The organism is Pseudoalteromonas sp. 2CM39R (genome assembly GCF_023161845.1).
Genome location: NZ_JALNTM010000002.1, coordinates 412,910 through 528,252, shown reverse-complemented (window position 1 = coordinate 528,252; position 115,343 = coordinate 412,910). Strand labels below are relative to the sequence as shown.

Below are 115,343 nucleotides of genomic sequence, written 5' to 3'. Positions count from 1 at the left end.
TTTGCTTTAAATATTGTGATGTATGCAAACCCGATTGGCTTAATTGTAGCGGCAATTGCTGCGGCAGTTGTGGCAGTCGGGGCACTGATTTATTACTGGGACGACTTAAAAGCTAGCTTTGCGGATATTAGCTGGATCAACGTTTTATTAACTGGCCTTGAATACGCATGGAAAGCGGTTGAAGTGTTATTTGCACCACTATTGTGGGCGCTTGAAGAGTTAGCCGACCTAGCAGGAATTGAGCTTGATACCAGCTTTGAAGGTATGAAAAAAATGATAGGCGTAGAAGCAATAGCCCCCCTTGAAGGCAAAACCGTAAAAGGCGGAATAACCCAACAGATCAGTAATGCCAACCAACAAAAATCAACCTCTGTTGGCACTGTGAATGTGTACCCAGCAAAAGGTGATAGCAGTTACATGAACTTTGTGGAGATGCATTCATGAGTCTTTACCGTGATCTTCACATTGAAAGTGGTGATGTGGTGTTAGATGCAGGCCACAACCCGCGTTATTTAGCTGACCGTGATGTGATAGCGCAAGATATTGTGCATGCCATTTTAGATACAGGCCTCGCCAATTTACTGGTAAGTGACAGAGGAACGAGTGTGACGAACGACACGAAAACACGCATCAAGCTGCTTGTTGAAGATGACGAACGGATCATGCCAGGCACAGTACAAGTGACCGAAAACGAAATTAAAAAAGGGCAATGGTGGGTGCATGCAAAAACCATTGATTTTGGTGATATTTCATCGTTGATCATAGGGGCGTAGTGATGGCTGATGAAACAGCGAACATTGATTTTAAGCGCATTGTAGAAAATGCGGGTATTCCAACCACTGAAGAGGGATGGAAAGCCTTATTCAAAGAAGACGTTGAAGCTGAGGGCAGTATTATTGCAAATGACTCGCCGTTCTCACCGTTTTGGCGTGTGATCAGCGCAATTGTAGCAAAGCCGACTAATTGGATAGTCAACAAGGTACTGATTGAAAAGATACTACCAAACCTGTTTTTAAAAACCGCCACTGACAGCGTGTTTATAGAAGCGAAAGCTTGGGAGCATGACCTAACACGTAAAAGTGAAGAACGTGCACAAGGTAAAGTGCGTTTCTATCGTGCTGCTCAAGCTGGCCCAAGCTTACTCATAAGCGCAGGAACCGTAGTGCAAACCGATGCAATTAACGGCACGGTGTATCGCGTGTTGACAATTGACGATGTAATTATGCCTGAAAACCAAGGCAGTATTTTAGTGCCGGTGATCGCTGAGTTTGCAGGTGCTGCGTATAACTTAGGCGCAGGGTATTACCATATATTACCCGAGTCGGTCACCGGAATTAGTAATGCACTTAATGATGATCAGTGGCTTGATGTATTGGGTGCAGATGCTGAAACAAACGAAGAGTTAAAACTAAGAACCCGCAACGCATTTACAGCTGCTGCACCTTGGCATATTGATGCGGTATATCGCGCTATGCTCACGGAACGTAGCGGCCTAGACACTGACAACATTTATTTTGAGCATGATGCGCCGCGTGGCCCAGGTACTGCAAATGCGTTTATTTTGTTAGATACAGGTGAGCCAAGCCAAGTACTTATTGATGACTTAAACGACTATGTCATGGCAAAAGGCTATCACGGCCATGGTGATGACTTACTGGTGTTGCCGATGCCAGGTGTTGATGTGGCTGTTGCAGTTACTATTTATCCGCATATCTATTTACTTGATAGTGAAGTAACAGCATTAATCAACGATGTTGAAAACTTTATCCGAAGTGCATTTAGAGAAAACACTGATTACTCAGTCACACGAACAAAACCACAAAGCAGATTTAGCTTTAGTCGTTTAGGCCAAGAACTGCATAGGGAGTTTGAGGGAATCGACTCATTGAGTTGGGGGCAAGGTGATATTACCAGTGAAAATGACGTTCCGCGCTTGGCATCATTAACAGTAACAGATGGTAATGCGTCATGAACATAGATTGGGAAGCCCTCACCAAAATGCCGTACTGGCTAGCGCGGCCAGCAAGTGAACTCGATAAGTTACGCAAAGGCGCGGTGCGATTTTGGCAGCGTGTAAGTGAAATGCTTACATGGCCTGCAAAGCAGCTAGACCCGATGACCGCAGAACTGTCTCTTGTGCATTTACTTGCATGGGAGCGAGATATTACGCAAATCCCAAATGAAACAGAGCAAACCTACCGAATCCGCGTTAAGTACGCGCTGCAATTTGCCAAAGGGGCAGGAACGCAAAGCGGCTGGTATTTCATGTTTGAGAAATTAGGCACACCGTGGATCACCATCGATGAGCGTGTGAGCGAAGTCGATTGGGACGTAGTGAGCCTGCAATTGTTGGATTCAGATTTAGCAGAGCGAAACCACCTAATTGACAATATTTGCAGGCAATACGGTCGAACCACTCGCCGCTATGAATACAGCACTATTGCAAGCATGCCGCTTGTCGCACCCCCTAATGACTTTTCACATGAAAACTTAACGGGTTTTGCAAAGTTAAGTGACGACATGAGTCCTAAATTAGGGCTAGCGGTAATGGACAACGAATCACATTTTATTATTGCAACAAATAAGCAGCTTATTAGCTAAAAGAGGAATTAACATGGCTTCAATTATTACAATCGCAGGTGAAAAACTTTTTGCTGCTAAAGCACAAGCTAATGAGCAGTTAGATATAGATACGTTTATTTTTGCGAATGTGCCAGGGCAAGACCCAACAGCACCGATTAATCGTGAAGAGGAACTACCAAGTGAACATGTTGTTCACCAACAAATCGTTCAGCAAGTTGGCCGTATAAATGACAATGTAGTGGTGTATTCGACGGTTCTTGATAGTGTGACAGGCCCGTTTGAATTTAACTGGGTAGGTTTGTATTCATCAGTGAACAACACTTTAGTTGCTATCAATCATATTCCGACTACACCAAAAACCGTGACGGCTGACGGTGTTGCTGGTAATACCTTAAACCGTAACTTTGGTATTGAGTACTCGGGTATTGCGGATCTTACAGGTATTGATGTTGCACCGGAAACTTGGCAGTTAGATTTTACTTCTAGGTTAAGCGGAGTAGATAAGCTAATTCAGAATTTAGCTTCAGATATTAATGGTAAGAATTGGTTCATTGGTGATGGTTTTAAAGTTGTGGAAAGAACAACTTTAAATTCATTCAAAGTACTTGCTGGCACAGGTTATGTGAACGGGCTAAGAGTAGAATTACTGGAAGATCATATTATTGCAGTCGAAGACTACCCTAAGGGAGTTTATCTAGAAGCGTGGTTTGATGGTGATGCAAGTAGTGTGTGGCAACCTAGATTTAATATAAATATTTCAAATAACCCTGATGAATTCACCGATGAGCAAGATAAAAAACACTACATAACAAAAATTGCTGAAATTAATCAATATAACAATGTTCAAGATTTAAGAAAAAAACCTACAAGTACAGAAGCAATTAAAAACGAAATAGATAGCCATATTAATGATGGCAAACATAACGCAAATTCAATCGGCTATAGAATTGGTGATTCATTAGATGATCTACAACGCGCAGCAATGGTTTATGAAAAAACGATTAATATTAAGATACCAACAGATTTTAGCGACTTGAATGAAGCCCTCAATAGTTTGAGCGGTGTTTCAACATCAGGTAAAACTGAGATTGTTATCAAAATAGAAAGTGGTCATAGGCTGACTAAAGGGATCAGTCAACATGGCAGAGATTTTTCTGATGTCAGAATAGTATCGGATGATGAAATTGTGTATCTAGATAATGATTTTGTTGGTGCAGATACTAGTAATGTACCTTCAGGGATTCTTGGTGAGACGCCTAGGGCACCATTAATCTTCGGATATAGAACTAAATTACCAACATTAGACTGCATCATTGATATGGAAAATAATCACGGTACTGGTATTCAAATGGCTGAAGCCGAGTGTGTTGTTAGCCAAGGTAAAGGGATTATTAATGCGGGCTTTAGAGGAATTCAAGTTCATGGGCGAGCAAACATTTATGGCGCAAACTTTAGTGGTTCATCTGGTATAGGTTTAAGAATGCAACAAGCTTCTAGTTGTAACGCCAGAAGTGCAATATTTGATAATTGTTGTAAAACACTTGAGCAAACTAATTCATCAATTTATGCATCACGTGGGTGTATTTTAGAGTTTAGAGGTGGTTCAGCAAAGAACTCGGGTGGTTTTGGTTTAATAGCAAGAAGATCACTTGTTAATGCAGATGATGCTGATGTAAGCGGCGCTGCAAAAGGTGGCATATTTGCAGAATCACAGGGAGCAAATGTTTCATTCTCAAATGGGAATGCACTGAATTGCGGATCATCTTCAGCTATTTATGCAGCAGCAGGTGGAGTAATTTGCGCTTACGCGGCTAAATTGTCGAGGCCAAGCGCACCACAGGCAACAATAAACCTAAATGGTGGTCAAATTTGGGTGAATGCAGGAACAGCAATAGATGGTGTGACAGGTGAAGAGATAATAATTCAGTCCTCTAATGCTAAATACTTAAACGCATTTTTTGAACGAGGCTGCATCATTTTCAATGATGGAGTAGGAACATTTGAAATTGGTGAAAATGAACTTGGCAAATTTGAGAAAAAATCAAATGGACAATTAAAAATTTGGACAACAAATGTAATCAATTTAGATTTAGCGCCAGAGCAGTGGAGTGGGCAATTACAACTTCCTGATTTGCCACATCCATTTTTAAATATAAATAATGTTGAAATATCAGTTGTTGGTAGAACCCAAGTTGATGCTGGAGGTTATAGAGTTGCGGTTTCAAGCTGGCATCGCCTGGTACCCAATACAAATGAATTTAAGGTGAAAAATGAAGGTGTAGAATTAAGCGGTGACGGGCAAAATATGGCAATTAAGTGCATTGAAATGAGAATGTGTGTCGAAGGTACTTGGAGATAGATAAATGCTAACTCTTAACTCGCTATCAATCGATCTTAAATCACTTCGCATCACGGCAAGCCAAGAGCTTGCCAGCGAAGATGCAAGCGGGCAAACCTCAAACACGGACAGCGCTGAGACGGGCATGAAAGCGAAAATGCTGACAGTGTCAGGACTAATCCCTTTTAAAAACGCACAAACACTCACTGATTTATACAACATGGCAGAAGCGAAAGAAGCTGGCGCCCGTGTAATTTACAGAATAAATAATATTACTGCTGAAGCAATTGGTATTAAGCAAGTACGCTTTAGTAGCAAGATTGAAGCAGTTGAGCAAGAAACAACGCGCCAGTGGATGGTCACGTTTACCCTTGCTGAATATCGTTCAGTACCACAAAAAGTAGAAGAGCGAACCACTGAGCCTACTGCGGTAGAGCAGGGCGGTACTAGCAATATTCGATACGCTAATTTACAGCAGCACCTGCAAGAAAACTTCGCTACTTTGAGGACTGTATAATGGCGGGTCCAAATGCCAGGTTTATTTCACGCGCGTATGTAAACGATCAGAAGGTGGAATTAAAAGACCACTGGATAGTGCTAAATGACTCAGCACCTGGTACGTGCCAGATAAATGTAAGGCAACGTGCAACAAAGCTCGATACTGTAAAAGTCGATCTTGGTTGGGGTGACATGGTCGATCGTGTCTTTAATGGCTATGTTGAGCGTGTTTTACCCAGCGTAAATGGCTGGTTCACGCTATTTTGTCGCGAATGGTCATCAGCGCTCATGTTTAATTTAAGTGTGATGTTACGCCATGTCACAATGCGCCAAGTTTTAAACGAGATAAGCAATCAAACAGGAATCGAGTTTGTGATACCCGATAAACCATATTCGGAATCAGCTGCACCATGCTTTTATAGCGATGGATCAGGGTTGTCTATGCTCGATAACATTGGCCGAATTTATAAAATTAGTGACTTTATTTGGTATCAGCAGGGTAATGGCAAAGTATTTGTTGGCAGTTATGCCGATTCGTTTTGGTCAGATAAGCCCGTCACAATTGCCACATCTTTAATGACAGAGCATCAAGCGGGTAAGTCGGCCATGATGCCAGCTGCACCCATGGTTCGCCCGCATGTAATGGCGAATAACGAGCGCCTGAGTAAAGTTGAGTTCAAAGAAACAAACATGACATTAAGTTGGTAACCATGGAAAAAGTAATTCATCGTATCGTGCGTCGGCTATTTCCAGAACTAACCAATCAGTTACATTTACCACGCTGGGGAAAGGTCGTTGCATTGCCGGAACTACCGACTGAAGAAGGGGAAAGAGGGAGTGACCCGTTTTACCCACGTTATGCGGTTGATGTTCAATTATTAGATGAGAACGGAACTGAAACCAAATCAAAAGTTTTACAGGCCGTGCCGCTACCTTTACCAGGCGCAGGAGATAAAGCAGGCCGGTTAGAGCCACCTGCACCAGGTAGCATAGTCGAGATAGGCTTTGCTTATGGCCGAGCAGATAAGCCATTCATTAGAACAGTACTACCATTTGGTTGGGACCTACCAGCAATCAAAGAAGGTGAAGTGAGAACACAGGTTCGTGAGGGTGTGTATCATCATGTTGACGAGCAAGGAAACTTTGAGAATAAAACTGATAAGTCATTAAAAGACATTATTGGTGAATTAGCGCAGCTTGAGTGCAAGGCTCGGCAAGTAATTGCCACAGAAGAGCAAATACATAAAAGCCCTAAAACATGGATAGGCAGTGAAAGTGAGAATGTACTTAAATTATTGTCAGAATTAATGGCAACAGTTCGAGCATTAGCAAATACATGCGCAACACATACACATAAGGGGGTTGCCACTGGCACTGGCAAGACAGAAGCACCAGAACAAGCTGGTGAATTTAGTGGTCAAGCATCCGAAGCAGAAGAACAAAAGGGAAGGCTAGACCCAATAACCAAATAGCACCACAGCCCAATAACCAAGCCCAGTTACCCGCTGGGCTTTTTAGTGCCCGCCATACACTGCAGTAAAGTTATCATCATCTATGTTGGCCACAAGCATTCTGGTCACGTAATTCAGCACCACGCAAAAACTTTCTCACGAAATCCGGACTCTTCCTTACCCTCCTGCGGGCTTTTTGGTGCAGTTTTTTTTCAGTTTTTGAGTACTACAGTTCATACCGCCAGCCAGCGCAGTATATATAGTTCTTAGCGGATCAAAGATCTGAAAAGATCGAATTTAATTTCAGTGTTTTGCAGTTTTGAGTTGTTTAAAACGTCATTTATATGACGTTAAACGACTAAATAACAACAAGTTAGCTGTTTTACGTCAGGTTTGAAAATGGATCCTATAAAAGCATAAGAAATTAAAATACATGAAAATCATATACTTAATAGATTTTAAAACTGAAATTTTCTAACGAAGAATTTGAGTGATTTTTTAGCTAAATACAAAGAGACAAAATAGAAGGTGTGTATGTATGTGTGTATAAAAAATATATTTTAAAAAATTAGATTGTTTATTTTCAAATGTTTATAAGGTTTTTTGTATAGTCGTGCCAATAAATTGTTGGTTGCTGTTGTTCTGGATATGCCATGCATTAAACCTTGCTAAGCGTAGGACCGCTTTGACTTATTTTTTGAATTAACAGAATTATGGCATAGAGCCTAGCTAGTTTATAGAGCTAAACGGTTTGATGCTGTTCAGCGTACGTTTTGCATACACGCTTAGTATAAAAAATGGCCTAACGGTTTAATTTTATGCTTATATAGGGTTTAGTCGTTAGTTTTTACCCAAATTTGTATTTTAGTGGCTCGGTATTTGCTAACGAAAACTATCTTTAACAATGAAGGAACAAAAAAATGACTTTATCAGCTTTATTACTATCTACTTTAGCATTCGACGCAGCACCAGCTCCTAGCTTTGATACTACAAAACTTCAAGGTACTGGTGGAATTATTATTCTAAACCCAAAAAAGAAAAATCAAGAATTACAGGGAACTGGTGGGATAATCATTCTTAACCCGAAGAAAAAAGAAAATTAATATAAAGTAAAGAAAACCAGCTAAGAGCTGGTTTTTTTTATGCTATAAGATTATGATTATGAACATCTTTAGTAGGATGATTCATGCAATATTTAGTCGAATTATACAATGAGTTGCTTGTAGCAACAGCTGTTCATGAAGTGTTTTCAGTGCAAGTTATCATTGCAATAAGTTATGCAGTTGCTTTAGTCCTATCATTTTATAGAGCACTACGAAATAGAGAGCTCTTCAGTGACTTCTTATCAATAGCCGTGGTTGTTTTTAAATATCAACTTACATCTCTACTGATGGAAAAAGTACTGATCTACGTGCAAGAAACCGGTGAAAGTGGAATTGCTCAAAATGTTTATCTGAGTGTGGCTGGGATAAACCTCTTAAGTTTATATATCCTATACAAATTGCATCAGCGATTCAGCTATAAGTATGGAGAGCTGTTTTTAAGTGTATTTAAGCTTACGATCGTAGTGACAATCGCGCATTTAATTGTTTGGGTTAAATTTGTTGTCTTAAACATTCAAGAAGAACACGCCTACATACACTACATGTATAGCTTTATTGTACTCTACATTAGTATTGTGCTCGCTGTTGTAATGTTGTTTCCGGGTCTTTTGAAAACCAAATTAAAACTATTACTTAGTCCAAGCTGGCCGTTTGGAACAAAAACTTAACATCAATTATTAGATGATTTTCAGTCTCATACTATCATTTATAATGCTTTTTCCTGATGTATTACGGACCAAGTTTGGGTGTATAGTAACATTTAGTTTACCGAGGGATCGTAATGCTTGAACTAATTTACATAGCCATTGCCGTTTTAGCCATCTTGCTGATTGCAAGTACATGGTTGATTGCGCGCAAAAATATCTTTGAAGATCAAATCAGATCTAAGTCTGTTGAGGTTGTTTGGTGCACGTTACAAGCCGAGCATGAAACAGATATCAGCAAAGCAATTAAACTATTTAATAAAGCTGAACAATTAAAGGGCGAAATTGCAACATTAATGGGCAATTCACCACACGCTGCACATTTTAAATTAGCAGAACCGACTGGGCTTGATAGCGATAAAATAAAGGAGTTATCGCTTGGGGAGCTGCAGCGATACTACGATAAGCAAAACAACATATCTGACATTTACGAGAAAATGTACAAAGGTAAGAATTAGTAAAAAAGCCAGGTTATTTAACCTGGCTTTGTATTTTGAGCTCTTTTGCTATTTGTTTTAGCTGAATATCTGCAAGTTGACTAAGTGCTTCTTGCGTTTGATTTTCACCCTTAATTAACCCCGCCATTGATAGCTTTTTTATACTCTTGATAATACCGTTACTCACTGCTTCTAATACCGGCCCATCGAGTGTAGCTGTGGTTTGGTTATTACCATTAAGTAGTGAATCAAAGCTAACCTCAGAAGCTTTAGCCACTTTATCAATTAACTCATAAGGAACAGTTGCAAGCTCAATACTTTGCTCACAAAAGCCACGTTGTAATGATAAATGTTGCTCTAATTCTAAATTATTTTGCACCTGGCAAAGCGTACATAAGCGCATAAAAATATCACTTACATGCTGTTGCTCAGTGCTAAGCGTTTGATTGAACATAGCATGTCCTTGCACTGCTTTTTTATTTATATTAAACGACTTTGTAAAAAATCTCATGCATAAAGTGATAGTTAGCGAATCTTTTAATTCATATACAATGCTATTTGATGATACAAGCCAATTCCTAGTAATACATTGAAAGGAAAGGTAATGCCTAAAGAACATAACATGGCTAAGCCTATATCAGCATCAGGAATCGCTGCTTTAATAGCCGCTGGAGCAGCAATATAAGAGGCACTAGCAACTAGGCTTGCTAATATTACTACCGAGCCCAGTTCGAGTTGAAGGGCAGTACCAACACAGACGCCGATAGCACCCAATAGGTTAGGTGTTATAAGTGCAAATAATGCTAAACGCCAATGATGCCATGGAATAGGGCGCAGTGTTTGTGCGGCCATTAAACCCATTTCTAGCAAGAATAACGCTAATACAACTTTAAAGCTGTTTGTTAAAAGGCTAGTTACTTGGCTGCCTTGTTGTGTGCCGTACATCATGCCAATAATTACACCACCTACAAGCAGAATCACGCTTTTGTTAGTCAGTGTTTCATGCCATAGCGCTTTGAGTGATAGGTTTTGCCCAGACCCATTTCCAAGACGGCGGAATAGTAATAAACCAACGATGATTGCAGGTAACTCAAGCATTACTAAGTAAAGCGTGACTTCAGCACCTACATTAAGTGAGTTCGATTCGGCATATGCTAAAGCAACGGCGAATGTACCTGCACTTACAGAACCATAGTGGGCGGCAATACTTGCGCTATTAGCAACAGAGAGGTTTAGAAGTTTGTTTAAAACAGGGTAAAGCATTAAAGGTATTAAGCCGCCAAGCAGTAACACAGCGCCCATTTCGGGTAAGAGTTGCCAATGTAAATTGCCATGTAGCACCATGCCGCCTTTTAAGCCAATGGTGAGCATCAACAATAGGCTAAGGGTTTCATAGGTTGCTTGCGGAATTTTTAGGTCAGAGCGAAGTAATCCGGCTGTGAGTCCTAAAACAAAAAACATTACAACAATATCAGGCACTTTGTTCTCCTCTTGATTAAAAGCGCCGCTATTCTAGATAAAAATTCACATAGTAAATAATTAAATAAGTGATAGTATCTTATAGATAATCATCTATAGGTTGGGTTTTATGGACTTAAGACATATTTCTTTTCGCTTACTAGAAGTGTTTATGTGTGTGGTAAAAACGCGCTCTATCAGTGAAACAGCAAGGCAGTTACACTTAACGCAACCAACGGTTTCGCAACAAATTAAACGCTTACAAGAAACAGTTAATGAGCCATTAGTGATGGTTAATCAGCAGCGAATACATGTTACAGAAGCGGGTTTTGCGTTGTTTCAAACATGTCAGCAGGTGTTTGGTCATTTTGATGATTATCAAGATTACTTAGCTGAGCTTAGAGGTGGAGAGCGCGGGCGCTGTAAAATAGCCATGGTTAACACCGCACAATATATTTTGCCTAAGTTACTCGGCCCGTATAGTAATTTACATCCGCACGTTGAATTGCCACTAGAGATTGGTAATCGTGCTGAGGTGCTTGCCCGATTTGAAAGAGGCGAAGACGATATTTATGTATTTAGTCACCCCCCTTCGTTAGAACACGCAAAAGCGGGGCGGTTTTTACAAAATCCTTTGGTATTTATTGCGGCAAATAACCATAAGCTTGCGAGTAAAAGTCATGTAACTTTACATGACTTAGTGAGTGAACGTTTTTTACTTCGCGAGCCAGGTTCAGCTACGCGAATGCTGTTTGAAAGCGAGCTACAAAGCCGAGGTTTTGTCCTAAGCAACACAGTACAAATGGCGAGTAACGAGGCTATTCGTGTTGCTGTTGGCTCAGGAATGGGGCTGGGGGTGGTTTCGCGCCATGTATTGCCACCTCACGATACGAGTTTTTGCATGCTAAATGTTGAAGATGTGAATTTGGCCAGCCATTGGTATTTTGTGGTGCGCACCGATCGCCATTTATCACATGCGGCGCGCAACTTTTTAAAATTTGCCCAACTGAACTTAGAACAATGCTTAGATAAACAATGGGTGACCAATGAGCTAAGCCAGCTAAATGAGAGCTTAAATTAAACTAACAAGTTGTTGCGTTAAAATGCCATGGTCACAACCTGATTACGGCCATTTAATTTTGCTTTGTATAAGCCTTTGTCGGCTTCTGCCAGTAACTCGTTAACATTATTGGTGCCCGATTTATGGGTGATGATGCCGATACTGATAGACAGGTTTATTTCATGGTCATTGTGCACAAAGCTATCATTATGAATGGCTAAACGAATTCGCTCAGATAAGATTTCTCCCTGAGCTTGGCTAGTATTAGGTAATATTACTGCAAACTCTTCACCGCCAATCCTAGCCACTAAATCGTGCTCACGTAGCTGGCTTTTAATCTTTTTAGCAACCCACTTAAGTGCTTCATCACCCGTTTCGTGGCCATGCTGATCATTAACTCTCTTGAAAAAATCGATATCTATCATCAAAGCGCAAAGTTTTGTTAGGTTGTTGTTTGCTTGTTCTAAATAATTGTTACTAACGCTAATAAACGCTCGACGATTCAATAGACCTGTTAGCGAATCACGATTAGCAAGGTCACTCAGTACCTGCTCATGCTCTAAGAACATCATTAATGGCCAGATCATGGCGGTTAGTGTGGTAATAACAATATGGCTTATGAGAATAACAGCTAATATTTGTTTCAAGTCTGTTTGCAACAAACCTAGGTAATCACTAAGTAGTAGTGAAAACTGGGTTACCATAATCAAAGCGTGAATGACGAAACACAACTTGAGTAATACTAAATGCATAATGCGTTTAACATGCAACTTCCTTAGCGCGAAAGCTGCATAGCTAAAACATGCTGCAATTATGGCTGTTGTTATTAACTGGCTAAATGGTGAATCATAAGCAAGGAGTAATATTACTGCAGCTGCAACTAACACATATGCACATTTATTTTGACATTTTTTGTCTGATTGACTGTAAGCATGAATACCTAGTATGGCTGCTAAGGGAGCTGAAATTATCAGTAAATCAGCTAGATAATGTGTAATTAGAGGAAGGTCGATAAAAATACGCAAAGAAGCTGCTATTTGTGCGCCTACAAATATGAGACACGAGCTACCCCAATATAAATAACTTAATTGTTGTCTTAGAAAATACAAAGACAATAAGAACGACCCAATAATCACATTCAATAAAATTGAGATGCTGATTATGGTGGGTAAATGCATCATGACTTTCCCTGAAGAATTACTCGACTAAAATCTATTTAATTATTATGTATTAGTTGGGTATTAGCAACCCGTACATTGTAACTATAATTTCAGGCTTTCTAATGCCGGCTTCAATGTTGGATAGTGGAAGCGGTAATTGTGACTAAGTAGTTTATTCGGAAGCACAAATTGACCATGAAGCAGAAGATCAGACATTTCTCCCATCATCAATTTTAAAACCCAGCTAGGCATACGTAGCATGGCAGGTCGCGAAATCACACTCGCGAGTGTTTGACTAAATTCATTATTATCAACAGGGTTTGGCGCAGTGGCATTGACAGGCCCGTGTATCTCTTGATGTGAAAGCACAAAAAGGATGAGTTGGATCATGTCGTCAATATGGATCCACGACATTCCTTGTTGACCATGACCTACTGGTCCACCCAAGCCAAATTTAAAAGCAGGCAGCATTTTACCTAAAGCACCACCTTGCTTAGCTAGTACGATACCTGTACGAAGTAAGCACACTCGAGTTTGGTCAGATTGTGCTTTCGTCGCTGCATGCTCCCAATCACGGCAAAGAACATGGCTAAATTCAGGATAAATATCATTAAAGCTTTCATCAATTGGCTGGTTTTCTTGACGGCCATAAAAGCCAATCGCACTGCCAGAAATAAAGGTATGAGGCGGCGATTCACAGCGACTAATTGCTTTAGATATCTGTAAAGTAAGATTGATCCGGCTATTCAGCAAAGTGCGTTTTTGCGACTCGCTCCAGCGCTTGTTGACGATTGGCTCTCCAGCTAGATTAATGACAGCGTCAACCTCTTCAAAGTTAACTTCATCGAGTGATTTAACAGTGTGTACTTGATGAGTCAGTATGACCGCGGCTTGAATAGGGTTGCGTGTTAAAACAGTAACCTTGTGGTGATTCAATAAAAAAGGGCACAAATGTCTACCAATGAGGCCTGTTCCACCTGTTAATAAAATATGCATAGTGCTGCCTTAATTAATATCTGTGTGTATTTTTTATACATAGTGATGGTGGTTTTTGCAAATATATACGTATAAAGCAGTAATTTAGATTAGTCTTCTTGATTGTGGTTGTTGTAAATATGATAGCTATTTTTTAACTCATGTTTAGCGTGATACATTGCTTGATCAGCTAATCTCAGCAATTCTTGGTGATCTAGGCTGTGATCTGGAGCAAGGGCTACCCCAATACTTAATGAAATATTTAATGTGAGCTGTTCAAGTACAAATGGGTTATCAAAACGTGCCAATAGATGCGTGATCATGGCATTAATGTGTCTGTATTTAGCGATATTATGTGTAATTATGACGAATTCATCTCCCCCATAACGATACACATCATCATCGGCTCTAACTGATGACGTAATCCGTTTTGCGGTTTCAATAAGAACTTGGTCACCAATTAAATGGCCATACTCATCATTGAGTTGTTTAAATTTATTTATATCTATAAATATAACAGCAAGTTTTTTGTCTTCAGAGCAAGTAGTAATGGCTAGCTTCAATGCAGGCTTTAAGTCTGTGCGATTTAAAACGCCTGTTAGATGATCATGACTAGCTTGAAAATTTAACTTACTCGTTCGCTCATAAACGATGTCACTCATGCGTGCAAAGCGTTTTAACACATAGCCAATTTCATCATGGCTACTAATCGTCAACGTTTTTGCTTTTTCGCCTTTTTCTATTTGATCAGTGTTTTGAATTAATAACTTAAGAGGTTTAAAAAGCTTTGCATTGATATAAAAAGCGCAAAAAACTAACAAGATGAGCATTAATGGTATTTGCAAAGTTACGAAGCGAGTTATAAATAGTCTGTTTTTTTGGTAGTCAGCATTTTGCTGTTCTAACTTGGCAAGCTCAGTATTTTGAAACAGTAAAATATGCTCGCGGATCTTGTCCATATACTGTTTACCCTCATTCGTTAACACAATCGCTTTAGCTTCTTTGAGGGCATATGGCGTGCCTTGCATTACAAGTGTGACAGTTAACGCTAACTCTGCTAATTTTTTGTCGACCAGCTCATCAATTTCAGTAAGAGTGTCTTGTTGTTCGGGGTTATTTAGCGTTAGCTTATTGATAGTCAAAAAATGTTGTTTAACTTGTTCAAGTGCTGTGTAGTAGGGTTCTAAATAGTTGAGGTCTTGAGTTAATAAATAACCACGTTGCCCAGTTTCTGCGTTCGTTATTTGATTGTAGAGCTTTTCAGATTCATCGAGAACATCATGAGTATGGATCACCGCCTCAAGCTTAGCCTGACCTTGCTTATCTAATACATAGATAATGAAGGTATTGGCTACCACCACTAAAAAAATAGAGGAAAGTAGAAGGATAAATTTAGCTCTCAGCGACATTAAAATAGTAGTAGCCTAAAATTATTAGCTCTTAGTTGAAAAGTATTGACCAATCATCGAACTTTGCCAATTTATCAACAAAAAACGGCTGTTTTAATGCTATCTCATGATGTTTTTAATGAAATTTGGTTCTTTTGCCTGTTTTAAGTGTACGCTCAGTAATTTATTGATATGCTAACTTGAACTAGATGCAGTTTTAAGTGACAAGGAGTGACTGTGAACTTTCTGCGCCAATTCCACGATATAGTATCTAATCAAGAAATTGATTTTTCCGACAAAGTAATCAAGTTACTAGAATTTGGTTTAGAGGTATTTGATCTCGAATTTGCGATTGTGAGTCAAGTTGATGACAAGCTCTATACAGTCCTTCATGTGGTAGCGCCAGATAATGCAATCCCGGTTGGTACGCAATTCGATATGGAAGGTACCTATTGTGCGCACACCTTAGAAGCTAATAAAGCGCTTTCATTTCATCATGCCTCAAATAGTCGGATTGCACAGCACCCTTGTTATGTAAATTTTCAACTCGAATCTTACATTGGCGCGCCTATTTTTGTTGGCAAAAAGGTGTTCGGCACAGTTAACTTCTCAGCGCCTAAAGTATCAAAACCTTTTAGTGAAGAGTCTCACGATTATGTAGAGTTATTTGCTCAGTGGTTAGGAAACGAAATAGCACGCAATGCTTCTTCAGAACGGTTAATAAAAAAGAACTATATGCTGGCGCAAGTTGAAGAAGTTGCTCGTATAGGTTCTTGGGAGCTCGACTTGCTAGAAAATAAGCTGTACTGGAGCAAGCAAACTAAAGCCATCCATGAAGTGCCAGTTGACTATTCTCCAAACCTTGAAACGGCTATTGAATTTTATAAAGAAGGTGAAAGTCGTGATGCAATACAACAAGTAGTCCAAGAAGCAATTGAGCATGGTAAAGATTGGAATATTGAAATTTAGCTCATCACAGCGAAAGGGAATCCTGTATGGGTTTCAACGTATGGCGAAGCAGAATTTGAAAATGGGCAATGCGTCCGTTTAATAGGTACTTTTCAAAATGTTACGAAAGAGGTGTTACTTCGCGAAGAGCTTAAAAAGCAAAAAGCGGATGCTGAGCGTACACTTGAAGACCGAAGTATCTTGCTGGCTAAGATTAGCCATGAACTACGCACGCCATTAAATGGCATTACAGGCATGCTAACGACTTTACTTTATGAAAAGTCAGAGCAAAAGCGAGAAGAAAAACTCAAAGTTGCCCTTCGCAGTGCAGATATCTTATTAAATATAATCAATGAAGTGCTCGATTTTTCAAAAATAAATCATGGTGAACTGAAATTAGAGCCTAGTCACTTTTTATTAAAAACAATTTTTGTTGATTTAGCGTCTTTGTACTTACCTTTATATCAAGAAAAGAATCTTAATTTTGACGTCGATATTGATATTAGTGAAGAGTGTTGGACTTACTGTGATAACACCCGACTCACTCAAATTGCGTCTAACTTACTGAGTAATGCTTTAAAGTTTACCGAGCAAGGCACTATTAAGTTATACGTATCTGCTAGGGTTCAAAATGACGATGTCATCTTGAATTTAAAAGTTTCTGATACGGGCATAGGCATGACAGAAACCTTTATGAAGTCACTGTTTTCACCATTTACCCAAGAGCTAAATAAGGACCGTAAAAAAGGTGGCACGGGTCTTGGCCTTGCAATAGTGAAGGAGCTCATTGATTATATGGGAGGCACAATAAAGGTCAGTAGCGAATTCCAAAAAGGCAGTTGTTTTGATATTCAACTACCTCTGAAGCTAGGTCAGCCACAATCACATGATACGCTCCATGCTTCTGATATCGACTTTTCAGCCTTACCTTTATCGATACTGGTTGTTGATGATAATCAAATAAACCGCTTTGTATTAAAAGCACACCTAGAAAAATTAGGTTTATCAGCTGATTATGCCTACGATGGTATTGATGCGATAAATAAGTGCAAACAAAATAGCTATAACCTGATTTTTATGGATTGTGTAATGCCTGAAATGGATGGTATTGAAGCAACCCGTATTTTAAGAGATGAGCAAATTTGTCCTCCAGATAAAACTTTTATTATTGCTCTGACAGCCAATACCTCTGCAGATGATAAAACTGCTTGTAAACAAGCTGGAATGGATTTATTTGTTTCAAAACCTGTTAAAAACACGGCCATTGAACAGGCAATTGCGACTGCAAAAGAGCATTTTTTAATGTAAGTGGCAGTGGTTTTTGGCAGCTCGGGGTAGAAAAATTATAGAAAGGTAAATGAGTAGTTATTTTAGGAAATTTTCAAATTTAACCTATACTTTTACGGGTTTAATATGTTGGAAATACTAAATGGGCTACTCAGATAACCGCCGAGACTTTTTAAAAACATTAGGTGTTGGTGCTGTGGCTTCAACACTTGCCTTCAAGGCTCCTTATGTGTTTGCTAAAAACACGCCCACAATTAGGGTTATGGGGACCCACGTAACTCTACAAGAAGAACTCAGGCAAAAAGCCATGCTTGAGCTGGGTATTAATATTGAATTTACCCCAATGGGCAGTGCTGCGGTTTTGCAAAAGGCAGCATCAGACCCAAGTAGCTTTGACTTATATGAGCAATGGTCAGATTCAATTAATATTCTCTGGCAAGCAGGTGCTATTCAACCTATCGAAACAGAGCGGTTAACATATTGGGATGAAATCAATCCACTCTCTAAAACAGGTAAAATTGTGCCTGAAGCGAAGTTAGGCGCTGGTGACTCACCCAACAAACTTCTTTACGTGCAAGCAGATGGAACGCTTGCGACTACACCAAGCGATGCAATTAGTTTTTTGCCCTACGTGCATAATGTCGACTCGTTTGGTTACAACACTCGGTTCATAGAGAAGGGGATTCCTTACCAAACTGAGTCTTGGTCTTGGTTACTCGATGAAAAGAATAAAGGTAAGGTTGCGCTTGTTAATGCGCCAACAATCGGTATTTTTGATGCAGCCTTAGCTGCCGAAGCGCAGGGGCTGATGAAGTTTAAAGATATGGGCAATATGAGTATTAGCGAAATTGACCAGCTATTTGCAATTTTACTGCAAAAGAAAAGGCAAGGTCATTTTGCTGGCTTTTGGACTTCGGTACCGCAGTCGGTCGACTTTATGAAAATGAAACGCGTCACTATTCAAAGTATGTTTTCGCCCGGTGTTAGTGCCTGCAAAGGGCAAGGTATCCCGGTTGTTTATGCTTCACCCAAAGAAGGTTATCGTGCTTGGCACGGGGTTATGTGCTTATCAGCTAATACACAGGGACATGTTAAAGATGCTGCCTATGAATACATGAATTGGTGGCTTTCTGGCTATCCAGGCGCATTTATCGCAAGACAAGGTTATTACATTTCTAATCCTGAGCGGAGTCAGCCTCTTATGTCAAAAGCAGAATGGCAATATTGGTATGAAGGGCAAGAAGCATCCATAGATTTACGCGGAACAGACGGCAAAATATCTGTTCAAGCGGGTCAAGCTCGTGATGGAGGAAGCTATATCAAGCGTTTTTCGAATATAGCGGTCTGGAATACGGTAATGCCGAATTATGATTATAGTTTAGATAAATGGTATGAGTTGTTGAACTCATAAGGAGCTACATTGCTAACCATTTTTTCTAGGTCTTTAGCAGCCAAGGTGTTATTGGCATTGACACTCGTTTTACTTGTAATGGGGGCGAGTTACTTTGTCTTGAACAAGCGATTACAAAGAATTGAAACATCTTTTAACGATATAAGCCGCATTAGTAATTATGCCGTGGGTATACTTCGTATAAATAAAGATATTGTTGAAATGCAGCGTGATATTTCAGTTTATGGATTCTCAGGCAGTAAAACCGTATTTAGTAAAATAATAGAGAACTTTGAAAGTATAAAAGCACGTTTAGAAAGTGTTGATTTGAAAAGTGATGAACTTGAAAGCCAAGTCTATTTAAATTCAATGACGCAGCTGATTTCACGGTACGGTGAAAATCTAAATGTGCTTGCCAAGCGTTATGAAATAAAAACAGAGCTCACTGACGTTGAGTTACCGCAAATCTATTTAGCAGCCATTTATGAATTAACCAACCTCAAGTTAACTGCGACTACCAATGAAGAGAAATTGGCTATCACTGAACATCTCAATGTATGGCATGAATTACATCGTGATGCCTCTTTGTTTCTTGCCAAAAAAGATTATTCTAAAAGAGCAGCGGTTAATAAGGCGCTGACTATTTTATCAAATCAGTCACAAACCAACACTGATCTAAGTAATAGCCGTGAACATGCTAAAACATATAAACAGGCTTTTTCGAGAGGCGTGCAGGCTAACCGAAACTATTTAAGCTTGGTTAATGTTGTTATGGCTGGCGATGCTATAGAGTTCAGTACCCTTGCAGATAAACTAAGAGAGCAATCCCTAGCAAAATTGCAAAAGATTAAAAGTGAAGCGCAAGAAACAGTAATAAAAACAGATCAAACTCTGCGTTTTCTTGCTGTTGGTGTAGTTATCTACATTATCGCGCTTGCAATCTATTTCCATCTTCATATATCGCGTGCAATTACACGTTTAACCACAAGTTTTCAATACTTCTTAGCTGGTGATTTATCAGCTCCTATTTATGATTTAAAGCGTAACGATGAAATTGGTGTGCTTGCAACTGCGGCAGATAGATTTCGGGTTTTAAGCCAAGACCTTACCCAAGCCAAGAAAACGGCAGAACACACCACCAAGGTGAAATCAGAATTTTTGGCAAATATGAGCCATGAAATTAGAACCCCTATGAATGGCATTTTAGGAATGGCGCGGCAGTTGAGTCGTACAAGTTTGTCTCATGAACAAATGAAGATGCTTAATATTATACAATCTTCAGGGGCAGGTTTATTGGTAATCATCAACGACATTTTAGATATAAGTAAGATCGAAGCGTCTAAAATTGAGCTGGAGTCTGTGCCTATACATTTAAATTCGCTACTAGATGAGTTACAGCATTTATTTAAAGAGCAAGCCCAAAGTAAGCATATTAAGTTGAATATTTCTGTTGCTGAAGAGTATCAACATTGTGTTTTCTTAGCTGATGAAGCCCGTCTAAAACAAGTGTTGATAAACCTTATAGGGAACGCAATTAAATTCACCGAGAAAGGCAGTGTGACGCTCAACGTAAGAATTAATGAGCTAGGCGGCGATGATCTGAGCATCAAATTTAGTGTGATTGATACAGGAATAGGTATAGCAAAAGAAAATCTCGGTAAGCTATTTGAAGCGTTTTCTCAAGCGGATACTTCAATTACACGGCGCTTTGGTGGGACAGGGCTCGGACTTGCTATCTCAAGTAAATTACTAAATTTGATGAATGCTCCTTTGCAGGTAGAAAGTGATCTAGGGCAGGGTTCTTGCTTTTATTTTGAGTTAAAAACAACACAGGTTATTGAGCACTCTGAGTTTGAAACCGAAATTCAGCAAGAAAGCGAAGAGGAACAAGTCGACTTTTCATCACTACATGTACTTGTAGTCGAAGACAATGATATTAATCAGGTTGTTATCGAAGCTATGTTAAATGAGTTTGGAATAAGCTCTATAAAAATAGCAGGGGATGGCGAGCAGGCTGTTGTGCTATGTAAGCAACATAGTGGGGAAAATAATCTGCATAACAGCTTTGATATTATATTTATGGATATGCAGATGCCTGTACTTGATGGCCCGCAAGCAACAATACGCATAAGAGAAATGCCAGAGTATAAAGCGACTCCTATTATTGCCTTAACGGCCAATGTGCTTGAAACAGATAAGCAACGATGTTTTGCCGCAGGAATGAATGATTTTGTTGCCAAGCCGATTGACTACCAATGTGTTAAAACGGTTTTACTAAAGTGGTCTAGAAGTGAAGTGAGCGCTACGAGTGACTGCTAAAAATTGATTTTAAGTTGCTAAAATAAAAAAGAGTTACCTCTTTGGTGGTAAACACACACTGAGGTAACTCTCTTATAGCTAATTAATTAGGTTAAATGAATTAAACCAGTTTAGCTAGGATGTCATTAAATGTTGAGCTTGGACGCATTGCTTTGAATGCTAACTCATCATTTGGTTGGAAGTAACCGCCAACACTCATTGCTGGACCTTGTGCATCGTTTAATTCAGTAACGATTTGGTCTTTTTGAGACTCAAGATCAGCAGCGATTTGTGTGAACTGTGCTTTTAATTCCGCATCATCATTTTGTGCAGCAAGTTCTTGTGCCCAGAATAATGAAAGGAAGAAATGCGAACCACGGTTATCAATCTCTTTCACTTTACGTGAAGGTGATTTGTTTTCAGCTAGGAAAGTACCTGTTGCTTTGTCAAGCGTATCAGCAAGAACTTGTGCTTTCTTATTACCAGTATTAACTGCTAAATGCTCTAAAGAAGCCGCTAGCGCTAAGAACTCACCTAATGAATCCCAACGTAAGTGGTTTTCTTTTTCGAACTGTTGAACGTGCTTAGGTGCTGAACCACCTGCACCTGTTTCGAATAAGCCACCACCATTCATAAGTGGTACGATTGAAAGCATTTTAGCACTTGTACCAAGCTCAAGAATTGGGAATAAGTCAGTTAGGTAGTCACGTAATACGTTACCAGTTACTGAAATAGTGTCTTTACCTTCTTTGATGCGCTCTAATGAGAACTTAGTCGCTTCAATTGGTGCTAAGATGTGGATCTCAAGACCATCAGTATCATGTTGTGGTAAATACGCGTTTACTTTTTTGATTAGCTCAGCATCGTGTGCACGGTTTTCGTCTAACCAGAAAACTGCTGGCGTGTTAGTTGCGCGAGCGCGATTAACAGCAAGTTTAACCCAATCTTGAATTGGTGCGTCTTTCACCTGACACATACGCCAGACATCACCTTGCTCAACAGCATGCTCAAGTAAAGTTGTACCAGCTGTGTCAACTACACGGATTGTACCAGCAGCAGCTACTTCAAACGTTTTGTCGTGTGAACCGTACTCTTCAGCTTTTTGAGCCATAAGACCAACGTTAGGTACGCTACCCATAGTTGTTGGATCGAATGCACCATTTTCTTTACAGAAATCGATAGTTGCTTGGTAAACACCTGAGTAACAACGATCTGGAATTACAAAGCTAGTGTCTTGTAATTTACCTTCGCTATTCCACATTTGACCGCTAGAACGGATTGCAGCAGGCATTGATGCATCGATGATCACATCACTTGGTACGTGAAGGTTAGTGATACCACGGTCAGAATCAACCATTGCAATAGCAGGGTTGTTGTCGTATACCGCTTGGATATCAGCTTCGATTTCAGCTTTCTTAGCTGCATCTAGGCTTTCGATTTTTGAGAATACATCACCAAAGCCGTTGTTTACGTCAACATCTAGTTCTTTGAAAAGATCAGCGTGTTTTGTGAATACGTCTTTGAAGAACACTTTTACAGCGTGACCGAAGATGATTGGGTCAGACACTTTCATCATAGTTGCTTTCATGTGTAATGAGAACAACACGCCTTTGTCTTTTGCTGCTTGAATTTCTTTTGCAAGGAAAGCTTGAAGCTTAGCAGCACTCATGCGAGAAGCGTCAATTACTTCACCCGCTAGTAATGGTGTGCTTGCTTTAAGAACTGTAATGTCACCATTTTCAGCAACATGCTCGATACGTACGTCAGTTGCTTCTGCAACAGTCACTGATTGCTCAGAACCGAAGAAGTCACCTTCTTCCATGCTAGCAACGTAAGACTGAGAATCTTTGCTCCATGCACCCATTGAGTGTGGATTGTTGCGAGCGTACTCTTTTACTGAACCTGGAGCACGACGGTCTGAGTTACCTTCACGAAGTACCGGGTTTACAGCAGAACCTTTTATTTTGTCGTAAGTTGCTTTAACTTTCTTTTCTTCATCAGTTTTTGGCTCTGAAGGGTAGTCAGGTAATGCGTAACCTTTTTCTTGTAACTCTTTGATTACTGCACGTAGCTGAGGAATAGAAGCACTGATATTAGGTAACTTGATAATGTTGGCTTCAGGTGTTTTAGCCATTTCACCTAACTCTGCAAGTGCATCATCAATACGTTGATCTTCAGTTAAGTACTCAGGGAAGTTTGCAATTACACGGCCCGCTAATGAAATATCGCGAGTTTCAACTTCAACACCCGCAGCGTTTGTATACGCTTGGATGATTGGTAACAATGAATACGTCGCAAGAGCTGGCGCTTCATCTGTTTTAGTATAGATAATTTTTGATGTCATCATCATTCCTAGATAGTTGGCGTAATGTTTGGTAATGACTGCTAGCAGTAACCCTTAATTAGCCATATTCAACAATGCAATAGATAGCCTTGAATCACCAAGCTTAAGTGCCTTGATAAAACAACAGCAAGCAGTCTGTTAGCTGTTGTAACTCAATACATAGTATTAAAATAACCACAGCTGACAGACTGTAAAATTCTTATAGCTCAAATAAGCAAATTATGAAATTAGCCAAAAGCCTTACGTCAAAATGACGAAAAAGCTAAATTTAAGCAACAAGAGTGTAACAAGCTTGGCTCTAAAGGGCTAATAACAATTAAACAATTGGGGTAAAGAAATGGAATTTCAAGGGAAGTGAAAGATATATTTAAATGAGAAGAGTAAGCGAGGATCTTAACAAGGTCGCTCGCTTGATACTCGAATAGGTATTACCTAAGAGATTTCATCGTTAGGCGCAATATTCGTTGCGTGTAACCCTTTTGGACCTTGTTGCAATTCGAATGTTACATCTTGACCAGCTTTAAGTGTTTTATAACCGTCCATTACAATCGTTGAGTAATGAGCGAATATATCAGTCTCGCTGCCGTCTTCTACGATGAAGCCAAAACCTTTGGCATTGTTGAACCATTTGACTTTTCCACAAGCCATACTTCTACATCCTTCTATAAGTTGACTAATTTAGTTATTCTAAACCGTGTAATTTGCTAGACTGACTAATGATTAATCAATCTATATTTGACTGTAGTTTATTTAGCCAGTCAGTCAAGTGTTTTAGACTATTTTTTAACAATTTATTTATTTTTTTATTCAAGTTTGCTTGAGTTCTAAAGACAAGACTATATTTAATTATGAGTGGCATGAAAGATTCTGGTGTTATTGAAACAGTTCGCGATAGTGAAAAGCAAAAATTGCAACCACCGCGAAAATATAAAGTCATTTTAAATAATGATGATTACACGCCTATGGACTTTGTGATAGAAGTACTAATGACGTTTTTTAATATGGATAGCGATAGAGCAACAGATGTGATGCTTCAAGTTCATCATAACGGTAAAGCAATTTGCGGTGTTTACAGCGCCGATGTAGCTCATACCAAAGCTGAACAAGTTAATCGTTACGCACGAGACAACGAGCATCCACTGCTATGTAGTTGTGAGCAGGAATAAATACCAAGGTAGGGTGAACCAATTAGCCCGTCACAACGGTATATAAATATTATCTCAGTAAGGGGTTGCCAATGCTAAACAAAGACTTAGAACTAACCTTGAATGCGGCGTTTCGCGAAGCGAGAACACGCCGTCATGAATTTATGACCGTCGAGCATCTTTTACTTGCACTGCTCGATAACCCTTCTGCTGGAGAAGCGCTAAACGCCTGCGGCGTTGATATGGGCGCATTAAAAGTCGAATTATCAGATTTTATTGACGAAACAACGCCGGTTATTCCTGATCTTGAGGAAGACAGAGAAACGCAACCGACGTTAGGTTTTCAGCGCGTATTGCAGCGCGCTGTATTTCATGTGCAATCATCTGGCAAAAACGAAGTAACTGGCGTTAATGTGCTAGTGGCAATTTTTTCTGAGCAAGAAAGCCAAGCTGTTTATTTACTTAAAAAATCAGATGTTAACCGTTTAGATATTGTTAACTTCATTTCGCATGGCATTTCTAAAACAGATGATGATATCGGCGGTGAAGACCACGATGACATTCATGAAGAAGTACAAGAAGTGCAAGGCGAAGAGCCGACTAAGCTTGAAAACTTTACGACTAACCTGAATCAGCAAGCGATTGATGGCAATATTGATCCATTAGTGGGCCGCGACAACGAAGTTGAACGCACTGTACAAGTGTTATGTCGTCGTAAGAAAAATAACCCGCTCTTGGTTGGTGAAGCTGGTGTGGGTAAAACAGCCATTGCTGAAGGCCTAGCTTATCGCATTGTGAACAAAGAAGTACCTGAAGTGATTGCCGATGCAGTGGTTTACTCACTCGATATGGGCGCATTATTAGCGGGTACTAAATACCGTGGTGATTTTGAAAAACGTTTTAAATCGCTACTTAAAGAGTTACAAGCTAAACCAGGTTCAATTTTATTTATTGATGAAATTCATACCATCATTGGTGCCGGTGCAGCATCGGGTGGTGTAATGGATGCATCGAACCTAATTAAACCGCTACTTTCGAGTGGTAAGCTGCGCTGCATGGGCTCAACTACTTATAACGAGTTCAAGAATATCTTTGAAAAAGACCGTGCGTTAGTGCGTCGTTTCCAAAAAATTGATGTGCTTGAGCCAAGTGTGGCTGATACCACGAAAATTCTTAACGGTTTAAAAGAGCGTTACGAAGAGCACCATGGTATTCGTTATACACAAAAAGCATTGAAAGCAGCTGCAGAACTTAGTGCTAAATATATTAATGAACGTCACTTACCAGACAAGGCTATTGATGTTATTGATGAAGCAGGTGCTAATCAGCGTTTACAGCCCGTTTCTAAGCGTAAGAAAACAATCGGCGTGGCTGATATCGAGCTAATTATATCTAAGATGGCGCGTATTCCTCAGCAAAGCGTTTCATCTAGCGATAAAGAGACGCTTAAAAACCTTGACCGTAACTTGAAGATGCTGGTGTTTGGTCAAGACCAATCAATCGATGCGTTGACTTCAGCAATTCGTTTATCGCGCTCAGGCCTTGCTAACGAAGATAAACCAGTGGGTTCATTCTTATTTGCAGGCCCAACAGGGGTTGGTAAAACAGAAGTTACTAAGCAGCTTGCTAAATGTATGGGTGTTGAGTTTATTCGCTTTGATATGTCTGAATACGTTGAACGTCATGCGGTCAGTCGTCTAATTGGTGCACCTCCTGGCTATGTAGGTTTTGAGCAAGGTGGTTTATTAACTGAAGCGGTAATTAAAAACCCGCATGCAGTTGTGCTACTGGACGAAATTGAAAAAGCACATTCAGATATTTACAACATTCTACTGCAAGTAATGGATCACGGTACGCTTACTGATAACAACGGTCGTAAAGCAGATTTCAGAAATGTTGTATTGGTGATGACTACGAATGCGGGTGTTCAAGAGACTGTACGTAAGTCGATTGGCTTTACCGAACAAGACCATTCTCATGATGCAATGAGTGAAATCAATAAAGTGTTTTCACCTGAGTTTAGAAACCGCTTAGATAATATCATTTGGTTTAATCACCTTGAGAAAGAAATTATCTTACAAGTGGTTGATAAGTTCATTGTTGAGTTACAAGCGCAACTTGATAAGAAGTCGGTTAACCTTGAACTTACATCCAAAGCAAGAGAGTGGTTGGCAGATAAAGGCTACGATAAAGCGATGGGTGCACGCCCGATGGCGCGTGTTATCCAAGATGAGCTTAAAAAGCCGCTGGCAAATGCAATCTTGTTTGGTGAACTAGCCGATGGTGGTTCAGTTAAGGTATCGGTTAAAGACAAGAAAATCCATTTTGACTTTGAAGATAGCCTAGAAACTGCTTAAGTTGTTTTTAGCTGAAAACAAAAAGCCCAGCAATTGCTGGGCTTTTTGTTTATTAAATGGAATTAAAACTAAGTTAGTTTTAACACCATTTAACAAACGCTTTTAGCTCTTTGTAATAAACACACCTGCTCATTCAAAGCAGCAAAAAGCTAAATCTCTCGTTAACGCACTAACTTAGCGAGCACGGAATACGATGCGACCTTTCGATAAATCGTAAGGAGTCATTTCTACGGTTACTTTGTCGCCAGTTAAGATGCGGATGTAGTTTTTGCGCATTTTACCAGAGATATGAGCCACAACAACGTGACCATTTTCTAGCTCAACTCGGAACATTGTATTTGGTAAAGTATCAAGGACCGTACCTTGCATTTCGATTACGTCTTCTTTCGCCATGTTTAGCGTAACACCTCTTTAATAGTTAAACGCTGCAGATTTTGCCGAAAATACAGCAATAAGTAAAGCTACAGGGCTCAATTTTGTAAATTAAATCGCCAACCACTCGTCGCCAATGTGCTTTTGTGCAGGCAAAAATTGGGTTTTATATTTCATTTTAGTGCATTCGTCGATTTGGTAACCTAAATAGACAAATTGTTTTGCTTGTTGTTTTGCAAATTTAATTTGCTCCATGATCATGATGCTACCAATACTGTATTGCTCATAATCTGGGTCAAAAAAGGTATAAATCGCTGATAGGGCATTGGTCATGCAGTCGGTTACCGCAACAGCAACTAATTTATCGCCATCTCTTAACTCTATGAACGTAACGGGTAGCCACTGGCAAAACAAAAAGCTTTCGTACTGACTTTGATCAGGCGGAAACATTGAACCATCTTGATGCCTTTGCGTGATGTATTTGCAATATAACGGGTAATATTCTGCGCGTTCGTATTCACTATAACTGACTGTGAAAACCTTATTTGCTTTATTTATTTTGCGCTTTTGTGATTTTGAAGGGGTAAATTGTTGGGCCAAAACACGCACTGAATTACAGGCATTACAAATAGGGCAATGTGGACGATAGATTTGGTCGCCACTGCGTCTAAAACCCAATGCTAATAACTGTTCAAATTTATCAGGGCAATAACAACTTGGATCAAGTATAACAAGTAGTTGCTCCTGACGGTCGGGTAAATAACTGCAATCAAATTGCTGGCTTAAACCAAGCCTAGCGGGTAAGTGCTCAGTCATAAATATTAATCAACTCTTGTGGTTGCCACATATCTTTTTTAGGCACATAACTGTGCGCTAATTTAAGTCTAGTTAAAAATTCTCTGCGTGGGATAACTTTTGCACCTAAAGTGATTAAATAAGGGTTTTCTAGTTGGCAATCAATAAAATGGGCTTGATGTTTCTTAAGCCAATTAACTAATGCCCACATAGCCAGTTTTGAGCCATTACTGACTTGATGAAACATTGATTCACCACAAAATATGCCGTTTTGCATAATGCCATAGAGACCAGCAACGAGTTCATCTTGGTGCCATATTTCGAGGCTATGAGCCAAACCCTGATGGTGGGCTTCAATGTAGGCATGCATCATTTGCTCAGTGATCCAGGTACCTTCTGCATCGATACGTTGCTCACGACAGGCATTGATAACGTGGGCAAATGCGTGATTAATAGTGACACGTACAGGAAAACGCTTTAAATGCTTTTTTAAGCTGCGACTAACATGAAATTCACTAAGCTCAATAACACCACGCATGCTAGGTGACCACCACATAATAGGCTCATAGTCACTAAACCAAGGGAAAATCCCCGTGTTATAGGCATTTTTAATGCGCTCAACTGATAAATCCCCGCCAATTGCCAACAGGCCATCGGGCTCATCAAGGGCGAGTTCTGGGTCTGGAAAATCAACAGTCTCGGGGGAGAGTTGGTATAGTTGCTTGATCATATCAGCGTATCGTTGTTATTTGCTCTGATTTTAACAAAAATTTAGCTATAAAAAAGGGGCTGTTTTACAACAGCCCCTAGTATTTAGTGCTTTAGATCAACTATTTTATAGGTTATCTAAGAAGCGTTCTGCATCAAGTGCAGCCATACACCCCGTACCTGCAGATGTGATTGCTTGGCGATAAATGTGATCAGACACGTCACCTGCAGCAAATACACCTGGTACGCTTGTTTGTGTTGCGTTACCGTTTAAACCAGACTGAACGACTAAATAGCCGTCTTTCATTTCTAGCTGACCTTCAAACATGTCAGTGTTTGGCTTATGGCCGATTGCAATGAATACACCCGCAAGATCTAAGTTTTCTGTTTCTTCAGAATCAGTTGCTTTAATTCGGATGCCAGTTACGCCCATTTCATCACCAAGTACTTCATCCAGAGTGCGATTGTAATGTAAAACAACGTTACCGTTTTCAGCTTTTTCTTTTAAACGATCTGCTAAGATTTTCTCACTGCGGAAGCTGTCACGACGGTGGATAACGTGAACTTCATCAGCGATATTTGATAAGTAAAGTGCTTCTTCAACAGCAGTGTTACCACCGCCCACAACCGCTACTTTTTGACCACGGTAGAAGAAACCATCACAGGTTGCACAAGCAGAAACACCACGACCTTGGAAGTTAGTCTCTGATTCTAAACCTAAGTATTTAGCCGACGCGCCTGTTGCGATAATTAATGCATCACACGTATATGTGCCTGAGTCACCAGTTAAAGTGAAAGGGCGCTTTGAAACATCAACTTTATTAATATGATCAAAAACAATTTCAGTCTCGAAACGTTCAGCATGCTCTTTCATACGGTCCATTAATGCAGGACCTGTTAAGCCATGCGCATCGCCTGGCCAGTTTTCAACTTCAGTGGTTGTCGTTAATTGACCACCTTGCTGAATACCAGTGATAAGAACCGGGTTAAGGTTGGCACGTGCTGCGTATACCGCTGCCGTATAGCCTGCTGGGCCAGAACCTAAGATTAATAGTTTACAGTGTTTTGCGTCACTCATGGTTTTTCCTAAAAACGTTTCAATACGATGTTTATGCGCCCGATTCTAAGAAAAACAAGGCGGATGTAAACAAAAGCCCTGATTATTTTTTTAGTCAAATCGCTAAGCTGTCAAATAATCCTTACTTATTATAATTTAAATAACTCTTTTTGCTCATAAAATAGGCTAATTACAAATTGTTCTGTGATCAAAGTACGGTAATTCATGACCAAGCAATATTTTTTTGGTATGTTTTAGCTAATTTTGATATTAGCTCTTGGTATGAGCTAACTAAACGAACAGGCAATTATGGTATTTTGGCAGGAAAAGCCCGCTTTTGGGCTGACTACAGAAGACGTACAGGTCTTAACCAATGCAAAAGAGTATCGCACTGAACTATTGCGTTTAATTGGTGCAGCGAAAAAAAGAATTTATATTACTGCTTTATATTTGCAAGACGATGAAGCTGGGCGAGAAATATTAACGGCGTTACATGAGGCATCACTTGCTAACCCTGAGTTAGAAGTAAAAGTGCTCGTTGATTTTCACCGAGCTCAACGTGGTTTAATTGGTGCGGCTAAGTCTGATGGCAATGCCAGCATGTATTGTGATTTTCAAGAGCAGTATCAATCAAATGTTAAAGTTCATGGTGTTCCAGTAAAAGCCAAAGAGCTTTTCGGAGTCCTGCATTTAAAAGGCTTTGTGATTGACGACACATTATTATACAGCGGCGCAAGCTTAAATAATGTGTATCTTCAGCAAGACGAGCGTTACCGTTTAGACCGCTACTTTTTAGTTCGCCAAGCTGGATTATGTAATTCGGTCATCGAATTTATAGAAACACATCTTTTAAGCTCAGCTGCAGTGCCACGTATTGATATGCGTCCTCTGATAAAGTTTAATGATATTAAAGTCGCGCAAAAACAATTGATGCGTGAACTTAAATCGGCAAGTTACGAAAGTGCTGCAGAAGCTAGTGCCGGTGAGTTGGGTGTGCGTTTATTTTTAGGTTTAGGACGCAGAAGTAATAAGCTTAATCGTTTAATTAAGTCGTTATTCGATACCACAGAGCAAGAACTCGTTCTTTATACCCCTTACTTTAATTTTCCGGCGCCATTAATGCGTTCATTACGCCGTTTATTGAAGCAAGGCAAGCAGGTAACTATTGTGGTAGGTGATAAAACCGCAAACGATTTTTATCTGCCGCCAAGTGAGCCATTTAGTAAAATTGGTGCATTACCATATTTATATGAAACCATTTTATATAAGTTTTTAAAGTCACAAAAACGCCACATCAGTAATGGTAATTTGAATGTATACCTTTGGAAGCATGAAAGTAATTCTTTTCACTTAAAAGGGATTTGCTCTGATAAGCGCTTACATTTATTAAGTGGGCATAATTTGAATCCACGCGCATGGGGCTTAGATATCGAAAACGGTATTTTAATTGATGACCCTAAGCAGCATATTCTTGAGCAAATAGAAAATGAAAAACAAGCTATTTTGCAGCACTGTCGTCGTTTAACAGGTCCACAGGATTTAGAGACGATGGATGACTATCCTGCACCGGTTAAAAAGCTATTGGGGCAGGCTAAACGTGTAAAAGTTGATTTTATTATCAAACGTTTTATTTAATCGAAAATTAAAAAAGCAGCGAAAGCTGCTTTTTTGTATCTAGATATTAGCAATCTGCTTTATTTTTGCTGAGCATCTAAAGACTGGCCGTTTACCTCTTTAGAGTCGTCGCTCATCAAGTATAAATATGTTGGCATTAAATCTTCAGGTGTTGCTAACTTATCTCTATCTTCACCAGGGTAAGCTGATGCACGCATCGATGTGCGGGTAGCACCTGGGTTAATACAGTTCACGCGAATATTGGTTTTACCCACCTCACAAGCCCAAGTTTGCATCATACCTTCTACAGCAAATTTTGAGATTGCATACGCACCCCAGTGTTCACGGCCTTGGCGACCAACACCTGACGAAGTAAAAATAACAGATGCGCTATCAGATTTGCGAAGCAGTGGGAACATGAGTTTAGTGATCATAGCTTGTGCAGTTACATTCACTTTCATGATGTTTTCAAAGGTAGAAACACAGAAATGTTCAAGTGGGCCTAATGAACCTAAAATACCTGCGTTATTGAGTAAACCATCTAATTTACCGAACTGCATTTCGATGGTTGCAGCTAAGTCACGGTAGTTTTGTTTTGTGGCACCTTTTAGATCCATTGGCACAATAGCCGGTTGTGGGTAGCCTGCATTTACGATTTCATCGTAAACACATTCAAGTTTATTGGTTGTTTTTCCAAGTAAAATAACAGTGGCACCATGCTTAGCATAAGTTAATGCGGCAACACGACCAATGCCGTCACCAGCACCTGTTATTAAAATTACTTTGTCTTTTAGCGCATTCTCTGCGGCTTTATAAGTATGCATAAACGTACCATCGATTAGATTTTTCATTATTTTACCATAGCAAAAAGCCAAGTTATCGAATTTATTGCAAATTAAGGTGGCGAAAATTGAAACTTTACGTTAACTTTAACTGGTCTAATGTCTCATTAATAACCTAATTACATTAAATTAACTTAGAATGAAGGTAGTAGAATAACTACTTTTAACCCTGAACACACAATAACAATAAGATTTGCGCGGAGCGAAATTATGAAAAAACTGCTACTCTCACTAGCCATTGCGTCAGCCATTACTGGCTGTGGTGGAGGAGAAACATTAGAAGATGTAAAAAATGATAATCCTCCTGTTCTCCCAACCGCGACAGTAAAATTTGACCCAGCGAATAGTGTAATCTCAGTACCGAATGACTTACTGATGAGTGGTACCCTTGATGGTACTTTAAACATGCCGGGTGAATTAGACGACAACAATGTCAGTGTTGAACGTGCAGCTTATGCTGATCCTCAGCTTGCACTGGGTGCCCTTGATGGCTGGTCAACACAAACTCCGTTTGCAATCGATTTAGCATTCCCTGAGGGTATTTCTCTTGATATGACTTCTGCTGCTTCACCAGGAGCTGTGCGTATTTTTGAAGTTGTAATGGGGGCAAGCCAAACAGATGAAACTTGCTCGCAAGTGCCAGCGGGTATTGCTTGTAAATTAGTGTCTGAATTAACATTTGGCGTTGACTTCATTACTCAAGGTTCTGGTGATGCGGTTGCTGTTATCCCACTTAAGCCATTTAAAGCGGGCAGCACTTACATTAATGTTCTGACAACGTCATTAATGGACTCAGAAGGGCGTTCAATTGAGCCATCTTCAACTTATGCACTAGTGAGCGAAGAGACAACACTTATCACTGATTCGCAAAAGTCACTTCAAGCGGTTATCAATAGCTACGAAGATGCTGTGACATCGGGTGGTGCAATCACAAAAGATGAAATTATCTATTCTGCTGCGATGACAATGCAATCAGCAGGTCAAGTACTTGGTACAGTAAAACAGCTGCTTGCAGCAAGTTTAACGCAAGATGCACTACCTACGCCGATGGTGCAAATTCCTGAGCAACCTGTTACTACGGTTGAGCAAGTATTCGCATCACAAGGTGTTACAGGTTTATCACCTGTGTTTGGTGGTGTGCAGTATCAAAAGGGTAGCGTAATGTTACCTATGTATTTAGCAACACCAACAGGCACAACGGTCGATGATTTATCAGCGACTTATTGGCAAGGTTTGTGTGATAGTGGTGTAGCTGTGCTTGGTTATGCGGCAGCAGCGGGTGATTCATTCCCAACAGACCCAATTAGCGAAACTGATGGCCTTTGTATGGCGTTAAGTGATGGTAAGTTACGCGACTTAGGTTTAGACCAAACTAAACACTTAACTAAATACAACACAATTCCGAAAACACAAAGCATTGCGAACGTGCCAGTACAAATTACTAAACCAATTTTACCTGTGATCAATGCAATACGTGGTCAGTTAGGTATGGATGAGTTAGCAATGCCTGAAGGTGGTTGGCCTGTCGTTATTTTGCAGCACGGTATTACTTCTAAAAAAGAAGATATGCTTGCTATTACCGCACAGCTAACAATGCAAGGCTTTGCAACAGCAGCAATCGATCACCCTATGCATGGTGAGCGTGGTGTGGATGTAGACGGTGACGGTACTGACGACTTTAATGCTTCTACAGGTTCTGTATTAAGCTATATGAACTTACAGTCATTATTAGTAGCGCGTGATAGCTTACGTCAATCAGTTGCTGATTTACTTGGCTTACGCTTGGGTCTTAACTTTACCGGTGCTGCTGATTTAAATGCCCAAGATGTATCATTCTTAGGTCATTCATTAGGCTCGGTAGTTGCTCCAGCATTTGTTGCTGTGACTAATGCTCCGCTAGCTGATCAAGTTGATCCAATGTTCAACGTTAAAAGCGTAGCACTTGCCAGTGGTGGCGGTGGTATCGCCAGCTTCTTAATTGAGTCAAATACATTTGGCCCATTTGTACAAGGCTCTGTATTACTTGCAGCTGGTACAGCTGAATCTGCGGAGTTTGGTGCTTATGCTCAAAATGAAGCGCTATCGAACTGTGGTTCACTTGCGTCTAACCAAACTGCTTTCGTTACATGTGCTTATAAAGAGTACGTAAGTTCGTTAACAATGGCGGGCGAAACAGCAAAATTAGCTAACATTCAAAGTGTGATCACTCAGTTTGCCTTTGCTGCACAAACAGCACTTGATAGCGGCGATCCTTCTAACTACGCAGCATCTGTTGCAGCACTTGGCACGCCAGTATACATGAGCGTTGTAGTGGGTGATGGTGAAAATAACAATGCTGATATGGTTATTCCACCTATGGTAGCGAGTAACCCAATTGCTGGTAGTTTACCTCTTGCTAACCTAATGGGTTTATCAACGGTAGCTGAAACACAAGGTCCAACAGCTGATGCAATGAGTTATGTGGTTAAATTCACTAAAGGCCATCACAGCTCAGTGTTAACACCTGCTGCAACGGCCGATTCAGGTGCAACAGCTGAAGAAAGTGCAGCAGCAACTGCAGAAATGCAATTGCAAATCGCGACTTTCCTAGCTAGCCGTGGTCAGTATCTTCAGGTTACTAATACAGAAGTCGTTACTGAATAATCGAAACCTTACTAATTAAGTAATAACCAATTAAGTAAAAAGCCACATCATGTGGCTTTTTTTTGCTTTAAAGCGTGGTAAATTGTGCCGATGCATTAATAAATGGAGAGTTTGATTGGAATTTTTATATGAATACGGGTTATTTTTTGCAAAGACCCTGACATTTGTCATCGCAATTGCTGTGATTGTTGCCATTATCATGGGCGCTGCAGTGAAACCTAAAGCGAAGAAAGGGGAGATAACGATTGATGATTTGAGTGAGCAACTTGATGATCTAAAACAAAGCTTTATCGAAAATACCCTTTCAAAAAAAGAGCTCAAGGCTCACCAAAAACAGCAAAAAGCTGAGACTAAAAAACAGCAAAACGACGAGCCTAAATCACGTTTATATGTAATTGACTTTAATGGCAGTGTTGATGCCCACGAAGTAGAAAGCCTACGAGAAGAAATTACCGCTATTTTAACCATTGCCGACAAAGAAAAAGATCGCGTGCTGGTACGCCTTGAAAGTGGTGGTGGTGTGGTGCACGGCTATGGTCTTGCTGCCTCTCAACTACAACGCTTACGTAATGCTGGAATTTATTTAACTGTTGCTATTGATAAAGTAGCAGCAAGTGGTGGCTATATGATGGCCTGTGTGGCCAATGAGATTATTGCAGCACCTTTTGCAATTGTTGGCTCGATTGGTGTTATTGCGCAAATTCCTAACTTTAATAAAATCTTGAAAAAGAATGATGTTGATTTTGAGCAAATCACCGCAGGTGAATACAAGCGTACGCTAACTATTTTTGGTGAAAATACCGATAAAGGTCGTGAAAAATTCAAAGAAGAAATAGAACAAACCCATGGTTTATTCAAAACTTTTGTGAGTGAGCAGCGTCCATCTCTAGATATTGATACTGTTGCAACCGGTGAGCATTGGTTTGCTACCCAAGCGTTCGATAAAGGTTTAGTTGATAAGATTGACACAAGTGATGATATCTTATTGAGCCAAGCGAAAGAGCGTCAAATTTATAAAGTTAAATACCGTATAAAGAAGAATTTAAGCGATAAGCTAGCCGTTGGTTTAAGTTCTGGAGTAAGTAAAGCGGGTGTTAGTTTAATGTCACGTTTTAAAGGCTTAAATCCATAATCAAGCACTATCAATAAAAAACCCGCTAACTTAGCGGGTTTTTTTATGGGCTGCGAATAAGTCTTTACTTAATTGACTTATGATAGTCCTCTAAATCTTTAGCGGCATTTGGGTCGTTAAATACGTCCTCATCAAATTCACCTTCAGATTTTGCAACCACACAGGTCACCATACAATCACCTGTAACGTTCACAGCGGTACGTGTCATATCTAGTAAACGGTCTACACCAATGATGATAGCAATACCTTCTACAGGTAAGCCTACTTGGTTTAACACCATAGCTAACATAATAAGACCAACACCGGGTACGCCCGCAGTACCCACAGAAGCAAGTGTTGCAGTTAAAATAACCATTAAGTAATCAGAAATCGTTAAATCAACTGAAAATACCTGTGCGATGAACACGGTCGCAACACCTTGCATAATTGCTGTGCCGTCCATGTTAATGGTTGCGCCTAAAGGCACAGTAAACGAAGCAACTGAGTTGTGCGCACCTAACTTCTTGCTCGCAGTTTCAAGGGTAATAGGCATAGTTGCACTTGAGCTAGATGTACTAAATGCAAATAGGCAAGCGTTTTTCATCTTCTTTAAAAACGTAATTGGGTTAAGGCCGGTAAATAACTTTAACAAGACACTGTAGTTAACTAAACCGTGGAACAGAAGTGCAAACACAACCACACCGAAGTATAAAGCAAGGCTCTTAATTAGCTTTAAGTCGATGGTTGTAAAGAGTTTTGCCATCAAGAAGAACACGCCATAAGGTGCAATGTTCATAAGCAAAGTAACTAGCTTTAAAATAACAGTGTTTAAGTCTTCAAAAACATTTGCAACACGTTGGCCTGCTTTACCGCTAAGGGCCATAGCAACACCGAATAATAATGCAAAAACAATAACCTGTAGCATATTACCACTTGCCATAGCATCAATAGGGTTTGTTGGGAACATACCGATAATGACTTGCGCAAGGGTAGGTGCTTCTTTTGCACTGTAGTTAGCATCCGAAGGTAAGTTGATTCCTTCACCTGGGTTAACTAATAAGGCTAAGGTAATAGCAACAGTAATCGCGATTGCGGTCGTTGCTAAATAAAGCAAAATTGACTTACCGCCTAAACGGCCTAATTTTTTAGGGTCGCTTAAGCTACAAGTACCACAGACTAATGATACAAAAACCAGTGGCACCACAAGCATCTTTAAGCTTGCGATGAAAATTTGGCCACCGACATGGAAAATACCATCAACAAAAAATGCTTTAATAGGTAAAGAGAATAACCCTAGTGGAATAAGGAAATCGTCTTCACCCGCTAAAATGGCTTGAAAGATAAAACCAACGATTACACCCAGTACCATACCTACCATGATACGAGATGTAAGGCTTAAAGATCGTACTTTTGACATACACCCAGTCTATTTTTTTATAAATTTTGCCATAGACTACCAGCATGAAGATTTTTATACAGAAAAATTCGATAAATAGTTAAATAATTTCGTTGCCTTTAAAGGAAAAAAATTATGATCTTCGTTTAATTTTTAGGTTAATATTAGGTAAACAATCAAATAAGTAAAAAATAGCTAACTAGGGAGAGGTCGATGCCTTTATTGCGATGGCTAAGTGTTTTAGTTTTCATCTCATTGTTAGCCGCCTGTGGCGGTGGAGGATCATTAGATAGTGATTCATCCGATGGAGATGATGACACAACCGTAGAAACAAACTATGTTGTGTCTGTTCAAGGCTACAACCAATCTACTACAGATGAAGCGAGTGCAGTTACAGCTGACACACCGTTAACCATCTCGGCAACATTGACTAATAATGACGAAGCCGTTGTAGGTGCAGTTATTAATTTCAGTCTAGATGGTAACATAGGTCTATTAGACCCTGTTTCTGGTACTGATTTAACTGATTCTGATGGTGTTGCATCAATTACCTTAACTGCGGGTGATACTGCGGGGGCAGGTATTGTTACTGCTACATATGTAATTGATAGTGAGACATATACTGATACGTTTGGTTTTACATCAGATGGCTCTGAAACAGATGACTCGAGTGTTAGCGGTAGTGTTACGCTAAGCCTTAACATCGTAGATAGCTCAGGTCAGCCATTCTCTCTAGATAACCCAGTGAGTAAAGATAACAAAGGTACGGTTACTGCGACTTTACTTGATGAAGACACGCCACTCGATGGGCAACTTATTTCATTTACCACTAACTACACAGGTAAAATTACACCAGTACTAGGCACAGCCCTTACTGATGAAAATGGTGAGGCATTTGTAACGCTTAGCAGTGGTGACTCTAAAGGTGCAGGTCAAGTCGTTGCAACTTACACAGATGAAAGTGGTAACAGTATCACAAAAATCGCAGGCTTTATTTCAAATGGCGATGATGCCCCGGTTGAAAGTGCTGAAGCTGAGCTTGATATTAAACTACTTCAAGGTTGTGCGACTGATTGGGATGCCAATCGTAGTACAACATCTCTTGAAACTACTTACCTAACGTCAGGGTGTACAGTTGTAAATCAATTCTCATCTGACGAACTTATCGATGTAATGGTTAAAGTGACAGATACAAGCTCAGGCGACGGTATCGACGGTATTATCGCTGAGCTTTCAACAGATCTTGGTGGTTTATTACCAGAATCTGGAAAAGCCCTGACTGACAACTTTGGCTTTGCCATTTTAAAATTACAGCCTGGCGCCAATAGTGGTGCGGGCGAGGTTACTGTGACTGCTAAGTCTGTGACTTCTTCAAAAGCATTTGAAATTGCGACAGCTGAATTAAGCGTTGAAATTTCAAATGGTTTATATAACAAGCTTGATGACTCAGGCAATGTTATTGATGACGAATTTGTGCCACTTGCTGCAGGTGCGACTACAGTTATTACAGTAACAATTTATGATGCAGCTGGTGATTTATATGTTTCTCCTCTTGATGTTGAGTTCACTTCAGGGTGTGTTGAATCAGATTTATCTGTAATGGATGAAACCGCGACGAGTATTAGCGGCATTGCTACAGCAACTTACAGAAGCAACGGCTGTAACACTTCACAGGGCGATACAGTAACAGCGACAGTACTAACTGGTGGAACACCAAAAGTGGTATCAGTAAATGTGCCTGTATCAGCTGCTGAAGTAAGCTCAATCGAGTTTGTAGAAGCAACAGAAAATGTGCTTGCTCTTAAAGGCACCGGTGGTGTTTCACGCCAAGAAACAAGCCAACTTACTTTTAAACTTACCGATGCAATTGGTAATGTTGCGAAGCAAAAACGTTTAGATTTTCGTTTAAGCTCTACCAATGGTGGAATTTCACTCTCTGAAGTGACAGATGCAAGTGGTTTTTCGCATGCCAGCGTGTCAACTGACTCAGAAGGTTTAGCTCGAATTCAGATAAACTCTGGTTTTGTTCCACAAGCAGTGCGTGTACAAGCCTGTTATATTCCTGATGACCAAATCCCAGCAGATCAAAATGATAATGTAACTTGTTGGAAAGAGCTTTATGACGAATGTCTTCTAGATGAAGCAGACCGTGATAGCAGTGTTTCATGTCCTTCTGGTGAGCTTTCGTTGGTTTCATTAGATGAGCAAGTAACAAGCGTATCAGATCTTGTTTCAATCAGCTCTGGCTTACCTGATGGTAATAGCTTTACCGCAGGCCCGGAAATCATCAACATTGAAGCATTAAATTACATTGGTGATACTACAGATATTTCGGTTTATGTTGCAGATCACTTTAATAACCCAGTACCAGATGGGACTTCGGTTTATTTAACGACAGAAGGTGGCGCTGTAGGGACATTAGATGGTGAGGAGTTTAACCCTCAACTTGAATGTAACACGGTTGATGGTGCGTGCGTTGCACAGTGGCGCTCACAAAACCCGATTCCATTTAGCGAAGATAAATGGGGCAATAAAATCAATAGCACTAACCCAAAAACAAGTGCTATTAACTGCGACCTATATTTTGGTGTGGCAGCACCTTGTATGGCAGGTATTCTAAATGCCGCGTTTAATGATGATGGTGTACCTCTCGGTGGTCGCGCAACAGTACTTGTGACAGCAAAAGGTCAAGAGTCATTTATCGACATCAATGGTAATGGACGTTATGACAAAAATGAGTATTACAGTGGTTATGACTTACCTGAAGCCTTTGTCGATCATAATGAAAATGGCGTTTATGATGGTCTAGCTGCAATTTATGATCCAGTTACAGCTGCGGTTACTAAAGCTGCTGAAAACTGTCAAGAAGGTGATGCAAGCGACCCATGTAGTGCAACGAATACTAATGCAGGTCATACAGAAGAAAACTTCGATATTGACTTAAATGAGATGCATACACTTGCTGATGGTAAATACAATGGTCTTGAGTGTTCTGCAGCCGCGACAGAGCCTGATGAAGACGCAACATTTGAGACTTTATGTAGCAAAGAGCTTATTGATGTTCGTGACTCATTTGAGATTATTATGTCAGGAAGCTTTGCATACAGTCGTTTTGTAGTAACAAAAGATGAGCTACGTAATCGCTTTGCTGAAGCACTTGCTGAAACAACAGAAGACGATCCAACTGTATTTACAGATAATGCAATGCAACTTGCTGTTGATATTGAGAACTGTAGTACAATTTATAGACAAGCAGATACGCAGTCAGGTGCTATTATTGCTCGTTTAGAAGCCACAGCGAATACTGACTACTGTGATTTAGGCTCAATTAACATTACTACCGCTGATTCAGGTAACCAGTTGTCAGCGCTGAGTTTTGAGCTTTATTTCTCTGATATTTACAACAATCCAATGCCTTCAGGCACTGCGGTTGCAATTAGTGCAGATAATGGTGATTACAGTGGTACATCTGGTTTTGATATTGGTAATACAAGCCGAACAACAGCGACTGGGGTTGCCCTTACGATTAGCCGTGAAGCTGATCCAAATGATAAAACTGATGGTTTCTTAACTGTTGAATTCACAACAGGTAAAGACAATGTATCTACTGCTACAATAGCAATAAGTGATGATGGCTAATTAAGTAGTTAATTGTTTAATTTTAAAAAAATGCCAACCAGAAGGTTGGCATTTTTGTTGCTGTTCTATATATTCCCCTTGAAATTACCGCAAAACACCACATTGACTAAATTAGCAACAAAAATTGTTTAATTATTCACTCAATGAAGAAAAGTTTCTATTAAAAGCTTGTAACAATTGGTGTTTGTAGATATACCTATAAATATTCGTGCTCCAATGTTAAAAAATCATACTTATTTGTTTAATGTGATGGATATACATTTATAAGGGCAAAAAACTTTTAAAATACTCGGTCAGAAATAGGCAGCTATGGGCAAATCACTTGTAATTGTAGAGTCTCCAGCAAAGGCAAAAACAATTAATAAATACTTAGGTAACGATTTCATCGTAAAGTCCAGCGTTGGACATGTGCGTGATCTACCAACTTCAGGTTCAGGCAAAACGAAGACTGCAGCGACGAAAACGCCTGCTGAAGTTCGAAAAATGTCACCAGAAGAAAAAGCTGCCTATAAAAAGCAACGCGATTATAAAAATCTTGTTGCTCGCATGGGTATAGATCCTGAAAAAGGCTGGGAACCACATTACGAAGTCTTACCGGGCAAAGAGAAAGTTGTACAAGAATTAAAAAAACTTGCTGAAAACGCCGATAAAATCTATCTCGCAACCGATTTGGATAGAGAAGGGGAAGCCATTGCATGGCACCTTGAACAGATTATCGGCGGTGAACCTGAAAAGTATAAGCGAGTTGTTTTTAACGAAATCACTAAAAATGCGATTCAACAAGCATTCGAAACACCAGGTGAATTAAACACTGACATGGTTTACGCTCAGCAAGCGCGTCGTTTCCTTGACCGTGTAGTGGGCTTTATGGTGTCGCCATTATTGTGGGCTAAAGTGGCACGTGGCTTATCAGCCGGTCGTGTGCAATCTGTTGCAGTGCGTTTACTTGTTGAACGTGAACGCGAAATCAAAGCATTTATTCCTGAAGAGTTCTGGGATATCCATGCTGATGTTAAAAATACAGAAGCAGCTTTACGCCTAGAAGTGACCAAACACGCTGACAAGCCTTTTAAGCCAGTTAATGAAGAGCAGGCGATGTCTGCCGTTAGTCAACTTGAAAAAGCTGACTACAAGGTCATTAGCGTTGAAGAAAAGCCTAGTAAGAGTAAACCAAGCGCACCATTTATTACTTCAACCATGCAACAGGCAGCAAGTACACGCCTAGGTTATGGTGTTAAGAAGACCATGATGTTGGCTCAACGCTTATATGAAGCAGGTCACATTACTTATATGCGTACAGATTCAACTAACTTATCGAAAGATGCGGTTGAAATGTGTCGTGATTACGTGACAGAGCAGTTTGGTGAGAAGTATTTACCGAAAGCACCGATTAGTTATAGCTCTAAAGGCAATGCACAAGAGGCGCACGAAGCGATTCGTCCTTCTAGTGTTACTGTGTTGTCTGGCCATTTAGACGGTGTTGAAGCGGACGCTAAAAAACTCTACGAATTAATCTGGCGTCAGTTTGTTGCCTGCCAAATGGTTCCAGCAGAATACGATTTAACAACTTTAACGGTTGGTGCTGGTGATTATCAGTTAAAAGCAAAAGGCCGTGTGCTTCGTTTTGATGGTTGGACTAAAGTTCAGCCAGCTGTTCGTAAAAAGAACGAAGAAGATCAATCACTGCCTGCGGTTAAAGAAGGTGATGTACTGACCCTTGTTGAGTTAGATCCTAAACAACATTTTACAAAGCCACCTGCACGTTTTAGTGAAGCAAGCTTAGTTAAAGAATTAGAAAAGCGCGGCATCGGCCGTCCTTCTACGTATGCATCTATTATCTCAACGATCCAAGACCGTGGTTACGTACGTGTTGAAAACCGCCGTTTCTTCGCCGAAAAAATGGGTGAGATTGTTACAGACCGCTTAGTTGAAAACTTCGAAGATCTGATGAACTTTGATTTTACCGCTAAGATGGAAGGTCGTCTGGATGATATCGCAGAAGGTGAGCGTGTTTGGACACAAGTTCTTGATAAATTTTATGCAGACTTTTCAACTCAGCTTGAAATTGCCTCAGGCGACGAAGAGCGCGGTGGTATGCGCCAAAACCAAATGGTCGAGACTGATATCGATTGTCCGACTTGTGGTCGTAAGATGGGTATTCGTACTGCATCAACCGGTGTATTCTTAGGTTGTACAGGTTACAACCTGCCACCGAAAGAGCGTTGTACTACGACCATGAACTTGGTGCCAGGCGATGAAGCCATTGCGGCAGATGTGGAAGACGTAGAAACTGAATCTTTGATGCAAATGAAGCGTTGCCCAATCTGCGAAACTGCAATGGATTCATACCTGATCGACGAAACACGTAAATTACATGTGTGCGGTAACAATCCAGCGTGTAAGGGTTATATCGTTGAACAAGGTACCTTTAAAATTAAAGGTTACGACGGCCCAATTATCGAATGTGATAAATGTGGCTCAGATATGCAGTTAAAATCGGGTCGTTTTGGTAAGTACTTCGGTTGTAGTAATGAAGAGTGTAAAAATACACGTAAGTTACTTAAAAACGGTGAAGCCGCGCCACCAAAAGAAGATCCAGTTCATTTACCTGAACTAGAATGTGAAAAATCAGAAGCTTACTTTGTACTGCGTGATGGTGCATCGGGTATTTTCTTAGCTGCAAATACCTTCCCTAAATCACGTGAAACGCGTGCGCCAAAAGTGGAAGAATTAAAACGTTTTAGAGATCGTATTTCTGAAAAGTTCTATTACCTTGCTGACGCACCTGCAAAAGACCCTGATGGTAATCCTTCAGTCGTTCGATATAGCCGTAAAAATAAAGAGCAGTATGTAATGAGTGAAGTAGATGGTAAAGCCACAGGCTGGACTGCTCACTACCAAAATGGCAAGTGGGTAGAAGAGAGTAAAAAGAAAGCGCCAGCTAAGAAAAAAGCGGCGGCTAAAAAGTAAATTTACATCTATCTTGATTATAAAAAGGGATTGCAATTGCAATCCCTTTTTTGTGCTTGTATGACATTGCTAATGTCGTTTTTTACCAATATTTGCTTTTAGGCTGTTGTTATTCTGTCATCAACATCAAGACAGGAGATTCAAAATGCAAACACGTTTATCACAACAGCAGGTTTATTCACTCAACCCAGGACTTGTTAAACATTTAACTGGGCTCAGCGCGCTGCCAGAAGATACAAATATAACCGCGAAGCTCGCTGATTTAGTAAGACTAAGAGTGTCGCAAATTAATGGCTGTGGGTTTTGTCAGCATATGCATTCAGCAGAGCTGAGAAGCCAAGGTGAGCGTCAACAGCGACTCGATGTACTAGCCGCTTGGCGTGAAGTCCCTGTATTTTCAGAACAAGAAACTGCAGCACTCGCTTGGGCGGAAGCCTTAACAAATATCATTGATAAACATGTTGAAAACGATGTTTACAACCAAGTGTCTGCTATTTTTGACGAAAACGACATCGTGGTATTAACGACGGTAGTACTTGAGATAAACAGCTGGAACCGCATAGTTAAAGCGTTTCACTTTATCCCTGAGTTAACAGAATAAGGAATGGTGATGAAGTTTACACTCGCACCTAAAGTTAATGCGTTGGTGAATATCATATCAGCATGCGCCTTTTTCTTTGGGAGTACCTTATTTTTACCTGCATTTATAGAATATGCCACAGTGGGGGTGGTGTTATTCATGGTAGGTTCGTTATTATTTTTATTTAGTGCATTAGCTGATTATTACAGTCATTAAAAACAAAAAACCGGAGCGCACATCATTGTGTCATTCCGGTTTTTCTATATTCTAAGAAGGCGTAAAATTAGATTTGTACGTCTTTTACTTTTTTATAGCCTTCAGCTTCAAGCTCATCGTTTAAACATTTTAATACGTATGGCTTTAACTCTTCGTTGCTGATGTCATCATCTTTTGCCCAGTTTAAGCACATTTCAGTGTATTCTTTGATCATTTCAGCTGATGCTTCAGGTGCTTCGTTAGCGATTGCATTCGTTGCTGACACGCTTAAAACAGGTGCCAAAATTAGTGCTAGCAATGCTTTTTTCATTTAATTATTCCTAATCAACAAAAGTAATTATTACCGGCTCAATTGCACAGTAATGGTGCGCAATGTGTATCTCACTTTGCTTGAGTGAATTTATAAACTAAATTTCAAAAAAAGATAACGAAAAATTTTTATCGTAAAGATAAGCAAAAAATAACCATTCTTTTTGCTTCTAATGCTGGTAATCGAAAGGTCAAAACACGTATTATCGCGCTAATTTTAAAAGAAAAGTGAATTAACTTATGTCTGAACAAGGGACTCATTCAAAAATAAAGAAAGTACCAACCAAACTAGAGCAAGTTGTGGAGAGTTTTATCTTTCGCTCGCGTTGGTTATTAGCACCATTCTTTATTGGCTTATTAGTCGCTGTGGTATTACTGCTGCTAAAGTTCTTTAAATATTTATACAGTATGGCCTTAAATACGTTCACTGCGTCAAACCAAGAGCTTTTGGTAGGTATTTTGACTTTAGTTGACACTGCGCTACTAGCAGGGCTTTTGCTTATCATCATTTTCAGTGGCTACGAAAATTTTGTGTCAAAGTTGAATATAGACAACCATGAAGACAGGCCCGTGTGGATGGGTAAAGTTGGTTTCTCGGGTCTGAAGATGAAACTGATAAGCGCTATTGTCGCTATATCGGCTGTGGAGCTTTTAAAAGTCTTTATTAGCTCGAACAACCATTCAACAGATGAGCTACTCTGGAAGGTGTTAATACATGTCACGTTTGTGGTGTCGGGGGTGTTGTTTGCGCTCACAGATTACATTAATAGTAAAACCATGAACCACTAATACCACGATTAGGAATAAAAAACCCTGCAATTGCAGGGCTTGGTTTTTAACAACTGATTATTAATTCAGGGTTGCGTAAAAGCAACCGAACCCGGGCAGAGTGACTGTATTATTGTTTAATTCAGCTGTGTGATGAGATATCTCAGTATGCTGTGAAGACACAGAATCAGAGATTGTCAGTTCACTACTTTGTGCACCTAAGTTAAATGCACAAAGCATTTTAGTGTCGTTAAGCGTTCTATAAAAAGCAAGCACTGGCTCTTGCGTTTCGATAAATTCAATATCGCCTTCTAACAATACGTTCTTATCTTTACGCCATGCCATAAATTCACGATATGCATTTAGAATTGAATCTTTATCTTGATCTTGCGTATTTACCGCAACAGATTTGTGCGCATCGCCCACAGGTAGCCAAGGTTTTACTGTCGAGAAGCCAGCTTGCTCAGCATCTGCTGCATCCCATGGCATTGGTGTACGACAGCCGTCACGGCCTTTAAAATTTGGCCAGAATGTAATGCCATATGGGTCTTGTAAGTCTTCAAATGCAACTTCAGCTTCACCTAAACCAAGTTCTTCACCTTGGTACATACAAACGCTACCACGTAACGAAGCAAGTAGGGCTGTTAGCATCTTACATTGCTGAGGCTCAATTTTTTCACCTTGACTCCAACGGCTAGCAACACGTTCAACGTCGTGGTTGCTAAATGCCCAACATGGCCAACCTTCAGTCATGCGCTGCTCTAAAGTGCTAACTGTAGTACGAATATATTCCGCGCTATAGTCGTTAGTCAGTAGCTCAAAGCTATAACCCATATGAAGTTTGTCACCACCTGATGTGTACTCAGCCATAGTTGCGAGTGAATCTTCAGATGAGATTTCGCCTAATGCAACTGTACCAGGATACTTGTTTAGTAGGGCACGAATGTCCTGCATAAAACTAAGGTTTTCAGGTTGCGTATTATTGTAGTAGTGATACTGGAACGCATAAGGGTTGTCTTCGCTAAAGCCACGGCCTTGACGTTTCTCTGGTGGCTTAGCTGGATTATCACGTAATTGAGCATCGTGATAGCAAAAGTTAATTGCATCTAAACGGAAGCCATCAACGCCTTTCTTCAGCCAAAACTCAACATTATCTAATACTGCTTTGCGTACTTCAGGGTTATGGAAGTTTAAATCTGGCTGCTCAGCAAAGAAGTTATGTAAGTAATATTGACCACGACGCGGTTCCCATTGCCATGCAGGGCCACCAAAAATTGATAACCAGTTATTTGGCTGTGTGCCATCAGGCTTTGCATCAGCCCAAACGTACCAATCTGATTTGTCGTTGGTTTTATCTTCACGGCTATCAAGGAACCATTGATGTTGATCTGAGGTATGGCTCAATACCTGATCAATAATGATCTTAATATCACGTTGATGAGCTTGTGCGATGAGTTCATCAAAATCGTCAAGGTTACCAAACAATGGGTCGATATCACGATAGTCACTGATGTCATAACCAAAGTCTTTCATTGGTGATTTAAAGAAAGGCGAAACCCAAATAGCATCAACACCTAGGCTTTTAATATAATCAATACGATCAATGATACCTTTGATATCACCAATGCCATCGCCATTGGTGTCTTGGAAACTGCGCGGGTAAACTTGATAAATAACCGCACCTTTATACCACTGCTTTTGAGCCATGTTTTTCTCCATCGTGACACTCAGTGTATGTAAACTGTTAGGCAACCGTTAATGCAATATGTTGCCGGAATGTCAAAAGCATACGTGAAGGGTGAGATACTGTAAAAACTCTGCATACGTATGCACGCCAAATTCATCTTTGTTCTCAGTAAAATTTATTAACTTGATTTAAAAGTAAACAACTCGAATTTCTATCAATAAAATTTACCAATTAGGTTTGCTGGGTTTTAATTATGATCGCGAACGCCAGCTTGGTGCATAATATAGCTGACTTACACCATAATAGTGCAGGGGTTATATTGGTAAGACCAATTATCATTGGTATAGACTTGTACCTTTAATAATTGCGTTAAGTCACCATCTAACCGAGATAAATGGCTTAGTACCTATTTGTGTAACCAAATTTGGGGCGAAAATATAGCGAAAATGTTTCAATACTATTAAATCACACAATAAAATTGATAAATCATTTATATTCATATGGTTACAATTCCATTCTGTAAAAATGTTGTTAATGTTCGTGGTGGTGGACTACGCTGAATACGTATGCATAAATTTGTTAAGAAAATAATCAGAGCGTTAATATTCAATTCGACAACAAAATCAGTCAGCGAATTACAGCTATTATGTTAATGAATAACTGCAACACGTTGGCATTACAATTTGGGTAATGGGAAAACATCATGTCTATGTTCAAACCAAGTATATTAACTCTGGCTTTAACAGCCGCAGGTTTAAATAGCTTTGTAGCGTATGCTGCAGAAGAAGACCAAAAAGCAAAAAACGATAACGTTGAAGTTATCGAAGTAAAAGGTTTTCGTGGCAGTGTTGTAGAATCTATTAATACTAAACGCTTCACTCCTGAAGTTGTTGAGTCAATCTCAGCAGAAGATATCGGTAAATTACCTGATTCATCAATCGCAGAATCAATCGCACGCCTTCCTGGTTTAACAGCACAACGTCTAGACGGTCGAGCTAGCCGTGTAAGTGTTCGTGGTTTCAGTGAAAACGAAAGTGCAACAACATTCAACGGTCGTGAGCAAGTTTCAATCGGCGACAACCGTGGCGTTGAATTTGACCTTTACCCATCAGAAATTATGAGTGGCGTAACGGTATATAAAACTCCAAGCGCAGGCATTGATGCTGAAGGTATCGCTGGCGTTATCGACATGCAAACTGTTAAACCTTTAAGTAAAGGTGAGCAAGTTATCATGTTCAACGGCCAATACGAGCAAACGGGTTTTGACAAATTAAACCCAGACGGTGACGACCAAGGTTTCCGTGGTACGGTTTCTTACATTGACCAATTTGCAGATGACACAATCGGTGTTGCATTCGCTTACAACACGATGAGCTCTCCAAACCAAGAAAAACGTTGGAACTCTTGGGGTTACCCTGAATTTACAGGTGAAGATGGTAATACGTACTCAATTTTAGGTGGTGCTAAGCCATTCGTACGTTCATCGACTCTTGAACGTGATACAGCAATGCTTGTTATTGAAGCTGCGCCGACTGACCGCCTAAACATGACATTTGATGCTTTATATGTAGATTTCTCTGATGAAAAAATCTTACGTGGTATCGAAGTGCCATTTGCATGGGGCCAAGGTTCAATTGACCCAAGTTCAGCTGTTGTTGACGCAGATTCTGGTTTCATCACAAGCGCAGTAACAGAAGGCCAACGTGTTGTTGTTCGTAATGACTACGAAGAGCGTAACGCAGAACTAACTCAGTTTGGTTTTAATGCAAAATACGACATTAGCGATGATTGGTCAGTAGAATTTGACGTAAGCCGCTCTGAAGTTGAGCGTCAAATCTGGAGTATCGAAAGCTACTCAGGTACAGGTCGTGGTGATGCAAATGGTGTTGCTGATACGATTGGTTATGAGTTTGACGGTGGTAACACTGGCGCACAATTCAGCCATAACCTTGATTACAGCGATTATGACTTAATTCAACTTGGTGGCCCATTATCTTGGGGTGCAAGTGCTGCACTTAACGATAAGTACGGCCTAACTGATACTGCTTATCAAAATACTGCGCAAGATGGTTTCATCAATGCGCCAGAAATCAATGATGAACTAAGCACATTGAAACTTGCTGCAAGCAAAGTACTTGATAATGAATACATCAGCCGTGTGTCATTTGGTATGTCTTACCGTGACCGTGAAAAGAGCAAGTTGTCTGAAGGTTACTTCATGACACTAAAAGACTTCTCTTTATCAAACCCTGGTATGTTATCTATCCCAGAGCAATACCGTTTAGGGTCAGCAAGTCTTGATTTCATTGGTATGGGCAACATGGTTGCTTACGATACTAATGGTTTAGTGAATGATGGTTACTATAGCCTTCTTCAAGAAAGCTTAACTGATTCAAAACACAAGACACAGTCTTGGACAGTTCAAGAGGAAGTAACAGCGTTCTTCGCACAAGCTGACATTAATGCAGAGCTGGGCTCTATCCCAGTAACAGGTAACGTTGGTGTGCGTTATGTGAAAACTGAACAGTCTTCACAAGGCTTCGCTGCTAATACTGTGGATGGTTTAGTTGTTGTATCTCCAACAGATGTAAGCCATGACTACAGCCACTTCTTACCAAGCATCAACTTATCATTTGCAATTGATGAAGAGCAAACTGTACGTTTTGGTGCAGCAAAAACGATTTCTCGTGCTCGTTTAGACGAAATGAACTCGTCAGTTAACGCTTCTTACAATCAACAACCAGATGAAAACGGTAACTATTGGAGCGTATCAGGTGGTAACCCAGAGCTTGAGCCAAAAGAAGCAACTGGTTTTGATTTAAGCTACGAAAACTACTTCCATGAAGAAGGTTACTTCGCTGCAGCTGTATTCTATAAAGATATCACTCAGTGGATTTTTGATGGTACTTATGAAATCGACATGAGCGGTGTAGCTGACCCGTCTACTGGTGAAATCCCAGAAACTTCAACAGGTACAGGTTCTGGTAAAGTAAACGGTGGTTCTGGTGACCTATGGGGTTACGAGCTTTCATTAACACTACCATTCACTATGTTCAGCGAATCACTTGATGGTTTTGGTTTAATCGCAAGCCATACAGGTGTTGAGCAAGACTTAACTGACCAAAATGGTAACGATTATGAGCTACCTGGTCTATCTGACCAAATTGATAGCTTAACAGTTTACTTTGAGCGTAACGGTTTCCAAGCGCGTACTAGCATGCGTAAACGTAGCGACTTTAAAGGTGACGTATACGGTTTAGGTTTTGCGACTACACAAGTTGACATTAAAGGCGAAACAATTTGGGATGCTCAAGTTGGTTATGACTTTAGCGAAGGCGGTGTAGAGAGCCTTGACGGTTTATCTGTTACTTTCCAAGTACAGAACATCACAGAAGAGCCGTTCACATCACTACAAGGTGATAACTCACTTCAAGTACGTGACTACCAAGACTACGGTCGTACATTCCTGTTAGGCTTCAGCTACAAGCTGTAATTAGCTAAAACAGCGATAGAAAATTGCCCTTGTGATTTGTTTTACAAGGGCTTTTTTATATCAGTGAGCTACACTCAATGAATTGAAATTGGCGTTAGGTGTACTATGGAAACAAAAAAAATAACCAAGGTCGTGATTGCCGGTGGTGGCACAGCAGGGTGGATAACCGCTGCTTTACTTAATAAAGTGTTAGGCAAAGTAATTGATATCACGCTGATAGAGTCAGCAGAAATTGGCACTGTTGGTGTAGGCGAAGCAAGCATCCCACCTATTTTGCATCTAAATGGTGCGTTAGGTATTTCTGAAAAAGAATTTATTAAGGCTACTGGTGCCACGATTAAGCTCGGTATCGAGTTTGAAAATTGGCGCAGCCAAGGCCACAGCTATATGCATGCCTTTGGTGAGATAGGTAAGGATTTTCCGTTTTGTGAGTTTTATCATTTTTGGCTAAAAGCAAATCAAGCTAATAATGCGCCTGATTTTTGGGATTTTTCACTTAATTATCAAGCTGCAAAAGCTCATAAATTTGCTCACCTTAAGCACATTCCTAACACTCAGTTGGCGGGCTTACATTATGCCTACCATTTTGATGCCACTCGATATGGCGAATTCTTAAAGGAATTAGCGCAATCACGAGGCGTAAAACGCATTGAAGGCAAAATTGAATCGGTTAACCAATGCCATGAAAGCGGGTATATTCGCTCTTTGCTACTTAAAAATGGCGAGCAAATAGACGGCGATTTATTTATAGATTGCACCGGTTTACGTGCTTTATTAATAGAACAAACTCTTAATACCGGCTTTGAAGATTGGTCACATTGGTTACCATGTGATAGTGCGATTGCGGTGCAAAGTGAATCAGCTACTGATGCAATTCCTTATACACGTTCAATTGCAAGAGACTCGGGTTGGCAGTGGCAAATTCCATTACAGCATCGTGTAGGCAACGGCCTTGTGTATTCTTCTCGTTTCTTATCAGATGAAGTGGCAAAGCAACAGCTCTTAGAAAACCTACCTGCTAAACCACTGACAGAGCCCCGCGTTATTAAGTTTAAAACAGGTCGTCGCTTAAAACAGTGGCATAAAAATGTAGTATCAGTTGGCTTATCAAGCGGATTTTTAGAGCCATTAGAATCGACCAGTATTCATTTAATTCAAAGTGCAGCCATTCGTTTAATTAAGTTTTTTCCTCATCAAGGTATTAAACAAAGCCTTGTGGATGAATTTAATCAACAAAGTAAAACAGAATTTGAGCGAATTCGTGACTTTATTATTCTTCATTACAAGATTACTGAGCGTGATGACAGTGCGTTTTGGCGTTTTTGTAAAGGCATGGATATTCCAAGCAGTCTTAAAAAGAAAATTGAGCTATTTAAAACCAGCGGAAAGCTCGTAAGAGAAGACGATGAGCTATTTGCCGAAGTTGCGTGGCAGCAAGTGATGATAGGGCAAGGGCTAATCGCAGAGGATCACCATCCATTAACTGATGCGTTATCAGACGAGCAATTAAATGAGTTATTTAGCAATCTAAAAACCTTGATTAATAGCACTGTCGAGCAGCTGCCGACCCACAGTCAATTCTTAGAAAAAGTACAAAATTAACTATGAAAAAAACACAATCATTTTTAGCGCTAACGACCGCATTTACACTTTTTAACTCAACAGCAAGTTTTGCTATTACCGCGTCACCAGAAAACTGGTGGGTGGGCATGCAAAATGACTCGTTACAAGTCATGCTTTACGATAACAATATTGCTAACAAAACATGGCAAATGGTGCCTTACAAAGGCGTTGAGTTTAAAGGGGTAACTACAACGAATAACCCTAACTACGCATTTTTAGATTTGAATATCAGCGATAATGCAAAGGCGGGAACACTAACCTTTAAAGCTAAAGATGGCACAGAATTTACTTACCCATTAAATACCCGTGATAAGCAAAGTGCCAATCGTCATGGCTTTACAAATAAAGATACGCTTTATTTAATCAATCCTGATCGCTTTGTAAATGGTGATCCAAGCAATGACACCGTTGCTGGTATGAAGGAGGCTGCAAACCCAAGCTTTAAAGGTGGCCGACATGGCGGTGATATTCAAGGTGTTATTAATAGCCTAGATTATCTTGAGGACTTAGGCGTGACTCAACTTTGGTTAACACCTGTGCTTGAAAATGACATGCCAAGTTACTCTTATCATGGTTATGCCATTACTGACTTTTACAAAGTTGATCCGCGCATGGGTAGTAATGCGCTTTATAAAACCTTATCTGCAGAAGCGAAAGAGCATGGTATCGGCTTAGTGATGGACATGGTACTTAACCACTTTGGTTCATCACATCAGTGGATGGCTGATATGCCTACTGCTGATTGGGTTAACTTTGATGGTAAGTTTGAAAACGGTAAAAATGCAACCAGTCACGCCAGACAAACAATCCAAGACCCTCACGCAAGCCAATACGACAAACGTCAATTTAACGATGGTTGGTTTGTTGAGTCTATGCCTGATCTAAATCAGCGCCAGCCGTTACTATCAACGTATTTGATTCAAAATGCCATTTGGTGGATTGAATACGCCAACTTAAGCGGCATTCGTGTAGACACCTATTCATACTCAGATAAAGCATTTTTAGCCGATTGGACTAAAGCGATTATGACCGAGTATCCAAACTTTAATATTGTCGGTGAAGAGTGGACAACTAACCCTGCAATTGCATCTTATTGGCAGCGCGGTAAAGTCAACCAAGATGGTTATACCTCTGATTTACCAAGTGTGATGGACTTTTCATTACAAGAAGCACTGATCCAAGCACTTAACGAAGAAGAAAGCTGGAATACAGGTTGGGTTAAAGTGTATCAATCGCTCGCGAATGACTTTTTATATGCTGATACAGATAACATTTTAGTGTTTGCAGATAACCATGACATGAGCCGTGTTTACACTGAGCTGGGTCAAGACCTCGCAAAAACTAAATTAGCCATGACGCTGCTGTTAACAACTCGTGGTATTCCACAAATTTATTACGGCACTGAGCTGCTGCTCGATAACACGCCAAGCAATGACCACGGTGATATTCGTATTGACTTCCCAGGTGGGTTTAAAGGTCAAAAAGCGAATGCCTTCACAGGTAAGGGGCTTTCAGCTGATCAGCAAGAGATGTTAGCTAGCATGAAAAAACTGCTTAAGCTGCGCCAAGAAAAACCAGCGTTAAGCGAAGGTCGTTTAATGCATTTTTCACCAAAGCAAGGCGTTTACAGCTATGTGAGAGAGCACAATGGCCAAACTTTATTGGTTGTTCTTAACAAAAACCAACAAGCCATTGATTGGGATTTAAGCTACATGCAAGAAGTGCTGAAAGGAAATAATAAAGGACGCGATTTAATCAGTGAAAAACGCGTTGATCTTGCATCGCCAATCCGCTTAAAAGCTATGCAAGCACGCTTAATCGAGCTTGAATAATTGCAACTAATAGGCTGAATACGTATGCATTTACTGTCCGTATGCAGCCCTTAACATTAGTATGAACTGATATTTACAGAAAAATGAAGTAATGATGACAACATACAAACTAACTGCATTAGTAGTGGCTTCGGTTTTAGGTTTAACTGCCTGTGGTAACGATGCGCCAGTACAGCAGAACACGCAACAGCAGCAATCAGAATCTAGCCAAGCAGCTATCTCTAAGCCTGTGGTATACCAAGTATTCACTCGATTATTTGGTAACACTAACACCACCAATAAACCGTGGGGCACATTAGAAGAAAATGGGGTAGGTAAATTCGCTGACTTTAATGATGCAGCATTACAAGGCATTAAAGAGCTAGGTACAACACATGTTTGGTACACTGGTGTACCGCGTCATGCTTTAGTAACTGACTATACCGAATACGGTTTGTCACAAGATGACCCTGATGTTGTAAAAGGCCGTGCAGGCTCACCTTATGCAGTGAAAGACTATTACGATGTTAATCCTGATTTAGCAATTAACCCAGAGCGCCGCTTAGAAGAGTTTGTGGAGCTAATCAATCGTACTCATAAGCATGGTATGAAAGTTGTTATTGATATTGTGCCAAATCACGTAGCGCGTAATTACGAGTCAGTCGCCAAGCCTGAAGGCGTAAAGGATTTTGGTGCTGAAGATGACACGACGAAAACCTATGCTCGCGATAATAACTTTTACTATGTAACAGGGCAGTCATTTCAAGTGCCTACCAGCGATAGCTACCAAGTGTTAGGTGGTAACCCGCATCCTCTTGCTGATAATCAGTTTGCCGAAACCCCAGCAAAATGGACGGGTAATGGGGCCCGTGCCGCTAAACCTGACATTAATGATTGGTACGAAACAGTTAAAATCAATTACGGTGTGAAACCAGATGGTAGCTACGACTTCCCGACACTACCGGATGATTACGCTGATAAAGATTACCGTGCGCACTACGCCTTTTGGCAAGATAAAGATCTACCAAATAGCTGGTATAAATTCCGCGATATCGCGCTTTATTGGTTAGATAAAGGTGTTGATGGTTTCCGTTATGATATGGCCGAGATGGTGCCTGTTGAGTTTTGGAGCTTTTTAAATTCATCAATCAAGATGCAAAAAAGCGATGCCTTTATTTTGGCTGAGGTATATAACCCAACGCTTTACCGCCCATATATCCAACAAGGTAAGATGGATTACCTTTACGACAAAGTCGGTTTTTACGACACGGTTAAAGCTGTGATGCAAGGCAAGCAATCAGCGGATACTATTTTCGATATCCAAAGCCAAGTGGCGGATATTGAAGAGCATATGCTGCACTTTTTAGAAAACCATGATGAGCAACGTATTGCTAGCCCAGATTTCGCTGGTAGTAGTGAAAAAGGTAAGCCAGCGATGGTGGTATCTACATTGATGTCGCGCTCGCCAACCTTACTTTATTTTGGTCAAGCTGTCGGTGAAGATGGCTCTGAGGACGGTGGTTTTGGCGACCCAACGCGTACCAGCATTTTCGATTATATGGGTGTACCTGCGCATCAAGCATGGATGAATAATGGTAAATTCGATGGCGGTGCGCTTTCAAAGCAGCAAGCTGATCTTCGCGCTTACTATACCAAGTTGATGTCGTTAAACACACTTCCTGCCATTGTTGGTGGTGACATGCAAGCGGTTGAATTGACAGGCTCAGAGCAAGTTATTGCGTTCACGCGTAAGCTAGGCCAACAACTAGTGCTTGTAGTAAGTAACTTTTCAGAAAACCAACAAAATGTTGAGCTTACTCTTAACCAAGCGTTGTTACCTAAGCTTAACCACAGTGGTTTAACGTTTACTGATAACCTAGAAAATCATGCCGACATTGTGATTCCTGAGGCATCTACTAAGGCGCCAATTCAATTACAACTGAACGGCTTAAGCAGTGCAGTATTTACCTTAAAGGCTAACTATGAATAATAACAAACCAACGCTAAGCTTTTGGCAAATATGGAATATGTGTTTTGGATTCTTGGGGATCCAATTTGGCTTTGCATTACAGAACGGTAATGTAAGCCGTATTTTTCAAACCTTAGGTGCCAATGTTGATGATATTCCAATTCTTTGGGTTGCAGCACCATTAACAGGCCTTATTGTTCAGCCGATCATCGGTTATTGGAGTGATAAAACATGGAATAAGTTAGGTCGTCGTCGTCCGTTCTTTTTCTATGGGGCTATTTTAACAACGTTATCGTTATTCATTATGCCTAACTCACCAAGCCTGTGGATTGCGGCGGGTATGTTATGGATCATGGATGCGTCAATTAACGTAACTATGGAGCCATTCCGTGCTCTTGTCAGTGATAATTTACCGAAAAAGCAACGTGCAACAGGTTATGCAATGCAAAGCTTTTTCATTGGTGTTGGTGCGGTTGTCGCATCTGCATTACCTTGGATGATGACTAACTGGTTCGATATTGCCAATACTGCACCTGCTGGGCAAATCCCAGATTCTGTAAAATTTTCGTTTTACTTTGGCGCAGTAGTATTAATTATTGCTGTGTTTTGGACTGTCTTTACTACTAAAGAATATTCACCAGAAGAACTTGAAAGCTTTCATGAACAAGAGCAAAGCGATGACTCGAGCGATGTTCAAAGTGATGTAAACTTTAACAAAGGTGCTGCAATCTTTACGGTTCTTGGCCTTGTAGTACTTGGTATTGTTACGGGTCTATCGCTTGAAAAAGAGCTTTATTTACTTGCTGGTGGTTTGATTAGCTTTGGTGTTATTCAATTTATTGCTGGGGCCTTAAAGGCTAAAAATGCAACCAGTGGTGGCTTTTATCAAGTTGTGAATGATGTATTCACTATGCCAGAAACGATGAAACAATTGGCTTGGGTACAATTTTTTAGCTGGTTCTCATTGTTTGCAATGTGGATTTACACCACATCGGCAGTAACTAGCTTCCACTACGGCAGCAGTGATACAAGCTCTCTTGCCTACAATAACGGTGCAGATTGGGTAGGTGTATTATTTGCCGCTTACAATGGTTTTGCTGCCATTGCAGCACTGTGTATTCCGGTTATCGTTAAAAAAGTAGGGCTAAAAATGGCTCACGCTATCAACCTAGTGCTAGGTGCATTGGGTCTGGTCAGCTTCATTATTATCAAAGATCCAAGTTTACTGATCTGGCCAATGATTGGAGTAGGGTTTGCTTGGGCGTCAATTCTATCTTTACCATACGCAATGTTAAGTACCTCAGTACCAAGTAAAAAAATGGGTGTGTACATGGGTATCTTTAACTTCTTTATTGTTATTCCGCAGCTTTTAGCGGCAAGCGTATTAGGCCTAATTTTACGTCACTTTTTTGATAATCAACCGATTTATGCGTTAGTGCTAGGTGCAGTGTCATTCGTACTAGCAGCGGTCGCTGTACTGCGCGTTAAGCAACAATAATAAGGACACACCATGAAAAAATTTAATCTCATTACAGCAAGCTTGTTAGCGTTAGGTTTAACAGCTTGTAGTTCAGAACAATCAGCTAATACAGCAGTTGAGCAGGTGTCTGCGCCAGGAGCACCGGGTGTTGAGCCTTTTTGGGCATACTCCGGTAAAACGGGGATTGGTACCTCTTATGAGAAATACCAAGACGGCCACTATAGCGATGCAGCTGCTACTGGCAAAGTATCAAAAGTTTGGTTTTCAATCGCGAAAGGCATGATCACAGAAACCATGTTTGGTTTAATTCACCAAGCACAAATCAAAGATATGCAGTTTGTTGTAGTTGGTAAAGACTTTACCGTTACAGAAAACGATGATCTCGATGTAAGCATTGATTATTTATACAAAGACGACGCGGGTCGCCCATTATCGCTTGCTTACAAAGTAGTAAGTAAAGATAAACAAGGTCGTTTCACTTTAGAAAAACATATCTTTACAGATCCAAACGGCCAAACATTGTTTGTTCGTAGCGTATTTAATACCGATCTTGAAGGTGTAAAAGCCTACGTTAATGTGAACCCTTACATTGATAACAACGGTTTAGACGATTTTGCAAAAGTGACGGACAAGGGGCTAGTTGCTTGGCAAGATGATAACTTTTTATCTTTACAAGCCGCTCAACCATTTAAGCAAGCAAGCGTTGGCTTTACGGGTGTAAGTGATGGCTTAAAAGAGTTAAAAGCATCGCAATCACTATCAACGACTTACCAAAATACTGGTGATAAGTCGGGTAATGTAAGCTTACTTGCAGAGCTTGGTGAAGTATCAAAAAACACCACCTTTGATTTAGCTTTAAGCTTTGGTAACTCTGAAGCTGCAAGCTTAAAAGAAGGTCAAGCAAGTTTAAACCAAGGGTACCAAAAAGTACTTGCGGCATATAACGGTGAAGGTGCTGCAATTGGTTGGCAAGACTACTTAGCAAGCCTTGAGCCTTTGAGTTCATTAACTAACAGCACCGCAGATAATGGTAAGTTGCTTTATACCAGCGCAATGGTGTTAAAAGCGCAAGAAGATAAAACTCATGCCGGTGCTTTAATTGCGTCACTGTCTAACCCTTGGGGTGAAACGGTGTCGGCAAAAACAGGTTCTACCGGTTATAAAGCGGTTTGGGTACGTGATTTCTATCAAGTTGCGATGGCATTTATGGCCATGGGTGATGCACGTACCGCTAAAACGGCATTTGAATATCTAGAAAAAGTACAAGTGACTGATAATACGCCAGGCAATGGTGGTGACACGGGTTGGTTCTTACAAAAGACTCACGTTGATGGTGAGCTTGAGTGGGTAGGTGTTCAGCTTGACCAAACAGCAATGCCAATTATGTTAGCGTGGAAACTACACCAAGCTGGCGTACTTAGCGATCAAGAGCTGACAGATTGGTATGGCAAAATGTTAAAACCGGCTGCTGATTTCTTGGTTGATGGTGGTCTTGCGAAAATTCTTTGGAATGACACACAAATTACACCGCCAGCAACGCAACAAGAGCGCTGGGAAGAACAAAATGGTTTCTCTCCATCAACAACGGCTGCGGTTGTTGCAGGCCTAGTGACAGCTGCTGATATTGCTAAAAAAGCAGGTGACACTAAAAGTGCAGAGCGTTACCTAGCAACGGCTAAAACCTACAACAGTGAAATTGAAAGCACCATGTTTACGACTCAAGGTAACCTTAAGTCTGAAAACAGCGATGGTGAATATTTCATTCGTATCGGTCAAGACAAAGATCCAAACTCATCAACCACACTTAATGCTAATAACGGGCGTGAAGGCTTTGACAAAAAGCAAATCCTTGATGGTGGTTTCTTAGAGCTTGTACGTTATGGTGTTCGTGATGCACTTGCGCCAAGTATTGTAAAAACATTACCAGAGTATGATGACGAAACCTTAGTCGATAATCTGCAAGTGCGTTACACCTTTAATTTTGCTGATGGCTCAGGTTCATTCCCTGGTTACCGTCGCTATGGTAATGATGGTTACGGTGAAGATGAAGTGACAGGTAATAACTATGCCGAAGGTGGTAACAACACCCCTGGTCAACGTGGTCGTGTATGGCCGTTTTTCACAGGTGAGCGTGGTCACTATGAAATCGCCGCTGCAAACGCAACTAATAGCCTTGATGCGATGAAGCAGCAAGCGATTAAAGACACCTATGTAAAAGGTATGGAAGCATTTGCCAATGAAGGCATGATGTTACCTGAACAAGTTTGGGATGGTGTAGGCAACAATAAAGCAGGCTATCAGCTAGGTGAGGGTACAAACTCAGCCACACCACTGGCTTGGACTCACGCTGAATACATTAAGTTACTCCGTTCAGTGAGCGATAAACACGTATGGGACCATTACCCAGTTGTTGAAGACGCATTGAAGTAAAAACTTAATTAACATGCCCAATATTTATTGGGCATGTTACTTTAAGCAAAAGGAAAAATAATGTTAAAAAAACTAGCTTTATGTGCTCTATTAGCAGTGAGTACGCAAAGTAAAGCGGATGATTACTTGCTTTACTTTATGGGGGGCCAATCAAATATGGAAGGATTTGGCTTTAATAAAGATTTACCTGCGCAGTATAAACAACCAGTTGAAAATACCTTACTCTTTTTTGGTAACCCTGTTGCTGATGATGCATTAAATGGTGGTAAAGGTGTTTGGACTAATTTAATGCCTGGTTTTGGAACAGGCGCAAGATCGACAGAACATTCAATTATTTTATCTGAAAGGTTTGGTCCTGAATTGAGTTTTGGTAAACGCTTATCTGAGCTCACTGAAAAGAAAATAGCCATTATTAAATATGCACGTGGAGGCTCATCTATTGCGCTTGGGGCATCTGGCTTTGGTACATGGGGGCAGAACTATGCTGACAACACCAAGATCAACCAATGGGATAACTTTCAAACTACAGTAAGATCTGCGTTAGCTAACAATGATATAGATGGTGATGGTGAAGCAGATACTTTAGTCCCAGCAGGGATTATTTGGATGCAGGGTGAGGCCGATGCCTATCATGAGCAAGCATCTAAGGTTTATTTAGCTAATTTAACAAGCCTAATGAATGACATGAAAATGACATTTGGTGATAAGGAGTTACCAATCATCCTTGGCAGAATCGAAGACTCTGGTAAAACACCTCAAACACGCATGATGCCACATATTGAGAGTGTATGGGATGCTCAGAAAAAGTACGTTAAATCAAATGCTAATGCTCATTTAGTTGCCTTTGATGAGCCTGTCGAATTCATTGAAGATAAATGGCACTATAAAAGTAATTACTATATAAAACTAGGTAACCTTTTTGCAGAAAAAGCAGCCGAAACATTAGCTAAGTAAGCTTCTTTTAAATAACTACTTAAATAATTAAACCGCCGAATTAACCTCGGCGGTTATTTGTTTTGCACTTTTTTACAATTTAATTATGCTTTCCTTATATGGGTACGTTAAGATAGCTTAACTTTAATTCAGTTAACAAAAGCCATTACTATTTGGTGTAATTTGTAGCTGAACAATTAATTCAGGGAAGGTGCAAATATGTTCAAGGCTTTATCTACTTTGTTGGGTGTTGGTTTATTGTGTTCTTGTGCAATAAATACAAACGTGGGTGAGTATGTGCTTGGTGATGTTGAAACTTCAGTCCGAGGTCACAATGTTGAAGTATTTACAGAACGCCAATTAGTGAGCCACAGAGCAACATTTCTTGGCCAGGTTTCCAGCTATTATTGCCAATTAGAAAGTGATATGCATTTACCACAAGCGGGTCCGTTTGATGATATTGATGGTTCTAGAAGTCAACTCCAAGACACTCTTAAAAGTAAAGTACAGCAAAGGGGTGGCAACGCGATTGTATATGGACAGTGTTATATCAGTGCTCATGCAGATACTGATTGCCAAAAAGCGCTGAGTTGTGAAGGGTTTGCGTACCAAGTTGAATATTAAAAATTTACTATTTCCATCTCGTTACTTAAGGTCTGGACTGTGGCTAATTATCCTAACCTTATCCTAGGTTTGATGTTACTTTTTCATGCTTCTATTACCAGTTGTGCTGAACTTAAACCCTTCACTACAGATGGTTGCAGCTCTTTTCCTGATGGAACAATAGAACATAAAAACTTATGGTTGGCGTGCTGTACAGCCCATGATCTTGCATATTGGCAAGGGGGTACTTTCAAGCAACGTGAGCAAGCTGATATAGATTTAAAAGCGTGTGTTGCACAAGCAGGTGAGCGAGAAATTGCAGTATTGATGCTTGCCGGTGTTAGAGTGGGTGGATCACCTTTTTTACCTACTAGCTTTCGCTGGGGTTATGGCTGGCCATACCCTAAGCTTTATGGTGAACTAACAGAGCAAGAGCGCTTACAAGTTGAAAGTCGTCTAGCTGAACTTAAAACTGAGCAAATTAAATAACCTATCGCTACCTAAATTCTTTACAGGTTTTAGATGCATCCTTGATCACAGTTGCGACAGCGCTTTTGGCAAAACGTGATGACATGTAAAGTCCTAATTGATGGTCTGGCATTTTAATACGTGTAACGCCATCAAAATGGTGAGGCTCAATATCTTTTCCAATCACAGCAGGAAGGGCTGTTATACCAGCTCTGTTCTTTGCCACAAAATCAACAGCTTGTTGCCATGTACTAACTTGATGTTCATGGCTTATCGGTTCATTTTTATCAATGCCTAAATATTTAAGCATTAAGGTACGTGCCCCAGTTCCGCGTTTATAGACGATACCATTCAAGTTTGCCTGTCTGCGTAAATTCTCGATACTCAAATCTGGGTTAGTACTGTGGCTTATCAGCTCATATCCAACTTGATAAATTGTCGCTGAGCGAGTCGCAAATAGATCTCTCTGTGGTAACAATAAAAGTGGCATGGCAATATCAACGTCATTGTTTTGCAACATTTTGATAAGCCGTGCTTGCGGTACAGTGATAACATCGTAATCGGTATCTAGGTGATTGATCACACAGCTATAAGCTGATTTTAATTCACCGTGAAAGTGTTTTCGTGAGTACTTTAATGATTCGCCATTTTCGCTTGATACACCAATTGTTATTTTTGCAAAACAAGGGTGAGAGCAAAATAGTACAAGCAGGATAAGAGGGGCTGTAATGAAGCCTTTTAAGTCCATTTAACAAATCGATAGGGTGAAACTTGAGCGAAATTTATCAGTTTAAACAGAACTGGACAAGGTAGGGGGCTTACAGTGAAAATACATAAAAATCTAAGTGTTTTATTGAGGTGGTAATTAATTTCCTTAATAAACAAAGGGATGGAGCTGTAAGTTGGTTGCTTACAGCTCGATGTACCTGATTATAATCCTGCTTTTTTAGCGCGAGCAGTGTGTAGCTTTTTGTAGCTTTCGATTAAACGAAGGTGCCTGTCTAAGCCCTCAAGTTTCATGCTGGTTTCTGTTAAACCATAGAACATTACATCGCCGTTGATTGAGCCCACGACTGCATCCATCGTTTCTTGACCAAACATACGGGTGAAGCTATGAATGTAATCCTCAATCTCAAGGTCATCGCTGAGTGCAACTTCTAACGTTGCATGCATTGCTTGGTAGAATAGGCCGCGTTCAACAATGGTATTGTCGTTATACTGTAAGAATGCTTCAACAAGCTCCATTGCTGCTTCTAAATCACCAAGTGCTAAGTAAATAAGTAGCTTCAGCTCTAGAATCGTTAACTGACCCCAAACTGTGTTTTCATCAAACTCAATACCGATTAAGGTGATGATATCTATGTAGTTATCTAGTTCACTTTCTTCTAAGCGCTCAACTAAATCAGCAAGTTGATCTTCTGATAAACGATGCAGGTTTAAGATATCCTCACGGAAGTTAAGTGCTTTATTGGTATTGTCCCAAATCAAGTCTTCAACAGGATAAACTTCTGAGTAATCAGGCACTAAAATGCGGCATGCAGTACCAAGGTCTGAGAACTCAGCAATGTAAGCTTCTTTACCTAAGCTTTCTAAAATACCGAATAAGCTCGCTGTTTCTTCTTCATTGCTACCTGAGAAATCCCATTCAACAAAATCATAATCGTGCTTAGCGCTGAAGAAGCGCCATGAGATCACGCCAGTTGAATCAATGAAGTGCTCTACAAAGTTTTCCGGTTCAGAAACTGCCATACTATTGAACGTTGGCTTAGGTACATCGTTTAAGCCTTCGAAGCTTCTGCCTTGTAATAACTCAGTTAAGCTGCGCTCTAAAGCAACTTCAAAGCTTGGGTGCGCACCAAAAGAAGCAAATACACCGCCTGTTTTAGGGTTCATGAGTGTTACGCACATCACTGGGAACTGACCACCTAGCGAGGCATCTTTTACTACAACAGGGAAACCTTGTTCTTCAAGACCATTAATACCCGCAACAATACCTGGGTACTTGTTTAAAACCTCTTGAGGTACGTCTGGTAAAACAATTTCTTGCTCAATGATTTGGCGCTTAACTGCACGCTCAAAAATTTCAGATAAACACTGTACTTTTGCTTCGGCAAAGTTGTTACCAGCACTCATACCATTACTTAAGAATAAGTTTTCAATTAGGTTTGAAGGGAAGTAAACCGTTTCACCGTCTGACTGGCGAACATAAGGAATAGAGCAAATACCACGTTCTTTATTACCAGAGTTAGTATCGATTAAGTGTGAGCCACATAGCTCACCATCTGGATTATAAATTTCACGGGTATAATCATCTAATATGCCCTCTGGTAGAGAGTCATCATCAGTCAGAGCAAACCACTTTTCATTTGGGTAATGAACAAACTCGCTATTGGCAATGTCTTCGCCTAAGAACTGATCGTTATAGAAGAAGTTACAGTTTAAGCGCTCAATAAACTCGCCCAAAGCTGAGCATAGCGCGCTTTCTTTCGTTGCACCTTTACCATTGGTAAAACACATTGGTGAGGCTGCATCACGAATATGAAGTGACCATACATTTGGCACAATATTACGCCAAGAAGAGATTTCGATTTTCATCCCTAACTCTTCAAGGATGGCCGTCATATTTGCGATGGTTTCTTCAAGCGGTAAGTCTTTACCTAAAATAAAGGTATTACTGTCATCACCTGGTTTTGCCATCAACATTGCTTGCGCGTCTGCTTCGATGCTTTCAACAGTATCGATTTTAAATTCTGGGCCAGTTTGAATAACACGTTTTACTGTACAACGCTCAACAGAACGTAAAATACCCGTGCGGTCTTTCTCAGAAAGGCTTTCTGGTAACTCAACCTGAATTTGAAAAATTTGGTTATAGCGGTCTTCTGGGTCAACGATATTGTTTTGCGCAACACGAATACCATCTGTCGGGATATCGCGTGAATTACAATACACTTTAATAAAGTAAGCCGCACACAATGCAGAAGATGCTAAGAAGTAATCGAAAGGACTAGGTGCAGTGCCATCACCCTTATAGCGAATAGGTTGGTCTGCAATGACAGAGAAATCATCAAACTTGGCTTCAAGCCTGAGGTTGTCGAGAAAATTAACTTTAATTTCCATTAAAAAATTCCACCTTTGTGCGCGTTGTTATCTAAAGCTTTGTTTGCCAGATAAGCGTTTTCAACATAATAGGCGTAATTATCTGCTTTTTCGAAGTAATAGTCTTGGGTAAATCGAAAAAAAACTGATTTTAATGCAATAAGTTTCTGGTTGGGTAAGGAGGAGGCGATAACAAAGCTGTCATCGCTAAAAATTAAACACTCGAACCACGAATAATTAAACGCGGTGGTAAAAGTGTATTCTCTACATCTTCACCACGAATGAGTTTGAGCAGGTTATCGACCAACATTTGCCCGGCGAGGGTGGTGTCTTGCTGAACAGTGGTAAGTGGAGGGTTTACAAAGCTGGCAACCGCAATGTTATCAAAACCAACAACGTGTACATCATCAGGGACCTTTATTTTTGCTTCTTTCAAGGCGCGAATAGCACCAATAGCAATAAGGTCACTGGCTGCAAACAATGAGTTAAAACGAATGTTATTTGCTATGAGGGAACGAGTCGCGTGATAGCCAGATTCCTCTGTTGAAATCGCATTTGCCATTTTACGTTCGTTTAAAGCCACGCCTTTGGCTAAGAAAGCATCTTTAAAACCTTGGTAGCGAGCAAAAAATTCAGGGCTATGATCAGAAGCATCACCAATAAATGCACAATCGGTTCTACCTGTTGCGAGTAAATGTTCTGCTGCTAATTTACCACCGCCGTAGTTATCGCAGCTGACCGTTAAATCAGGGCGGTTGTCTACGCTGGCACCCCAACAGACAAACTTAGTGTGTTGGTCAATTAAGGTTTTAAATTTAGGTTGATAATCGAGGTAATCACCATAACCAAGCAGTATTAACCCATCTGCACGGTGGCTGTCTTCGTAATCGGCTTGCCAATCAGAACTGCTCGACTGAAACGATACCAGTAAGTCGTAGCCTTCTTTTGCACAAGCTCTTGTAATACTACCCAGCATTGCCAAAAAGAAAGGGTTTATTTGTGATTCATCCGAAGTGGGATCTTCAAATAATAACAGGGCGAGGGTACTACTTTGTTGAGTTCTTAAGTTACTGGCATTTTTATCAACTTTATAGTTGAGTTGTTTTGCTACCTCATGAACACGTCGACGCGTTTCTTCGTTGACCAAAGGGCTATTTCGGAGCGCGCGAGACACGGTTGACTGCGACACACCCGCATAATGTGCAATGTCAAAAGATGTCGCCTTACCTTTCATATGGTTACCAAATAACAGAAGTAGTAATTGCCATTTTCGGCTATTTAATATTTTTTTCAAGCTATTTGTGACAAGTGGCGTGTGTGTGGCTGTTCTGTACACAGCTAGGCATTTTTTATGCGTATATAAATACTTTTTCGATACTTAATACGCAGGTTTTATCAATAAATACGTATGCATGCACAAATAATGAAAATTTTTATTGATCCTAATCTGACACCGGTGTCATAATGTCACTGTTTTATCATTTTGTTGTCAAAACGTATTTGGCTGCCCACTCATTTGGGCAGCATTTTTTTAATACAAAAGATAGCTTCTTTGAGGCAATGACCCAAAGTTTAGCAGACACAGTGGCTTTGCCATTGAAAACTAGAAAAATAAGCGGCAACTAGCTTAGACAAATAGAGAAAACATCATGAACACACAGACAACTACAGAATTCGCTCCTATTCTTGTTGCCGATATCGGCGGCACTAACGCTCGTTTCGCTTTAATCACTGACTTTAATGCACAAACTAACCAGTTTGTTATCGAGCACAATTTAACTTTTCCAAGTGCAGATTTTGGCTCTTTAGAAAGTGCGATTAACCAGTACTTCAGCCAGATTTCGTTTCCTAAGCCAAGCCGCGCATGTTTAGCAGTAGCTGGCCCGATTAAAGCAGGCCAAGTTCACTTAACAAACCTTGGCTGGCACTTTAACGTTGCAGATTTAAAAGCAGAGTTTTCATTTGAGCAACTTGAAGTAATCAACGACTTTGCAGCATTTGCTTATGCGGCACCTTATTTAGATGATTCGCAAAATATGGCTGTTAAAGCAGGCCAGGCTGATGAAAATGCGAATATCGCAGTTATGGGGCCAGGTACAGGTTTTGGTGCTGCATGTCTAGTTCGCACATCACAAGGCAGCGCTGTTCTTAGCTGTGAAGCTGGGCACATTACCCTTGCGGCAGTGACAGAGTTAGACCGCCAGTTAATCACTGAGCTTAAAAAGCAGTTAAATCATGTATCTGTTGAGACCGTGTTCTCGGGCCCAGGTATCGCGCATTTATACCGCGCTATGGCAGCGGTAAAAGGTGTTGAAGCAAAGAATCTAGATGCTGCACAAATTAGCGAGCTTGCAACCACTGGTCAGTGTGAAGTCTGTGATGCAACACTCAATCAATTTTGTGACTGGATTGGCAGCGTAGCAGGGGACTTAGCCCTGACATTTGGCGCATTAGGTGGCGTATTTATTGGCGGTGGTATTTTACCTCGTATGCAACAACGTCTATTATCTAGTCGATTTGTTGAGCGTTTTGCAGACAAAGGCATTATGTCGCAATATACTTCACAGATCCCCGTTACGCTTGTAACACAAGACAACATTCCATTCATTGGTGCTGCTGCGTGTATACATGTTAAAAGTAACGCGTAATTAGCAGTTGGATGTAGAGCGGATGAAGAAAGTAACCATCAACAGTGTCGCCAGCTATGCCGGTGTATCGAAAAAAACAGTATCTCGCGTGCTTAACAATGAGCCTAACGTGAGTGATGCAACGCGCGAAAAAGTACTTAAAGTATTTAAAGAGCTTGATTACACACCAAACCCAATCGCTCGTGGTTTGGCACAAAACCGTAGTTTTATTATTGGTTGCTTGTACGACAATCCGAGTAAGAGCTATATTACCCGTGTGCAAACCGGTGCTTTAGCGGCATGTCATGAGCTTAACTACAATTTATTGATCCACCCATGTGAATTACGTGGCGAAGAATTAATTAGTAACATTGAGCAATTAATTCAAACCTCACGTTTAGACGGCATTGTACTGACCCCACCATTTTCTGATTTTCCTGAACTTGTAAGCTTTTTAAAGTCGAAAAAGATCCCGTATGCTCGCGTCGCATCTGCGGTACTTGAAGACGACTCTATTTCGGTGAGAAGTAACGACGAGCAGGGGGCTTTTGAAATAACAGAGCATCTTATTAAGCTGGGTCATAAAGAAATTGCCTTCATCAAAGGTCACCCTGATCACAGTGCGACAGAGCAGCGTTTTAAAGGTTATCGAAGAGCGCTTGCGTCAAATGGTATTGAGTTTGATGAACGCTTAGTTGAAGAAGGTAACTTCAGTTATCACTCTGGTGTTGATAGTGCCCGTACAATCTTAGATTTGAACCCTCGCCCAACAGCGGTATTTGCTTCAAATGATTACATGGCAGCGGCGGTACTAAAGCTTGCTACGCAAATGCAGTTAAGAGTGCCAGATGATATTTCTATTGCTGGGTTTGATAACGCACCAATTGCACGTCATATCTGGCCAGGCTTAACAACTATCGCACAACCGGTTGAAGAAATGACTCAGCAAGCAGTCAAACAATTGATCACTCATATTGGTGAGCCACAAGAGTCGCCTTATCAAGTAACCCTTGAAGCAAAACTCATTACTCGTGAGTCGACAGCAGCAATTAAATAAATTTCATCTTGTTTTTTCACAGTAGCCCGAGAATGAGTGACGCGTTCTCGGGCTTTTTTATTCCAAGCTTAAATAATTTATGAAAACGCTATAAGTTTCTGTTTTTAAATAAAACAAAGCTCAAAGCTTGTCTTGTCTATAGGCCTTTGATAGTGGTGCTTCACATGAATTCTACTCATATTCTACTAAAATTAAATTGTTCATTATTTGGTCATTTAAAAAAATTAAACTAAATTTAACAGATAAGGTTGACACCGGTGTCACAGTCATGAGTTAATACAGTGACACCGGTGTCAGGTTGGTTGTGAGAGACAGCCTGTCAGCGTACCTTTGAACGGGTAAATCAAAGTTGCTCAGTACAATTATTTTCGTGGAGTCTGTAATTGTTACTGAGCCTTTATCCTCTAACTATAGAGATGAGTCGAATTTATATGTTGCATCCTCGTATCCAAGAAGTCACCGAACGCGTTATAGAACGCAGTAAAGAGACCCGCCAAGCTTATTTAGAGCGAATCGCGCACGCAAAAAAACAAACAAGAGTTCGTGCAGGTTTAGGCTGTGGTAATATTGCACACGTTATGGCTGCTTGTAGCAGCGATGACAAAGCTCGTTTAAAATCAGACGAGCAACCAAATCTAGCTATCATCAACGCTTATAACGACATGCTTTCTGCGCATGTACCTTACAAAGACTATCCAGAAATCATCAAAAGCCTTGCCACTAAGTTTGATGCTACAGCACAGGTTGCTGGTGGCGTACCTGCTATGTGTGATGGTGTTACACAAGGCCGTGATGGTATGGAGCTTTCACTGTTCTCGCGTGATGTGATTGCAATGTCAACTGCGGTTTCTTTATCGCATGACGTGTTCGACGGTGTTTTCTGTTTAGGTGTATGTGACAAGATTGTCCCTGGACTTTTAATTGGTGCCTTATCATTTGGTCATTTACCAACTTATTTCTTACCAGCAGGTCCAATGCAGTCGGGTATCCCGAATAAAGAAAAAGCCCGTGTACGTCAAAAATTTGCACAGGGCTTAGTAAGCCGTGAAGAGCTATTAGAAGCAGAAAGCGCATCGTATCACAGTGCAGGTACCTGTACTTTCTACGGTACGGCAAACTCGAATCAAATGTTAATGGAAATCATGGGTCTACATTTACCAGGTAGCTCTTTCATTAACCCTTACACAGAACTACGTGATGGTTTAACAGGTCATGCTGTAGAAACCATGTTAAAGCAGTTAATCGAAACAAAAAATGCTAACTGCCTTGCAGACGTAGTAAGTGAAAAAACAATTATTAATGGTTTAGTTGGCTTGTTATCAACAGGCGGCTCAACGAACCACGCAATCCACTTAGTAGCAATTGCGAAAGCAGCGGGTGTAATCCTTACTTGGAAAGACATGGCTGACTTATCAGAAGTTGTGCCACTTCTTACACGTATCTACCCGAACGGCTCAGCAGATGTGAACCACTTCCAAGCAGCAGGCGGTATGGGCTTCTTAATGAAGCAACTACTAAGCAAAGGTTACTTACATAACGACGTGAAAACGATTGTGGGTGATGGCTTAGAAGCATACACCACAGAGCCAATGCTAGATAAAGATTCATCAGTGATCATGACTAACAGCACTGGCCCAAGCAAAGTTAAATGGGTAGCGTGTCCTGAAAAATCACACGATGAAGAAGTGTTACGTCCAATTGATAATCCGTTTAGCAAGCAGGGTGGTTTACAGCTTCTTACAGGTAACCTTGGTAAAGCTGTTATTAAAGTATCGGCAGTGGCTGAGTCACACCAAGTTGTTTCTGCGCCAGCTAAAGTATTTAGCTCACAAGGTGAGTTACAAGAAGCGTATAGCCGCGGTGAATTAAACACAGACTTTATTGCTGTACTTAAAGAGCAAGGTCCAAAAGCCAAAGGCATGCCTGAGCTTCATAAATTAACGCCAGTAATGGCAACACTACAAGACCAAGGCTACAAAGTGGCGATTGTGACTGACGGCCGTATGTCGGGTGCATCAGGTAAAGTTCCTGCTGCAATCCACTTAGCACCAGAAGCGGTTGAAGGTGGTGTAATCGCAAAAATTCACGAAGGTGATTTAGTGACGCTTGATGCACCAGCGGGTGTATTGAAAGTACACGTAAGCGATGAAGAATTAGCAAAACGTGAATTACAACTTAGCCAACCAAGCCAAACATATGGTACAGGCCGAGAGTTATTCGCAGGTTTCAGAAATATAGTAAGTAGTGCAGACCTAGGCGCAAGTGCCTTTGGTTTAGAATAATAATACGCCGTTACTGGGCTATGAGGAACAAACAATGAGCATTGAGAAAATTTTATCATCGGCACCTGTGGTACCGGTTGTTGTTATCGAAAAACTTGAAGATGCAGCACCCCTTGCACGTGCGCTTTATAACGGTGGCTTAAAAGCATTAGAAATTACTTTACGTACGCCGATTGCGGCTGAAGCTGTAAAGCTAATGAAAGAAGCCGTACCAGAAGCATACGTTGGTACAGGTACCGTGGTTGATAAAGCAACATTTAATGCATCTGTTGAAGCCGGTGCTGACTTCATGGTTAGCCCAGGTGTAAACGACGAATTATTAGCATTGGCTAAAGACACTGATATTCCATTTTTACCAGGTGCAGCAACACCAAGTGAAGTAATGAAATTAGCAAGCCATGGCTTTAAGTTCTTAAAGTTCTTTCCTGCAGAAGCAGCAGGTGGCACAGCAATGCTGAAATCAATTGGTGGCCCTTTACCACAAGTAACTTTTTGCCCTACAGGCGGAATTAGCCTTGAAACAGCACCTAATTACCTGGCACTTAAAAACGTAATCTGTGTAGGTGGTACTTGGATGCTAGATAAACAACTTATTGAAAACAAAGACTGGCAAGCCATTGAAGCGCTTGCTCGCCAAGCAAGTGAAGTAAAATAATTAACGGGAGATATTAGAATGATTAATGTTGCAATTAATGGCTATGGACGTATCGGTCGTAACGTATTACGTGCCCTTTATGAGTCAGCTCAAAACAACGAAATCAAAATCGTTGCAATCAACGATTTAGCACCAGCAAATGTTAACGCGCATTTAACTCAATTTGACTCAGTACACGGTCAATTTTCTCAAAAGGTAACACTTGCTGAAAACACCATGCTAATTGGTAATGACGAAATTACCCTTACGCAAGAGCGTGATCCTGCAAACCTTCCTTGGAAAGCACTAAACGTAGATATCGTTTTAGAATGTACTGGTTTATTCACTTCACGTGACGCAGCGGCTAAACATATTGAAGCGGGTGCTAAAAAAGTAATCGTTTCTGCACCAGGCACGGATATGGATGCAACAGTTGTTCATGGTGTTAACAGCGAAGTATTAAATGCTGACAGCAACATCATTTCAAATGCATCGTGTACAACAAACTGTTTAGCACCAATTGCAAAAGCAATCAACGACACAGTAGGTATCGAGCAAGGTAGCATGACAACAATTCATGCTTACACAAACGATCAAAACTTATCTGACGTTTATCACCCAGACTTATACCGTGCACGTAGCGCAACTCAGTCAATGATCCCAACGAAAACAGGTGCAGCTAAAGCAGTTGGTTTAGTACTTCCTGAACTTGCGGGTAAACTTGATGGCATGGCAGTACGTGTACCAACAATCAACGTTTCTTTAGTAGACTTAACGTTCGTTGCTAAGCGTGAAACAACTGCAGCAGAAATCAACGAAGTCGTTAAAGCAGCATCAGAAGGTGCAATGCAAGGTATTCTTGAATACAACGAACTACCACTTGTTTCTATCGACTTTAACCACAACCCTGCGTCTTCAATCTTCGATTCTACACAAACTAAAGTAGATGGTAAGCTTGTTAAAGTGATGGCTTGGTACGATAACGAGTGGGGTTTCTCAAACCGCATGTTAGACCAAGTTAAAGCGCTAGGTCAGTTCTTATAATAGAAAAGTAAAAGTTTAAGCTTTATCCAACAAAGCCACGTTTATCGTGGCTTTTTTGGTTTTTGCTAGAAATTAATTAGGATTCACATTACTTTATTATGCCTAATTGTTTTCAAGGATAGATAATGAAAAAAATCTTATTAACTACTTCACTCTTTGTAATGTCGTTACTGCCTAGTTATGCTTCAGCATCAGAAGAAGCACAGCAACTTGCAGTGTGTTTAACTGATTCACTAAATGGCAAAGAACGAAAAAACCTAGCTAAGTGGATTTATCTAGGTATGTCGACGCACAGTATTATTAAACCTTTCTCGAATGTGACAGAGCAAGATATAGATGAAACTAATCGCTATGTTGGTGCATTAGTTACGCGTTTATTAACCTTAGACTGTCCAAAGCAAGCAAAGGCTGCGATTGAAGTCGGCGGTCCGGGGGCAATGGAAAATGCATTCGGTATTGTCGGTGAAGTGGCAATGCAAGAGTTAATGGCTGAGCCAAGTGTGGGTAATGCTCTAGGTGCATTCGATAAATACCTAGATCAAGATAAGTTTGATAAAGCATTTCAATAATAGTTTAAAGGCTTATTCTTTTATAAGCCTATTTCGTTTCATAAGGATATGGATGTTCAATAAAATCAAACTGCTCTTATCTTAGTTAATAATTTGTCCTGTACACATGAGAGTGATGGCTTAGCGTATATTTGTTCCTAAATTTTTCTATGTTATGCTGCAAAAAATTGATAAATGGATTTTTATATCATGACACGTCTTTATCATCGGCTATTTAGGGCTGAGCAGTTTCAAGTAGGTGAAGGCAATATTAGTGGTTATATTGCTTGCTTCTTAGCGGTTTTATCCTGTTTAGGGGTGTTAGCCTTTCATTTTCCAGAGTACCTAACGACCCCAGAGCTCAGGCAAAACTACAGTGTCGAGTTTTTACGCCAGCTGATGTTTGTGGCATTGATTATTTCAGGCAGTTTAGGGTTGTTGAACTTTGTTCGTAATACTAATAAGCGGCTCGGTGCAACGGCTTGGGTTTTGATCTTACTTGCTATTGCATTTGGTGGGCCAAATGTTGAAGTGGGCGATTTTAGAGATAATACGCCGTACTTGGGGCTTGATTGGTTCATTCTTGATTTACTTGGCTCCACACTGATTTTTATTCTAATTGAAAAGCTACTGCCGCACCGTAGAGAACAAAAAATTCTCCGCTCTGAGTGGCAGGGTGATTTAAATCATTTCTTTGTTAATCACTTAATTATTGGTTTTGTGTTGCTTGCAACCAATCAGTTTGTGCATCACGCATTTGGCTGGGCTGTGTCTGATACAGTGCAAGGCTTTATTATTCAACTGCCATTTTTACTGCAGCTATTTTTGATCATTTTAGTGGCCGATTTAATGCAATACTTTGTACATAGGGCTTATCACGAAGTGCCACTGCTTTGGCGTTTTCATGCCTTGCATCATAGTGCAAAAGAAATGGATTGGCTTGCAGGCTCTCGTCAGCATATTTTAGAAATACTCGTGACGCGCAGCTTAGTACTCACGCCTATTTTTGTGCTCGGCTTTCCATCGGATGTAATTAGCCTATATGTCATTATTGTTGGCTTTCAGGCCGTGTTTAACCACGCAAATGTTCGGGTGAAATTTGGATGGTTAAAGTACGTACTGGTTACGCCTCAGTTTCATCATTGGCATCATTCATCTGATAAAGCGGCCATTGACCGTAACTATGCTGCGCATTTTTCTTTTTTAGATTATCTATTTGGCACTGCTGTCAAAGGTCAAGCAGAGTGGCCCGATAAATATGGTGTGGTTGGCGATTACATGCCCGAAGGGATGTTAAAGCAGCAGGTGTTCCCGTTTAAAAAGCAAAAATAAAGCCTCACAGAGGCTTTATTTGTAATTAACTACACTCATAATCGCGAAACTAGCTCAGAAAAGCGAGGGCGTGTGTCTGAGTTGAGTACCAAGCACTCTTGAGCTATGTCAGCAAGCATCGAGGTAATGTCGTTTTCTTCACTCACTACAGTCAATAAATCATCGATAAAATAACCAAGGGCACGTACTTCAATGCCTTCTAATAGCTGCTGTTGATTAGGCGTCAGCATTGATAAGTCAGTTGCAGCACCAAAGTCACCAAATAATAACTCGCCCTGTGAATTGATCATGCTGTTATGGGCATAAATGTCACCATGGCTTACTTGTTTTTGATGCAAATGGGCGAGGGTACTTGCCATTTGCTTGACAATTTTTAGTACCATTTCTGGCGAATACTGGCTGTTGTCTTCGAATGTATCTCGGGTACAAGTTGCAAGAGAGGGTGGCAAACCAAGATTACTAAACTCTTTACTGATAAGCTCCATCACTAAACCAAGTTGTGACTCTTCATCGACATAGCCCAATGCTTTAATGAGATTTGGATGCTCACTGGCTTGTAAACAACAATTTAGCTCATCAAGTGGATAGCCATCACTGGTGATCTCGCCTTTAAATAGCTTGAGGGCAACAGGACGTTGATGCCAATTGGCCAAATGAATGACCCCAGACGCACCTTGGCCAATCTGCTTTTTAACTTCGAATTCATCCAGTGCGATTTTGCTAAACTGCTCACAGTGTAAGCTAGTTGAGCGATTTAAATCGTTACCAGAGAAGGCAAGCCAAGCAAGTTTCGGTAAAGCTAAAAGCCAATCTTCAACTTTTGTAAGCTTATTGGCACTTAAACGTATTAGCTCAAGCTCTTTACAATTAGCCATTGAAGCTGGCAAATGAGTTAACTGATTACCTGCCAGTGCGAGCTTTTTAAGCTTGCTGTACTCACCAAATGTATCAGGTAAAGCAGGAATTTGATTATCAGTTAAGATCAGCCATTCAATCTTCGTTGGTAAACAGTGCGCTTTAAATTCAGTAATTTGATTACCTTTAAATGCTACCATGATTAAGTTTGGGCATTGTCTTAGTACGTCTGGAATATGTTTAAACTGATTAAATGATAAAAACAGCCGTTTGAGATTTTTTAATTTGTAAAAATCGTCAGGTAAATCACTTAGCTGATTATTAGATAAATCGAGGATTTCTAACGTATCGGCTAGGGTATAAATTTCTTTTGGCAACTCGGTTAGTTCTGCAACAAGCTGAAGCCGTGTACAACCTTGTAGAGAACCGGCTTTTAACTCTTCGAGGGTATTCAATGTTGATTCCTTTGGGCTAAAAGGTAAAAGGCCAACTTGGTTGGCCTTTTTAATTAAAACTGTGCGTTGTGGTAAACGTTTTGTACGTCGTCACAGTCTTCTAGCATGGCTAAAAAGCGTTCCATGACTTCAACGTCTTCACCTTCAATGGGTGCTTCTACTTGCGGCACAAAAGCAATTAGATCTTCGTGGAAATCAGTAATCCCCATTTCTTCAAGTGCTGTACGTGTGTTGTTGTACTCAGTGTGTGGAGCGAATACAGTCACTTTACCGTCTTCAACTTCTACATCTGTTACATCAACATCAGCCATCATTAGTGCTTCTAAAACAGCCTCGTCATCATCACCATCAAATACAAAAATAGCGAGGTGATCAAATAAGTGTGATACTGAGTTTTGCGCACCAATTTTTGCATTCGCTTTTGTAAAACAAACACGTACGTCAGCAAAGGTACGTTTGTTGTTGTCGGTTAAGCAGTCAACAATGATCATACAGTTGCCCGGGCCGTAACCTTCGTAGCGAGTTGCTACGTAATCTTCGCCGCCACCGCCTTTGGCTTTATCGATTGCACGCTCGATTACATGCGTAGGTACTTGGTCTTTCTTAGCACGCTCAATTAAGCGACGAAGCGCTAAGTTGCCATCGGGATCAACACCACCATTCTTAGCGCAGATATAAATTTCTTTTCCGTACTTTGAATAAACTTTGGTTTTTGCACCCGCAGTTTTTGCCATTGAGTCTTTTTTGTTTTGATAAGCTCTGCCCATCTGCGTGTTGCCTTTTTGTTATAGATAAAAATAAAGCGGTTATTCTAATCATTTAACCTACTAGTTAACAGTGTTTATTCATCGCTTTGCTGTAACTGCCACATTCGTGCGTATTCACCATTTGCTGCAAGCAGTTGTTGGTGTTGACCTTGCTCAACAACCTGTCCTTGTTTCATAACAATAATTTTGTCTGCGTCAGTAATTGTTGATAAACGATGCGCAATGACTAAGCTGGTATGTCTTTGTGCAACTTCACGCATCGCGCTGAGAATGGCTTGTTCTGAATGCGAATCTAGCGCCGATGTTGCCTCATCAAATAATAAAATCGGTGAACCTTTTAAAATGGCTCTGGCTATTGCAATGCGTTGTTTTTCACCGCCTGATACTTTTAAACCGCGCTCACCAACAAGGGTTTTATCGCCTTTGTCTAGACTGGCAATAAATCCATCTAAATGGGCAAGGCTTATGGCTTTATCAATTTCATCTTCGCTTGCCGTTGGATTTCCGTAGGCGATGTTTTCGCGAATGCTGGTATTAAATAGCACGGTATCCTGCGGTACGATGGCAATTGCTTGGCGCAAACTTTCAAGTGTCACTGTGTTGATTGCTTGCTCATCGATATAAATTTTACCTGCATCAACATCATAAAAACGGTAGAGCAGGCGGCTTAGAGTACTTTTACCTGCGCCACTGGCACCCACAATCGCCACTTTGCTGCCAGAAGTAACCTCAAAGCTTAAGTTATTTAAAATTGGCCTTTGTTTGTCGTAACTAAACGACACATTTTCAAATCGAATAGCTGCTTTGGTTGCTTTTAATGGTTTTGCATCTTTGTCATCGCTAATGGCGGCTTCTCGATTTAACAGCCCCAGCATATTTTCAAGGTCAGTCAGCGCACGGCGTATCTCACGATAAACAAAACCTAAAAAGTTAAGTGGTAAAAATAACTGGATCATATAAGCATTGATCATCACAAGCTCACCTATTGTCAGCTCTTTATTGACCACTGAGCTGGCACCTAGCCACATTAGTGCTGTAATAGCCGCGGCAATAATAAGTGCTTGCCCTGAATTAAGGGCTAGTAACGATAAACGATTTTTAAGCCTCGCTTGTTCCCACTTAGCTAAAAAGCCGTCGTAGGTGCTCGCTTCATAGTGTTCATTGTTGAAGTACTTAACGGTTTCGTAATTTAGTAAGCTGTCGATTGCACGGGTGTTTGAGTTGTTATCGGCAGCATTTGCTTCACGAATAAATCGGTTACGCCACTGAGTTACAATCACAGTAAAAGCAATGTAACTAGCAACCGCAATTAATGTGACCAGTGCAAACCAAGGTGAAAACAAGGTTGCAAAAATAATGGCTACTGTGATTATTTCAAATAGGGTAGGTACGATATTAAACATTAAAAAGCGCATTAAAAAGCTGAGGCCACTTGTGCCACGCTCTATATCGCGACTGATACCACCTGTTTGCCTATCAAGGTGAAAAGCAAGCTCTAAACTATGCAAGTGTTTGAAAACTTTTAAGCCAATATGGCGCATTGCGTGCTCAGTAACACGGCCAAATAACGCATCGCGTACTTCACCAAAAAATACACTAGCAAAGCGAAGCAAACCATAAGCGATCAGCAAGGCAATAGGAACGCTTAATAGCGGGTTGATACTCGCATCAACCGCGTCAATTATTTCTTTTAGTGCCCAAGGCATCAGTAATGTGGCGCCTTTTGCAGCAATAAGCGCTAAGACGGCTAATATGACTCGGCCTTTAAAGCTCATTAAATAGGGCCAGAGTGTTTTGATGCTTTGTGATAGGTTCATTGCATCAGGCGATCTCGTCACCTGTTCTTTGCGGCTCATTCCACGCATGGGGGTCTCTTAAAATCAATTTGATAAAAATAGGCAAAAGCTTTCGTGTTTTAGGCAAGTGTAATTTGTTAATTTACCTCTATACTGAATGCATTATACACCAGCGCATTAGCAAATTAGTTAAATGCATGAGTAAAACACGAAGAAAACTAAGGAGTAAGCATGAAAACCGTCGGTTATGCAGCACATGATTCTGAAAAACCATTAGAGCCGTATCATTTTGAACGCCGTGCACTTCGTGATGAAGATGTATCAATTGAAATTCTGTATTGTGGCGTGTGCCATTCAGACTTACATACAGCAGAAAACGACTGGGGCTGGACTCAGTACCCAGTGGTACCAGGCCATGAAATCGTTGGTCGCGTCCTCGAAGTAGGCAGCGGCGTTACTAAATATAAAGTGGGCGATAATGTTGCTGTGGGTTGTATGGTTGATAGCTGTTTAAGCTGTGACCAGTGTCATAACGGTGAAGAGCAGTTTTGCCGTGAAGGTATGGTAGGGACTTACTCAGGACAAGACCGCATTAGTGGTGAACTCACTCAAGGTGGCTATTCAAAGCACATTGTGGTGCGTGAAGAGTTTGTACTTAATGTGCCAGAAGGCTTAGACCTTGCTAAGTGTGCACCAATTTTATGTGCGGGTATCACAACGTATTCGCCATTACGTACATGGAATGTGGGCCCTGGTAGCCGTGTTGGTGTGATTGGTTTAGGTGGTTTAGGTCACATGGCAATTAAAATCGCAGCAGCAATGGGCGCACATGTTACGGCAATTAGCCGTAGTGATAAGAAAAAACAGCAGGTTTTATCTTATGGCGCAAAAGATTTATTGGTATCGAGCGATGAAGATGCCATGCAAGCGCATGCAAATCAATTTGATGTGATCATTAATACCATTCCGGTAAAACACGACTTTACGCCGTATATTCCGCTTTTAGATATTGATGGAACGCAAGTATTGGTTGGTCAAGTAGGTGAGCTTGAAGAGACTAACTCAGTGCCATTATTAATGGGACGTCGCCGTGTTGCTGGCTCATTGATTGGTGGTATAGCGCAAACTCAAGAAATCCTCGATTTCTGTGCATTACATAATATTCTGCCAGAAGTTGAAATGATTAAAATGGACCAAATAAATGACGCATTCGATAAGTTAAAGCAAGGTGATATGGCCTCACGCTTTGTTATCGATATGTCATCATTAGAAGTTTAAAAAAGTTAAATGACTAAGCGGGCCTAATTAGGCCCGCTTTTGTTTTAGTCACTTTTATTTAAGTAATAACTTGTGTTTTATTTTTTTGTCCTCATTATAACCCTATTATCCACTTAATTTATTGGTCAGTTCTTGTTACGGTTTTTCTCAGTCATTATCTTGCTATTTACTGTGTTCTTTAGTGCACAGAGCATGGCTATGCCTGACACTCACTCACACTTTGCTGCGACTAAATTGTTCCAAGTCGAGCTGACTAAAACCCCAGTTATTTCCCAAACTCATACAGTTGAACATCCTAAACCGGTAGAACCATCGGGGTTTGATACCCTAGTGCCGCGTTTAACTGCCAGTAATTCATCATTATTTCTTTATCACAGTCAGGTTGACCCTGATTATGAGTTATTGATTGAATTCTTTGCTGAAGACTGGAGAAAAGAGCACTTTTTAGCGCCGCCAAGTGTTGTGCGTGTGATCCCATGGTTTGCATTAGCCACTCAACGAAAATCCCGCATTAGTGGCTGGAAAGACGCTAATCTCTTGTACAAAGCCAATACAACCTACCATAGCTAAACGACTTCCTTCGTTACTTTTTATTTTTTGAATTAAATATTTACCGGCTCACAATGCCGGAAGGAAGTTATGTATGTCACATAAATCAAAGCCGGCGCTATGGCGTCGTCTAAAAATGAGTTATGTCGCTATGATAGCGGCGTGTATTTTATTAGCGGTTAGCGCACTACCTAACCTTTACCCTAACAAATCTTGGTTGCACATTAACTTGCCAGATCAAACTGTGACGCTGCAAAGTGTGACAACGTCACTAAATCAACATAGTTTTGAAGTCTCGGAAGCCAATGAGAACCAAGCACAACTGACCATTTTATTAGCTGAGCCTACCCAAAGTGCCAATGCTATGAGTTTTATTAAAACACAATACCCACAGCTAGAGGCTAAAATTGTTGAGCATGCGACAAGCCCACAATGGCTTCAGCAGCTGGGTCTTTCACCGATTAAATTGGGACTCGATTTAAATGGTGGGGTGTTATTTGTGCTTGATGTTGACCTAGATAAAGCAATGCAAGAGCACTTAAACAGTGTGTATCAACAAACTAAATTGACGCTTCGCAAAGACAAAATCCGTGGTATTCGGGCAAGTGAAGTAAAAGAAGGGGTTGAACTACAAATTTTACCAAGTGGTAAGGAGCAACTTGCAGGGCTCGTCTCAACGTTACAAGGTCAATTTAAAGGCCTGATGCAAACTAAATCAACGACTAATAACCTAACCACGGTATTACTGCATTTTAATGAGCAAAGTCAAAACGAATTTGATAAACAGGTTATGGCGCAAAGCTTAACAACCCTGCGTGGTCGCATTGAAGAGCTTGGTATCACTGAGGCGGTAACGCAAAGACAAGGTAAGCAGCGCATTCGCATTGAGTTACCCGGGGTACAAGACCCATCAGAAGCGAAACGTATTATTGGTGCAACTGCGACCCTCGATTTTTATCAGGTCGTCGAAGTAGGTGGTAAAGCGTTTAATGTACAAGGCGGTGGCGTTGTTAATTTAAATCAGATGGCGATTTTTTCAGGTGATCACATTAATAATGCCAGTGTTGGCAAAGATGAATGGGGCAAGCCTTTAGTTCAGCTCAGTTTAGATTCGCAAGGTGGCGATGCGATGTCTGCTTTTTCGAAAAACAACATAGGTAAGCCAATGGCCACGGTGTATTCGGAATACTCACGGGATGCAAATGGCGACGTTGTTAAAAAAAGCGAAGTGATCAATGTGGCAAACATTGCCCAGCATTTAAGTTCTCGTTTTAGCATTACTAATATGAAAAGCCCTCAAGCAGCCTACGATTTAGCGCTTTTACTACGTGCAGGGTCACTCACAGCGCCAGTGACAATCGTTCAAGAACAAACCATAGGCCCAAGCTTAGGCAGTGAAAACATTGAGCACGGTTTAGCAGCGTTAATGCTGGGTATCGGTATTACCCTTGCGTTTATGGCGCTTTGGTATCGTCGCTTAGGTTTGATTGCAAATATTGCTTTACTCCTTAATTTAACGGCTTTAGTCGGTTTAATGTCGTTATTGCCGGGTGTTGTGCTGACATTGCCAGGTATTGCAGGGCTTGTACTAACGATAGGTATGGCAGTTGATACAAATGTGATTATCTTTGAGCGAATTAAAGAAGAGAAACGTAAAGGTCGCCCCACTTATCAAGCGATTGAGCAAGGCTATAATCAAGCATTTACAACCATTTTTGATGCCAATGTGACTACGATGATCACGGCAATTATTTTATACGCCATTGGTTATGGGCCGGTGAAAGGCTTTGCAATCACGTTAGCGCTTGGGCTATTAACCAGTGTCTTTACTGGCGTTTATATTTCAAAAGCGCTTAGCCAAACACTCTACATTAAACTAACTAATTTAACGGGGGCTAAAGCATGAGTTGGTCAACATTAACTGCTGCGAGTAAAGCACGCGTTTTAGGTCTTGTGCTAAGCTGTGTTTTAGTCATCTCGAGCCTAGGTGTTTTATCTGTAAAGGGATTAAATTTTGGCCTTGATTTTACAGGTGGCTACATCAGTGAAATTAACACAACGTCAGTCACGACAATTGCTGATTTAAAGGCAAAGTTAAGCCCTGAGGTTGCGAGCAAATTAACCATCAGTAAAGCGGGTGAATATCACTTTGTTTTAAGAGAAGCACCAGAGGCTAGCAAAGCCAGTTCTTGGCAAGCAGAGCTGAATGAACAAGGTGTAGACTATAGCGTATTATCTAGCTCATTTTTAGGCTCACAAGTGGGTGATGAGCTTTTTGAACAAGGTTGTTTAGCTTTATTTGCGGCGCTGATTGCAATTATGGTTTATCTTGCCGTGCGCTTTGAATGGCGACTCGCGGTAGGTTCAGTGTTTGCACTGTTACATGATTTAACTTTAGTGCTTGGTTTGTTTTCTTTACTAGGGCTTGAGTTTAATTTAACCGTGCTGGCAAGTTTACTGGCCATTATTGGTTATTCATTAAATGACTCAATTATTGTTGGCGACAGAGTCAGAGAGCTTTTACGTATTCAGCCAGACAATCAACGCATTAACACCCATGTCGTGATTAACGATGCAATTGGTTCTACCTTAACACGTACGTTGATCACCTCAGGCACAACACTTGCGACCATTGCCTGTATTTGGTTGCTTGCTGGTGCTGCATTAACGGGCTTTGCCATTGCGTTATTTGCAGGCATTGTGGTGGGAACCTTCTCATCGATTTGTATCGCCGCTACCTTGCCGCAGTTATTGGGGTTAAGTTCAGAGAATTACACCCAAACACTGGATGATAAAACCAAAGCCTATATGGATATGCCGTAAGTCAGTTTTATAACTTACTTTCATCAGCCGCTATTTTTCCATAGAATAGCGGCTTTTCTGTTTTAACTGCTTTGATATGAATAAAACACACGTAATTGAACATTTACGCTTTGCGCTAGAGGCACAACTGCAAAATGCCAAAGCAGCGGCAAAAGCGGCTCATGACGCTGCAACTCACGAAGAAAGTGTTGCCGAAACTCAATACGATACCTTGGGTTTAGAAGCCGCTTATTTAGCGCAAGGGCAAGCTGAACGAGTTAATGAATGCTACCGTGATATTCAGTCATTCGATACAGTGTTTAAAGAAAGCGAATTTAATAAGGTTCGTGAAGGTGCATTAGTGTGTCTTATCGATGAGCAAGATAACGCAAAGTGGTTTTTTATGGGCCCAAGTGCAGGTGGCTTAGTGGTCACAGTAAAAGAGCAGCCTATTTATGTTGTGACACGAGAAGCGCCGTTAGGTAAGCAATTGATTGGAAAGAGCCTTGATGATGAAGTTGAACTCTCTATTGCTGGCAATAAACAGTTGTACGCCATAGAACAGTTAATTTAGTTATTGGTATTTTTAATCAGTAAATTTCATCTTCAAGTAAAAAATATCTCGTTGGTCACAAAGCAAAAAAACCTCTATAAATCACATCAAGCTTAAGGCTTATAGCAATACGCTTAATTCCCAATTATTGCGTATTGGTATTTCAAGCACCCATCTAGTTAAGTGAAGTTTAGCCTCATGCGTTCACTTAATTGGTTGGGTGTTTTTCATTTTATTTATGGCTTAATTTAGGAAAAGTCGTGTTTAAAACCTTGATTGTGGTTGATAACAATGAGCAACGTATTGCTCAAAATTTCGAAAATGTCACTACCTTTGACACCTACTTACGTGATTACCCAAAACATAATGAGCCAAAAACACGCATTTTAAACTTGTGTGATACAGGGCAGTATTTAAGTAAAGGTTATTATTGTTCTTTGCTTGCTGAAGCAAGAAAGCATCAGGTATTACCAAGTGTAAAAACAATTAATGCGCTACGTAGCGATGAGCACAGCACGCGTCATAAAGCGCTTGCTGGTGGCACTGTATTTTTTGGTCACACAGATAAAGAGCAGCAAAGTAAAGCAACCAAAGCGTTATTCTCGCAATATCCTGCGCCTATTTTGGTGTGTGATGAGCAAGGTGTTGTGAAGCAAGGCACGATTGCATCATTAGATGACACAGGCTTTACGGAGTTTGTAAAACAACTCAGTAGCTTTACTGAGTCTGTATGGCGCATTCACGATAAAAAACGTCGTTACCGTTGGGATATGGCTATATTGGTTGATCACCAAGAAAAGGTGCCGCCAAGTGATAAAGATGCCATTGCTAAATTTATAAAAGCAGCCGCTAAACATGGTATTTATGCACAAGCACTGACATTTGATGAGATTACCAATATTGCACAATTTGATGCGTTATTTATTCGCCAAACCACAGCCATCGACCATCCAACCTATCGTTTAGCGAGTAAAGCACAAAGCTTAGGGTTAGTGGTCATTGATGATGCTGAGTCGATACTGCGCTGTTGTAATAAAGTGTATTTGCACGATGCCTTTAATTATCAAAAAGTGCCGAGTTTAAAAACTCACGTTGTGGCTGATACAAATGAAGAGACAATTGAAAGTTTAGAAGCAAACTTCAGCTATCCGCTGGTATTAAAAATGCCAGAAGGCTCTTTCTCAAAAGGCGTATTTAAAGTTGCTAATCGTGATGAGTTAGTTGCTAAGTTAACTGAGCTGTTTGAGTTCAGTGCACTGGTGCTTGCACAAGAGTATATGTACACCGAATACGACTGGCGTGTCGGGGTGTTAAATGGCCGTGCAATTTATGCGTGTCGTTATTTAATGGCCCGTAATCACTGGCAAATTTACAATCATGATGCAAAACGCTTCTTCTCAGGTGGTTTTGAGACCTTGCCAACCTTTGAGTTACCTAAAGTGGTGCTTGATGCAGCATTAAAAGCCTGTAAAACAGTGGGTAAAGGTTTGTATGGTGTTGATGTTAAAGAGCATCAAGGTAAAGCATACGTGTTAGAAGTGAATGACAACCCAAGTATCGACCATAAAGTCGAAGATGCCTATTTAGGTGATGAGCTTTATATGATCATTATGGATGAGTTTAAACAACGCCTAGAAGCACGAGGCCGCGGTTAATGAACGCATCTGTTTGTCAAATCCGCTTTGCACAGGCTACGGATTTGACGGCTCTTGTCGCCATTGAAGAGCAAAGCTTTAGCCAAGATAGATTAAGTAACCGTAGTTTAAAACGCTGGATCAGCGCAACTCACGGCTTATTGATGGTGGCTGAGGTAGATAATCAACTAGTTGGATATGGTTTAGTGTGGTGCCATAAAGGGACGCGGCTTGCCCGGTTATATTCACTGGCGGTTTTGCAATCTCAGCAAGGCAAAGGTATTGCTTCACAGTTACTGCTTGCGCTTGAAAATGAAACGGCTAAACGGGGCCGTTTATACATGCGTTTAGAAGTTGCGGTAAACAACCAATCAGCAATTCGTTTATATGAAAAACTGGGTTACCAGGTGTTTGGTCATTACAGTGATTATTATGATGACCATAGTGATGCCCATCGAATGCAAAAAAACATTCGTCGTAATATCGAATTTAATGCCGATAAACACACACCTTGGTACCAGCAAACAACCGAATTTACCTGTGGCCCAGCGGCGTTATTAATGGCAATGTCATCATTGAATGATACCGCAATGAGCCAGCTCAAAGAGCTGGATATCTGGCGTGAAGCGACGACTATTTTCATGACTTCAGGGCATGGCGGTTGCCATCCTTTAGGGTTAGCGCTTGCAGCAATGAAACGTGGTTTTAAAGCCGATGTTGTTTTAAATACCCGTGATACTTTGTTTATTGATGGTGTAAGAAGTGAAAAGAAAAAAGCCATTTTGCATTCAGTACACAATCAGTTTGTAGCCGAAGCGATAGCTGCAAAACTGCCAGTACGCTATCAAGAGTTAACCTTGGCTACCATTGAAGATTGGCTTGCTGAGGGTAAAGCAGTGGTGTTATTGATCAGCACTTACCGATTTGATGGTAAAAAATCACCCCATTGGGTGTGTGTAACGCATATTGATGAGCATTGCTTGTACGTGCATGACCCGTTTTGTGAAAACGAAAAACAATTGGCGATTGATTGTCAGCATGTGCCTATAGCCAAAGCCGATTTTAGCAAAATGGCTAGTTTTGGCTCATCAAGACTCAGTACAGCGATGGCCTTTTATTTATAATTTTGATTGTTAGTTTGATTTGGAAGTGCAGTGACACTGAGTAGTTTATTTGATATTGCCCCTTATTCTTGGTCAGCAATTGGTAGCGCCGCTTTTTGCGGCGCAATTATTGGTATGGAGCGTCAATTACGCGGCAAACCTGTGGGTATTCGTACGTCAGCGCTCATTGTGTTAGGTACTTATTTGTTTCTATCAACAGCGTTTATGTTGCATGGAGAAGATATTGATCATTCACGTGTAGTTGGCCAAATTATCACCGGTATTGGCTTCTTAGGTGCCGGGGTGATGCTTGCAAAAGATGGCGCGGTTGTTGGCGTTACATCCGCTGCGACAATTTGGGTGTTAGCTTCAATTGGTGTTGTCATTGCCACCGACAACTTGCTAGCTGCAATAAAACTATCGGTGCTAGTGGTAGGTATTTTATATGGCGTAGATGTACTTGAAGCTAAATTTAAGAGCTTAGGGCGCGGTGTACATGCCCGTGTAAAACACTATTCAAAGTTGTATTATCGAAAAGAAAAGTGAAATTAGAAGGTAATAGAAGTTAGAATTTAGAAGTTAGAAGTGAGTTTCTAACCATAGCCTTTAAATGCTTTTTGGTATTGATATACTTTGTGTTTATAAGGCATAAAAAAAGGGACTTATATGAAATTACTCTTGTTTATTCTGACTCCACCCTGTTTTGTTATAAGTTCTACGGTTAATGCGATTGTACCAAACACTGAATATTACCAATCAGCGCTAGTGCACATTACTCAGTTAAATGAACAACTTTCTAAAGTTGAAATTGCATTGAAAACAGAACATAACAAAGACGTTTATCAACAATTGCAAAAAAATTTACAAGATGAAATTGTATTAATCAAAAGCGAGTTGCTTTATACAAACAAATAGAGCAGCAAAATTTGATCATGTATTCAAGCACCCATACATCAAAGTAACGAATGGAAAAAAGTTACATAATAAAGCCAGCTAGTTTAGAAGAGCTGTTACTTGTCGATAGTCAAATTCCTGAGTTTGATGGCCGAAATACCTTTAGCAAATTACAAGCAAAGTGTGCAGATGTTGAGCATCTAGCTTTAGTGGCTTATATCAATAATGAGCCTGTGGCCTACAAACTGGGTTATGCCTTAGATTCAAACACTTTCTATAGCTGGCTTGGGGCGGTTGCACCAAAATGTAGAGGGCAGGGCATTGCACAGGCTTTATTAAACGCGCAAGAAGCATGGGTTAAAGCCAACAATTACCGAACCATAAAAGTTAAGTCGATGAACCGTTTTCCTGCAATGCTAAGTATGCTTATCAAAAATGGTTATGCCATAGCAGGTTATGAAGACAGAGACAGCCCACAAACTAGTAAGATTTTATTTACGAAAGACATTTAAACTTATTAGCTTACTTAGGTAAGCTAATTAAAAAGTGTGCGCCAACATCACTTTCTTGTACGCAAATATCGCCTTGCAGTTGTTGGCTAACAATTTTCTTCGCTATGCTGAGGCCAAGCCCTATACCTGATTGGTTGTTTTTACCTTTATAAAATGGGGTGAAAATTGAGCTTAGTTCAGTACTGCTGATACCGGTGCCGTTATCGGTGTAGTGAATTTTTAACACCTCATCAAAATCAAAAATATCAATCTCTATTATAGGGTCTGTAATATTGTTGAATGCATGCTCAATTGAGTTTTGCACTAAAATAAACAGCACTTGCTTGAGTAAGTCTATATCAACTTCAATTTGGCTATGAGGTTTTTGATAATTAATATCTAATTTGATACCGCGATGTTTCATTTGCTCTTCTAAGTGCTTATACAATGACTCAGAGAGTTGCTCTAACGTCATGATTGTTTTACTTGATTGTGATTTGGTATACAGCAAATCTTGTAAAATACGAATCTTGTAAGCAGATGAAGTTAAGTTTCTGTCTAGTAGTTCATTGGTATTTATCAATGTCTCTAAAGTATTTTGCAGTGCTTGTTGGCTAAGTCGTTTTTTTAAAAGTCTGGTTTGTGTTTCTTTGACAGCAAGTTGAGTAACATCTACTGCGGTAATGCAGTTACCGAGTGGTGTGTTGAGCTCGTGGGCTATTCCTCTAATTAAAGTGGCTAGTTCAGCAAACTGTTGCTGCTCAAACGCTTGTTTTTGTTGATACAATAATTTCAGTTGTGTTTCGAAGCTTTGCTTAATGGTTTCGAGTAGCTTTATCACAGGCTCGTTATATTCATGGGGTTTGCTATCTAAGATACATATCGTGCCAAATGGGGTAGTGTCTCCTGCACATATAGGTAAACCTAAATAAGAAATCATATTAAGCTTGATATCAGGGTTTTCTTTCCAGTTCTCATCAATAAGTGCGTTTGGTATGTTCAGTAAGTTCTGCGTTTTTACGACATGCTCACAATAAAGGCCTGAATCTTCTAACTCTTCACTGTCACCAATTTCATAAGGATTATCTTGGTTATTGTTTTTTGAAAACACACTAATAATATTGTTTTCTACTTTCATTACTAAGGCGACGGGTACATCAGCAAAAAGGGCTAAAACTTCGAGGGTTTTATTCCAACTTTGCACTAATTCATCATAATCAAGCTGATACATTTTTAGACTCAAACAAATACCTATACAACTAACTAAAAGCTTAGTAATAATTTTTAATTCAGCAACTTAAATATGATTAATCTGACCTTTGCTTAGAACATTTCCGGCATTTTAGCTTTAGCCAAATAGTTTTCGTCTAACGACTGTGCGATATTCACTAGGTGTTTGTGAAAGCACTTTCTTGAATACCCGTGTTAAGTGACCTTGGTCGTTATAACCAACTTCCAGTGCAACTTCTTGAATAGACAAATTTGAAGACGCTAATAACTCTTTTGCAGATTGTACCCGCAACTGTTGCCAATACTCCACAGGAGTTTGGCTGGTGGCTTGGCGAAAACGGCGAGTAAAAGTACGGTAGCTTAAACTAAATTGTGCTGCAATTTCTTGCAGAGTCAGTTCAGAGGTTAAATTGTTTTTTAGCCAAAATTGAATTTGTGCGATGAGTTCATCTGGGTGTTTATCGACGGCACCCTCAAGGTAGCGCTGATCTTCATAGGGCTTACGAATTTCATGGGAGAAATTACGCTCAACATGTTGTGCCGCTTCTCGTCCGTAATATTGACTAATAATATGCACAATAACATCGGCAAGGGCATTTAAACTCGCAACTGTATACATGCGCTCAGATTGTGTGATGAAAAAATCAGGCTTAAGCTGCACTTTAGGGTAGTCACGTTTAAATTGTTCTGCGTAATGCCAGTGGGTGGTAGCCGGGTGGCCATCCAATAAGCCTGCTTCTGCAACTAAACAATTACCTGTGCCTACACCAATGATATGACTGCCTTGTTGCCAAGAATCACCAAGCCAGTTCACCAAACTTTGCTGTTTGCTCACCACAGGACGCGGGTTTCGCCAAATCCCAGGCACAATAATCAATTCACTAGCAGGCGCGGTGACGGTTTCGCAATCGGGCATAATTGAAAGCCCAGTACGATTAGGGATCGCTTTTAGACTACTTGCCACTAAATTGATGTTTAGAGGTTTAAATTCGTTCTGCTGACGATGGCTTTTTGCAAAGGCCTCACCAGCTCTGAGCATTTCAATAGGCAGGGTTAAACTGGTTATTAATAAATGAGGATAAACCAAAATACTAATTTCAATGGCTTTTACTTGTTGAAGTTTCGTCACTCAAATTGCTCCGACCAGTTTATTTTGGCCTATTGTGCATGTTATTTGGCTATTTAAGCATAAAGCGTGTTAATTAATCCATTTAAACTTGGCTTAATTCTCATAACACGTTTTCTCAAGGTTTTTTATGACAGCATTACCCGTTATTGTTGGTATGGGTGGTATTAATGCCGCTGGCCGCACTTCTTTTCATCAAGGTTATCGTCGTATCGTGTTAGACAGCTTGGACGCTAAAGCCCGTCAGGAGACATTTTTAGGCTTAGCGACATTAATGAACTTAGTCACTCTTACTGAAGGTGTACTTAAAGATGCCCAAGGCAATACCATTGCCGAATCAGACATCGAAGCTAAGTTCGGTGAACAAATTTTAGCTGGCACACTTATTCGTAAAATTGAAAAAAACCACTTCGATGTGGATGCGACTCCATGGCAGCAAAAAATGACGTTAACAGCGTCAGATGAACAGCAGATTGTTTTTGAAACGCGCCGCCGTGATTTACCAACTCCAGTACCAAGTGCTTGGCAGGTTGAAGAATTAACTGATAAAAAAGTTAAAGTCACAATTAGTGCTGATCTTGCTATTAAACATGACAGTACGCGCGATAATCCAATTAAAGCGGCCGGTCAATTACCAACAGGTTTTGAACCTTCGGCTATGTATAACAGCCGTTATCAACCAAGAGGCTTGCAAGCGACTATCTTTGCCGCAACCGATGCGATTCGTTCGACAGGTCTGGCGTGGCAGCAGGTGATGAATAGTGTTGAGCCTGATCAAATTGGCACTTACTCAGCTTCTGTGGCTGGTCAAGTTGATGATGAAGGATTTGGTGGACTTATTCGTGCGCGTCAGCAGGGCGACCGTGTGAGTACAAAACAGCTTGCACTTGGCTTAAACACCATGTCTACTGACTTTATCAATGCTTATGTAACAGGCAATGTGGGTACAACCTTTACTACATCAGGTGCATGTGCAACGTTTTTATATAACCTACGTGCTGCAGTAAACGATATTCAAGCGGGTCGTACCCGTGTAGCTATTGTGGCGTCTGTTGAGTGTGCTATTACACCTGAAATTGTTGAAGGTTTTGGCAATATGAGCGCACTTGCAAATGAAGAAGGTCTAAAGCGCCTTGATAATACAGATGTGGTTGATCATCGCCGTACAAGCCGTCCATTTGGTGAAAACTGTGGTTTTACAATTGGTGAAGGCGCACAAGTTGCTATATTAATGGATGATGCATTGGCATTAGAGTTAGGTGCTGATGTGTTAGGCAGCGTTGCAGATGTGTTCGTCAATGCCGATGGTATTAAAAAATCAATTACAGCCCCGGGCCCAGGTAACTACATCACGATGGCTAAATCTGTTGCACTAGCAAGCAGTATTGTTGGCCAAGAGGCGGTACAAAAGCGTAGCTTTATTTTGGCACATGGCTCAAGTACACCACAAAACCGCGTAACAGAATCACTGATCTATCATAAAGTGGCAGAAACGTTTGCAATTGATAATTGGAAGGTTGCTGCGCCTAAAGCGTATGTTGGCCATACCATTGCTCCAGCTAGTGGTGACCAATTAGCTATGGCATTAGGTGTGTTTAGTCACAACATTATGCCGGGTATTACGACAATCGATAAAGTGGCAGATGATGTGTATAGCGAGCACTTAGACATTCGTACTGAACACTATCAATGTGATGCAATGGATATTGCCTTCATTAACTCAAAAGGTTTTGGTGGTAATAACGCAACGGCGACTGTCTTATCACCGGCAATTACATTAAAGATGCTTGCAAAGCGTCATGGTGATGAGGTTATGGCGCAATATCAAGACCGTCATACTCAGGTAGCCAAAGCGCAAGCTGACTATCAACAACACGCTGATTTAGGTCATTATGAGCTAATTTATCGTTTTGGTGATGGCTTAATTGATGAAAATGGTATTGAAATTAGTGAAGATTCAATGACAATCCCAGGTTTTGATAAAAAAGTTTTATTATCAAAACCAAACCCTTACCAGGATATGTTTTAAGATCAAGGCATGTTTAAGCACATTCTTGACAGCAAGGCGCTTTTAAAGCGCCTTTTTTAGTGCTATAAATGTTCCTATCTAAGGGATTTGGAGCTATTGTCATGATTAAATTCACTAAACTCGCAGCACTTTGTTCACTTATCGCATTACCAACACACGCTTTAGCACGAGACGTCAACGACTTAGGTGTTGATATTCAAGCTGCTACCTCTGCTTATATTGTTAAAAATTCAAACAAACGTTACCCAGGTAGTTATAACGGCTCCCGTCTAGAAGGCTGGGCATTAATGTCTTATGTGGTTGATACACAAGGTAAGGCAAAAGACATTGAAGTGATCATGGCATCTGATACTCGCGGTAGTGAAGAAAATGCAGAGAAATACTTAACCAACTTAGAGTTTGCACCTGCCACAAAAGAAGGCAAAACCGTAGAAGGGGGTTACCTGTTTTCATTTGAAGTAGGTAAGTATTTTAATGGTTACTCAAATGATAAAGCGAGCCGTGGTTTTATTAATGAATACGATGAAGTCAATAAAATGCTGCAAGCAAAAGAGTTTAAAAAAGCTGAGCAAGCATTGGCTGAGTTATATAAAGATCATACTAAAAACACTTCAGAACAAGCATTATTTGCATGGTTGAAAAGCCAATATTATTATCATCAACAGCAATGGTTTGGCTTTGATGAGCAGTTGTCTGTAGCCTATTTACTGCGAGCTAAGTTACCAACAGATATACAATATTTAGTCGCTAAAAGTGCTCTACAATGGTACAGCTTCAAGGGCGATTTTAATCTTGCTTACAATGCTATTTATGCGTTAGATAATATCGAGGGTAAACAGTTTTCAGAAGAAAACAAACTTGCCACTATCAAGCAAATTGATGACCTATTGGCGCGAACACCGCAGATTAATTCACAAATCAATGTTTCAAAAGATAAGCTGTCATATTTATCTTTATCTCGCGGTTCAATCAAAATTGAAGGCGCGAGCGATGTTTCTAAATTACAGATCCGCTGTGCCGATCAAGTCATTGACCTTGAAGCAAGTGAATCGGTTAATTATGTCATTGATGAGCAGAGCAGACGTTGCGGTTTATTAGTTAAATCTGCAAACCCTGCTGAGATTAAAGTTAAACAAACTGGCTATGCCATAGTTAACTCAAAATATGACGCGAGCTAATTGTTTACTTTAAGCGCTTAACATACCTTAGCGTTACGAAATTAATCAACGCCATTAAAAAGGCGATTTCGTAACGACTAAATGCCACAGCAATGCCAATAAGTCCCATGTTCCAAATACTGGCTGCTGTGGCTGTTCCATAGGTAGAGTTTTTGTTCTTCAAAATGGCACCACCGCCAATAAAACCAATACCCGTGATAATCCCTTCGAGTACTTTTGATTCTGCCTCTGAACTTGTTAAAACAGACATGCCCACTAATGCATAACCACATGATGCAACAGCGACTAATGGAAATGTTCGTAGACCTGCACCATTACTGGTTTTTTCTCGATCAAAAGCCATTGGAAGGGCAAGTAAATAGGCAATACCTAGATGAATTAGATTATCGAGAATTTCATACCAATCAATATTAAAGTCCATGCTTTGCTCCTTGCTATATAGATTTTGATAGCTTTGCAATTTCAATACCCGATCAACAAATTGAATAAAATGAGGAAACTAGGGACATGTAGCCGGGTTTTTAAAAGCATGCCTTGCTATAATTTGCGATTTTTACGCAGTGCTATGTCATTTTTTCAGCCTTTTGGCTGTTTGAATTTCAGCCATGCTAACAGTATGCTAAACACGCTGACAAAATAGGCTTCACATTGAAACATTCCATCTCCTCCCTAGAAAAAACCGCGCTTGCACTGTGTATGTTTGGTGCACTGATTGCTGTGATTTTGCCTGATGTTATCACTGAGCATGTTCAGCCGTTTGTACAAATGCTGTTAAAATGGACTGGTAGTAGCTTTTTCTTATTGGTGAATTTTTTATTGTTTGCCATCATTATTTTAGCCATTAGCCCACTCGGTAGCCGTAAAGTAGGTGGTGAGCAGGCTGTTGTTGAGTATTCAAGCTTTGGCTGGTTTGCTATGTTGTTTGCTGCAGGGATGGGCTCTGGCTTGGTTTTTTGGGGCGTAGCAGAGCCGGCATTACATTCTCTCGACCCACCACTTAAACAAAGCTTATATCCAGATAGACTAGCCAGTAGTCTCGCTTTAACTCTAGTGAATTGGGGCGCCCATGCTTGGGCACTTTATGCTGTTTTTGCGCTAGTGCTTGGGGGGTTAACGCAATACAGTGGGAAGTCAGGAGATATTTGTGCCCCTGTTTTAACGGCGCTTGGTAATCGCATTGATAAGTCTGCAAAATTTACTGTGTCATTTATAGTAAAGTTAATTGCTGTAATCGCTATTTTTTTTGGTGTCGTCGGCACCATAGCTAATTCCACTTTACTGATCAGTAAAGGTGTTGAAATAGAGTTGGGGGTTACTTCAACTTTATTAGTGGGTTCATTAATCGTTTGTTTGTTAGCAGTTATTTATTCGCTGTCGGTTAAATTTGGATTACGACGCGGGGTACAGTCACTAAGTATATTTAACGTACTTCTAGCATTTAGTCTGCTTTTTTGGTTGCTACTAGTGGTGCCAATTGAGCCTATTATAAAGATTGCTTTAGATGGAACCGGCTACTATTTACAGTTGCTTGCAACTGGCACTTGGCAATTTGATAGCCAATTAAAAACGCCTGACTGGGCCGCTCATTGGACATATAACTATTACTTTTGGTGGTTAGCGTGGGGGCCATTTGTTGGTGTGTTCCTAGCCAAAATTAGCCAGGGGCGTAAAGTTTGGCAATTTATTTTGGCAGTTGTGTGTATTCCAACTTTAGTGACCATTATTTGGTTTGCGACCTTTTCGGGAGCAGCAATTGAATGGGATAGACTTAACCAAGCGGGCATTTTAGTCGCTATAAAACAAGATTACAGCCAAGGTTTATTTGTATTTTTTAATCAACTAGATTGGCAAGGAACCGTGTTTATTTGGGCCAGCTTATTACTACTATTGATATTTGTTGCCACATCCGCAGACTCTGCAATATTAGTCATAAGAGAGCTGGTTGGCTCTGAGCAAAATAACCGTGTAACACTCTACGCATGGTGTTTAGCATTATTCATATGTAGCTTTGCATTGTTACTGCTACAAGATGAACCATTAAATCGTAGCGTTGCAATTTTAGGCGCTTTACCTTTCTTGTTAATATTCCTATTGCAGTTAGTTGGGTTCCTAAAAGAGTTTATTCGCGATATTTGTGATTAATCTACAGTTTTTTACAGTTAAATTACGCGTTTGTTATTATGCTTAGAAAATAAGCTTAAGTGTATTGGAGGACCGATGCTTAAATCTTTGTACGTAATACTATCAGTTAGTTTACTCAGTGGCTGTACTGCAGTTGGCTTAGTTGCAGATGGAATTGGCGGGCGCACGAGTCAAGCACAGCCGGCAAGCGCCTATGCTGATAAAAAAGATAATGACCGAGTTAACTATGGCATGACTATGACGATGCTAGGTTATGAAATCGACAAAGCGATTATTGAAGGCCTAGAGAATGGTAGTAAAGACAAAGACGTTGAGCTTAAATGTCGTCAAATTAGTCGCACAGTAAAAGAATGTGTTGAGGTTAAAGCTGAGCCAAAAAAAAGACCTACATTAATGGATAGTTTTAACAATGAAGATTAGCTTTTCAAAACTTGTTATTTGCTTAGTTAGCTACCAATTAGTGGGGTGTACAGTGGCGGGGTCAATAGTCGATGGCTATGCAAAAAACTCACAACCAACAAATCTTGCAACTACAAATGCAAATCAAACTAACAGTACTGTAACCGATGCTGAAGGCTTTTCATTCGCAAAGTTAGGCTTTGAAATTGATAGCGCTGTTATTGGTTTACTCAAACCAAAAGAAGAACAACCGCAATTAGTTTGCAGGCAAATTACACGCAGTATTAAAGAGTGTGAGGAAGTTAAGCCCTCACACTAAAAATTAAGTATTAATCACAGATACTTTTGATGAAACATCAGGTGTTCGTCAATAAAGCTGCTGATAAAGAAGTAACTATGATCATAACCGGCGTGCATGTTGATCTCAGCTGGGTAATCTTTTTCGTTTACGACAGCAAATAAGTTCTCAGTTTTGAGTTGCTCAGTTAAGAAGTTATCGGCCTCACCTTGATCAATACGCATCGGTAAATAATCATCAGCGGCAGCTTTTTTCATCAATTCACAGCTGTCGTATTCAAGCCAACTTGCTTTATCACTACCTAGGTAATTACTAAACGCTTTTTCACCCCAAGGGCAATTAATCGGGTTCACAATTGGGCTAAAAGCACTGGCACTGACGTATTGTTTAGGGTTTTTAAGTGCAATCATCAATGCACCGTGACCACCCATAGAATGACCAGCAATGGCTTTTTTGGTCGTTACAGGGAAGTGTGCTTCGATAAGTGCAGGTAATTCAGAAACCACATAGTCGTACATGTTGTAGTGCACATTGTAAGGCGCTTGAGTCGCATTGACATAAAAACCAGCACCTTGACCAAAATCGTAGTTTTCGTCGTCAGGCACATTTTCACCGCGCGGGCTAGTATCTGGAGCGACAATCGCAATACCTAGTTCAGCCGCTTTTTTAAATGCTCCGGCTTTTTGCATAAAGTTTTCATCTGTACAGGTTAAACCTGACAACCAATACATCACTGGCACTTTATTCGTTTCGCTGGCACCTGGCGGTAAAAAAATCGCAAAGCGCATAGCACAATGTGTGCTGCTAGCTTGGTGGGTATATTGTTTATGCCAGCCACCGCTGACTTTTGTTGAGCTTATGTTTTCTAGCATAACCAAATCCTTGAAACAAAGGCGCTAGGAATCAACCTAGCGCCAAATTAAAAGATTAATAATGAATAACTGAGCGGATGCTCTTACCTTCGTGCATTAAGTCGAAAGCTTCATTGATATCTTCAAGTTTCATGGTGTGTGTGATGAAATCGTTTAACGCAAACTCACCATTCATATAGCGCTCAACAATCTCTGGTAGCTCAGAGCGACCTTTAACGCCACCAAATGCACTACCGCGCCATACACGGCCTGTTACCAGTTGGAATGGACGAGTAGAGATCTCTTGGCCTGCACCTGCAACGCCAATGATTACTGATTCACCCCAACCTTTGTGGCAACACTCAAGTGCAGAGCGCATTACATTAACGTTACCGATACATTCAAATGAGAAATCAACACCACCGTCAGTCATTTCAACAATGACTTCTTGGATTGGTTTGTCGTAGTCATTTGGGTTGATTAAATCAGTTGCGCCTAATTTAGTCGCAAGATCAAACTTACTGGTGTTGATATCAACACCAATAATACGTTCAGCGCCAGCCATTTTCGCACCGATAATCGCCGATAAACCGATACCACCTAAGCCAAAAATAGCGACAGTATCGCCTTTTTGAACTTTTGCTGTTTTAGTAACAGCACCCATGCCGGTTGTTACGCCACAACCAAGTAAACAAATTTCTTCAAGAGGCGCTTCTTTGCTTACTTTAGCAAGTGAAATCTCTGGTAATACAGTGTACTCAGAGAAAGTAGAGCAACCCATGTAGTGATAAATTGGTTGACCATCTTTATAGAAACGCGTTGTGCCATCAGGCATTAAACCTTTACCTTGCGTTTCACGAACTGCAGAGCATAAATTTGTTTTGCCCGATTTACACATTTTACACTCGCCACATTCAGCAGTGTAAAGAGGAATAACATGATCGCCTACTTCAACATGTGTTACGCCTTCACCTACGGCTTCAACAATACCGCCACCTTCATGGCCAAGGATTGCTGGGAAAATACCTTCAGGGTCTTCACCAGACAAAGTAAATGCATCGGTATGACAAACACCTGTAGCAACAATCTTTACAAGCACTTCGCCTTTTTTAGGCATCATTACATCCACTTCTTCAATTGATAGTGGTTGATTTGGACCCCAAGCGATAGCCGCTTTTGATTTGATAAAATCAGTCATAACGTTCCCTTATAGTTGTTGGAAGTAAGTATTAAACTTAGTCTATTTTATTTGTTTCTCAATGAATGATAATCTTCGTTTTATTAAAACACTTTTACAGTATGGTAATAATGAATCGTTGGCACGGAATTGATGAGTTTTTAGCGGTAGCAGAAACAGGCAGTTTTACAAAAGCAAGTAAACTACTGGGTATGTCAGTGGCCCATGTAAGCCGTTATGTGAGTCAATTAGAAGAACGATTAAACACCCAATTGTTAACCCGAACAACCCGTAAAGTGGTGCTAACGCAAGAGGGGCAGGTGTTTGCGCATCAAACTAAACAATTACAGCATGCCATGGATGATGCCACGGCACTGCTTGCAGAGCAGCAACTGACACCAAAAGGTAGTATAAAACTAACAGCTCCTGTGATGTATGGTGAAAGCTTCATCATGCCTGCGGTACATTCGTTTATGCAAAAGCACCCAGATATTGAAGTGATCAGCCACTTAAGCAATGAGCAAGTCAATCTACTAGAAGATGGGTATGATCTCGCAATTCGGCTCGGTCATTTAAAAGATTCATCATTAAAAGCACGGCGTATTAGTAAGCGCAGGCTTGTTATTTGTTGTAGCCCTGAATATATCAATAAATTCGGCCAACCACACAGTGTGAGTGAATTACATCAGCACAATTGCCTGATTGGTAATAACAGCTACTGGCGGGTAAAAGAGCAGGGTCAAGATAAGCACATCAAAGTGGCAGGGCGTTTGGCCTGTAACAGTGGTTGGGCATTGGTTGACGCTGCAATAAAAGGGATAGGCATCGTGCAACTACCAGATTACTATGTCAATGACCACCTAGCCAATGGCAGGTTGAGTGCTGTACTTTCGAATGTTGCACCGGAACCTGAAGGGGTATGGGGGGTGTATCCACCAAGGCAGTTTATCGCAACCAATGTAAAAGCATTACTTGACCATTTGGTTGCTACTGTTCAAGTATCAGATTTATAATTATTTTTTACAATTTCGCGCATCCCATGCTAGTTAAATCTATGCTAATATGAGCGCATATTTAGCCCTTGGAATACCCATAATTTATTATGTTTCAACCTGTTAGCCTTTTTATAGGGCTGAGATATAGTCGCTCCTCAAAGGGCAATGCCTTTATCTCATTTATTTCATTTTTCTCTATCGCGGGCATTGCTATTGGTTTAATGGCCTTGTTTACAGTTAGTTCAGTAATGAATGGCTTTGAAAATAACCTTAAAACCAACATGCTTGGTTTAATTCCACATATTGAAGTATCAGCCGAAGATAATTCGAAAGAAACCATGCTGCAGTTAAAGCAGCAACTAGCAAATTCTCAAGATGTTAAACAAGTTAACCTATACCGCCATGGCGAAGCCATTTTACAAACTAACCAAGATTTGCACGGCGTATTGTTACAAGGCCTTTATGATGAAGGAAGCTCCATCTATAACGTAAAATATAAAATTGTTGCCGGCAATTGGTCACAAGTAATGGACAGCAACTACCATATTGCGATTAGCCGCTACTTGAGTCGAAAATTGGGTATTTCGCTTGGGGATAAAGTACGGGTGATCATGCCTAATGCCAGTTCGTATACCCCCCTTGGTCGAGTTCCGAGTCAGCGCTTGTTTACCGTTGCTGCACTTTATGAAACACAGTCTGAAATTGATATGTCATTGGCATTTACCAGTGGCTATTCGTTAGGCAGAGTTTTAAAACTAGCAAAATCAGCAGCACCCAATTTGAGTGTATCGCTTTATGAACCATTTGCTGTTGAGCAAGTATTGCAATCTCAGTTAGCTATTTTAAACGATTACACAGTGACTGATTGGCGAGCTAGCCAAGGCACACTATTTGCCGCTGTGGCAATGGAAAAGCGCATTATGTCGATGTTACTTGGCTTAATTGTGCTCGTTGCGGTGTTTAATATCGTTTCAGCATTAACCATGATGGTCAGTGAGAAGCAAAGTGAAGTCGCTATTTTACAAACACTGGGCTTAACTCCGTTACAAGTGCAGCACGTGTTTATGATCCAAGGCTTATATAACGGCCTTATCGGTACCAGTATTGGTGCGTTACTTGGTGTGCTATTAAGTAGCAACATTAATGAATTATTGAATATGTTAGGCATCAATTTACTAGCGGGTGTGAGTTTACCCGTTAAATTTGATGTTATGAGTTTGAGTTTAATTGCCGCAGGGAGTATTGCGATGAGCTTTTTAGCTACCTTGTATCCTGCCAGAAAAGCTGCAAAAGTGAATCCAGCAGAGGTATTACGTTATGAGTGATTTAGTTATCAATTGTCAGCAGTTAAATAAAGTCTATCAAGATGGCGATAACGAGGTTGCGGTATTAAAAGGGGTTGATTTAGCACTTACACAAGGCGAAATGTTAGCTGTTGTAGGGAGCTCTGGCTCAGGAAAAAGTACCTTATTGCATATATTAGGCACCTTAGATAACGAAAGCTCAGGCAAGGTTGAAATTAAAGGTCAGCAGGTTTCTAAATTAAACCGTAAACAACAAGCCAGTTTCCGTAATGAAAATTTGGGTTTTATTTATCAATTCCACCATCTATTAATGGAATTTACTGCCATCGAAAATGTTGCAATGCCATTATTAATTAAAGGTTTAAGTGCAAAAGCGGCAACCGAAAAAGCCCGTAACATGCTAGATAAAGTTGGGTTATCTCATCGTAGCGAACATAAACCTTCTGCGTTATCAGGTGGTGAGAGGCAGCGGGTTGCAATAGCACGTGCATTAGTAACCGAGCCTGCTTTGGTGCTTGCCGATGAACCAACCGGAAACTTAGATAAACAAAACGCAATTAAGATTTACGATTTAATTAAAGAATTAAATACTAGCTTAAAAACCAGTTTTGTTGTGGTAACCCATGATTTAGAACTTGCAGATAAACTAGGCAAAATTGCCTATTTAGATGATGGTAAGCTTGCAATTAAAGAGTCTCAGCATGTTGCTTAGTGCCTTTATTTCAAAACGCTTTCGCGCCCATAGTGGCCAAAAAGACGGACAAAACGGTTTTGTTAGTTTTATCGCTAAAGCATCGACAATCGGCATACTTTTAGGTGTCGCTGTGCTAATTGTTGCTTTATCAGTTATTAATGGTTTTGAGCAGCAGCTAGTACATCGGCTTTTATCGGTTGTACCTCAGGTTGAATATGTTGCCCCTAACAAACCAATCAATAATTGGCAGTCAAAAGTTGCTCTACTACGCTCTCAAGCCGGTGTAACAGGTGCTGCGCCGTTTATTAGTGTAAACGGCATGGCGCAATATAAAAGTGAGTTAAAAGCAGTTGAAGTGCGTGGAGTTAGCCCTGAATTTGAAAATCAAGTGTCGGCGTTAAACCAATTTACAGAAGGGCGCTTAGTTAGCCAGCTACAACAAGAAGATGTGCTTTTAGGCCAACAAATCGTTAACCGATTAGGTCTTAAAATTGGCGACCCAGTTACCTTATTAATCCCACAGATAAACCAGCAAAGTAACACTTTATTGGCGCCAAAGCGTGTTAGCTTGAATCTTGCGGGTATTATAAAAATGGGTGGCCCAATTGATGAAACGGCGGCTTTCATTCGCCTTGATAAAGCGCAAAGTGTGTTGAGTTTTGAGCAAAACCAAGTAACCGGCTTACGATTACAAGTAGCTGATGTGTTCGCAGCCCATCAAACGGCGATGCGTGTGGGGCAAGTTATTCCTGATTATGTCTATGTCTCGAGTTGGTTTAGAACCCAGGGTAGCTTATATCAAGATATTCAAATGGTTCGCACGATTGTGTATATCGTGGTGTTTTTAATAATTGCGGTAGCGAGTTTTAATATTGTTTCGTCATTAGTTATGGAAGTACGTGAAAAACAGGCAAATATCGCAATTTTAAAAACCATGGGCGCACAAGATAGCACCATTTTAGCAACCTTCGTAATGCAAGGTTTTACACAAGCTTTAATTGGTGTGATATTAGGCACGATTATCGGTGTAATGCTTGCGTTAAACATCAGTGAACTGTTCACTTGGGCAAGTAACTTATTTGGCGACAACCCGTTACAAGGGGTTTATTTTATTGAGTTTTTACCCAGTAAACTAGTTTGGCAAGATATTGTTATCACGGTGATTGTTACTTTTGTTCTCGCTATTTTGGCAACCTTATACCCTGCGTGGCAAGCAACCCGAGTTGACCCTGCAAAAGTTCTTGGTAATTAAGGAGTGTTTATGGATAAGCAAAGGGTTATCGATTTTTGGTTTGAGGAATTAGGCCCAGAAGCTTGGTATCTACAATCAGATGAAGTTGATGCATTAATTACGCGTGAGTTTTCAGAATGCCTTTTGCAGGTTATCGCTGGCGAGCATGCTGATTGGCGAGTTGACGCTCTAGGTTCTTTAGCTGAAATTATCGTGTTAGATCAGTTTTCACGCAATATTTACCGTAATACGGTGAAAGCGTTTAGCCAAGACCCGCAAGCACTAAGTCTCGCTCAAAGAGCAATTGAACTTGGCTTTGATAAAAAGTTACCTAGCTCTCAAGCTGCGTTTATTTATATGCCGTTTATGCACAGTGAATCGAAAGTTATTCATCAGCAAGCTGAACAATTGTTTAAAGGCATGACTAATTATGAATTTGAACTAAAGCACAAAGTGATTATTGATAGGTTTGGTCGCTACCCACATCGCAATAAAGTTTTAGGTCGTGAATCAACAGCTGAAGAGCTGCAATTTTTAACAGAGCCTAACTCTTCTTTCTGAGTTGATTGAATAGTACGCAAGTAAATTTAAATGCTCTTTGATTGCCCGTAAACACTTGCACAGCGCCATTTTAAACCTTAAAGTGTCAGAAATGTTGTAAAAGAGTAACCACCATGGAACAAAAACAAGCAAGACCATTAACACCAGAAGAACAAGCCGAAGCGCAAAAACAAAGTGTTATTTGGCAAAGAGAATGTTTCCAAAATGCACAAAAGCATTTAGCTGAAAAAGGCGTTATTCCGCAAACTGTTGTAGAAAAAGAAAGCCGTTTTATTGCGCCATTAGTAGCGATTTGGAAATTTAAAGCACAAAACGGTAAGAGCTATTGGGTGATCACCGGTCGTTTACCTACCGATCACGCTGAAGCAAGTGCAGCAAATAATGCACGTGAAGTATTACGTTATTTCTCAATGCACTGGCAAATGAAGGCTGATCAGCTAATGCAATCAGGTGCGGTAGATAAAACCAAAGTTGATTTTGCTAACCTGTTAATCAACCGTGCTCATGGTTTATATGAGCTATTTGAAAAAGAAGAAATGTGGCAAAACGAGCCTGCATAACTTCTAATAAAAAAGCTGAATAATGTTATTCAGCTTTTTTATTTAACATATACCTTAATGCACCAAAGTGAATGGCCGCGTATCAAATTGCTTAATAGGGCAGAGCATTCGCTGCCTTGGAATACCAGCCTCCATAAATACTAAGCCATCAACCGAAAAGCCATTTCGTTTAAATCTATCTACTTCGTTCAATATGCAATTAATGCTGACGCAATCACAGCCTTGCTTTTCAGCCATGCCTACTAAGTAATTCAATAATGATTTGTAAACCGAACGGTTACGATGTTCAGGTAAAACTGCAATACGCCCAATGAGGCCATCATTACATAAACGCCCAGTGGCAACTGGGCATTTACACTCGTCGGTCACGAGTACGTGATGTGCTGTTTTATCTAAATGATCAAACTCAATGTCTTTAGGAATATGTAGTTCGCATACAAATACTCGCTCTCTGATCTGTTGTAAGAGTTCCTTGTCGATACTCCATTCAACTTCATCTATTTGATAGCTCATAAACACACGCTCCTAACAAAACCAAATACCCTCATTTAAAAGTGTAGTAAAGGTTTTCAAGAAAATGTGATTATTTTTTGAACTATTTATGTCAGTAGAGGTCAAGCAGGTTTGATCTGTGAGCTTTGTTATTAATTCAAGGTCAGTTAAATCATGCATATAATTAACACCATTAATACTTAAAAGTATTTTATCGTCAATTACTTGATAAATGGCACGGGTACCACCTAAACGCTCAAAAACAACGTCTTCATCATTGAGTAAGTCATTTACGTCATCTAGTGTATATGGCTCCTCTAAAGGCGCTAAATCCATGTCATGTTTTGGCTGACTCATACTGTTACCAAGCCAAGTCTTGAATACTGCGTCATCATTAATCGCAGCAATCATAAGTTGCTTTACTTTTTCTGCTTCAGTTTGGTTAAGTTCACCTTTAGATGAACGCAACTTAAGCTCTGCATCACCATACCGTTGATTACCAAGCTCAGTATCGATGAGGTGATCGGCAAATTGTGATAATAAATCGCGTTGATTTGGCGCTCTAAAACCTACAGAGTAATTAAGTGCATTTTCAACTGCGTAACCTTCATGTGGGCAACCTGGTGGAATATAGAGAATATCTCCCGGCTCTAACACACAGTCGATCACGGCAGGAAATTGCTCAACTTGTAACAGGCTCTTATTTTGTGCAAATTGCTTTAAGTTCGCATCAGGTAAACCAACTCGCCAGTGGCGCTTTCCTTCACCTTGAATAATAAACACGTCGTATTGATCTAAATGCGGACCCACGCCACCACCCGGGGTAGAGTAGCTGATCATTAAATCATCGATACGCCAGTTTGGAATAAAGCGAAATGGCTCCAGTAGTTGTGCTGCATCGCTATGCCAATGGTCAACTGCTTGCACCAGTAATGTTGAGTGCTTTTCAGTTAGCAAGCTAAAGTCTTCAAAAGGACCATGGTATGCTTGCCAATCATCTGAGTGATTGGTCACAATACGTGATTCAATGCTTTCTTCCATGGCAAGACCGGCCAATTCTTCGGGCTCAATCGGATCTGCAAAATCCTTGAAGCCTTGCTTTATAAGTAATGGTTTTTTCTGCCAATACTCAGCTAAAAATTGCTCTTGGGTTAATGAATTGATGGTTAATTGATACATAACATGACCTAAGCGAATTGATATAAAAAAAGCGAAAGGAAGGCCTTTCGCTTTTTTAAGTCTTAAATTGAATTTAAGCTAAGTTGTCGATGAACTCAACAGCACGACCAATGTAATTAGCCGGAGTTAATTTTTTCATTTCTACTTTTGCTTCTTCAGGTAACTCAAGACCATCGATGAAATCAGCCATGATTTCTTGGTTTACGCGTTTACCACGAGTAAGGTCTTTAAGTTTTTCATATGGCTTTTCGATACCATATTTACGCATAACCGTTTGGATTGGCTCTGCTAGTAATTCCCAGTTTTGGTCTAGTTCTGCTAATAAACGCTCTTCGTTTACTTCAAGCTTGCTAACACCTTTTAATGTCGCTTGGTAAGCGATAAGTGTGTAGCCCATACCAACACCTAGGTTACGTAACACTGTTGAGTCAGTTAAGTCACGTTGCCAGCGAGAAACAGGTAGTTTTTGCGCAAGGTGAGTAAAGATAGCGTTAGCAATACCTAAGTTACCTTCAGAGTTTTCAAAATCAATCGGGTTTACTTTGTGAGGCATAGTTGATGAACCAATCTCACCTGCGATTGTTTTTTGTTTGAAGTGGTTAAGTGCAATGTAGCCCCAAACGTCACGGTCAAAATCAAGTAATACAGTGTTGAAACGTGCAACTGCATCGAATAACTCAGCAATGTAATCGTGTGGCTCGATTTGTGTTGTGAACGGGTTGAACGTTAAACCTAGGCTCGTTACGAACTGCTCAGCGTGGCTGTGCCAATCGTAATCTGGGTATGCACTTAGGTGAGCGTTGTAGTTACCTACAGCACCGTTGATTTTACCTAACATTTCTACCTTAGCAATTTGGTCACGTTGACGCTTTAAGCGCATGTAGACGTTTGCAAACTCTTTACCCATTGTAGAAGGAGTAGCTGGTTGACCGTGGGTACGTGTCATCATTGCAACTGATTTGTACTCAACTGCTTTTTCTTTTAATGCATTTAGAAGTTGGTCACAGTATGGAAGTAATACTTTGTCACGCGCTTCTGTCAGCATTAAACCGTGAGACAGGTTATTGATGTCTTCTGAAGTACATGCAAAGTGAATGAATTCGTTAACTGCGTTAAGCTCTGCGTTATCAGCTACTTTTTCTTTAAGTAGGTATTCAACTGCTTTTACGTCATGGTTAGTTGTGCGCTCGATCTCTTTAACGCGTGCTGCATCAGCTTCGCTAAAGTTATCAACAATGGCATTAAGTAAAGCATTAGCCTCGTCGCTAAATGCCGGTACTTCTTTGATTGCGCTAGCTGCAGATAAAGCTTGTAACCAACGAACTTCAACAGTTACACGGTATTTGATTAAACCAAATTCGCTGAAAATACTGCGTAGTTCCGTGGTCTTGCTGCCATAGCGACCATCTACCGGAGAGATAGCGGTTAACGCTGAAAGCTCCATAATGACTCCTAAATTGTCTAGTTTGAACGATAATTAAATTGATTGTTTAGCAATGGCGAGAATTTTTCTTTTTGCAAAGAAAAAGTGACGGCGTTTACCGCCCATTTGTCGCCATAACACGGCACTACGAATTCCGGCCAATAATAGGGCGCGAATTTTGTTTTGCGTGAGCTGCTGTTTTAATAACTCTGGCTTGCCATACACTTGAATACGATGCCCAAGGGGGCTTAGCACCGATGAGTAAATATCAGCAAGAGCTGCTACTACAGTATCATCTGTGATAGCAAAATGGTCGAGGCGACGTTTAACATCATCAATGCGACGACCTAATTCATTTAAGCTGTTTTGTTTTGAACTTAATGCACGTTCTAATTGCATTAAACCACCCACATATTTTACGATTTCGACGTCTTTGTCTGCGCCGGCAGAAAGCTGTGCAATCAAAATGCGATAGCCTTCACGTAAATTATGTTTACCCTGATACACGTCTTCAGGGCTATTTGGTGATGTTTCGACAATACAGTTTAGTAATTTTTCTAATTCGTGATCACTGCCTTGGCCATATTGCGCAACTTTTTGTACTTGTTTAGCAACTTGACACATGGCAGCTAAAGCCATGACTTGGTGCTCTGTCATTATTTGATCACCGAATCAATAATACCACCACCTAAACATACTTCGTCAGCGTAGAATACGGCTGATTGGCCCGGTGTCACTGCTTTTTGTGGTTCATCAAATAGTACGCGTGCCATACCGTCTTCACCAACAAGTAAAGTACAGCTGATATCTTCTTGGCGATAACGAGTTTTAACAGTACAGCGTGTGGTCCCTTTAGGGCCTTCGCGGTCAACCCAGTGAAGCTGGTTTGCATTTAAACCATTGCTGTACAGGCGAGGGTGGTCTTTACCTTGACCAACCACTAATACGTTACGATCAACGTCTTTATCAACTACATACCAAGGTTCACCCGAACCTTCTTTCATGCCGCCAATTAATAGACCTTTACGTTGACCAAGTGTGTGGTACATCAAGCCTTCGTGCTCACCCACTTCATTGCCATCGGTATCTTCAATTTTACCTGGCTGTGCTGGTAAGAACTTCTGTAAGAAGTCTTTAAATTTACGCTCACCAATAAAACAAATACCGGTACTGTCTTTTTTATCGTGGGTGATTAAGTCTTGCTCTTCAGCGATGCGGCGTACTTCAGGCTTGGCAATATCGCCAACAGGGAAAAGTGTTTGCGCAATATGCTCATGGCTTAGAGTGTATAAGAAATAGCTTTGATCTTTGTTGTCATCAAGGCCACGACACATTACAAATTTATCGCCGCGCTTTTCACGGCGAACATAGTGGCCAGTAGCGATGTAATCAGCACCAAGTGCTTGTGCTGCAAATTCTAAAAATGCTTTGAATTTGATTTCTTTATTACACATGATGTCTGGGTTTGGTGTACGACCTGCTTTGTACTCTGCTAAAAAGTATTCAAACACGTTGTCCCAGTATTCGGCTGCAAAATTTACAGTGTGAAGCTCAATACCTAGCTTATCGCACACAGCTTGTGCGTCTTGTAGGTCTTCAGCTGCAGCGCAATATTCATCATTATCGTCTTCTTCCCAGTTTTTCATGAACAGGCCTTCAACTTGATAGCCTTGTTGCTTTAATAAATACGCTGATACAGAAGAATCAACACCGCCGGACATACCCACGATGACTTTAATGTGACTATTTTCGCTCATAATATTCGCTGTCATTTTTTAACTGCTATGGAAAGGCCGATATTATATACCCAAACCACCTCAAGATGCGAGTTTCAGTTGGAATTAAAAGCGATTTAGGCAAGGTATTGATTGCAAGTAATAGTGGTTTGGGCATAGCAAACTTTTAGACACCCAAACCAGCCAAAATCACAGCGGTTATTGGTAAATCAAACTAAGTGGGTAGGCTTTACCAGCTAAATGATCTTTAATGCATTTTAAAACCAGAGGGCTTCTAAGTGGCAGGTTTTTAATTTGCTCAAGGCTAAACCAATCTGCGCTAAGAATGTCATCATCTTGGGGAGATGGTTCAAACAGCTCTGGGCTATTAAAAGCAAAGCTAAAACGCATATAGTGAACGCCATTTGCGGCATGCAAATTATAAATGCCAACAAGGTGACTGGCATTAAGGCTAATGCCAGTTTCTTCAATAAGTTCGCGATGAGCTGCTTCTGCTAAGGTTTCATTGGCTTCTAAATGACCCGCAGGCTGGTTATAGCAAATATTACCTGTATGTTTATCTCGCTCTTTAACAAGTAAAAATTTGTTTTGGCATGTGACGATGGCTGCCACTGTGACATTGGGTTTATGCATCAGGGTTGTTCACTACTTTAAACTGGCCATTATCTAATCCATCAAGGGTATAGTTACCAATGCTGTAACGAATTAATCGCAAAGTAGGGAAGCCAACATGTGCTGTCATACGGCGAACTTGGCGATTACGTCCCTCAGTGATAGATATTTCTAACCAGCTGGTTGGAATGTTTTTACGCTCGCGAACGGGCGGGGTACGTGGCCAAATTGACGGCTCGTCAATACGCCTAACCTTGGCAGGCTTGGTCATGCCATCTTTAAGCTCTACACCTTTGTTAAGTGCAAAGATAGCCTCATCAGTAACATCACCTTCTACTTGCACCCAATAAGTTTTAGCTGTTTTTTTATTGGGTTCTGTGAGTGTGTGTTGTAATTTACCGCAGTTTGTAAGTAGCAACAGTCCTTCGCTATCTCTGTCTAGGCGTCCTGCTGCATACACGTCTTTAATAGTAATAAAGTCGGCAAGCGTTTTGCGGTTTTGGTCATCGGTAAATTGGCAAAGCACATCAAATGGTTTGTTAAATAGCACCACTTTGCGCTGCTCAGGGCTAATTGCTTTTTTAACTTGGCGTTTTTGAGTCGGCCTTGAATAAGTTCGACCACTACTACGACGTGGTTTGCTATTGGCTTTATTAACCATTAAATACACCTAGCCGGTTTAGGTAAACCTGCAATTTTAGTCGCTTGCTTTGCTGGGCCTTTTGGGAATAGCTTATACAAATACATGCTATTACCTTTTTCTTCACCTAGCTTTTGGGCCATTGCTTTGACCAGCATGCGTATTGCCGGGCTGGTGTTGTACTCTACGTAAAAATCACGCACAAAATGCACAACTTCCCAGTGCTGCTCACTTAAGGTAATGTTCTCTTGCTCTGCAATAATGGGTGCAAGCTCTTCACACCAATCGTTTGAATCAAGTAAATACCCTTGTTTGTCTGTTTCTATCTGTTTGTTATTAAATTCAAGCATGGTTTACCAAGTAATCGTGTTTTTTGCGTTTAAAGTCATTTCTACAAACTGTGTATAGTTTATTGCGATATCGCCTTGATTAAATGAAATATCACGGGCTGTAGCGTCTTCTTCAAGTAAATGAATTGCTGAAGAGAATTGCTTAAACTGCATGTTGTTATAGCAAGCGTCACTAACAAGTAGCACTGTATCTTGTGAAGAAATTAAATTTGCCAACATATTATTGCAATAGTGAGCTAAGGGTTTTGAAAAAATATGCAAGGTACTCATAACGTCACCACCTGATGCTGTTGGCTAATTAAGTCTCGCTGTTGCTCAAAGTTAGCTACTTTAACATCGATAATCAGACTATCTTCTGAAAGGTTAAAATCCATTAACGACTTTTCACATACATATATGTTTTCAACATCGTATAACTCAAGGGTTTTAATGGTTTTAAAATAGTTTTTAATGCCAAGTTGCTCTGGTTGTTGATTTTTTTTCAAAGCTAAAACAGCCTCACCACTTAGAAGCCAACTAATGTTTTGTTCAATAGCGGCAAAAATTAGTGTGGTGTCGAGTGATTCACGAATATGTTGGTCATCAAATGGGCTATGTTGGCTTATTACTAAAATGTTTTTCATTTAAATTGCACCCATTTATCCGCTTCACTGACAAGCATCGCAAATTCTGCAAGCCCAGCGACGGTAAACACGCCTGTGTTATCGATATCTAAGCCACGCTTTTCAGCAGCAGTGACACATAGCAGTAGAGGGATCTCTTGCTCACTTAACGACTGCCACAAACGATTTATTGGAAGCTCGTCGCTGGCAAGTTCTAAATGGTTACTTGCGTGGTAAACACCAGCTTGATAAAGAAAGATAGCTGCAATTGAGTGACCAGAGTCAAGACAGGCCTGTGCAAATTTAATTAGCCGTTGAGTTGTGTCGTGATCGGTCGGCGCGGTATGAAGAGAAAGTACAAATTGTGCCAAAACGCATCCAATAAAAAAGCCCCTAGAAAGGGGCTATTTTAGCAGAACTATTTAATTAGTCATCACTTGCACCAAGTAGGTGAAGAAGAGACGTAAATAAATTATATACGTTAAGGTATAAAGCAACTGTTGCGCGGATGTAATTAGTCTCGCCGCCATTAATGATACGGCTAGTGTCAAATAAGATTAAACCAGACATAATTAGCACAACTGCAGCATTAATAACCATAAAGGTAATTGAGCTGCCAATAAATAAGTTAACTAGGCTTGCAATAATAACCACGATTAAACCCACAGTTAAAAAGCCACCCATAAATGAGAAGTCTTTTTTAGTGGTAAGCGCATAAGCCGACAAACCAAAGAAGATTAACGCAGTAGAGCCTAACGCTTGCATAATTAGCATAGGGCCATTTGGCATTGCAGCGTAGTAATTAAGCATTGGACCAAGTCCTGCGCCCATTAAACCTGTGAAAACAAATACCCAAGCAACACCTGAAGCACTGTCAGCCTTTTTGTGAACAACAAAAAGCACACCAAGTGAAATCAAGCTAAATACTAACCCCATAAAATAAGGTAGATTCATTGCCATTGATATACCTGCTGTCACTGCGCTAAATGCCAGTGTCATTGCCAGTAAGAAATAGGTATTCTTTAAAACTTTATTGGTTTCAATAGTCGACATTACTGGTCTTGCAGTATTGTACGATTGATTAAACGCCATTGTTAGAGCTCCTTTAAATGAACTTATACGTTCGTTAGTTCCAATTATTAAACTGAACTAAGCCTATCAAGAGTTATATATTTGGGCAAACTATTGTGGATCAATAGACAAGATAAATAATAGAAAAGTTCAATGTTGCGCACAAACTAAACGCTGTTGTACTAATGCTGAGCAAATTAATTGTTTTTTAATCACTTAAACAGTTTTTTGAAAAAAAAGCTTCACAAGCACGGCCGCTTTATCTATTATGCACGCCGTCGGAGAGATGGCAGAGTGGTCGAATGCACCGGTCTTGAAAACCGGCAGGGGTTTGTAGCCCCTCTAGGGTTCAAATCCCTATCTCTCCACCATTATTTTTACTACTGGCGTAAGCGAGTAGGTTTTCGCATTCGGAGAGATGGCAGAGTGGTCGAATGCACCGGTCTTGAAAACCGGCAGGGGTTTGTAGCCCCTCTAGGGTTCAAATCCCTATCTCTCCACCATCATTGAAGCCGCTGAATTTATTCAGCGGCTTTTTTGTTTCTTGTGCCTTTCATTTGGTCTGCAAATTACGACTATTGTCGATATTTCGCATTTTAACTAGTTAGTCCATGCTTAACACTTCTCGTATTATCTTTGTGACATTAGGGAATTTATGAAACATCGTTTAGCAAAGAGTGTAGGACTTTCTTTATTATCGCCTGTGATCATCGGTTGTATCTTAGGCCTTTATTATGCGTTTACACTTGAAGGAAATGGTTTAAACATTTTCTTTAACTTATTCGTTAGCGCAATCGCCAATGCCCACATTGTGGGTCTTACTATGGCAGCGTTTGTGGTACCTGGTTATTTACTTATGTATAAGTATGCAAAGGTTAATTATTCAGGTGTTCTGACACTTGGCTTACTAGGTGGCGCTATTTTCAGCTACTTACTTAGCGCTACAACAGGTATGGCTTTTATAGTCAATGCTGTGATGTCTGCTCTGGCAGCTGGACTGTTTTTATTTGGTTTAAGACAGGGCCTTACAACACAATCTTCTCATCAATAGCAGAATATTTAATCAAGCTGACTGAAATTGAGGGCAAAATGTTTTTTTTTGCCCTTAAAAGGTTTCATTTGTCGTCTACAAAGAGTACCTTTAGCTACTGTATGTTTAATAAGAAGTAGTTTGGTATGCAAAAGCAAGATTTTTACCAGTCATTAGTTAAACAAACTGAGTCGCTAATCACTGGTGAATCAAATGTTATTGCCAACATGGCAAATATTAGTGCGCTGTTATTTACCTCTTTAGAGGATATCAATTGGGCGGGCTTTTATTTAATGGATTCACCTGAAGAATTAGTGCTAGGGCCGTTTCAAGGTAATCCTGCATGTATCCGTATTCCAGTAGGTAAAGGGGTATGTGGAACTGCCGCGCAAACACAACAGACACAACTCATTGAAGACGTGCATGCATTTGCTGGTCATATTGCCTGTGATGCTGCATCTAATTCTGAAGTAGTTGTGCCGATTTTCAAAGACGGTAAAGTATTTGCTGTACTTGATATCGACAGCCCAAGCATTGCGCGATTCGATGCTGATGATCAAGCTGGTTTAGAAGCATTGGTAAAATGCTTTGAGGCAAATCTAAAATGAAAGATCTGCTAAATGTGCAAGATTACCTCTTTGCAATCCAAGATGTTGGTGATTGGGAAGGGGAAGAAGAAGTTGTTGCCGAAAGGCTCAACGACTTGATTCACATGGCATGGGAACGTCTACCGGATGACCTTGACTGTGAATCAATTGATGAAATTATAAATGGTATTTGGGAACACCTTCGTGGTGATTTAGCGCTTATTGAAGCGGACTTCGAAGAGTTGACCGACTGGGTAACACACTATGTCGATTCATCACTTGATGAAAAGATGTAATAAAAGGTTCTAACATGGAAACCACAAACAAGCTAAAAGATATTAATGAAGTACTGGATTTCTTATACCAAGAATTTCCAAAATGTTTTAAACAAAAAGACGGTATTCAGCCGCTTAAAGTAGGTATTTTTAAAGATATCGCTGAGCGTATTGAAGGTTCTGAGAAAGTAAGTAAAACTCAGGTTCGTCAAGCACTAAGAAAGTACACCTCAAACTGGCGCTATTTAGAAGCTGTGACTAAGTCTGAGTTCCGTATCGATCTTGATGGTAATCAAGACGAAAAAGTAGAACAAGAGCACATTGAGCACGCACAAAAAGCGTTAGAAGAAAGCCGCGCTAAAATGGCGAAGCGTAAGAAGCCACAACGTCCACGCAAAGACGGTGACACAAAATCTTACAAAAAGAATAGTGGCCACCACGCTAAATCTGGCGAAAAAGGCGCTAAAGTAAATAATAAGCCTGCTAAAGCTGCTCCTGCAAAACGTTCAGGAAAAGTTGAACCTTTACCTGCCTCAGAGGTCAAGGTTAATAGCAAAGTTAAAGTTAAACTTGGCCAAGCACTTGTAAACGCGGTTATTACTGAAGTGAATAAAGATGAAGTTCACGTTGAGTTAGTAACAGGGATGCAAGTTAAGACCAAAGCAGACAGCCTGTATATCATTTAATAGCTGTAAAAAATAAAGGAGTTGTGTATGAGTAAAAAGTTTACGCTCATTCCGTTAGTCGCTGCCCTGTTTTCAGGTTCATTATTGGCATCTTCAGACAATCTGACTGAAAAAGACCTGCCAGTACTCAAGCAAGAAAGCCAACATAGTACGGCAAGCAAACGGGTGACAAACTTATTTACTCGTGCACACTACAAACCAATTAAATTTAACGATGAATTATCTGAGAAGGTTTTTGATCGTTACATTGAATCTCTCGACTACAATAAAAATGTGTTTTTAGCGTCTGACATTGCCTCGTTTGAGCAATATAAAGACCAGTTTGATAATGCATTGTCGACAGGTAAATTGGGATTTGCCTTTGATATTTTTAACTTAAGTTTAAAACGTCGTTTTGAACGCTATGACTATTCTTTATCGTTACTTGAAAACGAAATGAAGTTCGATAAAGAAGATGAGTATCTGTTTGACCGCGAAGACGCTAATTGGGCAACAAGCCAAGCTGAGCTTGATGAACTTTGGCGTCAGCGCGTTAAATACGATGCTTTACGATTAAAAATGACTGGTAAAGATTGGCAAGGCATTAAAGAAGTCTTGACCAAACGTTACCACAACGCGCAAAAGCGTTTAGTACAAACGAACAGTGA

General features: G+C 40.4%; 104 protein-coding genes, 2 tRNA genes and 1 pseudogene (2 of these 107 running past the window's edge). 69 read left to right on the top strand and 38 right to left on the bottom strand.

Annotated features, from left to right (window positions below):
• From MTF66_RS06450 to MTF66_RS06400, 11 genes are all read left to right on the top strand, one after another.
• A protein-coding gene (locus tag MTF66_RS06450; RefSeq protein ID WP_248526799.1) for a phage tail tape measure protein crosses the window boundary here: on the top strand, positions 1-444 show its 3' portion. The gene continues 1,311 nt to the left of window position 1, outside the view; only the last 444 of its 1,755 coding nucleotides appear in the window; the start codon falls outside the window, past its left edge; its stop codon occupies positions 442-444.
• Positions 441-773 carry a DUF2590 family protein gene (locus MTF66_RS06445; RefSeq protein WP_248526798.1) on the top strand — a complete coding sequence of 111 codons (333 nt, stop codon included), beginning with the start codon at positions 441-443 and terminating at the stop codon, positions 771-773. The genes MTF66_RS06450 and MTF66_RS06445 overlap by 4 nt, the downstream gene beginning before the upstream one ends.
• Positions 774-775: 2 nt before the next feature.
• Positions 776-1,972, top strand: coding sequence for a baseplate J/gp47 family protein (locus MTF66_RS06440; protein WP_248526797.1), 1,197 nt, complete (start codon positions 776-778; stop codon positions 1,970-1,972).
• Positions 1,969-2,601 carry a phage tail protein gene (locus MTF66_RS06435; RefSeq protein WP_248526796.1) on the top strand — a complete coding sequence of 211 codons (633 nt, stop codon included), beginning with the start codon at positions 1,969-1,971 and terminating at the stop codon, positions 2,599-2,601. Before MTF66_RS06440 ends, MTF66_RS06435 begins: the two co-directional genes overlap by 4 nt.
• 13 nt (positions 2,602-2,614) lie before the next feature.
• Positions 2,615-4,942 (top strand): phage tail protein, encoded by a 2,328-nt coding sequence (locus MTF66_RS06430; protein ID WP_248526795.1) that lies wholly within the window; start codon positions 2,615-2,617, stop codon positions 4,940-4,942.
• Between the two features lie 4 nt (positions 4,943-4,946).
• On the top strand, positions 4,947-5,438 hold the full coding sequence (locus MTF66_RS06425) for an adenine glycosylase (RefSeq protein WP_248526794.1): 492 nt from the start codon (positions 4,947-4,949) through the stop codon (positions 5,436-5,438).
• Positions 5,438-6,127: a hypothetical protein gene (locus tag MTF66_RS06420; protein WP_248526793.1), complete on the top strand. Its 690-nt coding sequence runs from the start codon at positions 5,438-5,440 to the stop codon at positions 6,125-6,127. The genes MTF66_RS06425 and MTF66_RS06420 overlap by 1 nt, the downstream gene beginning before the upstream one ends.
• A 2-nt stretch (positions 6,128-6,129) precedes the next feature.
• Positions 6,130-6,891: a hypothetical protein gene (locus MTF66_RS06415; RefSeq protein ID WP_248526792.1), complete on the top strand. Its 762-nt coding sequence runs from the start codon at positions 6,130-6,132 to the stop codon at positions 6,889-6,891.
• Between the two features lie 899 nt (positions 6,892-7,790).
• Positions 7,791-7,973: a hypothetical protein gene (locus MTF66_RS06410; RefSeq protein ID WP_062564539.1), complete on the top strand. Its 183-nt coding sequence runs from the start codon at positions 7,791-7,793 to the stop codon at positions 7,971-7,973.
• 83 nt (positions 7,974-8,056) lie between these two features.
• Positions 8,057-8,641: a hypothetical protein gene (locus tag MTF66_RS06405; RefSeq protein WP_248526791.1), complete on the top strand. Its 585-nt coding sequence runs from the start codon at positions 8,057-8,059 to the stop codon at positions 8,639-8,641.
• 113 nt (positions 8,642-8,754) lie between these two features.
• Positions 8,755-9,135, top strand: a complete 381-nt coding sequence (locus tag MTF66_RS06400) for a hypothetical protein (RefSeq protein ID WP_119851957.1) — start codon at positions 8,755-8,757, stop codon at positions 9,133-9,135.
• A 13-nt stretch (positions 9,136-9,148) separates the two neighbouring features.
• Here MTF66_RS06400 and MTF66_RS06395 read toward each other — a convergent pair whose 3' ends face one another.
• Both MTF66_RS06395 and MTF66_RS06390 read right to left on the bottom strand, forming a co-directional pair.
• Positions 9,149-9,568: a hypothetical protein gene (locus MTF66_RS06395; protein ID WP_175082211.1), complete on the bottom strand. Its 420-nt coding sequence runs from the start codon at positions 9,566-9,568 to the stop codon at positions 9,149-9,151.
• Between the two features lie 83 nt (positions 9,569-9,651).
• Positions 9,652-10,593, bottom strand: coding sequence for a sodium-dependent bicarbonate transport family permease (locus MTF66_RS06390; protein ID WP_054561675.1), 942 nt, complete (start codon positions 10,591-10,593; stop codon positions 9,652-9,654).
• Positions 10,594-10,702: 109 nt separating this feature from the next.
• Between MTF66_RS06390 and MTF66_RS06385 the strand changes: the two genes are divergently transcribed.
• A complete protein-coding gene (locus tag MTF66_RS06385) occupies positions 10,703-11,653 on the top strand; it encodes a LysR family transcriptional regulator (RefSeq protein WP_054561674.1) in 951 nt (316 codons plus the stop codon).
• A 17-nt stretch (positions 11,654-11,670) separates the two neighbouring features.
• Here the strand turns inward: MTF66_RS06385 and MTF66_RS06380 are convergent, their stop codons facing one another.
• The 3 genes from MTF66_RS06380 to MTF66_RS06370 all read right to left on the bottom strand — a co-directional run bounded on the left by MTF66_RS06380 (position 11,671) and on the right by MTF66_RS06370 (position 15,176).
• Complete coding sequence (locus MTF66_RS06380; protein ID WP_248526790.1) at positions 11,671-12,813, bottom strand: GGDEF domain-containing protein; 1,143 nt, start codon at positions 12,811-12,813, stop codon at positions 11,671-11,673.
• Between the two features lie 81 nt (positions 12,814-12,894).
• Positions 12,895-13,788, bottom strand: coding sequence for a TIGR01777 family oxidoreductase (locus MTF66_RS06375; protein WP_062564533.1), 894 nt, complete (start codon positions 13,786-13,788; stop codon positions 12,895-12,897).
• Positions 13,789-13,877: 89 nt separating this feature from the next.
• Positions 13,878-15,176: a diguanylate cyclase domain-containing protein gene (locus MTF66_RS06370; protein ID WP_248526789.1), complete on the bottom strand. Its 1,299-nt coding sequence runs from the start codon at positions 15,174-15,176 to the stop codon at positions 13,878-13,880.
• A 216-nt stretch (positions 15,177-15,392) separates the two neighbouring features.
• Here MTF66_RS06370 and MTF66_RS06365 point away from each other — a divergent pair.
• The 3 genes and pseudogenes from MTF66_RS06365 to MTF66_RS06355 all read left to right on the top strand — a co-directional run bounded on the left by MTF66_RS06365 (position 15,393) and on the right by MTF66_RS06355 (position 21,099).
• Positions 15,393-17,411: pseudogene (locus MTF66_RS06365) on the top strand (ATP-binding protein).
• 121 nt (positions 17,412-17,532) lie between these two features.
• On the top strand, positions 17,533-18,801 hold the full coding sequence (locus tag MTF66_RS06360) for a PotD/PotF family extracellular solute-binding protein (RefSeq protein WP_248526788.1): 1,269 nt from the start codon (positions 17,533-17,535) through the stop codon (positions 18,799-18,801).
• Between the two features lie 9 nt (positions 18,802-18,810).
• Entirely contained in the window at positions 18,811-21,099 is a 2,289-nt protein-coding gene (locus MTF66_RS06355) for an ATP-binding protein (protein WP_248526787.1), read from the top strand.
• A 100-nt stretch (positions 21,100-21,199) separates the two neighbouring features.
• Here the strand turns inward: MTF66_RS06355 and MTF66_RS06350 are convergent, their stop codons facing one another.
• Positions 21,200-23,422: an NADP-dependent isocitrate dehydrogenase gene (locus tag MTF66_RS06350; RefSeq protein ID WP_248526786.1), complete on the bottom strand. Its 2,223-nt coding sequence runs from the start codon at positions 23,420-23,422 to the stop codon at positions 21,200-21,202.
• 432 nt (positions 23,423-23,854) lie between these two features.
• Positions 23,855-24,070, bottom strand: a complete 216-nt coding sequence (cspD, locus tag MTF66_RS06345; protein WP_036968098.1) for a cold shock domain-containing protein CspD — start codon at positions 24,068-24,070, stop codon at positions 23,855-23,857.
• Positions 24,071-24,279: 209 nt separating this feature from the next.
• Here cspD and clpS point away from each other — a divergent pair, with 209 nt between their 5' ends.
• Both clpS and clpA read left to right on the top strand, forming a co-directional pair.
• Positions 24,280-24,588, top strand: a complete 309-nt coding sequence (gene clpS / locus MTF66_RS06340; RefSeq protein ID WP_161804337.1) for an ATP-dependent Clp protease adapter ClpS — start codon at positions 24,280-24,282, stop codon at positions 24,586-24,588.
• A gap of 71 nt (positions 24,589-24,659) precedes the next feature.
• On the top strand, positions 24,660-26,924 hold the full coding sequence (gene clpA, locus MTF66_RS06335; protein WP_248526785.1) for an ATP-dependent Clp protease ATP-binding subunit ClpA: 2,265 nt from the start codon (positions 24,660-24,662) through the stop codon (positions 26,922-26,924).
• A 174-nt stretch (positions 26,925-27,098) separates the two neighbouring features.
• Here clpA and infA read toward each other — a convergent pair whose 3' ends face one another.
• The 4 genes from infA to trxB all read right to left on the bottom strand — a co-directional run bounded on the left by infA (position 27,099) and on the right by trxB (position 29,877).
• Positions 27,099-27,317 (bottom strand): translation initiation factor IF-1, encoded by a 219-nt coding sequence (gene infA, locus MTF66_RS06330; RefSeq protein ID WP_002962494.1) that lies wholly within the window; start codon positions 27,315-27,317, stop codon positions 27,099-27,101.
• Positions 27,318-27,407: 90 nt separating this feature from the next.
• Positions 27,408-28,112, bottom strand: a complete 705-nt coding sequence (locus tag MTF66_RS06325; protein ID WP_058585186.1) for an arginyltransferase — start codon at positions 28,110-28,112, stop codon at positions 27,408-27,410.
• Positions 28,105-28,821 (bottom strand): leucyl/phenylalanyl-tRNA--protein transferase, encoded by a 717-nt coding sequence (gene aat / locus MTF66_RS06320; RefSeq protein WP_248526784.1) that lies wholly within the window; start codon positions 28,819-28,821, stop codon positions 28,105-28,107. The genes MTF66_RS06325 and aat overlap by 8 nt, the downstream gene beginning before the upstream one ends.
• Before the next feature lie 105 nt (positions 28,822-28,926).
• Complete coding sequence (gene trxB / locus MTF66_RS06315; protein WP_054551466.1) at positions 28,927-29,877, bottom strand: thioredoxin-disulfide reductase; 951 nt, start codon at positions 29,875-29,877, stop codon at positions 28,927-28,929.
• A 288-nt stretch (positions 29,878-30,165) separates the two neighbouring features.
• Between trxB and pssA the strand changes: the two genes are divergently transcribed.
• A complete protein-coding gene (pssA, locus tag MTF66_RS06310) occupies positions 30,166-31,491 on the top strand; it encodes a CDP-diacylglycerol--serine O-phosphatidyltransferase (RefSeq protein WP_248526782.1) in 1,326 nt (441 codons plus the stop codon).
• A 59-nt stretch (positions 31,492-31,550) separates the two neighbouring features.
• Here the strand turns inward: pssA and MTF66_RS06305 are convergent, their stop codons facing one another.
• Complete coding sequence (locus MTF66_RS06305) at positions 31,551-32,294, bottom strand: YciK family oxidoreductase (protein ID WP_248526927.1); 744 nt, start codon at positions 32,292-32,294, stop codon at positions 31,551-31,553.
• Positions 32,295-32,522: 228 nt separating this feature from the next.
• Here MTF66_RS06305 and MTF66_RS06300 point away from each other — a divergent pair, with 228 nt between their 5' ends.
• Together MTF66_RS06300 and sohB are read left to right on the top strand one after the other, a co-directional pair.
• Positions 32,523-34,955 carry a VolA/Pla-1 family phospholipase gene (locus MTF66_RS06300; protein ID WP_248526781.1) on the top strand — a complete coding sequence of 811 codons (2,433 nt, stop codon included), beginning with the start codon at positions 32,523-32,525 and terminating at the stop codon, positions 34,953-34,955.
• A gap of 115 nt (positions 34,956-35,070) precedes the next feature.
• On the top strand, positions 35,071-36,087 hold the full coding sequence (sohB, locus tag MTF66_RS06295; protein WP_248526780.1) for a protease SohB: 1,017 nt from the start codon (positions 35,071-35,073) through the stop codon (positions 36,085-36,087).
• Positions 36,088-36,151: 64 nt separating this feature from the next.
• On the opposite strand, the gene MTF66_RS06290 is transcribed toward sohB, so the two are convergent.
• Positions 36,152-37,483, bottom strand: coding sequence for a dicarboxylate/amino acid:cation symporter (locus MTF66_RS06290; RefSeq protein WP_055020834.1), 1,332 nt, complete (start codon positions 37,481-37,483; stop codon positions 36,152-36,154).
• A gap of 192 nt (positions 37,484-37,675) precedes the next feature.
• On the opposite strand from MTF66_RS06290, the gene MTF66_RS06285 reads away from it, so the two are divergent.
• From MTF66_RS06285 to MTF66_RS06270, 4 genes are all read left to right on the top strand, one after another.
• Positions 37,676-41,101, top strand: coding sequence for a hypothetical protein (locus tag MTF66_RS06285; RefSeq protein ID WP_248526779.1), 3,426 nt, complete (start codon positions 37,676-37,678; stop codon positions 41,099-41,101).
• Positions 41,102-41,410: 309 nt separating this feature from the next.
• The gene (gene topA, locus MTF66_RS06280; RefSeq protein ID WP_055020836.1) at positions 41,411-44,071 is read left to right on the top strand and encodes a type I DNA topoisomerase; all 2,661 of its coding nucleotides are present in this window, start codon (positions 41,411-41,413) and stop codon (positions 44,069-44,071) included.
• A 145-nt stretch (positions 44,072-44,216) separates the two neighbouring features.
• Entirely contained in the window at positions 44,217-44,672 is a 456-nt protein-coding gene (locus tag MTF66_RS06275) for a carboxymuconolactone decarboxylase family protein (protein WP_248526778.1), read from the top strand.
• A gap of 9 nt (positions 44,673-44,681) precedes the next feature.
• The gene (locus tag MTF66_RS06270) at positions 44,682-44,867 is read left to right on the top strand and encodes a YrhK family protein (RefSeq protein WP_248526777.1); all 186 of its coding nucleotides are present in this window, start codon (positions 44,682-44,684) and stop codon (positions 44,865-44,867) included.
• A 67-nt stretch (positions 44,868-44,934) separates the two neighbouring features.
• On the opposite strand, the gene MTF66_RS06265 is transcribed toward MTF66_RS06270, so the two are convergent.
• On the bottom strand, positions 44,935-45,177 hold the full coding sequence (locus tag MTF66_RS06265; RefSeq protein WP_054561654.1) for a hypothetical protein: 243 nt from the start codon (positions 45,175-45,177) through the stop codon (positions 44,935-44,937).
• Positions 45,178-45,416: 239 nt separating this feature from the next.
• Here MTF66_RS06265 and MTF66_RS06260 point away from each other — a divergent pair, with 239 nt between their 5' ends.
• Complete coding sequence (locus tag MTF66_RS06260; protein WP_062564520.1) at positions 45,417-45,965, top strand: TIGR00645 family protein; 549 nt, start codon at positions 45,417-45,419, stop codon at positions 45,963-45,965.
• Between the two features lie 60 nt (positions 45,966-46,025).
• Here MTF66_RS06260 and MTF66_RS06255 read toward each other — a convergent pair whose 3' ends face one another.
• Positions 46,026-47,651, bottom strand: coding sequence for an alpha-glucosidase family protein (locus MTF66_RS06255; RefSeq protein WP_248526775.1), 1,626 nt, complete (start codon positions 47,649-47,651; stop codon positions 46,026-46,028).
• Positions 47,652-48,334: 683 nt separating this feature from the next.
• Here MTF66_RS06255 and MTF66_RS06250 point away from each other — a divergent pair.
• The 9 genes from MTF66_RS06250 (at position 48,335) to MTF66_RS06210 (ending at position 62,462) form a co-directional block, all read left to right on the top strand.
• On the top strand, positions 48,335-51,124 hold the full coding sequence (locus MTF66_RS06250; RefSeq protein WP_248526774.1) for a TonB-dependent receptor: 2,790 nt from the start codon (positions 48,335-48,337) through the stop codon (positions 51,122-51,124).
• A 105-nt stretch (positions 51,125-51,229) separates the two neighbouring features.
• Entirely contained in the window at positions 51,230-52,726 is a 1,497-nt protein-coding gene (locus MTF66_RS06245) for a tryptophan halogenase family protein (protein WP_248526773.1), read from the top strand.
• 2 nt (positions 52,727-52,728) lie between these two features.
• Positions 52,729-54,579 (top strand): glycoside hydrolase family 13 protein, encoded by a 1,851-nt coding sequence (locus MTF66_RS06240; RefSeq protein ID WP_248526772.1) that lies wholly within the window; start codon positions 52,729-52,731, stop codon positions 54,577-54,579.
• 94 nt (positions 54,580-54,673) lie between these two features.
• On the top strand, positions 54,674-56,548 hold the full coding sequence (locus MTF66_RS06235) for an alpha-amylase family glycosyl hydrolase (RefSeq protein WP_374236806.1): 1,875 nt from the start codon (positions 54,674-54,676) through the stop codon (positions 56,546-56,548).
• Positions 56,541-58,025, top strand: a complete 1,485-nt coding sequence (locus tag MTF66_RS06230) for an MFS transporter (protein WP_248526770.1) — start codon at positions 56,541-56,543, stop codon at positions 58,023-58,025. The genes MTF66_RS06235 and MTF66_RS06230 overlap by 8 nt, the downstream gene beginning before the upstream one ends.
• A 12-nt stretch (positions 58,026-58,037) precedes the next feature.
• A complete protein-coding gene (locus tag MTF66_RS06225) occupies positions 58,038-60,437 on the top strand; it encodes a glucan 1,4-alpha-glucosidase (RefSeq protein ID WP_248526769.1) in 2,400 nt (799 codons plus the stop codon).
• A gap of 60 nt (positions 60,438-60,497) precedes the next feature.
• Positions 60,498-61,391, top strand: a complete 894-nt coding sequence (locus MTF66_RS06220) for a sialate O-acetylesterase (protein ID WP_248526768.1) — start codon at positions 60,498-60,500, stop codon at positions 61,389-61,391.
• A 198-nt stretch (positions 61,392-61,589) separates the two neighbouring features.
• Entirely contained in the window at positions 61,590-61,994 is a 405-nt protein-coding gene (locus MTF66_RS06215; protein WP_248526767.1) for a hypothetical protein, read from the top strand.
• 39 nt (positions 61,995-62,033) lie between these two features.
• Positions 62,034-62,462, top strand: a complete 429-nt coding sequence (locus tag MTF66_RS06210; RefSeq protein ID WP_308199906.1) for a hypothetical protein — start codon at positions 62,034-62,036, stop codon at positions 62,460-62,462.
• A gap of 7 nt (positions 62,463-62,469) precedes the next feature.
• Here the strand turns inward: MTF66_RS06210 and MTF66_RS06205 are convergent, their stop codons facing one another.
• The 3 genes from MTF66_RS06205 to MTF66_RS06195 all read right to left on the bottom strand — a co-directional run bounded on the left by MTF66_RS06205 (position 62,470) and on the right by MTF66_RS06195 (position 66,771).
• A complete protein-coding gene (locus tag MTF66_RS06205) occupies positions 62,470-63,189 on the bottom strand; it encodes a hypothetical protein (RefSeq protein WP_248526766.1) in 720 nt (239 codons plus the stop codon).
• Between the two features lie 182 nt (positions 63,190-63,371).
• Entirely contained in the window at positions 63,372-65,558 is a 2,187-nt protein-coding gene (locus MTF66_RS06200) for an OsmC domain/YcaO domain-containing protein (RefSeq protein WP_248526765.1), read from the bottom strand.
• A 193-nt stretch (positions 65,559-65,751) separates the two neighbouring features.
• The gene (locus tag MTF66_RS06195) at positions 65,752-66,771 is read right to left on the bottom strand and encodes a LacI family DNA-binding transcriptional regulator (RefSeq protein WP_055198756.1); all 1,020 of its coding nucleotides are present in this window, start codon (positions 66,769-66,771) and stop codon (positions 65,752-65,754) included.
• A 415-nt stretch (positions 66,772-67,186) separates the two neighbouring features.
• Between MTF66_RS06195 and glk the strand changes: the two genes are divergently transcribed.
• The 7 genes from glk (at position 67,187) to MTF66_RS06160 (ending at position 75,061) form a co-directional block, all read left to right on the top strand.
• Positions 67,187-68,185, top strand: coding sequence for a glucokinase (gene glk / locus MTF66_RS06190; RefSeq protein WP_062564510.1), 999 nt, complete (start codon positions 67,187-67,189; stop codon positions 68,183-68,185).
• Between the two features lie 22 nt (positions 68,186-68,207).
• Positions 68,208-69,221, top strand: coding sequence for a LacI family DNA-binding transcriptional regulator (locus MTF66_RS06185; RefSeq protein WP_058585155.1), 1,014 nt, complete (start codon positions 68,208-68,210; stop codon positions 69,219-69,221).
• 431 nt (positions 69,222-69,652) lie between these two features.
• Positions 69,653-71,503 carry a phosphogluconate dehydratase gene (gene edd / locus MTF66_RS06180; RefSeq protein WP_248526764.1) on the top strand — a complete coding sequence of 617 codons (1,851 nt, stop codon included), beginning with the start codon at positions 69,653-69,655 and terminating at the stop codon, positions 71,501-71,503.
• A gap of 34 nt (positions 71,504-71,537) precedes the next feature.
• The gene (locus MTF66_RS06175; protein ID WP_054551439.1) at positions 71,538-72,158 is read left to right on the top strand and encodes a bifunctional 4-hydroxy-2-oxoglutarate aldolase/2-dehydro-3-deoxy-phosphogluconate aldolase; all 621 of its coding nucleotides are present in this window, start codon (positions 71,538-71,540) and stop codon (positions 72,156-72,158) included.
• An 18-nt stretch (positions 72,159-72,176) separates the two neighbouring features.
• A complete protein-coding gene (gap, locus tag MTF66_RS06170) occupies positions 72,177-73,181 on the top strand; it encodes a type I glyceraldehyde-3-phosphate dehydrogenase (RefSeq protein WP_054551438.1) in 1,005 nt (334 codons plus the stop codon).
• A 125-nt stretch (positions 73,182-73,306) separates the two neighbouring features.
• Complete coding sequence (locus MTF66_RS06165; RefSeq protein ID WP_248526763.1) at positions 73,307-73,750, top strand: hypothetical protein; 444 nt, start codon at positions 73,307-73,309, stop codon at positions 73,748-73,750.
• A gap of 189 nt (positions 73,751-73,939) precedes the next feature.
• Positions 73,940-75,061, top strand: coding sequence for a sterol desaturase family protein (locus MTF66_RS06160; RefSeq protein WP_248526761.1), 1,122 nt, complete (start codon positions 73,940-73,942; stop codon positions 75,059-75,061).
• A gap of 35 nt (positions 75,062-75,096) precedes the next feature.
• On the opposite strand, the gene MTF66_RS06155 is transcribed toward MTF66_RS06160, so the two are convergent.
• The 3 genes from MTF66_RS06155 to MTF66_RS06145 form a co-directional block, all read right to left on the bottom strand.
• The gene (locus tag MTF66_RS06155) at positions 75,097-76,371 is read right to left on the bottom strand and encodes a protein kinase (protein ID WP_248526760.1); all 1,275 of its coding nucleotides are present in this window, start codon (positions 76,369-76,371) and stop codon (positions 75,097-75,099) included.
• A 53-nt stretch (positions 76,372-76,424) separates the two neighbouring features.
• Positions 76,425-77,138: a YebC/PmpR family DNA-binding transcriptional regulator gene (locus MTF66_RS06150; protein ID WP_054561631.1), complete on the bottom strand. Its 714-nt coding sequence runs from the start codon at positions 77,136-77,138 to the stop codon at positions 76,425-76,427.
• 74 nt (positions 77,139-77,212) lie between these two features.
• Positions 77,213-78,955, bottom strand: coding sequence for an ABC transporter ATP-binding protein/permease (locus tag MTF66_RS06145; protein WP_374236804.1), 1,743 nt, complete (start codon positions 78,953-78,955; stop codon positions 77,213-77,215).
• A 210-nt stretch (positions 78,956-79,165) separates the two neighbouring features.
• On the opposite strand from MTF66_RS06145, the gene MTF66_RS06140 reads away from it, so the two are divergent.
• The 10 genes from MTF66_RS06140 (at position 79,166) to MTF66_RS06095 (ending at position 88,259) form a co-directional block, all read left to right on the top strand.
• Positions 79,166-80,212 carry an NAD(P)-dependent alcohol dehydrogenase gene (locus tag MTF66_RS06140; protein ID WP_248526759.1) on the top strand — a complete coding sequence of 349 codons (1,047 nt, stop codon included), beginning with the start codon at positions 79,166-79,168 and terminating at the stop codon, positions 80,210-80,212.
• Positions 80,213-80,410: 198 nt separating this feature from the next.
• Complete coding sequence (locus MTF66_RS06135; protein ID WP_248526758.1) at positions 80,411-80,782, top strand: hypothetical protein; 372 nt, start codon at positions 80,411-80,413, stop codon at positions 80,780-80,782.
• A 73-nt stretch (positions 80,783-80,855) separates the two neighbouring features.
• A complete protein-coding gene (secD, locus tag MTF66_RS06130) occupies positions 80,856-82,667 on the top strand; it encodes a protein translocase subunit SecD (RefSeq protein WP_248526757.1) in 1,812 nt (603 codons plus the stop codon).
• Positions 82,664-83,584, top strand: coding sequence for a protein translocase subunit SecF (gene secF / locus MTF66_RS06125; RefSeq protein ID WP_248526756.1), 921 nt, complete (start codon positions 82,664-82,666; stop codon positions 83,582-83,584). The genes secD and secF overlap by 4 nt, the downstream gene beginning before the upstream one ends.
• Before the next feature lie 76 nt (positions 83,585-83,660).
• Entirely contained in the window at positions 83,661-84,137 is a 477-nt protein-coding gene (locus MTF66_RS06120) for a transcription elongation factor GreAB (protein WP_248526755.1), read from the top strand.
• Positions 84,138-84,376: 239 nt separating this feature from the next.
• The gene (locus MTF66_RS06115) at positions 84,377-85,771 is read left to right on the top strand and encodes a RimK family protein (protein ID WP_248526754.1); all 1,395 of its coding nucleotides are present in this window, start codon (positions 84,377-84,379) and stop codon (positions 85,769-85,771) included.
• On the top strand, positions 85,771-86,874 hold the full coding sequence (locus MTF66_RS06110) for a GNAT family N-acetyltransferase/peptidase C39 family protein (protein ID WP_248526753.1): 1,104 nt from the start codon (positions 85,771-85,773) through the stop codon (positions 86,872-86,874). Before MTF66_RS06115 ends, MTF66_RS06110 begins: the two co-directional genes overlap by 1 nt.
• Before the next feature lie 30 nt (positions 86,875-86,904).
• On the top strand, positions 86,905-87,399 hold the full coding sequence (locus MTF66_RS06105; RefSeq protein WP_248526752.1) for an MgtC/SapB family protein: 495 nt from the start codon (positions 86,905-86,907) through the stop codon (positions 87,397-87,399).
• A 120-nt stretch (positions 87,400-87,519) separates the two neighbouring features.
• Positions 87,520-87,768, top strand: a complete 249-nt coding sequence (locus MTF66_RS06100; RefSeq protein ID WP_248526751.1) for a hypothetical protein — start codon at positions 87,520-87,522, stop codon at positions 87,766-87,768.
• 50 nt (positions 87,769-87,818) lie between these two features.
• On the top strand, positions 87,819-88,259 hold the full coding sequence (locus MTF66_RS06095) for a GNAT family N-acetyltransferase (protein ID WP_248526750.1): 441 nt from the start codon (positions 87,819-87,821) through the stop codon (positions 88,257-88,259).
• Positions 88,260-88,269: 10 nt separating this feature from the next.
• On the opposite strand, the gene MTF66_RS06090 is transcribed toward MTF66_RS06095, so the two are convergent.
• Entirely contained in the window at positions 88,270-89,481 is a 1,212-nt protein-coding gene (locus MTF66_RS06090) for an ATP-binding protein (RefSeq protein WP_248526749.1), read from the bottom strand.
• 105 nt (positions 89,482-89,586) lie between these two features.
• Complete coding sequence (locus MTF66_RS06085) at positions 89,587-90,597, bottom strand: GlxA family transcriptional regulator (protein ID WP_248526748.1); 1,011 nt, start codon at positions 90,595-90,597, stop codon at positions 89,587-89,589.
• Positions 90,598-90,724: 127 nt separating this feature from the next.
• Between MTF66_RS06085 and MTF66_RS06080 the strand changes: the two genes are divergently transcribed.
• Both MTF66_RS06080 and MTF66_RS06075 read left to right on the top strand, forming a co-directional pair.
• The gene (locus MTF66_RS06080; RefSeq protein WP_248526747.1) at positions 90,725-92,623 is read left to right on the top strand and encodes a beta-ketoacyl synthase; all 1,899 of its coding nucleotides are present in this window, start codon (positions 90,725-90,727) and stop codon (positions 92,621-92,623) included.
• 101 nt (positions 92,624-92,724) lie between these two features.
• Positions 92,725-93,801 carry an energy transducer TonB gene (locus MTF66_RS06075; RefSeq protein ID WP_248526746.1) on the top strand — a complete coding sequence of 359 codons (1,077 nt, stop codon included), beginning with the start codon at positions 92,725-92,727 and terminating at the stop codon, positions 93,799-93,801.
• A gap of 4 nt (positions 93,802-93,805) precedes the next feature.
• On the opposite strand, the gene MTF66_RS06070 is transcribed toward MTF66_RS06075, so the two are convergent.
• Positions 93,806-94,222: an MgtC/SapB family protein gene (locus MTF66_RS06070; RefSeq protein WP_054561617.1), complete on the bottom strand. Its 417-nt coding sequence runs from the start codon at positions 94,220-94,222 to the stop codon at positions 93,806-93,808.
• A 227-nt stretch (positions 94,223-94,449) separates the two neighbouring features.
• Here MTF66_RS06070 and MTF66_RS06065 point away from each other — a divergent pair, with 227 nt between their 5' ends.
• The 3 genes from MTF66_RS06065 (at position 94,450) to MTF66_RS06055 (ending at position 96,661) form a co-directional block, all read left to right on the top strand.
• A complete protein-coding gene (locus MTF66_RS06065; protein WP_248526745.1) occupies positions 94,450-95,943 on the top strand; it encodes a BCCT family transporter in 1,494 nt (497 codons plus the stop codon).
• A gap of 75 nt (positions 95,944-96,018) precedes the next feature.
• A complete protein-coding gene (locus MTF66_RS06060; RefSeq protein ID WP_248526744.1) occupies positions 96,019-96,363 on the top strand; it encodes a hypothetical protein in 345 nt (114 codons plus the stop codon).
• On the top strand, positions 96,353-96,661 hold the full coding sequence (locus tag MTF66_RS06055) for a hypothetical protein (RefSeq protein WP_239963464.1): 309 nt from the start codon (positions 96,353-96,355) through the stop codon (positions 96,659-96,661). The genes MTF66_RS06060 and MTF66_RS06055 overlap by 11 nt, the downstream gene beginning before the upstream one ends.
• Positions 96,662-96,675: 14 nt before the next feature.
• On the opposite strand, the gene fghA is transcribed toward MTF66_RS06055, so the two are convergent.
• Together fghA and MTF66_RS06045 are read right to left on the bottom strand one after the other, a co-directional pair.
• Positions 96,676-97,512, bottom strand: coding sequence for an S-formylglutathione hydrolase (fghA, locus tag MTF66_RS06050; protein WP_248526742.1), 837 nt, complete (start codon positions 97,510-97,512; stop codon positions 96,676-96,678).
• A gap of 55 nt (positions 97,513-97,567) precedes the next feature.
• Positions 97,568-98,689 carry an S-(hydroxymethyl)glutathione dehydrogenase/class III alcohol dehydrogenase gene (locus tag MTF66_RS06045; protein WP_058585125.1) on the bottom strand — a complete coding sequence of 374 codons (1,122 nt, stop codon included), beginning with the start codon at positions 98,687-98,689 and terminating at the stop codon, positions 97,568-97,570.
• A 110-nt stretch (positions 98,690-98,799) separates the two neighbouring features.
• Between MTF66_RS06045 and MTF66_RS06040 the strand changes: the two genes are divergently transcribed.
• From MTF66_RS06040 to MTF66_RS06015, 6 genes are all read left to right on the top strand, one after another.
• Positions 98,800-99,681, top strand: coding sequence for a LysR family transcriptional regulator (locus MTF66_RS06040; RefSeq protein ID WP_248526740.1), 882 nt, complete (start codon positions 98,800-98,802; stop codon positions 99,679-99,681).
• 89 nt (positions 99,682-99,770) lie between these two features.
• A complete protein-coding gene (locus MTF66_RS06035) occupies positions 99,771-100,988 on the top strand; it encodes a lipoprotein-releasing ABC transporter permease subunit (protein WP_248526738.1) in 1,218 nt (405 codons plus the stop codon).
• Entirely contained in the window at positions 100,981-101,679 is a 699-nt protein-coding gene (lolD, locus tag MTF66_RS06030) for a lipoprotein-releasing ABC transporter ATP-binding protein LolD (protein ID WP_248526736.1), read from the top strand. The genes MTF66_RS06035 and lolD overlap by 8 nt, the downstream gene beginning before the upstream one ends.
• Positions 101,669-102,913, top strand: coding sequence for a lipoprotein-releasing ABC transporter permease subunit (locus MTF66_RS06025; protein WP_138600620.1), 1,245 nt, complete (start codon positions 101,669-101,671; stop codon positions 102,911-102,913). The genes lolD and MTF66_RS06025 overlap by 11 nt, the downstream gene beginning before the upstream one ends.
• Before the next feature lie 9 nt (positions 102,914-102,922).
• Positions 102,923-103,453: a DUF924 family protein gene (locus MTF66_RS06020; protein ID WP_248526734.1), complete on the top strand. Its 531-nt coding sequence runs from the start codon at positions 102,923-102,925 to the stop codon at positions 103,451-103,453.
• A gap of 113 nt (positions 103,454-103,566) precedes the next feature.
• Positions 103,567-104,013: a DUF4826 family protein gene (locus MTF66_RS06015; RefSeq protein WP_248526732.1), complete on the top strand. Its 447-nt coding sequence runs from the start codon at positions 103,567-103,569 to the stop codon at positions 104,011-104,013.
• A gap of 54 nt (positions 104,014-104,067) precedes the next feature.
• Here the strand turns inward: MTF66_RS06015 and MTF66_RS06010 are convergent, their stop codons facing one another.
• The 12 genes from MTF66_RS06010 to MTF66_RS05955 form a co-directional block, all read right to left on the bottom strand.
• Positions 104,068-104,526, bottom strand: coding sequence for a GNAT family N-acetyltransferase (locus MTF66_RS06010; RefSeq protein WP_248526730.1), 459 nt, complete (start codon positions 104,524-104,526; stop codon positions 104,068-104,070).
• A 12-nt stretch (positions 104,527-104,538) separates the two neighbouring features.
• Positions 104,539-105,684 carry a cupin domain-containing protein gene (locus MTF66_RS06005; RefSeq protein ID WP_248526728.1) on the bottom strand — a complete coding sequence of 382 codons (1,146 nt, stop codon included), beginning with the start codon at positions 105,682-105,684 and terminating at the stop codon, positions 104,539-104,541.
• Between the two features lie 73 nt (positions 105,685-105,757).
• Complete coding sequence (gene purB / locus MTF66_RS06000; protein WP_248526726.1) at positions 105,758-107,128, bottom strand: adenylosuccinate lyase; 1,371 nt, start codon at positions 107,126-107,128, stop codon at positions 105,758-105,760.
• A 33-nt stretch (positions 107,129-107,161) separates the two neighbouring features.
• Positions 107,162-107,764 (bottom strand): high frequency lysogenization protein HflD, encoded by a 603-nt coding sequence (gene hflD, locus MTF66_RS05995; protein WP_054561602.1) that lies wholly within the window; start codon positions 107,762-107,764, stop codon positions 107,162-107,164.
• Positions 107,764-108,864 carry a tRNA 2-thiouridine(34) synthase MnmA gene (gene mnmA, locus MTF66_RS05990; RefSeq protein ID WP_058585134.1) on the bottom strand — a complete coding sequence of 367 codons (1,101 nt, stop codon included), beginning with the start codon at positions 108,862-108,864 and terminating at the stop codon, positions 107,764-107,766. Before mnmA ends, hflD begins: the two co-directional genes overlap by 1 nt.
• Before the next feature lie 177 nt (positions 108,865-109,041).
• Entirely contained in the window at positions 109,042-109,476 is a 435-nt protein-coding gene (locus tag MTF66_RS05985; RefSeq protein WP_248526724.1) for an NUDIX hydrolase, read from the bottom strand.
• A complete protein-coding gene (locus tag MTF66_RS05980) occupies positions 109,469-110,116 on the bottom strand; it encodes an rRNA large subunit pseudouridine synthase E (RefSeq protein ID WP_248526723.1) in 648 nt (215 codons plus the stop codon). The genes MTF66_RS05985 and MTF66_RS05980 overlap by 8 nt, the downstream gene beginning before the upstream one ends.
• Complete coding sequence (locus MTF66_RS05975) at positions 110,116-110,445, bottom strand: TusE/DsrC/DsvC family sulfur relay protein (RefSeq protein ID WP_054561599.1); 330 nt, start codon at positions 110,443-110,445, stop codon at positions 110,116-110,118. Before MTF66_RS05975 ends, MTF66_RS05980 begins: the two co-directional genes overlap by 1 nt.
• Positions 110,446-110,448: 3 nt before the next feature.
• Positions 110,449-110,715 carry a DsrH/TusB family sulfur relay protein gene (locus tag MTF66_RS05970; protein WP_248526721.1) on the bottom strand — a complete coding sequence of 89 codons (267 nt, stop codon included), beginning with the start codon at positions 110,713-110,715 and terminating at the stop codon, positions 110,449-110,451.
• Positions 110,712-111,068, bottom strand: a complete 357-nt coding sequence (tusC, locus tag MTF66_RS05965) for a sulfurtransferase complex subunit TusC (protein WP_058585115.1) — start codon at positions 111,066-111,068, stop codon at positions 110,712-110,714. Before tusC ends, MTF66_RS05970 begins: the two co-directional genes overlap by 4 nt.
• Positions 111,065-111,418 carry a sulfurtransferase complex subunit TusD gene (gene tusD, locus MTF66_RS05960; protein ID WP_054551401.1) on the bottom strand — a complete coding sequence of 118 codons (354 nt, stop codon included), beginning with the start codon at positions 111,416-111,418 and terminating at the stop codon, positions 111,065-111,067. Before tusD ends, tusC begins: the two co-directional genes overlap by 4 nt.
• Positions 111,419-111,473: 55 nt before the next feature.
• On the bottom strand, positions 111,474-112,139 hold the full coding sequence (locus tag MTF66_RS05955; protein WP_175082260.1) for a Bax inhibitor-1/YccA family protein: 666 nt from the start codon (positions 112,137-112,139) through the stop codon (positions 111,474-111,476).
• A gap of 259 nt (positions 112,140-112,398) precedes the next feature.
• Between MTF66_RS05955 and MTF66_RS05950 the strand changes: the two genes are divergently transcribed.
• From MTF66_RS05950 to prc, 7 genes are all read left to right on the top strand, one after another.
• A tRNA-Ser gene (locus tag MTF66_RS05950) sits at positions 112,399-112,489 on the top strand.
• Positions 112,490-112,530: 41 nt separating this feature from the next.
• A tRNA-Ser gene (locus MTF66_RS05945) sits at positions 112,531-112,621 on the top strand.
• A 152-nt stretch (positions 112,622-112,773) separates the two neighbouring features.
• A complete protein-coding gene (locus tag MTF66_RS05940; RefSeq protein WP_054561595.1) occupies positions 112,774-113,169 on the top strand; it encodes a hypothetical protein in 396 nt (131 codons plus the stop codon).
• Positions 113,170-113,294: 125 nt separating this feature from the next.
• Positions 113,295-113,756, top strand: a complete 462-nt coding sequence (locus MTF66_RS05935) for a GAF domain-containing protein (RefSeq protein ID WP_054561594.1) — start codon at positions 113,295-113,297, stop codon at positions 113,754-113,756.
• Positions 113,753-114,031 (top strand): hypothetical protein, encoded by a 279-nt coding sequence (locus tag MTF66_RS05930; protein ID WP_054561593.1) that lies wholly within the window; start codon positions 113,753-113,755, stop codon positions 114,029-114,031. Before MTF66_RS05935 ends, MTF66_RS05930 begins: the two co-directional genes overlap by 4 nt.
• 14 nt (positions 114,032-114,045) lie before the next feature.
• Entirely contained in the window at positions 114,046-114,696 is a 651-nt protein-coding gene (gene proQ, locus MTF66_RS05925) for an RNA chaperone ProQ (protein ID WP_055022158.1), read from the top strand.
• Between the two features lie 27 nt (positions 114,697-114,723).
• Positions 114,724-115,343, top strand: the 5' portion of a protein-coding gene (prc, locus tag MTF66_RS05920; protein WP_058585112.1) for a carboxy terminal-processing peptidase. The gene runs 1,405 nt beyond the window's last position; only the first 620 of its 2,025 coding nucleotides appear in the window; the start codon lies at positions 114,724-114,726; its stop codon lies off the right edge, out of view.

Excerpts from the sequence above, each read along its gene's own strand:
- MTF66_RS05935 (WP_054561594.1), top strand. The coding sequence starts at position 113,295 with ATGCAAAAGCAAGATTTTTACCAGTCATTAGTTAAACAAACTGAGTCG.
- MTF66_RS06185 (WP_058585155.1), top strand. The coding sequence starts at position 68,208 with ATGAAGAAAGTAACCATCAACAGTGTCGCCAGCTATGCCGGTGTATCG.
- MTF66_RS06005 (WP_248526728.1), bottom strand. The coding sequence starts at position 105,684 with ATGTATCAATTAACCATCAATTCATTAACCCAAGAGCAATTTTTAGCT.
- MTF66_RS06235 (WP_374236806.1), top strand. The coding sequence starts at position 54,674 with ATGACAACATACAAACTAACTGCATTAGTAGTGGCTTCGGTTTTAGGT.
- MTF66_RS06205 (WP_248526766.1), bottom strand. The coding sequence starts at position 63,189 with ATGGACTTAAAAGGCTTCATTACAGCCCCTCTTATCCTGCTTGTACTA.
- MTF66_RS06430 (WP_248526795.1), top strand. The coding sequence starts at position 2,615 with ATGGCTTCAATTATTACAATCGCAGGTGAAAAACTTTTTGCTGCTAAA.
- MTF66_RS06110 (WP_248526753.1), top strand. The coding sequence starts at position 85,771 with ATGAACGCATCTGTTTGTCAAATCCGCTTTGCACAGGCTACGGATTTG.
- MTF66_RS05980 (WP_248526723.1), bottom strand. The coding sequence starts at position 110,116 with ATGGTTAATAAAGCCAATAGCAAACCACGTCGTAGTAGTGGTCGAACT.
- tusC (WP_058585115.1), bottom strand. The coding sequence starts at position 111,068 with ATGAAAAACATTTTAGTAATAAGCCAACATAGCCCATTTGATGACCAA.
- MTF66_RS06245 (WP_248526773.1), top strand. The coding sequence starts at position 51,230 with ATGGAAACAAAAAAAATAACCAAGGTCGTGATTGCCGGTGGTGGCACA.
- MTF66_RS06290 (WP_055020834.1), bottom strand. The coding sequence starts at position 37,483 with ATGTCAAAAGTACGATCTTTAAGCCTTACATCTCGTATCATGGTAGGT.
- MTF66_RS05940 (WP_054561595.1), top strand. The coding sequence starts at position 112,774 with ATGAAACATCGTTTAGCAAAGAGTGTAGGACTTTCTTTATTATCGCCT.
- MTF66_RS06175 (WP_054551439.1), top strand. The coding sequence starts at position 71,538 with ATGAGCATTGAGAAAATTTTATCATCGGCACCTGTGGTACCGGTTGTT.
- gap (WP_054551438.1), top strand. The coding sequence starts at position 72,177 with ATGATTAATGTTGCAATTAATGGCTATGGACGTATCGGTCGTAACGTA.
- MTF66_RS06305 (WP_248526927.1), bottom strand. The coding sequence starts at position 32,294 with ATGCATACTTATAAAGCCGCAGAGAATGCGCTAAAAGACAAAGTAATT.
- MTF66_RS06010 (WP_248526730.1), bottom strand. The coding sequence starts at position 104,526 with ATGAGCTATCAAATAGATGAAGTTGAATGGAGTATCGACAAGGAACTC.
- MTF66_RS06060 (WP_248526744.1), top strand. The coding sequence starts at position 96,019 with ATGCTTAAATCTTTGTACGTAATACTATCAGTTAGTTTACTCAGTGGC.
- MTF66_RS06285 (WP_248526779.1), top strand. The coding sequence starts at position 37,676 with ATGCCTTTATTGCGATGGCTAAGTGTTTTAGTTTTCATCTCATTGTTA.
- infA (WP_002962494.1), bottom strand. The coding sequence starts at position 27,317 with ATGGCGAAAGAAGACGTAATCGAAATGCAAGGTACGGTCCTTGATACT.
- trxB (WP_054551466.1), bottom strand. The coding sequence starts at position 29,877 with ATGAGTGACGCAAAACACTGTAAACTATTAATCTTAGGTTCTGGCCCA.
- MTF66_RS06020 (WP_248526734.1), top strand. The coding sequence starts at position 102,923 with ATGGATAAGCAAAGGGTTATCGATTTTTGGTTTGAGGAATTAGGCCCA.
- MTF66_RS06360 (WP_248526788.1), top strand. The coding sequence starts at position 17,533 with ATGGGCTACTCAGATAACCGCCGAGACTTTTTAAAAACATTAGGTGTT.
- clpA (WP_248526785.1), top strand. The coding sequence starts at position 24,660 with ATGCTAAACAAAGACTTAGAACTAACCTTGAATGCGGCGTTTCGCGAA.
- fghA (WP_248526742.1), bottom strand. The coding sequence starts at position 97,512 with ATGCTAGAAAACATAAGCTCAACAAAAGTCAGCGGTGGCTGGCATAAA.
- MTF66_RS06275 (WP_248526778.1), top strand. The coding sequence starts at position 44,217 with ATGCAAACACGTTTATCACAACAGCAGGTTTATTCACTCAACCCAGGA.
- MTF66_RS06270 (WP_248526777.1), top strand. The coding sequence starts at position 44,682 with ATGAAGTTTACACTCGCACCTAAAGTTAATGCGTTGGTGAATATCATA.
- secF (WP_248526756.1), top strand. The coding sequence starts at position 82,664 with ATGAGTTGGTCAACATTAACTGCTGCGAGTAAAGCACGCGTTTTAGGT.
- MTF66_RS06055 (WP_239963464.1), top strand. The coding sequence starts at position 96,353 with ATGAAGATTAGCTTTTCAAAACTTGTTATTTGCTTAGTTAGCTACCAA.
- pssA (WP_248526782.1), top strand. The coding sequence starts at position 30,166 with ATGGTATTTTGGCAGGAAAAGCCCGCTTTTGGGCTGACTACAGAAGAC.
- MTF66_RS06135 (WP_248526758.1), top strand. The coding sequence starts at position 80,411 with ATGCCTGACACTCACTCACACTTTGCTGCGACTAAATTGTTCCAAGTC.
- cspD (WP_036968098.1), bottom strand. The coding sequence starts at position 24,070 with ATGGCTTGTGGAAAAGTCAAATGGTTCAACAATGCCAAAGGTTTTGGC.
- MTF66_RS06015 (WP_248526732.1), top strand. The coding sequence starts at position 103,567 with ATGGAACAAAAACAAGCAAGACCATTAACACCAGAAGAACAAGCCGAA.
- MTF66_RS06350 (WP_248526786.1), bottom strand. The coding sequence starts at position 23,422 with ATGACATCAAAAATTATCTATACTAAAACAGATGAAGCGCCAGCTCTT.
- MTF66_RS05930 (WP_054561593.1), top strand. The coding sequence starts at position 113,753 with ATGAAAGATCTGCTAAATGTGCAAGATTACCTCTTTGCAATCCAAGAT.
- MTF66_RS06415 (WP_248526792.1), top strand. The coding sequence starts at position 6,130 with ATGGAAAAAGTAATTCATCGTATCGTGCGTCGGCTATTTCCAGAACTA.
- MTF66_RS05975 (WP_054561599.1), bottom strand. The coding sequence starts at position 110,445 with ATGCTTGAATTTAATAACAAACAGATAGAAACAGACAAACAAGGGTAT.
- MTF66_RS06445 (WP_248526798.1), top strand. The coding sequence starts at position 441 with ATGAGTCTTTACCGTGATCTTCACATTGAAAGTGGTGATGTGGTGTTA.
- MTF66_RS06215 (WP_248526767.1), top strand. The coding sequence starts at position 61,590 with ATGTTCAAGGCTTTATCTACTTTGTTGGGTGTTGGTTTATTGTGTTCT.
- MTF66_RS06230 (WP_248526770.1), top strand. The coding sequence starts at position 56,541 with ATGAATAATAACAAACCAACGCTAAGCTTTTGGCAAATATGGAATATG.
- MTF66_RS06080 (WP_248526747.1), top strand. The coding sequence starts at position 90,725 with ATGACAGCATTACCCGTTATTGTTGGTATGGGTGGTATTAATGCCGCT.
- MTF66_RS06240 (WP_248526772.1), top strand. The coding sequence starts at position 52,729 with ATGAAAAAAACACAATCATTTTTAGCGCTAACGACCGCATTTACACTT.
- MTF66_RS06165 (WP_248526763.1), top strand. The coding sequence starts at position 73,307 with ATGAAAAAAATCTTATTAACTACTTCACTCTTTGTAATGTCGTTACTG.
- MTF66_RS06040 (WP_248526740.1), top strand. The coding sequence starts at position 98,800 with ATGAATCGTTGGCACGGAATTGATGAGTTTTTAGCGGTAGCAGAAACA.
- secD (WP_248526757.1), top strand. The coding sequence starts at position 80,856 with ATGTCACATAAATCAAAGCCGGCGCTATGGCGTCGTCTAAAAATGAGT.
- MTF66_RS06400 (WP_119851957.1), top strand. The coding sequence starts at position 8,755 with ATGCTTGAACTAATTTACATAGCCATTGCCGTTTTAGCCATCTTGCTG.
- MTF66_RS06070 (WP_054561617.1), bottom strand. The coding sequence starts at position 94,222 with ATGGACTTTAATATTGATTGGTATGAAATTCTCGATAATCTAATTCAT.
- MTF66_RS06145 (WP_374236804.1), bottom strand. The coding sequence starts at position 78,955 with ATGAACCTATCACAAAGCATCAAAACACTCTGGCCCTATTTAATGAGC.
- MTF66_RS06325 (WP_058585186.1), bottom strand. The coding sequence starts at position 28,112 with ATGACTGAGCACTTACCCGCTAGGCTTGGTTTAAGCCAGCAATTTGAT.
- MTF66_RS06150 (WP_054561631.1), bottom strand. The coding sequence starts at position 77,138 with ATGGGCAGAGCTTATCAAAACAAAAAAGACTCAATGGCAAAAACTGCG.
- MTF66_RS06370 (WP_248526789.1), bottom strand. The coding sequence starts at position 15,176 with ATGTCGCTGAGAGCTAAATTTATCCTTCTACTTTCCTCTATTTTTTTA.
- hflD (WP_054561602.1), bottom strand. The coding sequence starts at position 107,764 with ATGACAGAGCACCAAGTCATGGCTTTAGCTGCCATGTGTCAAGTTGCT.
- MTF66_RS06140 (WP_248526759.1), top strand. The coding sequence starts at position 79,166 with ATGAAAACCGTCGGTTATGCAGCACATGATTCTGAAAAACCATTAGAG.
- MTF66_RS06095 (WP_248526750.1), top strand. The coding sequence starts at position 87,819 with ATGGAAAAAAGTTACATAATAAAGCCAGCTAGTTTAGAAGAGCTGTTA.
- MTF66_RS06440 (WP_248526797.1), top strand. The coding sequence starts at position 776 with ATGGCTGATGAAACAGCGAACATTGATTTTAAGCGCATTGTAGAAAAT.
- MTF66_RS06405 (WP_248526791.1), top strand. The coding sequence starts at position 8,057 with ATGCAATATTTAGTCGAATTATACAATGAGTTGCTTGTAGCAACAGCT.
- edd (WP_248526764.1), top strand. The coding sequence starts at position 69,653 with ATGTTGCATCCTCGTATCCAAGAAGTCACCGAACGCGTTATAGAACGC.
- MTF66_RS06255 (WP_248526775.1), bottom strand. The coding sequence starts at position 47,651 with ATGGCTCAAAAGCAGTGGTATAAAGGTGCGGTTATTTATCAAGTTTAC.
- MTF66_RS06120 (WP_248526755.1), top strand. The coding sequence starts at position 83,661 with ATGAATAAAACACACGTAATTGAACATTTACGCTTTGCGCTAGAGGCA.
- MTF66_RS06300 (WP_248526781.1), top strand. The coding sequence starts at position 32,523 with ATGAAAAAACTGCTACTCTCACTAGCCATTGCGTCAGCCATTACTGGC.
- proQ (WP_055022158.1), top strand. The coding sequence starts at position 114,046 with ATGGAAACCACAAACAAGCTAAAAGATATTAATGAAGTACTGGATTTC.
- MTF66_RS06260 (WP_062564520.1), top strand. The coding sequence starts at position 45,417 with ATGTCTGAACAAGGGACTCATTCAAAAATAAAGAAAGTACCAACCAAA.
- MTF66_RS06075 (WP_248526746.1), top strand. The coding sequence starts at position 92,725 with ATGATTAAATTCACTAAACTCGCAGCACTTTGTTCACTTATCGCATTA.
- MTF66_RS05955 (WP_175082260.1), bottom strand. The coding sequence starts at position 112,139 with ATGGCGTTTAATCAATCGTACAATACTGCAAGACCAGTAATGTCGACT.
- MTF66_RS06435 (WP_248526796.1), top strand. The coding sequence starts at position 1,969 with ATGAACATAGATTGGGAAGCCCTCACCAAAATGCCGTACTGGCTAGCG.
- MTF66_RS05970 (WP_248526721.1), bottom strand. The coding sequence starts at position 110,715 with ATGAGTACCTTGCATATTTTTTCAAAACCCTTAGCTCACTATTGCAAT.
- purB (WP_248526726.1), bottom strand. The coding sequence starts at position 107,128 with ATGGAGCTTTCAGCGTTAACCGCTATCTCTCCGGTAGATGGTCGCTAT.
- MTF66_RS06045 (WP_058585125.1), bottom strand. The coding sequence starts at position 98,689 with ATGACTGATTTTATCAAATCAAAAGCGGCTATCGCTTGGGGTCCAAAT.
- clpS (WP_161804337.1), top strand. The coding sequence starts at position 24,280 with ATGAAAGATTCTGGTGTTATTGAAACAGTTCGCGATAGTGAAAAGCAA.
- MTF66_RS06220 (WP_248526768.1), top strand. The coding sequence starts at position 60,498 with ATGTTAAAAAAACTAGCTTTATGTGCTCTATTAGCAGTGAGTACGCAA.
- MTF66_RS06385 (WP_054561674.1), top strand. The coding sequence starts at position 10,703 with ATGGACTTAAGACATATTTCTTTTCGCTTACTAGAAGTGTTTATGTGT.
- MTF66_RS06420 (WP_248526793.1), top strand. The coding sequence starts at position 5,438 with ATGGCGGGTCCAAATGCCAGGTTTATTTCACGCGCGTATGTAAACGAT.
- MTF66_RS06410 (WP_062564539.1), top strand. The coding sequence starts at position 7,791 with ATGACTTTATCAGCTTTATTACTATCTACTTTAGCATTCGACGCAGCA.
- lolD (WP_248526736.1), top strand. The coding sequence starts at position 100,981 with ATGAGTGATTTAGTTATCAATTGTCAGCAGTTAAATAAAGTCTATCAA.
- MTF66_RS06375 (WP_062564533.1), bottom strand. The coding sequence starts at position 13,788 with ATGCATATTTTATTAACAGGTGGAACAGGCCTCATTGGTAGACATTTG.
- MTF66_RS06265 (WP_054561654.1), bottom strand. The coding sequence starts at position 45,177 with ATGAAAAAAGCATTGCTAGCACTAATTTTGGCACCTGTTTTAAGCGTG.
- aat (WP_248526784.1), bottom strand. The coding sequence starts at position 28,821 with ATGATCAAGCAACTATACCAACTCTCCCCCGAGACTGTTGATTTTCCA.
- MTF66_RS06380 (WP_248526790.1), bottom strand. The coding sequence starts at position 12,813 with ATGATGCATTTACCCACCATAATCAGCATCTCAATTTTATTGAATGTG.
- glk (WP_062564510.1), top strand. The coding sequence starts at position 67,187 with ATGAACACACAGACAACTACAGAATTCGCTCCTATTCTTGTTGCCGAT.
- MTF66_RS06200 (WP_248526765.1), bottom strand. The coding sequence starts at position 65,558 with ATGGAAATTAAAGTTAATTTTCTCGACAACCTCAGGCTTGAAGCCAAG.
- MTF66_RS05985 (WP_248526724.1), bottom strand. The coding sequence starts at position 109,476 with ATGCATAAACCCAATGTCACAGTGGCAGCCATCGTCACATGCCAAAAC.
- MTF66_RS06100 (WP_248526751.1), top strand. The coding sequence starts at position 87,520 with ATGAAATTACTCTTGTTTATTCTGACTCCACCCTGTTTTGTTATAAGT.
- MTF66_RS06160 (WP_248526761.1), top strand. The coding sequence starts at position 73,940 with ATGACACGTCTTTATCATCGGCTATTTAGGGCTGAGCAGTTTCAAGTA.
- MTF66_RS06250 (WP_248526774.1), top strand. The coding sequence starts at position 48,335 with ATGTCTATGTTCAAACCAAGTATATTAACTCTGGCTTTAACAGCCGCA.
- MTF66_RS06025 (WP_138600620.1), top strand. The coding sequence starts at position 101,669 with ATGTTGCTTAGTGCCTTTATTTCAAAACGCTTTCGCGCCCATAGTGGC.
- topA (WP_055020836.1), top strand. The coding sequence starts at position 41,411 with ATGGGCAAATCACTTGTAATTGTAGAGTCTCCAGCAAAGGCAAAAACA.
- MTF66_RS06195 (WP_055198756.1), bottom strand. The coding sequence starts at position 66,771 with ATGAAAGGTAAGGCGACATCTTTTGACATTGCACATTATGCGGGTGTG.
- MTF66_RS06395 (WP_175082211.1), bottom strand. The coding sequence starts at position 9,568 with ATGTTCAATCAAACGCTTAGCACTGAGCAACAGCATGTAAGTGATATT.
- mnmA (WP_058585134.1), bottom strand. The coding sequence starts at position 108,864 with ATGAGCGAAAATAGTCACATTAAAGTCATCGTGGGTATGTCCGGCGGT.
- MTF66_RS06425 (WP_248526794.1), top strand. The coding sequence starts at position 4,947 with ATGCTAACTCTTAACTCGCTATCAATCGATCTTAAATCACTTCGCATC.
- MTF66_RS06225 (WP_248526769.1), top strand. The coding sequence starts at position 58,038 with ATGAAAAAATTTAATCTCATTACAGCAAGCTTGTTAGCGTTAGGTTTA.
- MTF66_RS06035 (WP_248526738.1), top strand. The coding sequence starts at position 99,771 with ATGTTTCAACCTGTTAGCCTTTTTATAGGGCTGAGATATAGTCGCTCC.